Annotated in this window: 75 protein-coding genes and 2 pseudogenes; 40 read left to right on the top strand and 37 right to left on the bottom strand. The window is 46.3% G+C overall.

All coding sequences use genetic code 11. From position 1 onward, the window contains the following. Positions 1 to 129: 129 nt before the first annotated feature. Positions 130 to 501, bottom strand: coding sequence for a DUF4278 domain-containing protein (locus tag QUB12_RS08640; protein WP_333142063.1), 372 nt, complete (start codon positions 499 to 501; stop codon positions 130 to 132). Positions 502 to 744: 243 nt separating this feature from the next. Next, a complete protein-coding gene (locus QUB12_RS08635; protein WP_333142062.1) occupies positions 745 to 1089 on the bottom strand; it encodes a BON domain-containing protein in 345 nt (114 codons plus the stop codon). Positions 1090 to 1274: 185 nt separating this feature from the next. On the opposite strand from QUB12_RS08635, the gene QUB12_RS08630 reads away from it, so the two are divergent. Continuing rightward, positions 1275 to 1463: a hypothetical protein gene (locus QUB12_RS08630; RefSeq protein WP_333306383.1), complete on the top strand. Its 189-nt coding sequence runs from the start codon at positions 1275 to 1277 to the stop codon at positions 1461 to 1463. Positions 1464 to 1639: 176 nt separating this feature from the next. On the opposite strand, the gene QUB12_RS08625 is transcribed toward QUB12_RS08630, so the two are convergent. The 6 genes from QUB12_RS08625 to lpxC all read right to left on the bottom strand — a co-directional run bounded on the left by QUB12_RS08625 (position 1640) and on the right by lpxC (position 7164). Continuing rightward, positions 1640 to 2920, bottom strand: a complete 1281-nt coding sequence (locus QUB12_RS08625; protein WP_333306381.1) for a DNA cytosine methyltransferase — start codon at positions 2918 to 2920, stop codon at positions 1640 to 1642. Between the two features lie 23 nt (positions 2921 to 2943). Next, positions 2944 to 4116, bottom strand: a complete 1173-nt coding sequence (lpxB, locus tag QUB12_RS08620) for a lipid-A-disaccharide synthase (RefSeq protein ID WP_333142060.1) — start codon at positions 4114 to 4116, stop codon at positions 2944 to 2946. Between the two features lie 9 nt (positions 4117 to 4125). Then, the gene (locus tag QUB12_RS08615; RefSeq protein WP_333142059.1) at positions 4126 to 4728 is read right to left on the bottom strand and encodes a Uma2 family endonuclease; all 603 of its coding nucleotides are present in this window, start codon (positions 4726 to 4728) and stop codon (positions 4126 to 4128) included. A gap of 41 nt (positions 4729 to 4769) precedes the next feature. Continuing rightward, the gene (gene lpxA, locus QUB12_RS08610) at positions 4770 to 5564 is read right to left on the bottom strand and encodes an acyl-ACP--UDP-N-acetylglucosamine O-acyltransferase (protein ID WP_333142058.1); all 795 of its coding nucleotides are present in this window, start codon (positions 5562 to 5564) and stop codon (positions 4770 to 4772) included. Between the two features lie 141 nt (positions 5565 to 5705). Beyond that, positions 5706 to 6227: a 3-hydroxyacyl-ACP dehydratase FabZ gene (fabZ, locus tag QUB12_RS08605; protein WP_333142057.1), complete on the bottom strand. Its 522-nt coding sequence runs from the start codon at positions 6225 to 6227 to the stop codon at positions 5706 to 5708. An 82-nt stretch (positions 6228 to 6309) separates the two neighbouring features. Next, a complete protein-coding gene (lpxC, locus tag QUB12_RS08600) occupies positions 6310 to 7164 on the bottom strand; it encodes a UDP-3-O-acyl-N-acetylglucosamine deacetylase (RefSeq protein WP_333142056.1) in 855 nt (284 codons plus the stop codon). A 71-nt stretch (positions 7165 to 7235) separates the two neighbouring features. On the opposite strand from lpxC, the gene QUB12_RS08595 reads away from it, so the two are divergent. Next, positions 7236 to 7412 carry a hypothetical protein gene (locus tag QUB12_RS08595; protein WP_333142055.1) on the top strand — a complete coding sequence of 59 codons (177 nt, stop codon included), beginning with the start codon at positions 7236 to 7238 and terminating at the stop codon, positions 7410 to 7412. A 322-nt stretch (positions 7413 to 7734) separates the two neighbouring features. Here QUB12_RS08595 and QUB12_RS08590 read toward each other — a convergent pair whose 3' ends face one another. Together QUB12_RS08590 and purC are read right to left on the bottom strand one after the other, a co-directional pair. Next, positions 7735 to 10128, bottom strand: a complete 2394-nt coding sequence (locus tag QUB12_RS08590; protein ID WP_333142054.1) for a BamA/TamA family outer membrane protein — start codon at positions 10126 to 10128, stop codon at positions 7735 to 7737. A 183-nt stretch (positions 10129 to 10311) separates the two neighbouring features. After that, on the bottom strand, positions 10312 to 11040 hold the full coding sequence (gene purC, locus QUB12_RS08585; protein WP_333142053.1) for a phosphoribosylaminoimidazolesuccinocarboxamide synthase: 729 nt from the start codon (positions 11038 to 11040) through the stop codon (positions 10312 to 10314). 276 nt (positions 11041 to 11316) lie between these two features. On the opposite strand from purC, the gene QUB12_RS08580 reads away from it, so the two are divergent. The 11 genes from QUB12_RS08580 to QUB12_RS08530 all read left to right on the top strand — a co-directional run bounded on the left by QUB12_RS08580 (position 11317) and on the right by QUB12_RS08530 (position 22392). Continuing rightward, a complete protein-coding gene (locus QUB12_RS08580) occupies positions 11317 to 12504 on the top strand; it encodes a transposase (RefSeq protein ID WP_333142052.1) in 1188 nt (395 codons plus the stop codon). Positions 12505 to 12657: 153 nt separating this feature from the next. After that, the gene (locus QUB12_RS08575; RefSeq protein WP_333076249.1) at positions 12658 to 13089 is read left to right on the top strand and encodes a response regulator; all 432 of its coding nucleotides are present in this window, start codon (positions 12658 to 12660) and stop codon (positions 13087 to 13089) included. A 121-nt stretch (positions 13090 to 13210) separates the two neighbouring features. Then, positions 13211 to 16627: a response regulator gene (locus QUB12_RS08570; protein ID WP_333306378.1), complete on the top strand. Its 3417-nt coding sequence runs from the start codon at positions 13211 to 13213 to the stop codon at positions 16625 to 16627. 213 nt (positions 16628 to 16840) lie between these two features. Next, entirely contained in the window at positions 16841 to 19144 is a 2304-nt protein-coding gene (locus QUB12_RS08565; protein WP_333306376.1) for a DNA phosphorothioation-associated putative methyltransferase, read from the top strand. A gap of 161 nt (positions 19145 to 19305) precedes the next feature. Beyond that, positions 19306 to 19533, top strand: coding sequence for a hypothetical protein (locus QUB12_RS08560; protein WP_333142049.1), 228 nt, complete (start codon positions 19306 to 19308; stop codon positions 19531 to 19533). Between the two features lie 115 nt (positions 19534 to 19648). Further along, positions 19649 to 19930, top strand: a complete 282-nt coding sequence (locus QUB12_RS08555; RefSeq protein ID WP_333142095.1) for a type II toxin-antitoxin system VapC family toxin — start codon at positions 19649 to 19651, stop codon at positions 19928 to 19930. A 136-nt stretch (positions 19931 to 20066) separates the two neighbouring features. Beyond that, positions 20067 to 20294: a hypothetical protein gene (locus QUB12_RS08550; RefSeq protein ID WP_333053175.1), complete on the top strand. Its 228-nt coding sequence runs from the start codon at positions 20067 to 20069 to the stop codon at positions 20292 to 20294. Positions 20295 to 20464: 170 nt separating this feature from the next. Continuing rightward, positions 20465 to 20830: a DUF433 domain-containing protein gene (locus QUB12_RS08545; protein WP_333053176.1), complete on the top strand. Its 366-nt coding sequence runs from the start codon at positions 20465 to 20467 to the stop codon at positions 20828 to 20830. Between the two features lie 34 nt (positions 20831 to 20864). Continuing rightward, on the top strand, positions 20865 to 21095 hold the full coding sequence (locus QUB12_RS08540; RefSeq protein WP_333300413.1) for a DUF5615 family PIN-like protein: 231 nt from the start codon (positions 20865 to 20867) through the stop codon (positions 21093 to 21095). Between the two features lie 137 nt (positions 21096 to 21232). Next, positions 21233 to 22006: a DUF2314 domain-containing protein gene (locus QUB12_RS08535; RefSeq protein ID WP_190741039.1), complete on the top strand. Its 774-nt coding sequence runs from the start codon at positions 21233 to 21235 to the stop codon at positions 22004 to 22006. A gap of 92 nt (positions 22007 to 22098) precedes the next feature. Next, positions 22099 to 22392 (top strand): hypothetical protein, encoded by a 294-nt coding sequence (locus QUB12_RS08530; protein ID WP_333142046.1) that lies wholly within the window; start codon positions 22099 to 22101, stop codon positions 22390 to 22392. A gap of 339 nt (positions 22393 to 22731) precedes the next feature. On the opposite strand, the gene QUB12_RS08525 is transcribed toward QUB12_RS08530, so the two are convergent. Together QUB12_RS08525 and QUB12_RS08520 are read right to left on the bottom strand one after the other, a co-directional pair. Next, positions 22732 to 23904 carry a TRC40/GET3/ArsA family transport-energizing ATPase gene (locus QUB12_RS08525; protein ID WP_333053180.1) on the bottom strand — a complete coding sequence of 391 codons (1173 nt, stop codon included), beginning with the start codon at positions 23902 to 23904 and terminating at the stop codon, positions 22732 to 22734. Between the two features lie 300 nt (positions 23905 to 24204). Continuing rightward, positions 24205 to 24597 carry a DUF2358 domain-containing protein gene (locus tag QUB12_RS08520; RefSeq protein WP_333306373.1) on the bottom strand — a complete coding sequence of 131 codons (393 nt, stop codon included), beginning with the start codon at positions 24595 to 24597 and terminating at the stop codon, positions 24205 to 24207. A 137-nt stretch (positions 24598 to 24734) separates the two neighbouring features. Here QUB12_RS08520 and QUB12_RS08515 point away from each other — a divergent pair, with 137 nt between their 5' ends. Continuing rightward, positions 24735 to 25349 carry a glutathione S-transferase N-terminal domain-containing protein gene (locus tag QUB12_RS08515; RefSeq protein ID WP_333142036.1) on the top strand — a complete coding sequence of 205 codons (615 nt, stop codon included), beginning with the start codon at positions 24735 to 24737 and terminating at the stop codon, positions 25347 to 25349. A gap of 20 nt (positions 25350 to 25369) precedes the next feature. On the opposite strand, the gene QUB12_RS08510 is transcribed toward QUB12_RS08515, so the two are convergent. The 8 genes from QUB12_RS08510 to QUB12_RS08475 form a co-directional block, all read right to left on the bottom strand. Continuing rightward, a complete protein-coding gene (locus QUB12_RS08510; RefSeq protein ID WP_333142035.1) occupies positions 25370 to 26707 on the bottom strand; it encodes a glycosyltransferase family 4 protein in 1338 nt (445 codons plus the stop codon). A gap of 253 nt (positions 26708 to 26960) precedes the next feature. Continuing rightward, positions 26961 to 28385 carry an NADP-dependent isocitrate dehydrogenase gene (locus QUB12_RS08505; RefSeq protein ID WP_333142034.1) on the bottom strand — a complete coding sequence of 475 codons (1425 nt, stop codon included), beginning with the start codon at positions 28383 to 28385 and terminating at the stop codon, positions 26961 to 26963. A 50-nt stretch (positions 28386 to 28435) separates the two neighbouring features. Next, positions 28436 to 28579, bottom strand: a complete 144-nt coding sequence (locus QUB12_RS08500) for a hypothetical protein (protein ID WP_333306371.1) — start codon at positions 28577 to 28579, stop codon at positions 28436 to 28438. A 250-nt stretch (positions 28580 to 28829) separates the two neighbouring features. Beyond that, positions 28830 to 29447 carry a DedA family protein gene (locus QUB12_RS08495; RefSeq protein WP_333156580.1) on the bottom strand — a complete coding sequence of 206 codons (618 nt, stop codon included), beginning with the start codon at positions 29445 to 29447 and terminating at the stop codon, positions 28830 to 28832. 168 nt (positions 29448 to 29615) lie between these two features. Beyond that, positions 29616 to 30893, bottom strand: coding sequence for an adenosylhomocysteinase (ahcY, locus tag QUB12_RS08490; RefSeq protein WP_333142032.1), 1278 nt, complete (start codon positions 30891 to 30893; stop codon positions 29616 to 29618). Between the two features lie 133 nt (positions 30894 to 31026). Then, complete coding sequence (locus QUB12_RS08485) at positions 31027 to 31410, bottom strand: hypothetical protein (RefSeq protein WP_333306369.1); 384 nt, start codon at positions 31408 to 31410, stop codon at positions 31027 to 31029. After that, positions 31403 to 33223 carry a group II intron reverse transcriptase/maturase gene (gene ltrA, locus QUB12_RS08480; protein ID WP_333301303.1) on the bottom strand — a complete coding sequence of 607 codons (1821 nt, stop codon included), beginning with the start codon at positions 33221 to 33223 and terminating at the stop codon, positions 31403 to 31405. The genes QUB12_RS08485 and ltrA overlap by 8 nt, the downstream gene beginning before the upstream one ends. Before the next feature lie 476 nt (positions 33224 to 33699). After that, positions 33700 to 34932, bottom strand: coding sequence for a transposase (locus tag QUB12_RS08475; protein WP_333306367.1), 1233 nt, complete (start codon positions 34930 to 34932; stop codon positions 33700 to 33702). Positions 34933 to 35011: 79 nt separating this feature from the next. On the opposite strand from QUB12_RS08475, the gene tnpA reads away from it, so the two are divergent. The 3 genes from tnpA to QUB12_RS08460 all read left to right on the top strand — a co-directional run bounded on the left by tnpA (position 35012) and on the right by QUB12_RS08460 (position 36296). Continuing rightward, positions 35012 to 35419 (top strand): IS200/IS605 family transposase, encoded by a 408-nt coding sequence (tnpA, locus tag QUB12_RS08470; protein WP_333148224.1) that lies wholly within the window; start codon positions 35012 to 35014, stop codon positions 35417 to 35419. Positions 35420 to 35657: 238 nt separating this feature from the next. Further along, positions 35658 to 35942: a mechanosensitive ion channel domain-containing protein gene (locus QUB12_RS08465; RefSeq protein ID WP_333300625.1), complete on the top strand. Its 285-nt coding sequence runs from the start codon at positions 35658 to 35660 to the stop codon at positions 35940 to 35942. A gap of 90 nt (positions 35943 to 36032) precedes the next feature. Next, positions 36033 to 36296, top strand: coding sequence for a hypothetical protein (locus QUB12_RS08460; RefSeq protein WP_333148220.1), 264 nt, complete (start codon positions 36033 to 36035; stop codon positions 36294 to 36296). Between the two features lie 417 nt (positions 36297 to 36713). Here QUB12_RS08460 and QUB12_RS08455 read toward each other — a convergent pair whose 3' ends face one another. Both QUB12_RS08455 and QUB12_RS08450 read right to left on the bottom strand, forming a co-directional pair. Next, a complete protein-coding gene (locus QUB12_RS08455) occupies positions 36714 to 37430 on the bottom strand; it encodes a PEP-CTERM sorting domain-containing protein (protein WP_333148218.1) in 717 nt (238 codons plus the stop codon). Positions 37431 to 38057: 627 nt separating this feature from the next. Continuing rightward, positions 38058 to 38657, bottom strand: a complete 600-nt coding sequence (locus QUB12_RS08450; protein WP_333148216.1) for a sulfite oxidase-like oxidoreductase — start codon at positions 38655 to 38657, stop codon at positions 38058 to 38060. 545 nt (positions 38658 to 39202) lie between these two features. Between QUB12_RS08450 and QUB12_RS08445 the strand changes: the two genes are divergently transcribed. Then, entirely contained in the window at positions 39203 to 39436 is a 234-nt protein-coding gene (locus tag QUB12_RS08445) for a hypothetical protein (RefSeq protein ID WP_333143395.1), read from the top strand. A 337-nt stretch (positions 39437 to 39773) separates the two neighbouring features. Here QUB12_RS08445 and QUB12_RS08440 read toward each other — a convergent pair whose 3' ends face one another. Next, the gene (locus QUB12_RS08440) at positions 39774 to 40469 is read right to left on the bottom strand and encodes a TrkA family potassium uptake protein (protein WP_333143396.1); all 696 of its coding nucleotides are present in this window, start codon (positions 40467 to 40469) and stop codon (positions 39774 to 39776) included. 140 nt (positions 40470 to 40609) lie between these two features. Further along, entirely contained in the window at positions 40610 to 41944 is a 1335-nt protein-coding gene (locus tag QUB12_RS08435) for a TrkH family potassium uptake protein (RefSeq protein WP_333143397.1), read from the bottom strand. A 336-nt stretch (positions 41945 to 42280) separates the two neighbouring features. Between QUB12_RS08435 and QUB12_RS08430 the strand changes: the two genes are divergently transcribed. The 3 genes from QUB12_RS08430 (at position 42281) to QUB12_RS08420 (ending at position 54492) form a co-directional block, all read left to right on the top strand. Further along, a complete protein-coding gene (locus tag QUB12_RS08430) occupies positions 42281 to 43237 on the top strand; it encodes a methyltransferase domain-containing protein (RefSeq protein ID WP_333306365.1) in 957 nt (318 codons plus the stop codon). A gap of 36 nt (positions 43238 to 43273) precedes the next feature. Continuing rightward, the gene (locus tag QUB12_RS08425; RefSeq protein WP_333306363.1) at positions 43274 to 44332 is read left to right on the top strand and encodes a homogentisate phytyltransferase; all 1059 of its coding nucleotides are present in this window, start codon (positions 43274 to 43276) and stop codon (positions 44330 to 44332) included. A 110-nt stretch (positions 44333 to 44442) separates the two neighbouring features. Beyond that, the gene (locus QUB12_RS08420) at positions 44443 to 54492 is read left to right on the top strand and encodes a tetratricopeptide repeat protein (RefSeq protein ID WP_333306361.1); all 10050 of its coding nucleotides are present in this window, start codon (positions 44443 to 44445) and stop codon (positions 54490 to 54492) included. Positions 54493 to 54565: 73 nt separating this feature from the next. On the opposite strand, the gene QUB12_RS08415 is transcribed toward QUB12_RS08420, so the two are convergent. Beyond that, positions 54566 to 57784, bottom strand: a complete 3219-nt coding sequence (locus tag QUB12_RS08415) for a glycosyltransferase (RefSeq protein ID WP_333306359.1) — start codon at positions 57782 to 57784, stop codon at positions 54566 to 54568. Between the two features lie 190 nt (positions 57785 to 57974). On the opposite strand from QUB12_RS08415, the gene cobA reads away from it, so the two are divergent. The 6 genes from cobA to QUB12_RS08385 all read left to right on the top strand — a co-directional run bounded on the left by cobA (position 57975) and on the right by QUB12_RS08385 (position 63514). Next, entirely contained in the window at positions 57975 to 59561 is a 1587-nt protein-coding gene (gene cobA, locus QUB12_RS08410; protein ID WP_333306356.1) for a uroporphyrinogen-III C-methyltransferase, read from the top strand. Positions 59562 to 59593: 32 nt separating this feature from the next. After that, positions 59594 to 59785, top strand: coding sequence for a DUF2281 domain-containing protein (locus QUB12_RS08405; RefSeq protein ID WP_333306354.1), 192 nt, complete (start codon positions 59594 to 59596; stop codon positions 59783 to 59785). A gap of 16 nt (positions 59786 to 59801) precedes the next feature. Then, on the top strand, positions 59802 to 60158 hold the full coding sequence (locus QUB12_RS08400; RefSeq protein ID WP_333306352.1) for a type II toxin-antitoxin system death-on-curing family toxin: 357 nt from the start codon (positions 59802 to 59804) through the stop codon (positions 60156 to 60158). Between the two features lie 233 nt (positions 60159 to 60391). Next, positions 60392 to 61582 carry a tetratricopeptide repeat-containing serine protease family protein gene (locus QUB12_RS08395; RefSeq protein ID WP_333306350.1) on the top strand — a complete coding sequence of 397 codons (1191 nt, stop codon included), beginning with the start codon at positions 60392 to 60394 and terminating at the stop codon, positions 61580 to 61582. Positions 61583 to 61675: 93 nt separating this feature from the next. Further along, a complete protein-coding gene (locus QUB12_RS08390; RefSeq protein WP_333306348.1) occupies positions 61676 to 62848 on the top strand; it encodes a tetratricopeptide repeat-containing serine protease family protein in 1173 nt (390 codons plus the stop codon). An 87-nt stretch (positions 62849 to 62935) separates the two neighbouring features. Next, the gene (locus QUB12_RS08385) at positions 62936 to 63514 is read left to right on the top strand and encodes a Uma2 family endonuclease (protein WP_333106196.1); all 579 of its coding nucleotides are present in this window, start codon (positions 62936 to 62938) and stop codon (positions 63512 to 63514) included. Positions 63515 to 63887: 373 nt separating this feature from the next. Here the strand turns inward: QUB12_RS08385 and QUB12_RS08380 are convergent, their stop codons facing one another. Then, positions 63888 to 66914: a PAS domain S-box protein gene (locus tag QUB12_RS08380; protein ID WP_333306346.1), complete on the bottom strand. Its 3027-nt coding sequence runs from the start codon at positions 66912 to 66914 to the stop codon at positions 63888 to 63890. Between the two features lie 34 nt (positions 66915 to 66948). Next, on the bottom strand, positions 66949 to 67104 hold the full coding sequence (locus tag QUB12_RS08375) for a hypothetical protein (protein WP_333306344.1): 156 nt from the start codon (positions 67102 to 67104) through the stop codon (positions 66949 to 66951). A gap of 228 nt (positions 67105 to 67332) precedes the next feature. Between QUB12_RS08375 and QUB12_RS08370 the strand changes: the two genes are divergently transcribed. Then, positions 67333 to 68757: a diguanylate cyclase domain-containing protein gene (locus QUB12_RS08370; protein WP_333306342.1), complete on the top strand. Its 1425-nt coding sequence runs from the start codon at positions 67333 to 67335 to the stop codon at positions 68755 to 68757. Between the two features lie 604 nt (positions 68758 to 69361). On the opposite strand, the gene QUB12_RS08365 is transcribed toward QUB12_RS08370, so the two are convergent. Further along, a complete protein-coding gene (locus QUB12_RS08365; RefSeq protein WP_333306340.1) occupies positions 69362 to 74509 on the bottom strand; it encodes a CHAT domain-containing protein in 5148 nt (1715 codons plus the stop codon). Between the two features lie 205 nt (positions 74510 to 74714). On the opposite strand from QUB12_RS08365, the gene coaE reads away from it, so the two are divergent. From coaE to patX, 3 genes are all read left to right on the top strand, one after another. Then, the gene (gene coaE, locus QUB12_RS08360; protein ID WP_333143412.1) at positions 74715 to 75446 is read left to right on the top strand and encodes a dephospho-CoA kinase; all 732 of its coding nucleotides are present in this window, start codon (positions 74715 to 74717) and stop codon (positions 75444 to 75446) included. Positions 75447 to 75964: 518 nt separating this feature from the next. Next, positions 75965 to 77239, top strand: coding sequence for an RNA-guided endonuclease IscB (iscB, locus tag QUB12_RS08355; protein ID WP_333306338.1), 1275 nt, complete (start codon positions 75965 to 75967; stop codon positions 77237 to 77239). A 619-nt stretch (positions 77240 to 77858) separates the two neighbouring features. Further along, the gene (gene patX, locus QUB12_RS08350) at positions 77859 to 78071 is read left to right on the top strand and encodes a heterocyst-inhibiting protein PatX (RefSeq protein WP_333306336.1); all 213 of its coding nucleotides are present in this window, start codon (positions 77859 to 77861) and stop codon (positions 78069 to 78071) included. A gap of 301 nt (positions 78072 to 78372) precedes the next feature. On the opposite strand, the gene QUB12_RS08345 is transcribed toward patX, so the two are convergent. Next, entirely contained in the window at positions 78373 to 79779 is a 1407-nt protein-coding gene (locus QUB12_RS08345; RefSeq protein ID WP_333143414.1) for a TldD/PmbA family protein, read from the bottom strand. A gap of 402 nt (positions 79780 to 80181) precedes the next feature. Here QUB12_RS08345 and QUB12_RS08340 point away from each other — a divergent pair, with 402 nt between their 5' ends. After that, positions 80182 to 81798, top strand: a complete 1617-nt coding sequence (locus QUB12_RS08340) for a HAMP domain-containing sensor histidine kinase (protein WP_333306334.1) — start codon at positions 80182 to 80184, stop codon at positions 81796 to 81798. A gap of 279 nt (positions 81799 to 82077) precedes the next feature. Here the strand turns inward: QUB12_RS08340 and QUB12_RS08335 are convergent, their stop codons facing one another. The 3 genes from QUB12_RS08335 to QUB12_RS08325 all read right to left on the bottom strand — a co-directional run bounded on the left by QUB12_RS08335 (position 82078) and on the right by QUB12_RS08325 (position 89966). Continuing rightward, entirely contained in the window at positions 82078 to 87642 is a 5565-nt protein-coding gene (locus QUB12_RS08335; RefSeq protein ID WP_333306333.1) for an AAA family ATPase, read from the bottom strand. Positions 87643 to 87809: 167 nt separating this feature from the next. After that, positions 87810 to 89336 (bottom strand): UDP-N-acetylmuramoyl-L-alanyl-D-glutamate--2,6-diaminopimelate ligase, encoded by a 1527-nt coding sequence (locus tag QUB12_RS08330; RefSeq protein ID WP_333306331.1) that lies wholly within the window; start codon positions 89334 to 89336, stop codon positions 87810 to 87812. A 324-nt stretch (positions 89337 to 89660) separates the two neighbouring features. After that, a complete protein-coding gene (locus QUB12_RS08325) occupies positions 89661 to 89966 on the bottom strand; it encodes a glutaredoxin family protein (RefSeq protein WP_333143428.1) in 306 nt (101 codons plus the stop codon). 350 nt (positions 89967 to 90316) lie between these two features. Between QUB12_RS08325 and QUB12_RS08320 the strand changes: the two genes are divergently transcribed. Further along, on the top strand, positions 90317 to 91591 hold the full coding sequence (locus QUB12_RS08320; protein ID WP_333143418.1) for an ATP-dependent DNA ligase: 1275 nt from the start codon (positions 90317 to 90319) through the stop codon (positions 91589 to 91591). 89 nt (positions 91592 to 91680) lie between these two features. Next, complete coding sequence (locus tag QUB12_RS08315) at positions 91681 to 92256, top strand: Uma2 family endonuclease (protein WP_333143419.1); 576 nt, start codon at positions 91681 to 91683, stop codon at positions 92254 to 92256. A gap of 208 nt (positions 92257 to 92464) precedes the next feature. Here the strand turns inward: QUB12_RS08315 and QUB12_RS08310 are convergent, their stop codons facing one another. Next, the gene (locus QUB12_RS08310; RefSeq protein ID WP_333143420.1) at positions 92465 to 94375 is read right to left on the bottom strand and encodes an ABC transporter ATP-binding protein; all 1911 of its coding nucleotides are present in this window, start codon (positions 94373 to 94375) and stop codon (positions 92465 to 92467) included. A 713-nt stretch (positions 94376 to 95088) separates the two neighbouring features. On the opposite strand from QUB12_RS08310, the gene QUB12_RS08305 reads away from it, so the two are divergent. Beyond that, complete coding sequence (locus QUB12_RS08305) at positions 95089 to 95262, top strand: hypothetical protein (protein ID WP_333105884.1); 174 nt, start codon at positions 95089 to 95091, stop codon at positions 95260 to 95262. Here QUB12_RS08305 and QUB12_RS08300 read toward each other — a convergent pair. After that, positions 95245 to 95517, bottom strand: a pseudogene (locus QUB12_RS08300) (zinc ribbon domain-containing protein); the annotation flags it as partial. The gene QUB12_RS08305 and the pseudogene QUB12_RS08300 sit on opposite strands and share 18 nt — an antisense overlap. Positions 95518 to 95525: 8 nt before the next feature. On the opposite strand from QUB12_RS08300, the gene sbcD reads away from it, so the two are divergent. Next, positions 95526 to 96767, top strand: coding sequence for an exonuclease subunit SbcD (sbcD, locus tag QUB12_RS08295; RefSeq protein WP_333143421.1), 1242 nt, complete (start codon positions 95526 to 95528; stop codon positions 96765 to 96767). Between the two features lie 83 nt (positions 96768 to 96850). Here sbcD and fmt read toward each other — a convergent pair whose 3' ends face one another. Together fmt and QUB12_RS08285 are read right to left on the bottom strand one after the other, a co-directional pair. Continuing rightward, a complete protein-coding gene (gene fmt / locus QUB12_RS08290) occupies positions 96851 to 97849 on the bottom strand; it encodes a methionyl-tRNA formyltransferase (RefSeq protein WP_333143422.1) in 999 nt (332 codons plus the stop codon). A 45-nt stretch (positions 97850 to 97894) separates the two neighbouring features. Then, complete coding sequence (locus QUB12_RS08285) at positions 97895 to 98476, bottom strand: Uma2 family endonuclease (RefSeq protein ID WP_333143423.1); 582 nt, start codon at positions 98474 to 98476, stop codon at positions 97895 to 97897. Positions 98477 to 98527: 51 nt separating this feature from the next. Here QUB12_RS08285 and QUB12_RS08280 point away from each other — a divergent pair, with 51 nt between their 5' ends. From QUB12_RS08280 to QUB12_RS08265, 4 genes are all read left to right on the top strand, one after another. Beyond that, on the top strand, positions 98528 to 98782 hold the full coding sequence (locus QUB12_RS08280; RefSeq protein WP_333143424.1) for a hypothetical protein: 255 nt from the start codon (positions 98528 to 98530) through the stop codon (positions 98780 to 98782). A gap of 232 nt (positions 98783 to 99014) precedes the next feature. Then, the gene (locus QUB12_RS08275; RefSeq protein ID WP_333143425.1) at positions 99015 to 99575 is read left to right on the top strand and encodes a hypothetical protein; all 561 of its coding nucleotides are present in this window, start codon (positions 99015 to 99017) and stop codon (positions 99573 to 99575) included. A 19-nt stretch (positions 99576 to 99594) separates the two neighbouring features. Further along, positions 99595 to 101259, top strand: coding sequence for an ABC transporter substrate-binding protein (locus tag QUB12_RS08270; protein WP_333143426.1), 1665 nt, complete (start codon positions 99595 to 99597; stop codon positions 101257 to 101259). A 572-nt stretch (positions 101260 to 101831) separates the two neighbouring features. After that, on the top strand, positions 101832 to 104345 hold the full coding sequence (locus tag QUB12_RS08265; protein ID WP_333143427.1) for an MASE1 domain-containing protein: 2514 nt from the start codon (positions 101832 to 101834) through the stop codon (positions 104343 to 104345). Between the two features lie 434 nt (positions 104346 to 104779). Here the strand turns inward: QUB12_RS08265 and QUB12_RS08260 are convergent. Further along, positions 104780 to 105943, bottom strand: a pseudogene (locus tag QUB12_RS08260) (RNA-guided endonuclease InsQ/TnpB family protein); the annotation flags it as partial.

Below are 105943 nucleotides of genomic sequence, written 5' to 3'. Positions count from 1 at the left end.
ACGAATATTTGCCCAAATGGAATTATCGAGCCGTACCCCAACCTGAGTAATTCATTAAGTTATTTATTTTTCATTCCTTAACTCGATTTCCCCCTCTTGACAAACGCTTTGTTTTCTGAAGCTTTTTCTCTAACACACCATGTGTCTCGACTCAATTTCTAGCAAGCGCAGCAGTGTTTCATCGCCCTTGGCTTTGGCTGCTTCCTTTCTACGATCGAGAATATTGCAAAGATTCGCCCGGTGCACTTGCGCCACTTCCATAACTGTTGGGTAAGATTTAACCGCCCCTGGGGCGTTAGCTGCTGCGACATTCCCATCGCCAGCTTGAGCATCTCGCTTTTTGGTATAGTGTGGGCCGCCGTATTTTTTGGGGTTGGGAATGTGTCTCGGATACCGATAGTTCCAGTTTTGCCCCCGGTATTTGCCCGCGACTTCGCCTTCGACCATATCAACTGTCGGAATGTCGTACTCGTAGTTTGAACCGCGATAAGTGAGTTTCATATTTTTTGATCCTTATATTTATGGAGATAAAAAGGGCAGTCAGGTCAGGGTTGGTTTTCTTGGCTAAAACTTTTTTAGTTTCTGTATTCAATTATACGGTTTTTTGAGATGAATCGGTTGTGTTTACAAAAATTAATATTTGGAGGGGGGAGACGGCAAGAAAAAACCCGCCGCAGCGGGTTTAATCGAGTTTTTGACTAATTCGAGCAGCACCCGGAGCGAAACTGCTTCGCTTGGGCAGAACTAGCCAACTGTCACCTGATCGGTTTGCACGCCTGCGGCACCTTCTTCAGCAGAGGCGATCGCCACCAACTTGTCGAGAATTTCCTGACTGGGAACTTGACCTTTGAGAACAACCGTGCCACTGAGCTGAGCCACATAAACAGTCTCGATATCAGCAACTTCTGGATCGCTGTCAAAAGCTAAAGCCACCCGCTTCGCCAGGCCGCTTTCGTCAAAATTTCCGTCTGGGCCGACTTTAGCAGGAGCGATGGATTGCGCTTGTGCTGCTTGCTGTACTACTTGTGCCATCGGTTCAGCCTGGGGTGCAGGCTTTTCGAGTCCGAACAGTCTTTTAAACCAACCCATAGTATTTGAGTCTCCTGAAAATACACTTTTTCCAAGATAGCTCTAGAATTCCAAAAGACTCGTAATTGTTGCAAAACTCAGCGAAATTTATCAAAATGTTTTCCGGTAGACTTTCACAATCTCAAATCTCCCATGATATGCAGATGTTGATTTTGCTATTTTATGTATAGGACGATCGCTACGCCTTGGATTGCATACCAGTAGTCGAAATAGTTCCCACTTTTACCTTGAACAAACTGCACAGCGCGCCGGAATACATTCCCGGTTTGTTTAACTACCCAGGACATCTTGTGCTGGTCATCGAAGTGCGATCGCTGATACAGGGGACGCTAAACCCGCGCTTAATTGGGGGTAGCCCTGCATATACGCTGTAAATCTAATTCTTAACTTTTTATCTCATTTCTGGTTACACTCATACATGATGTTGACGGTTGACAGTGAACAGTCAACAGTGAACAGTCAACAGTGAACAGTCAACAGTGAACAGTGAACAGTCAACAGTCAACAGTCAACAGTCAACAGTCAACAGTCAACAGTGAACTCGAATTTACTATTCCGATGCTAACGGATTTGATATTAGATAATATTGTTCTGCTTCCGACCAATTCAGTTTAAGCAACGAATCATCTCCCCAGGTTAGTTTGAGACTCGGCTTAATTGCTTCCACGCCCAAAGCGCTAATAATCTGTGCTGCTACAGCTTTCGCCAATAGTGGGGGTACAGAATTTCCGACTTGGCGAAAACCGTGCCATTTTGTGACGTGAAATCTAAACCAGTCAGGATAGGAATGCAGTCGCGCAGCTTCTCTGACTGTAATGCACCGAGGGGCGATCGGGTGAATCGGCCTCGGCGAAGTATAAGCCCCCCTAGCCCTGTCGGTTCCCGCCCTGAGAGTGTTGCAAACTCCGTCAGGGTGAAGCTTGTAAAAACGGCTGATCGGCTCTTTTTCCCCGTGTTTTGCCGCATGAAACCTGTCCATACATTCCTGAGAATGTTTAGTTCGCAAACTACAAGAGAGGATTTGTCGATCGTACTCGCGATCGTAGGAATAATCATCATCCAAACCATCAATTCCGCGCATTATACTCGCATAAGTGCTGCACTTTCCGTACTCCGCTATCACCCAATCTCGGTGCAGCAACTCGCTGTACTTTTCCACATCCGGCAAATCTCCAATCGCATCCCAAACTGTCGGGACAGCAGGTAAATTAACTTTTTTATAGCGTTTAGGAATTTTAATTTTGGGCAATATAGTAGTTTGGTGAGGGTATTTGGGTAGCTCATAACCTTCTTTGCACCCAATCAAAAACAATCGTTTGCGAGCTTGCGGCACTCCATAGTGAACAGCGTTGAGAACTTGATAATTTTCTTCTACTTTATAGCCACGTTTCAGAAAAGAGCTAATTAAAACATTCAGGAGTTCTTTGTGTTCTCCTGATGCAATTCCCGGCACATTTTCCATTACAAAAAACTTGGGTTTTAGCTCCAAAACTAAGCGCTGAAAGTGAAAAATTAGAGAATTTCGCGGGTCGTCCACATCGCGCTTGCCCATCATGGAGAATCCTTGACAGGGCGAACCGCTGATTACTACGTCTATTTCGCGCCGCCCGATCGCCGATTTTTTCCTAATTTCTGATCCCGTAAGCTGTGTGACATCTTTGCACAGAATAGAACACAGCGGGAAATTAAACTCGTGTGTGGCGCAGTGAATAGGGTCAATTTCGACTGATGCAAGTACATCAAAACCTGCTTGTTCAAAGCCCAGGGTCATGCCGCCCGCGCCTGCAAATAAATCAACAGCGATCGGTCGCTTTTTCCGATTGCTTGGCATAACATTTCAATAACAAAGTTGCTTTAATTTGCTGTATTTAATTTAACATTTTTCATTATTTCCGCAGCGGCCCGATCGCACACACCCACATCTCCGAGACTTTCGCGCATTTCCCGATAACCTGCCAAAGTTTGCTGGCGTCGATCGGCATTTTGCAGCAATTCCAGTGCGTGATTCACTATATTTTCCGCAGTCGCCTCGTCTTGCAGCAACTCCGGGACGATCGGCTTCATTTGCACCAAATTGGGCGGAGACATAAAAGGAATCGAAAATTTCAGCACGTGGCGAGCAATAACCGCCGTAATCGGACTGACGCGGTAGGCAACAACTTGCGGAACGTCGAGCAAAGCTAGCTCCAGATTAACAGTACCAGATTTAGCGATCGCCAGATCGGCAGCAGCCAAGATTTCCAGAGTTTGATTTTCTAACAAAGTAGCCCGCAAACCGTAATTCTCGATCGCCTGTTCAATTTTGCTGCGAAAAGCTTTGTTAGCCAGCGGAATCCAAAAATGAACTTCCGGCAATTTAGCTTGAATAATTTGAGCTGCCTCAAATATAACCGGCATCAGGTACTTGAGTTCTTGGTGTCTGGAAGCGGGAATTAGGGCGATCGACACCTGTTCCGGCCCAATTCCCAAAGTTTTGCGGGCAACTTCCCGGCTGGGCGCAGATTGCATTCTATCCACCAAAGGATGACCAACCCAACTCACTTCGGCTCCTTTTTTTTGATAATAACAAGCTTCTTCGGGGAAAATTGCCAAAAGTTGGTCGCAAATATTGACAATCAGCTCAGTATTGCGAGGAGAAATCGACCAAACCCATTCTTGAGGTGCGATGTACCAAACCACCGGCAAATCAGGCAAATAGCGGCGGATGTAGCTGCCAATACCGAGATTTGGAGTCAAATAATCAATCAATACAACAGCATCGGGGCGAAAGTTTTTGAGATATTGTTTAGCTTTTTGCTGAACTTTAATCGTGGGCCAAATATACGGCACGGATTCTATAAGGCCCATAGAACCAATGCCCACAGTATCGCCTAAAATAGTAGCACCCGCTTCCGCCATACGAGGGCCACCCAATGCGGTTATTTCTAGATCAAAACCAGCCGCGACAGCGTGACGTTTTAAGGCTGCAACTAACAAAGCTCCTTGCAAATCGCCCGAAACCTCACCAGTGCTGATAAAAATTTTCATATTCTGACTTTATACAGGTGAGATGTTGGCTAATAACTCGGTAACAGCATCATATTGATCGGGCATATTAGCACAGCGTAGCAGTAATTCTAAGTCTAGATCGGGAAGGAATGTACTCCTGGCAATCTGCTCATAATTTTCACCTGTTAAGTAATAGAGAGATAACTGACTATTTTCCCAAAACCAGACTTCCCGAACGCCCAATCTTTTGTAGAGTTCTAGAGTATTTATCCCGCCACTGGTAATTACCACTTCAATAGCAATATCTGGGACTATTTTTTGGGTTCCTATATCATAGGAATCATCCGGCTCTTTTCTACCGCCTAATTCTCTGTTACCTAGAGTCGGGCCGCCCTTGCCGTAAAATCGAATCCCGTTTGCTCTCATATATGCCTCTAGGAGCATACAGAGAGTTTTCTTGATTATTTCGTGTTCGGGCGAGACAGTCATAATTTGCAGTATTTTATCGAGATAGAAAAATTTCACACCTCTGACATCTTTAAAAGCTGCTTCTATCGCTTCAAATTGCTCCCAACTAACATCTGAGAACCTGATGCAGCCATCTTGTTCTGTTTCAGGGGATGTAGATTTGACTGAAGTATATACATTCATAGGGCAACAGTCGCTTAGTTCATAGGTTTATTCTACCTCATTCACTTTTTGCCAGGAATCAAACCGCGCCGCCCTTTGGTTATAGACTGCTGCACAAATCTCCGCAGGTGCTGCAAGTGGGCGTTTTCTGGCAACAAATCCAACTGTTCCAAAGCTTGATTGAGAGTGTAGCCAGAATGATATAGAATACGAAAAGTTTTCTTCAAAACTAGCAAATCTTCTGCAGTAAAACCAGCGCGATCGAGGCCTATTTTGTTGATGGCTCGCACTCTCGAAGGATTCCCCTCGACTAGCATATAAGGAGGTACGTCTCGATCGATCCTGCTCAAGCCGCCCACCATAGACAAGCGGCCGATGTGGACAAACTGGTGAACGCCCAAAACACCGCTCAATCGGGCTTGAGACTCGATTTTAACGTGTCCGGCTAAGGCTACAGCATTGGCGATAATTACTCGATCGGCGATCGCGCAATTGTGTCCCACATGAACATAAGCCATCAATAGATTATGATTGCCAATAGTCGTGCTTTCCCCGGCTCCAGTAGCGCGGTTGATTGTCACATATTCCCGAATTTGATTGCTGTCGCCAATTTTCACCCTAGTCGGAGAACCCTCGTATTTCAAATCTTGAGGTTCCAAACCTATCGCCGCACCGGGGAAAATTTGATTGCGAGCACCTATTTCTGTTAGCCCGTCGATAATTGCATGGGCGCCAATCTTAGTCTCCGGCCCGATTTTCACTCTTTCCCCAATTACAGCATAAGCTCCCACTTCTACAGTCGGGTGAAGTTCAGCACCGGGATGAATCACAGCAGTTGGGTGAATCAAAGTAAGCATTTTTCAGTTGTCAGTTGTCAGTTGGCTGTTGTCTGTTGTCTGTTGTCTGTTAGCTGTTGTCTGTGATTAGCTACTGATTAGTCCTTACCAATGCTTTTCGGCCCTGAGCAGGGCATCGGCCTGCGCTGGCCAATGCTCAATTTAATCTACCATCGAAAACGTCAATTCTCCTTCACAAACTTTTTGTCCGTCTACTTCAGCCAGAGCCTGCATTTTTGCGAAGCGACGGCGTTTTACCCACAGCAATTCTACAGTCATCAGCAACTGATCGCCCGGTACAACCTGACGACGGAACTTGACTTCATCAATTCCGGTAAACATCCACAATCCTTGCTTGATGTCTGGCAACTGAGCCAGAACAATACCGCCAACTTGAGCCATAGCTTCGACAATTAATACTCCAGGCATAATTGGTCGTCCGGGAAAATGCCCTTGAAAATGCGGTTCGTTGAAAGTCACATTTTTAATTCCTACAGCCTTCTCGGACGGCACGTAATCAACAATCTTGTCAACCAGTGCAAAAGGATAGCGATGAGGCAATAATTTATGAATTTCTTCGAGAGTAAAAGTAGATTTAACCGCTGGAGAATCATCACCGTTCTCGGTGGGAAGGGATTCAGAATTAGCAGTATTGAGGGTGTTAACTTCAGTCAGCGTAGACATTACTTGAAGACTTTTGAGTGTGGTATTGCAGAAGGCAGAAGGAAGAATAAAGATGCAATCTTAACAGATCACCTGTTTTTTCCTAACTTTTATCTAGGGTAGCTAGAGCTTCCGATTTCAGGGCTTGGGCGAGTTGGACGTGCAGGTTGTGACTGGCTTTGTAAGCCAAGTAGTGAGCTTTTGGCCAAGTTCCTAGCAGACTGAGGTCGCCTACTAAGTCTAAGATTTTATGGCGCACCGGTTCGTTGACAAATCTCAAGGGCGGGTTGAGCCAGCCGGATCGATCGCAAACTAGGGCGTTCTCTAGGGTACCACCTTTGATCAAACCTGCTTGTCGCAATTGGTCAACTTGGCGAGCAAGTCCAAAAGTGCGGGCTGGGGCGATCGCCGTCGCAAAACTTTCTGCCTCTGGCGACCAACTGTACCATTGATTGCCGATCGCCTGTTCCTCAAAATCAATTCCGTAACTAAATCGAGTTTCGGCTGAGGGTAAAGCCGCTGCAAAAGCATCCCCGTGGCGCACCCAAATTGGCTGTTCTAGGACGAAGGAGGAAGTGGGGGCTTGCTTCGATTCTTGAGGAACTAAGCCGGTATGGGCGATCGCCTCTACCCAAACCAGAGCCGAACCGTCCAGCAGCGGCACTTCCGGCCCCTCAACCTCTATTCGAGCATTATCCGCTCCCATCCCCGCCAAAGCCGCTAATAGATGCTCTACAGTGCGAATTTGAGCATCGATACCTGCCAGTTCCGTTGAAAGTGCAGTCTGACAAACCGCCTCAATTTTTGCAGGAATTATCGGAGTACCAGGCAAGTCAACTCTGACAAAATAGCGGCCTTTCCCAACCTCCGCAGGCAAAACTCGGACGCGAGTTTGTTCGCCGCTGTGCAAACCGATTCCCGACAGTTCAAATTCAGATTTTAGGGTGTGAATAGTCATTTGGAATAAGGAAAAAGGAAGAAGGAAGTTAACCGTAGTTAACTCCTTAACCACATCCTAAGATGTGCTTAATGCCCTCGACTACAGCCACCACCGCTGCGATATCTAAAATTGCCTGGAAGGGCAATATTATCGACTCGAAGCTAGCTCCAATTGCAAGACCTGCTAGAACCTTTGCTGCTACGATTGAAATAGCTGGCAAGTTAGCTGTAGCAGCAAAGGCTAAAAGTCCCCCATTAGAGCAATAATTGCGATTAACTCCGGCTGTCCGACAGTACGACAAGAGCTAGTTTCTGCTATTTGAGTAAATTGCAATAACAGCATCGGAAAAAATGGAGTCATATTGGGCTGGTGGTAAGGTTCTCTACGATTGTAACAGCCGCAACAGCGTCACAGTAGTTAACCCGTAGGGTGCGCCGGGCCGCGCACCTTAGATATGATTCGTAGGGTGGACCCAGACGCAGCTTAGCAATTACCAATTAGCAATTACCAATTAGCAATTACCCATTAGTAATTACCTCTTACTCCTAACTAATGACTAATGACTGCTGACTAATGACTCTTCGTTAATTAGAATCGCTCACCAATCCCAAAGTGAATTTGATTGTCGCCAGTGTCGTTGATACCGTAATCGATCCGGATCGGCCCTAAAGGAGATTGAACCCGCACGCCGAACCCGTAACCGTAACCGCTACCGGGCTTTTCGCGGATACCGGCCGGGTCCCCCGGGACATCTTTGCCCGTGCCCAAGTCAGTGCCAGCATCCAAGAATAGTGCTCCGCCGATAAACGAAATAATCGGGAAACGGTACTCAACGCTGGCTTCTAGGAAGCTGCGCCCGGCTCCCATGTCGCCTTCGTCGTATCCGCGCACCGAGTTGGCGCCGCCCAAGGCAAAGGCTTCGTATGGAGGCAAATCTCCGAATACGGTGCCGCCCCTAAAACTGAATGCCAGGGTTTGAGGGCCGGCGGTAAAGTTAGTGTACTTGACTGGTAGGTACAAGCTGTAGCTGGCCCGCAGGCGGTTTAAGAGGATGCTGCCGGAACCTACAGGAATCGATTGTTCCATCCCAAATCTGAGCAGGGAACCGCTAGTGGGGCGGAGGGGGTCGTTGCGCCGATCGCGCACTGCACCTGCTTGGAATGTTGTCAAGTCGTCTGAGCCAGAATTGCTAAAACTCAACTGGTTGCCGAGTTCGTCCTCGGATTCGCGCCTGCCTTTGCGATCGGTAATTGAGACTCGCTGGTACTGCAAGCCGACTGAAGCAGTCCACTCCGAATCGGCAAAAGGATTGGCCGACAGGGGACGGGTGAAATTGATGCCGGCCCCGGTGCGATTGATGCGGGGTCGATCCTCGTTGGGCAATCTGACTTCCCGTTCGCCGCCGTCAAAAATCACGCTGATCGATCGTCTTCTAAACGCATTAATCGTATAAGAAGTCCGGTAAGGATCGCCCGCAATCCAGGGATCTGTAAAACTCAGGTCAAACAGATTTTGGCGTTCCCCGATTTGCACCTCAGCGCCCAACTTTTGGTTCCTACCTCTGAAGTTTTGCTGCTGGTAACTCACCGTACCGAACAAACCCGTCGCGGAACTCAAACCCGCACCCGCGGCTAGAGAACCGGTATTTTTCTCAATGACGTTGACAATTACCCTTGCCTTGCGGGGGTCAGTCGTTCCCGGTTCCAAGGCAAGTCGCACGTCTTCAAAAATTCCCAAACCAAACACCCGTCTCAAATCCCTTTCCGCCTTGGTGCGGTTAAAGATGTCTCCGGGCTTGAGTTCTACTTCGCGGGTGATGACAAACTGACGGGTGTTGCCTCCGATCGGCTGACCCGTGGCATCTGTTGCCTCTCCCTCCTTGTTCAGGAAGCGGACATCAACGGATTCGATCTGGCCTTCTGCCACTACCAGGGTGACAGTGCCGTCGTCTGCTACTTGCGGGGCATCAGTGATTTGCCCCAAAACATAGCCGTTCTCTTGATACCACGCATTAATTTTTTTCACTCCCTCTTCAAAGCGGCGGAGGTTGAGAATTTTGCCGTATTGATCGCGGAAGCTTTCGTCAATTACGCTTTGGGGCAGCACTTGCTGACCGGTGATTGTCACTCCCCGCAATACCGGATTTGGCTGCACAATAAAAGTCACCCGGACGCCCAACGGGGTGTCTTCCGGTACTGCCCGCACGTTTCTAAAAAAGCCCGTGGCAAAAATGGCGTTGATGTCTTGTTGCAGTTGGCTGCGGTTGGTCGTGCGTCCCGGTTGGGTGCTGATGACTCGGTAAATTTCGCTTTCCAGGTCTTCCGTCGCCCCGGTGACTGTAACTTCTGCAACTAGCACTTGCGGTTCTGCCGCCCCAGCGGGTGCGGGCGTTTGTCTGGGCTGCGGTGCTGGGCCAGGGGGCAATGGGGGAACGGTGTCGGTGGGCGGTCTGGTCGGGGCCGGTCTGGTCGGGGCCGGTCTGGGGGTAACTTGGGCGTTTTGAGCGATCGCCCCTGATTCCTCTGGTTTCCCTAGCTCTGCTGCGATCCAGGCGGGCGTTACAGCCGCTTCCTTGGGGGGGAGCGGGGTGCCGAGTTGCGCGTCTGGCAGGGCGTTTTGGCTGCTAGAGGCGGGGGAGGGGTTGGATGCTAGCTGGGGTTGGAGTTGAAGGAGCGGAGGTGAAACCGGGGAGGGCGGGTCTGTGACTAGGTTTGGGGGCTCCTCGCCTTGTCCTCTGTCAGGGGCCGTAGCTATTGTTAGGGCTTCCCCTTTGCCGGTTTTAGCGGCTTTGCGGTTTTGAGGAGGGTTTTGGGTTAATTCTGGAATGGGGCGATCGGGTAATTCGATCGACGGGGCGGGCCGGGCGGCAGCCAAAGCTTCCTCTGCAGATTCAGAGTAGGATGTTTGGCCGTTTGCAGAATTTGATAACCCGAATGTTGCTGAGGCAGTAAAAACTGCCACCAATACAGCAGATAAACGCATTTTTGTTCACTTTTTTGGGCAATTCACACACCACATTAGTCATTATTCATTAGTCATTAGTCATTAGTTATATAAGTCGGTGGAATTTCGCGCTGACCGCTAATTGATGACTGTTGACCGCTGAGCTGACATCAAAGGCACAAGGGTGACAAACTGTGCAATTGTAGCGCATTGTTAAAGCCTCTAGACTTTCTGAGCTAGAACCCGTTGGAGAACTTGCTGGTAAGCGGTTTCCACCGATCCCAAGTCCCGGCGGAATCGGTCTTTGTCCATAACACGGGCGTCGGGGTCGGTTTCTGCGTTGTCCCAGAGGCGGCAGGTGTCGGGACTGATTTCGTCGGCGAGGAGCAGATTTTGATGTTGGTCGATACCGAATTCTAGTTTGAAGTCTACTAGGGTGATGCCGCACTCGGTGAAAAATTCTTTGAGTATTTCGTTAATTTCGCGGGCGGCTATTTCTAGTTGGTCTACTTGTTCGGGGGTGGCTAGCTGCATTAACTGGAGCCGGTCGCGGGTCAGCAGCGGGTCTCCCAAATCGTCGTTTTTGTAATAAAACTCCACCAGCGGGGGATTGACTATTGTGCCGAGGGCGAGCCCGGTCTGCTTGCAAAGACTGCCGGCGGCAATGTTTCTGACTACGACTTCCAATGGCAAGATTTGGACGCGACAGACTCGCATTTGGTTGGGGGCCGGCGTGTCGATGAAGTGGGTGGGAATGCCTTTGGCTTCTAGCATCCGAAACAGGTGGGCGGATACGGCGCAGTTGATTTCGCCTTTGCCGACGATGCTGCCCCGTTTCTGGGCGTTAAAGGCTGTGGCGTCGTCTTTGAAGTGGGTCAGCAAAATTTCGCTGTCTTCGGTGGAGTAGAGGATTTTGGCTTTGCCTTCGTAGAGTTTGCGATCGGCTGACATGGCGATTAATAATAAGGTAGATGAGTTTTAGATTTTACCGTAGCTCGATCGGGCGTTATTGGCGAGTTTTTGGATCTCGGCTGCGCCCCTGAGAGCATGAGGGGCGAGTACACCTGCCGGTAGATACCGTCATCGGCCCCGGAATAAATGATTCTTGACCAAAAAAATGGGATACAAGCCTCCCCCTTCTAGGGGGACTTTCGGCTCGGAATCTCTCAGCGAGGTTTTTGCATTAAACAGCACTGCATTTATTCAGGTCGGCTCTACAATGGCTGTATGTTAAATCTAACCTACGAGTACAAGCTCATTCCTACCGATACGCAACGCCAGACTTTCGACCAGTGGCTCAATATTTGCCGCAAGGTCTACAACTTTGCATTGCGAGAACGAAAAGATTGGGTTAATTCTCGTAAGTGTGATATCAACTCGTGCAGCATGAAGCAGGAATACATGATCCCTGCTGATGCACCGCGTCCAACCTTTGCGGGCCAATGCAAATCATTAGCCCAAGCAAAGAAGTTAATTCCTGAGTTGAAATTGCCTCACACCCATGTCTTGCAGCAGGCGTTGCGCCAACTAGAAGCAGCGTTTGTGGCAATGTGGGAACGAGGACACGGTTTTCCTAGATTCAAAAAGCGGATGCGCTCCGTAGTGTTCCCTCAATTGAATCTAGAATCCGTTAAACAGTTTGATGGTGCCGATTGGGTCAACCTACCCAAGATTGGGTTAGTTAAAATGCACCTGGATCGTCCAATCCCTCAAGGGTTTGAGGTTAAGCAAATTCGCGTTGTTAAGAGGGCTTCTGGCTCCTCGGCCATGCTCAGTTTGCAATGTGATATCAAAGTACCTCAAGCCTCACCTTCAGGACATGGATTAGGGATTGATTTAGGGTTAAAACATTTTTTGGCAACTTCTGATGGTGAATTGATTGATAGACCTAGATTCTTTGTGGATGGACAACGCAAGCTGAAATTGCTGCAACGTCAACAATCGCGCAAGAAAAAAGGCTCTAGAAAGTTTCGTCAAATTCATCACCAAATAGCGAAGCACCACGAATACATCTCGAACAGTCGCTCATACTTTCATTTCAAGACTGCACATCATTTATGCAACGCAGCCCAAACAGTATTTGCTGAGGATTTGAACCTCAAAGCAATGTCAGCCGGAATGTGTGCCAAGCACACGCTTGATGCAGGGTTTGGTCAGTTCTTGAATATCTTGAGCCATGTTTGCTTTAAGCGAGGTGCGTACTTCGCGTCTGTAAACCCGAACGGAACAAGTCAAACTTGTCCAAGATGTCAAACCCATACAGGCAAAAAAGAACTATCCGAACGGGTACATAAATGTCAAACCTGTGGCTATGAAACGAATCGAGATGTTGCAGCCGCGCAAGTGGTGTTGCAGCGTGGATATACAGCGGTTGGGCAAAACGAGCGTGAATTTTGGGGAGGGGAAGCTACATGAGTAGTCCCAATGAACCAAGAATCCTCGTGCCTTCAGGCCGAGGAGTTGTCAAAAAGGACAATAGAGATTAAACCTGCTGGGTTCGCGATCCGTGCTGGCTAAACCTCCCCAAGGAGACTGGCGCTTAAAAAACATCTATAAAATGGCTGATTTATGCAAGACAAAAAAATTCATATTCTCTTGGTAGAAGATGATGAGGTTGATGTGATGAACGTCCGGCGAGCTTTCAAAAAAAATAACATCGTCAACCCCCTCTACATTGCTGCCAATGGATTAGAAGCTCTAGCTATATTACGTGGAGAAGGAAAAATAGACCCTCCAATGCCTCAAGCGCGCCGATTGATTTTGCTGGACTTGAATATGCCCAGAATGAGCGGGATCGAGTTTTTGCAAGAATTGCGACTGGATGAATGTTTGAGGTCGATTCCGGTAATCGTCCTCACAACTTCTAATGAAGATAGAGATAAAGTAAAAGCTTATAATTTGAATGTAGCGGGCTATATTCTTAAACCTGTCACTTTTTCTAACTTCGTGGAAGTTATGGCTACCCTCAACAGATACTGGATGCTGAGCGAAATTCCCTAAATAAGAGAAAATTTAACAGGAAAAGTTTCAAGGTGGCTTTGGTGATTTTTCAGTGGTGCATTTATTTTAATTACTTTTTGTAGGCTGCAGCTTTTTCGGAGTAATCCACAATTCGGTTGTTATGGACAAAATTCTCACAATTCTGATAGTTGATGACGATGCAGTCGATCGAATGGCGATCAAACGATCGCTCAAGTCCGCTGGTGTTTCGGCAGAAGTTACTGAAGCAGAAGACTGCGCGGATGCCCTGGCCCAACTCTCGGTCAGCAAAAATTCTACTCAGGCTACCGCCAAACTCTCCAAACCAAATAAATCTCAACCTTTAAGCGAGGTTGAGGAGACAGAAAAGGGGGTGCTATTAAATCAAATATTTGAGTGCAAATTTGACTGCGTATTGCTGGACTACGGATTGCCCGACGGAGACGGGCTGAGTTTGGTAAAAAATCTACGAGAAGCGGGGCTGAAAGTTCCCTTAATTGTGCTCACAGGTCAAGGCGACGAACAAATTGCTGTGGAATTGATGAAGGCTGGAGCTTCTGATTATATTGCTAAAAATAAGCTTTCTCCCGATAGTTTGTCTCGCAGTTTGTACAATGCCATTCGCGTTTACCGCGCCGAATCAAAGGCGTTTGATGCCAGTCAAAAACTTAAGGAAAGTGAGGAACGGTACAGGTTAGTTTTAGAGGGAGTGAACGACGGAATTTGGGATTGGGATTTAAGTAAAAATGAGGTTTATTGGAACGATCGCCTTTTGGAAATTATCGGTTTGTCGCGAAAGCAATTTGGCAGGACTATGGAAGCTCTATACAACCGCCTGCACCCCGATGACAAGGAGGGAATCGTCGCCGCGATCGCCGCTCACTTGGAACAAGAAATAGACTATAATGTAGAATTCCGGCTGCTACACTCGAACGGTGTTTACCGCTACTGCACTTCTCAGGGAAAAGCTCAGCGGAATTCCCAAGGAAAACCGCTGCGGATGGCCGGCATGATTAGCGACATTACCCAGCGCAAACAGGCGGAAGATGCTCTGGAAAGGGAACGGCTGCAACTGAGACAAATTATTAATTGCGTGCCTGTAGCAATGGCGATGTTCGATACACAAATGCGCTATATGGCTAATTCTAAAAAATGGATTAGTCAATTTGATTTGGAGTTGCCGTCCCTGAATAATCTCAGCCATTACGAATTGTTTCCAGATACCCCCAATCGCTGGAAAGTAATGTATCAAGAAGTGCTCAAAGGCAAGGTAGTTTCTGTGAGCGAAGATGCCTGGGAACGAGCCGACGGATCTGTTCTGTACCTGCGGTGGGCTGCTCACCCTTGGTACGATCCAGACGAGAAAGTCGGGGGAATTGTGATGGTTGCCGACAAGATTAATGAGTTGGTGGAAGCGCGGGAAACTGCCTTAGAAGCGAGCCGGGTGAAGTCGCAATTCTTGGCGAACATGAGTCACGAAATTCGCACTCCGATGAATGGGGTTTTGGCAATGGCTCAATTGCTGCTGCGCGCTCCTCTGGAACAGAAACAGCGAGACTGTGCTCACACGATTTACCGCAGTGCTGAACATTTGCTGACTGTTATTAATGATATCCTCGATTTCTCTAAGATTGAAGCTGGAGAAATGCGGCTGGAAAAGTCTAATTTTGATTTGGATAGTTGCGTTGAGTCGGTGATAGAAATTATAGCGCATTTGGCAGAAGAAAAAGGTATTGAATTGAATATTTTAGTAGACAGCTCAGTGCCGAGAAAGTTGGTGGGCGACTCGGGCAGATTGAAGCAAGTTTTGCTGAATTTGACGGGTAATGCCATAAAATTTACCGATCGCGGTCAAGTTCTAGTTCACGTAACTGTGAAACAGGGCAACCGACAGGCAGACGGTAGACAAGAAGCAAGATTGCTATTTTCCGTGCGGGATACTGGCATTGGAATTTCGGCAGAAGGGCAAACAAAACTGTTCCAATCTTTTTCTCAGGTAGACGATTCTCCTACTAGGCCTTACGGCGGAACGGGTTTGGGTTTGGCGATTTGTAAGCAGTTAGTGGAGATGATGGGAGGCGATATTGGAGTTCGCAGTTTGCTAGGCAGCGGTGCTACTTTTTGGTTTACTGTACCTTTGGAAAAACAGTTGCCAGTTGAGCCTCATGATCCCGAACTTGCGGGCAAGAAGCTGTTAGTAGTATCGGAAAGCGCTTTGAGGAGGGCAGCGGTGCGATCGCTCGCTCAAAGTTGGGGTGCCCGCTGCGATGAGGCAGAAACTGCTACTGAGGCTTTGACTTGGTTGAACAAGGCCCAGGGCGCGATTTCTCAGAATTCGGGGGAGAGGGAAAAAAGCTGGGATTTGGTGCTTGTGGACTTGCAAATGCCTGAGTTGGATGCGGAGGAATTTGCTAGGAAAGTGCGATCGACCTCGACAGTTGGCTCGTTAATCGCCATGACTGCTTTGCGAGAACAGCCGAAGGCTGAATCGCTTTGCAGTCATGGTTTTAACGGATATTTGATCGAGCCGGTGCGGCCAAGCCGCCTGCTTGAGGCAATGCTTGCGTCGGTGAAGGGAACGGGAGAGTTTGGGAGGCTGGAGGCTGCTAATACTTGCAAATTGCCAGCAGTTAATTCTCAATATGTTACTCCCAATTCGCTGTCATCGCTGAGAATTTTGGTGGCGGAAGACCACCCGATCAATCAACAAGTTCTTGTCGAACAGTTGGCCGTTTTAGGCTATCAGGCTGACTGCGTGGTCAACGGTCAAGAAGCGCTGGATTTACTGGCTAAAAAAAGCTATGATTTAGTGCTGATGGACTGTCAAATGCCGGTACTTGACGGTTACAAAGCGACGCAAAAGTTGAGGGAAATCGAAGGAAGCGATCGGCATACTTTTGTGATGGCTTTAACTGCTCATGCTATGCCGGGGGAACGAGAAAAGTGTCTGGCGGCGGGGATGGACGATTATCTCAGCAAACCTGTAGATTTAGATGCTTTGGCGGCGGCTCTGAAAAAGTATGAAGCCCTAAATGTTCAGGGTGAAAATAAGTATGGAGTTAAAAGTATTAATTCGGAAAATAAATCTCAATTAGCAACAAATTATACAGAAGTTGTGGAAAAAGCGCAGGTTGTGGCTCTGCCGACACCAAGGGCGATCGCACTTCAAACTTGGGAACATAGAGACTACGACGGACTGTTCGACAAGAGCAGATTGGAGCAACTCGGACGAGTTAATATTAAATTACCAGAGCGACTTTTGCAAGCTTTTGTGGCAGACGCCCAAGCTGATATGGCTGCGGCCAAACTAGCTCTAGAAGCTAAAGATTGGCAAGCTGTGGAATATCAAGCCCACCGTCTCAAAGGAACTTCTGCTAATGTGGGAGTTGCCCTGATGTCGGATTTGGCCGCACAATTGGAGCATCAAGCGCGAGGCTTTCAATCTGAACCACCAGAGAGGGAATTGTTAAATATTGAGAGGGTTGAGAACATATTAGTGAGTTTGTCCAGTCATTTAGCCCGGGTTCAAGAATTTGTGGAAACTCGAATGTTCGGTTAATATCTTACTCGCTCAGAGTCGATATTAGTCGGCGATTAAAATCGCCATTACCAAAACGAAGTCCCTCTCTAAGAGACTAAGAAATAAAGCGATACGGTACGGAGGGTGCATCCTACATATAAAAATTATAATAGGGAAATTTAGTTGGTTTCTTTCTTCACTCCGTGTCCTCTGCGTTCTCTGCGGTTAATTTAAAAAATAATTAAGTTAGCTATGAATTACGATCCCAGTACAAACACTATTTTAGATAGCGATTCATTAGAAAATGATGAAAAACTGCTAACGCCTTTGATGACATTTGCTAGAGAAATTTTATTGTATGAAAACGAGGCTATTGCTGAGCAAAATTCTGTAAATGCTGTGCCGTACCTACCCGACGAAAGCAATAATTTTTGTGTTGAGAATTTGGTGGCAAAAGTCGCTCGGTGCTGTCGGGAAAGCAAGGTGGGGAAAAAATTACCTACGGCTTTTTACGTCCACGTTTCGGCTTTGCAAGCACTCAACCCAGTCATCGGAATCTACGAAAATTGTGCCAGACGCACTCTCGAAAATATTGATGAAGCAAATTTAGTTAAATTTTCACTCCATCAACCTAAAATATCTTATCTTTTTTACCCTGATTTCGATACAGATGCTCATCCTGCTTTGCAAACCAGCATCCAAATTAATCTAGCAACAGGGGAAGTTAAATATTTCGATTACAGCAACAGCGAAAATCCTCCAGTTTTGCACCGTAAGGAAACTTTTGTAGCTGCGGATTATCCCAATTACGAAAAGTTTGCTCGACTCACTCGCTGCGAGGAAAAGTGGGGGCTGCTTGACAATACTAGCGTTATCGGCACTCGCGAGGGTTGGCTCAAATATTTGGGATATTGCGGTGTAGAAATCCAAGATCATACTGTTGTCGAGCGTTTGAAACAGGAGAATAGTGAGCTATCAATTCCTAAGATCGAGCGACACAAAGCTGCAATGGTACGCAATTCGCTTTCTAAACCTCTGCGTCTGGTTTTAGAAGCTGATTTAGCGAGGGACGGGGCGACTTTTTTTGATTACGGTTGCGGTTTCGGCGGGGATGTTAAATATATTGCACAAGAGGGTTATGCTATTTCTGGTTGGGACCCATACTATCAGCCGGATACTCCGCGAATTTGTGCTGATATTGTGAATATTGGTTATGTGATTAATGTGATTGAATCTTTGGCGGAACGGCGAGAAGCTTTGCTGAATGCTTGGGAATTAACTAAGAATTTATTAGTTGTAGCGGCTCAAGTTTTGATTGACGATCGCCAACAAGGTCAAATTGCTTACGGGGATGGGGTGATTACTTCTCGGAATACTTTTCAGAAGTATTACGAACAAGAAGAGTTGAAGGTTTATATTGATCAAGTTTTGAGTGTTGATGCGATTCCTGTGGCTTTGGGGATTTATTTTGTGTTTCGGGATGCGGCGGAGGGTGAAAGTTTTCGTGCTTCTCGGTTTCGATCGCACTTATCGACTCCCAGAGTGCGATCGAAAGTTAAGCGGTTTGAGGATTATGCGGAAATGTTGGCTCCTTTGATGGCTTTTGTGAGCGATCGGGGCCGCCTTCCTGTTAAAGGCGAACTAGCGGAAGAATCGGCGATTAAGGAGGAATTTCACAGTTTTAATCGCGCTTGGAGGGTGATTTTGCAAGCAACGGATGCGGATGATTGGGAGAAAATCGCCGACAAGCGCCGCCAAGATTTGCTGGTGTATCTGGCTCTGAACGGTTTGGGCGATAGACCTTCAATGCGCCGACTCCCGGCTCAAATCCGCAACGACATCAAAGGTTTGTTTGACAATTATCAAAAAGCTTGCACTTTGGCAGATTTAATGCTATATAGTCTGAGCAAACCTGATATTGTTGCGGATTGCTGCGAAGATAGTGCGATCGGCTACAAACAGCATGGTTCCCTTTCTGTTCACGTCTCTGCATTAGAAGAACTAGATCCTTTGCTCAGGCTCTACGAAGGCTGCGCCAACCGCACAATTGGCAGACTTGACGGCGCGACAATTATCAAATTTTACGCTCGCAGACCTCAGATTTCCTATCTATTTTATCCCGATTTTGACACTAACCCGCATCCAGCCCTTCACACTTCTATGCACATAGATTTGCGCGACCTTTCTGTGAGCTATCAAGACTATTCTGATGTGTACAATCCGCCAATTTTAGTGAGAAAAGAAGCTTTTGTTACTGAGAGTTATCCCCATTATGACAAGTTTGCGAAACTCACCCGCCAAGAAGAAAAGTTAGGTATTCTCGATCGTGGCGTAGTTAAGAAACATCGGGAATGGATGAAGTGTTTGGAGGAAAATTGCGTTAAAATTAAGGATCATAAGTTGTTTTGGCGATCGAATGCTGACCCAGAAAAATTGAAAATGCTGCAAAAAGCTGCCTCGGAACGTCAGGCGCGAAAGATTGAGGTTAATGCAGGAAAGAGTGAAGGAACCACAGAGGGCACAGAGAGCACAGAGGAAGGGAAAGAAGAGGAATAGTCATGGAAACAGAGAAAGTTTCTGCCTAACTACCCAAAGTTGGGATTTTAGACATAAAATTTCTGCTTTTGACCCCATGACGGGAAGGGAGTAGTTCCCAAAATCTCAAAATATTGATAGACTTAATCAAAGATATCTTGTTCTGTTTAAAAGGTAGAGCCATGACAAATCAAGAGTTTTTAGGTGAATTTTTATCTCTGCCGGCTGAAGCACAGAGTCAAGTGGTAAGTTTGATCGCCTTTTTAAAACAAAAGTACATATATGATGAACCTGTCTCTTCGTCAGTAAATGTTGATTTAATGAACGATCCATTTATTGGAATGTGGCGAGATCGTCAAGACTTAGGTAGCACTACCTGGGTACGTAATCTCCGAGAAAACGAGTGGTAAAAAGCACATGGCTAGTTCAACTATCATAGATACCGACATAATCATCGATGTTGGTCGTGGTATTCCTGATGCAGTTAATTGTTTGCAAGGACTAAAATAAAGTTCTCGATTACCAATTAGCATAATCACACAAATGGAGCTAATTGTTGGTTGCGCTAACAAGGTAGAGTTACAGACTCTAGAAAAATTTATCCAGCAGTTTGACGTGATTAGAATTGACCAGTCTATCTCAGATAAGGCGGTTGACTTGTTACGGTTGTATCGGCTAAGTCACGGCTTACTAATTGCCGATGGCTTGATCGCAGCTACAGCAATAGTATGGGAGTACCCTTTCATCACTAAGAACCAACGAGATTATCGATTCATTCAAAACTTAAATTTATTGCCATATCCGTAGCAATCAGAAAGCCTAACAATGCGTTGGAGTCGAGTATCGGTATTGGTTTACTTGATGGACGAATTGTAGTTGTTGTCTACACGGAGCTTGATGAGGAAACAGTTCGTATTATCTCCAGGGCGAAAGTCACTGTCTTATGAACGCAGACGCTATGAACAATACCTCACAAACCGACTGGGCGAGAATCGACGCAATGAGCAATGAAGATATCGATACTTCCGATAGTCCACCACTATCGGAGGAGTTCTTTACTAGAGCGCAATTACGAATGCCTCAGTCGGCTATTACTATGCAAGTTCAAGTCGATCCTGAAACATTTGCTTGGTTTCAGGCACAAGGAGAAACTGCCAGCAAATGTCTGTAGCACTTAGGATTTATGCAGATGCACACAAAACCTATCCTGCATTCGTAGCAAAGCCAGCATAGCGACAGCTATAATTATGGTTGGGTTTCATTACCTTCCGACAAAGAATTAGGCTTCTTGCTACAATGTTTTGATACAGTTCAAGTCAGGTAGAATATGTCCCTAATGTAATGAGCGCCCCAGCAAAATTCCAAGCAACCTCTCCTCCTTTCCGTTGGGATGAAGCGGGAGGTATCCGTATAGGTTCGAGTCGAGTCACCCTAGATAGCATACTTGCTTCATACCACAATGGCTCCACTCCCGAAGAAATCGCTATTCAGTATTCAGTTGTTCGCTTAGAAGACATATACAGTACCATTGCTTACTATCTAAACCATCGTCAGGAAATTGACAGTTATTTGGAACAGCGCAGCCAACAATCTCAGCAACTGAGACAAGAACTTTCTCGACAACACAACTTAGTTGATCTGAGACAACGTTTGCTTACTCGTTATCAGTCAAAAGGGGAGTCGATACCAAGTGCGCCTTCTAACTGATGAAAATTTTAATGGAGCCATATTGCGTGGGCTGGTGAGACGTTTGCCTGAATTAGATATTGTTCGTGTCCAAGATGTAGGGCTGATTCACACTGACGATCCAGATATTTTAGAATGGGCGGCTAATGAAGGACGCATCTTACTTACCCCTGATGTGGCCACTATTACGATGTATGCCTACGAGCAGTCAATCAAGGACTACCTATGCTGGGAGTTATTGAGGTTATTGCAACAGCACCCATTGGTAAGATCATTGATGATTTAGAACTATTTATTTGTTGGAGTCAGCCTGATGAATATGAAGGTCGAATTCTTTTCATCCCTTTCCCTTGATATACTTAACCTGCTTATGATGTATATTAATATTAGAAGTACCTCTAACAATCAACTGCGGAGTGGTAAATGAGTCAAAATATTTATCGATTTCAGGGTGATGACCCGGATATAAATCTTGCTAGCAAGAAGGCACGCGAATCATTTAAATATTTTTGGCGTGAGTTGTCATGGGAAAGGCGGCGGATAATTCCTGGGCTGGATATAAGTGCAGTAAAACTTGGATTTCCGACGGGAAAGGTGACGGATTCTGCACCATCAGTTGAACATATGTGGGTGGAGAATGTTAATTTTGATGGTCTGAAAGTTAGTGGAGATTTATTAAACGATCCGAGATGGATAGATGGAATTGGATCGGGCGACCAGATTGTGATGGGCTTCAACGATATCAATGATTGGATATATTCTATTGATGGGATGGTTTATGGTGCATATACTGTTAATGCAATACGGCTTACAATGAATAGCGATCGAAGGCGTGTGCATGATGATGCTTGGGGTTTGGAATTCGGCGATCCGAGAGAAATCCGAATTGTTCCCGATAGCTATTTAAATCAAGAATCAAGAAATAAGGATGAATATGAAATCGGCGAGCATCCAATGAGTGAGAATATGGCTGCAAAAATTGATTCTGCATTAAGTGAAAATCCTACCATTGTAAATCAAATTGATGAAAATGGCTGGACTATGCTGCAATGTGAGGCATTGGCTGGCAACTTAACTCCTGTTAAATTATTATTAAAGTATGGCGCTGATAAAATGATTAAGAATCCTGATGGGTTGACGGCGATTGACTTGGCGGAAGTGATGAAATGGAATAAAATTACTGATTTTCTAAGATAATCGGTGGGGCTTATAATAGGGAATTGTTTACCGGGTACAAGAGCCGCAACTTATTTCAGCACGTAAAGCAACTCGTCAGGAGAGGGCAGAGTATGAAGGTTGAAGCATTAAAGCAGCGATTAAACCGCAACCGTCCAATGACTAGCGTGACGATTCGTATGCCCGAAGATGTTGTGGAAGATTTAAAAAAAGTTGCACCATTGTTGGGTTTTTCGGGTTATCAGCCATTAATTCGTGCTTATATCGGTCAAGGTTTGCGCGTTGATTTAGAACGATTTGAGAGCGAGACAGTAACAGCCTTAGTAGCAAGTTTGAAGCGTCGAGGTGTCAGCGATGCAGTGATTGATGAGGCATTAAAGGAAGTCGTTCGTGCTGAGTCCTGTTAATTGTGTCTAGCCAGCAGCATCTCATATCCAACCCGTTGACATCGGAATTATTCATCTCTCTCTTCTGCAGACTCTGCGCCCTCTGCGCCCTCTGCGGTTAAATCATTCCCATACAATCGGAATTGATACCATTACAAAAGTCACTGTCTCATAAACGCAGACGCAACCATCCTACTTTTGACAAAGCAGTTCGCCTCGGACAAGAATGGCGTAAGTCTGCTGAATAGCTCAATACCTGCACGCGAGCCAAAAACCCGGTTTCTGCGTGAATATCTCAAGGGATTATCCACGATTTTTCCTAGAAACCGGGTTTTTTAGGTTGATAGTGCGTAAGTCCTGTTAAGCAAACTTAATCTTCAAATAATCATCCTCCATCTTCGCCCCCGAAGGTTGCAGTGCCGCTAAAGCTTGCGGCAACACCAAATTACGGCGGTGATTCCCAATCCGAACATTCAACTCATCTCCCGTTTTGGTCAACTGGATCTGATCCTTAGCAATTCCGGGCAAATACAGTTCAAGACTATATTGATTGTTTTCCTGCACGATCTTAATCGTATTTTCTTTGTAATAAACTTGACTTGGATCTTCGTCTTTGTAAAGCGTTTCTTTCAACCGTTCCAAAGCTGGCAAACCGCACATTTCTTCGGAATAAAGTGGCACCTCCTTAACTGGCAGCGGCATGAAATCTGAGTGAATTTCCTGACGGTACTGTTCCTGGCTTTCTTTCCACCGTTTAAAAAATGGGTCAGTTACTTCTGCGGGAATAATCCGGTTAGCTACTACTAAATCTGTGGCTACATTGTACAAACTCAAATAGGCATGAGCCCGCAGAGACTCTTTAATTACCATTTTTTCTGGATTGGTAACTAACCTTACCGAAGTCACAGTATTGTCAGTTAAAACCTTTTCCAAAGCTTCGATTTGCTCGTAAAATTCGTAAGGTGCATCCATCACCTCTTTGTCTGGTAAAGAAAAACCCGCAATTGGTCTAAAAATAGGTTCAACTAAAGGTCTAAGGGCAGCAGATATACCTTGCAGCGGCTTGTAAAATTTTCTCATGTACCAGCCACCAACTTCCGGCAAACTTAGCAGTCTTAATGCTGTGCCAGTCGGAGCAGAATCGATAATTAAAACATCAAATTCGCCTTCGTCGTAATGCCGCTTCATTCGCACTAAACCGAAGATTTCATCCATTCCTGGCAAGATGGCTAATTCTTCAGCTTGCACCCCTTCGAGCCCCTGCGCTCGCAACACTTGAGTAATGTAGCGCTTAACTGCTCCCCAATTGCCTTCTAATTCCCTGAGAGCGTCTAATTCTGCTCCCCACAAATTCGGTTTCACCAGCCGTGAATCGTGTCCGAGTTCCATGTCAAAGCTGTCGGCTAAGGAGTGAGCGGGATCTGTACTCAGCACTAGGGTTTTGTATCCCAATTCGGCACAGCGCAGCCCTGTCGCAGCGGCTACGGAGGTTTTGCCGACGCCGCCTTTTCCAGTCATTAATATTAAGCGCATTGATTGTTTAGCTCGCCTGAAAGTAGTTTACTCCTATATTGTAACGTTATGTAAAGAAAATTAATTTTGTGGGGAAATTAATTTGGGCGACAAGCAGCCGCCGGACACAGCACATTTTCGCTAACTCACGAAATTGCTGCCATGTCAAGATAAGTTAAAATTACTTATCTCAGCTATCAATTGCAACAAATAAAAATCCATCAGCGTTCATCTGCGTTTATCTGCTAACATCTGCAGTTAAAAAGGGCATCTCGCTCTGGAAACACTATTTTTTATTGCTAAAAAACCTAATAAAAATTCTCAAACATTAGTTTTCACAGGAAATACAAGCTGTTTGAGCACATCCAACCGCGAACAGTCCCAATAATCGATGTGAGAAACAATTAAACCGTCGCTGTTGACTTTCAGTTCGCTCCTACCGGCGATCGCCATTTTCGGTTTCCAAGGTAGCGGTGCGATCCAGCTCAGAGTCCAGCGAGTGTCTATAGTATCTCCCGACTGCGAAATCTCGTGCAAATCGAGATTTATATCCTGAAAAAAAGTCCCCATAAACCCGATCATTTTGCGGTAGCGATCGACTCCTGTAAATCGATTCACCGGATCTTCAAAATAAACATCTTTTGCATAGATGCTGTAAGTCTGATTATCGGGAAATCTTTGATAATCGTCTTTGAGAATTTCAAGAATGTCCATTTCGAGCGATCGTTATTCTTCTATTATTAGAATATAATTTTAACACAATAGATCAAAAATCCGCAATTCACGTCCAAATTGTGATAGTATATTAGGTTATTTCCTGCCTTGCCAACTTTCAACTTAACATCACAACTATGATTGACCTCTACACTTTTACTACCCCCAACGGTCGCAAAGTCTCGATCATGCTCGAAGAAATAGGTTTACCCTACAACGTGCACGTCATCGACATCACAAAAAACGACCAATTTAGCCCAGAATTCATCGCCATCAACCCCAACAGCAAAATTCCGGCGATAGTCGATCGAGATAACGCCATCACCGTCTTCGAGTCCGGCGCTATTCTGATCTATCTTGCCGAAAAAAGCGGCAGATTTCTGCCCACAGACAAACAAAAATACTTTCAAGTTATGGAATGGCTGATGTTTCAAATGGCCAGCGTCGGCCCGATGTTTGGTCAGCTAAACCACTTCAAACGCTTTGCACCCGAACAAATTCCCTATGCGATTGGGCGCTACGAAAAAGAAACCTTGCGCCTCTACGGAGTATTAGACACTCAACTAGCAAAATATGAATACATTTGCGGCGACTATTCTATTGCCGACATTGCTACCTATCCCTGGGTTGCTATTTACGAATTTCAAGGATTAACCCTCGACAACCACCCGCACCTCAAACGTTGGGTAGAAACCTTGCAGAAGCGTCCCGCCGTTGAGCGCGGAATGGCAGTTGGCGTAAGTCCTAACTGAGAATTAAACTTGATGAGCGGTCACAAGCTATTTGACTGTAGCTCAAAATCCGGTTTGACACTGCCATGACTTGCTAACCATTGATAAACTTGCAGCATCTGCTGAGCTTTAACATCCCAGGAATAGTGATTCATGGCGTAATTGTGGGCTGCAATGCCCATGCGTGCAACACGAGGGCGATCGGCGACAAGCTGTTCGAGTTCTGCGGTAAAATTTTTTACCAGTGTGTCAAAATTACTTATAGGAACTTTAATCCCCCGATCGGGCTCTACCAGCGCACCGGGTCCGCCGTAGTCAACTACAACACAAGCCATACCGCAGGCCATTGCCTCAACCACAACGCCAGCCCCCAGTTCGCGAATCGAGGGAAAAGCAAAAATCTCAGCTTGGCGCATCAATTCTCCCACTTCAGGTTGGGTTTTTTGACCTAAAAGTTTAACGCAGTTGCCTAAATTGTGTTCTGCGATTAATTGTTCTAGTCTAGGACGTTCGGGTCCGTCGCCAACAATCGCTAATTTATGCTGCTGCAAAATCGAACTGTTAGCGAAAGCGCGAATGACAACTTCTGGCAATTTATAGGGAACTAGCCTGCCGGCAAACAGTACCGTCACTTGTTCGCTGCTAGAGCGTTGGGGCAGCTTAAACAATTCGGGATCGATGCCAACTTCGGCATAATTAATTGTCTTCGCTCTCGCTGAGGCTGGCAAATCTACGATCGTGTGATCGAATGCCGCCAGAATTCCTGCTGAACGTTCATAAGTAGAGCGGTAAAAAGGCATTAACCTGTAAGCATTTCGCACATAGCTCAACCACTCACGTTCCCGCTTCAACTCTGTTGTGAAAGCTTTCGGCCAAGGCAGCCCGCCGTTGAGAGGCCCAAGCAAAAAAGGAATAGGACTCCAAGCTGCCATAGGACTTGGCTGCGTGGGCGACATCGGGGTAATCCGGTGAACGACATCGAAATGCCCGCTTTGCAACTCTTGCTTGTAGCGCTGCCATACTTCCCACTCAAAGGCGAGATAGCTGAAATAACCTAGCGCTGTCCTAATAGTCCAGGATTTTTCTGAGCCACCGGTTAGTAAATTAGCTAGATTTTGAATGGGAACCGCAACATTTTCTGTATCTAGATAAACGACTTTAGCCTTACCCATCCCGACTTTATCGATATTGGGTTTATTCCGAATTTGAGTAACAACCGTAGCCTCAACATAATGGCTTATTGCACGCGCAAATTTATATCCAACCACCGGTAAAGAAGGCCACTCAGGATTGCAAACATCCGCCAGAATCAAAACCCGCATCGTATCAGTTTGCTCTTTGTTTTTCATAAAAACTCCAGTATCTGTACAATTTGTCATAATAATTATTCGCGAGATTGGTTTAGGAGAACTTCCCTGCGCTTGCCCCCTTGCTTGCCTACCCTAACTAATTATTCGCTCATGAGTGAGAATTGCTCTGGGACTCAAGAACTTTATAACACCGCTATCCCTATCTTGGCAAGTGTACCAATACATAGAAGATCGCGGTGTTGTTTTAAAGATACTGGTGATTCAGGATTGGAATGATTCTCTGACCTGCTTCCAGCACTCAATTGTTGGCGCACCGAGGAACTCAATCGGCGAAATGCTTAATAATCGCCTCAGCAAACTCCGAACACTTCAACTCAGGCACCGGCGGCTCCATCAACCTCGCCAAATCATAAGTAACTTCACCGTTAGAAATTGCCGCTCCCAAACCCTTCTTAATCAAGTCTGCTGCTTCCTGCCATCCCATGTATTCTAACATCATCACCCCGGACAAAATCAGGGAACCGGGATTGACTTTATCCAAACCAGCGTGTTTCGGTGCAGTGCCGTGAGTCGCCTCAAAAACTGCACATTCATCACCAATATTCGCACCGGGGCCCATGCCCAATCCACCGACAATAGCGGCGGCCGCATCGGACAAATAATCCCCATTCAGATTCATGGTAGCCAAAATCGAATACTCGGCCGGTCGGGTTTGAATTTGTTGGAAAATACTGTCAGCAATTCGGTCGTTGACCATGATTTTTTCTTTCCACTGGCCGCTGCCGTGACTGTCCCAAATTGCAAACAGAACGTCGGCTACTTCTTGACGAATTTTGGCTTGTTTTTCTGGGGTCAAAGCATCGTATCCTGGGTCTATTTGGCGAGCATTATCTTCTAAGCTAATGTCGGGATTTTTTTCTTTGTTGCCCAGAATCCAAGACTCTCTTTCCGTTACGCACTGTTCGCGAAATTCGGTGGTTGCTAATTCATAACCCCAATCTCGGAAAGCTCCTTCGGTATATTTCATGATGTTGCCTTTGTGCACCAAAGTCACTTGCTGCTTATCTTTCGGCAACCGTAAAGCGTGGGTAATGGCCCGCCGTACTAAACGCTGAGAACCTGTTTTGCTAATGGGTTTAATTCCGATGCCAGAATCGAGGCGAATTTGTTTTTTGCCATGTTCGGGTGTTGCGGGAATTAACTCATTATTGAGATATTCAATCAATTTCTTGCCGATTTCGCTGCCTTTGGCCCATTCAATTCCGAGGTAAATATCTTCTGTATTTTCCCGGTAAATAATTACATCTAGGAGTTCAGGGGTTTTGTGTAGCGATGGTGTTCCAGCATAATATTTGCAGGGCCGCACGCAGGCGTAAAGGTCAAAGATTTGCCGCAAAGCTACGTTTAGCGATCGAATGCCGCCCCCGATTGGGGTTGTCAGTGGCCCTTTGATGGCGACTCCGTATTCTTTGATGGCGTCTAAGGAATCCTGGGGCAGATATTGGTAAGTACCGTAGACATCGCAGGCTTCGTCGCCTACATAGATTTTAAACCAGTTGATTTTTCGATCGCCACCGTAAGCCTTTTCTACCGCAGCATCCATGACTTTCTGGGATGCAGGCCACAAGTCAACGCCCGTACCGTCGCCGCGAATGAAGGGAATAATTGGGTCATGGGGGACGATCGGCGAACCATCTTTGAAAGTAATTTTAGAACCAGTTGTCGGGGCTACAATCTTTTCGTACATATCTTAACAGCGCGGATAGGAATGTTCCCTATTTTGCCACGATTATCTGCCTAAACCTCCACCAATCCTAAATATTTGTATAAATTTAAGTGGGATTTTTGGGCGATCGGCTGCCCGTCACTGTGACTTTTGGGCGATCGCCAATTTAAACCTCTATTTAAAAAAGTAGCAAAGATAGCAGAAGTTTCTATCAAATCTCCCTCTCTATCTTTCAGCGCTACGGTTGAGAAGATGCTGGAAACAAGTCAGTGGATTTTAGATTTTAGATTTTAGATTTTAGATTTACTCCCCAGATGAATCTGGGAGGTTGAACCTTAGTCTAAAATTTTGAACGCCTCGCGACTTTTGTCGGAAAGTTGTATGCGTTTTTGGGTGGGGTCAAAATGGTGATTGTAGCCGCCGATGAACGCAAATAAACGCAGATTATTTTCACAACTTTTGCCTTTATTTGCGATATTTTTCCTTCTGCATATTCTTTTTGACAACCCACAAAATACACCAAATGACAATAATCACCACAACTATTTTGGAAACCGGGCCCAGATATTCCTCTACAAGTGTATAATTTTCCCCTAGTTTATATCCGGCAAAAGTCAGGAAACTTACCCATAAAAGAGTGCCTCCTGTTGAGTATAGTAAAAAAGGAATTAAAGGCATATTATTGATGCCAGCGGGCAGGGAAATCAGGGTGCGAACTCCTGGTACGAGGCGACACAAAAACACGGCTTTGTTGCCGTGTCTGTTAAACCATCTATTTGCTTTGTCAATATCGGCGCCCGATACTGTGATCCACTTGCCGTATTTGTCGGCTAAATTCCTCAAGCGTTCTTCGCTCAATAATTTACCCGCATAGTACCAGGGAAACGCCCCCAGAATTGTACCGATTACTCCTGCTGCGATCGCCGGCGCTAACTGCATATCATCACCCTTTGATGCCGTGAATCCTGCCAGTGGCATAATCAATTCTGAGGGGATGGGGGGGAAAAGATTTTCTAAAAACATCAACAGGCCAATTCCGAGATAGCCCATCGACTGCATTGTGTTAGTGATCCATTCAACCATTTTGATTTAAATATTGGTAATAGGTACTTTGTATTTTGCTCGTTTTTGATTGTTCCCAGGCACAGCCGGGGAACGCATATAAGCGAGGCTCTGCCTCAACTCCCCATGAGGGAGGCAGAGCCTCCTTGTATTCATTCCCCGGCACAGCGTGGGAACGATAAACGATGATTAAGTGCCCGAAGTCCAAGAGTTTGTGTACTCAATTTGTTCGGCAGTCAAGGTATCAATGTGAATACCCATTGCTTCCAATTTGAGACGGGCAATTTCTTTGTCAACTTCTACGGGTATTGAGTGAATACCCGGCTCTAGTTTGCCTTTGTTCGTAACTAGATATTCGCAGGCTAAAGCTTGGTTAGCAAAGCTCATATCCATCACGGCGCTGGGGTGTCCTTCGGCTGCTGCCAAGTTGATCAAACGGCCTTCGCCCAACACAATAATCGATTTGCCATTATTGAGGTGATATTCTTGAGTGAAAGACCGGACTGTTTTCACATCGGTGCTTTTTGCGCCGAGGGATTTGAGGTCAATTTCAATGTCGAAGTGACCGGAATTGCAAACAATTGCGCCGTCTTTCATTGTGTCGAAATGTTCGGCACGAATGACGTGTTTGTTGCCGGTAACGGTAATGAATATATCTCCGACTGTTGCTGCTTCGTCCATCGGCATGACGCGGAAACCGTCCATCACTGCTTCGATCGCCCGAATCGGATCGATTTCGGTGACAATTACGTTAGCACCCATGCCGCGGGCGCGCAGTGCCGTGCCTTTGCCGCACCAACCGTAACCTGCAACCACAATATTTTTACCGGCTAACAAAATATTGGTAGCGCGGATGATGCCGTCTAGGGTAGATTGACCGGTACCGTAGCGGTTGTCAAAGAAGTGCTTGGTGTCGGCGTCGTTGACGTTCATTGCGGGGAAAGTCAGCACGCCGTCTTTCAACATGGCCCGCAGGCGCACGATGCCTGTGGTAGTTTCTTCGGTAGTTCCGATTAAGTCGGCAATTTGGTTCGGGCGGTGCTGGATTAGTGCCGCTACCACGTCGCTGCCGTCGTCGATGATAATATTGGGGCGGTGGTCTAGGGCTGTGTAGACGTGACGTTCGTAGGTAGCCGCGTCTTCTCCTTTGAGGGCGAAGACGGAAATGCCGTAGTCTTCAACTAAGCAAGCCGCTACGTCATCTTGAGTGCTCAAGGGGTTGCTGGCGATCAGTACGGCGTCGCCACCGCCGAGTTTGATGGCGATTGCCAAATGAGCGGTTTCTGTGGTTACGTGGCAGCAAGCAGCCAAGCGAATGCCAGCAAAAGGCTTTTCTTTAGCGAAGCGTTCTTGAATTTGCCGCAAAACGGGCATTTCCCGGCCGGCCCACTCGATGCGTTGCTTTCCCAAGGGGGCGAGGGACAAGTCTTTGACTTCGTGTTTAATCTTGACGGATGTAGCAACCATGTATGTTATTTCTCAGAAATCATCAAACTTTGTTAGTTTTAGCAGATTAAGTCATCGGCGGGCAAGTGCTGTGATTTTACTCGATCGGGGTCGGCGAGGCTAATCTTAAATTTTGATTGTGTTTTATTGACACTCAAGCGGGCTGAAGCCGCTGAGATTCTGCGGACAGAGCAGCTTTAGGTAACACCCAAAGTTTTACTCTCGCTACGGTGGTCAAACACCGTCTACACAGTCGGTCAAGTTTTACACCTAACTTACTGGCTACTTTTCTTAGAATGTTGGCAGCCCCATTTATATCTGCATTGATTACAGTTCCATCAGCAGAGCGATACAAACCACGTTTAATTCGTTTTCCCGATGCTTTCCACCCAGGCAGTTTTTCGCCGTATCTGGGTAGGGAGTCTCCATCAAGAAAATTAAAGTCGGCGACACTCTCACGAGCGCCGCCGCTCTCCAAAACCGTGCGTGAAAATTTCTCTTCACACGGCTCCTCAATGACTCGGTGATTGTCACTCATACCGCGTTACCAACATATCCTCTTTCCAGAACCATTCTGTATGTGAGGGTGGCTTAGGTTTAGCACTTTTACAGCTAGATTTTGTACCCAGACTGCCATCTGTTGCAGTCTTTATATCGTGGCAATGTCTGTGAAGTAAATCCCAGTTTTCATAAGAATCCTTTCCACCTTTCGATTTAGGAATTCTGTGGTCAACTTCCATGACATCTTCGTCTCGAAAATGTAATCCGCAGTGAGAACATTTACCCTTTTGAATCTTAAGAAGTGTTGCCACTCTTTTGGGACTTTCAGGGTGTTTTCCCATTCTTGTACTCCAATACACTAAGTTTCCGTCGTATGGTGACGATTCGCCTTTAACTTTGGCATGGTCTATGATTTTTATTTGACCATGTTTGCGTAACCGGAGAGGGTTAGTCCCTTCTTCCCTGGTTGCGAATACCCAGTGATCATTGCCTATGGTTTGCCAGTATTTATTTGACACCCATGTTTTCGATTTTTTCGGATGGCGATGATTTGCCCAAGCTCTGAGTTTTTGATACACCAGGGAGTCTAATTTATAGAAGACTTTGCTACTTGGAACTGTTCGGTAATAGTTAGCCCACCCTATAATTAGAGAATTCAACCTCTTAATTAAATCTGATTGAGATTTGGCTGTGTGGATGTCTATTACTCTTGCGATTTCTTTGAGGTGTATTTTGACTTTTTCCGGGCTTGGGGTGATGATTGTACTGAAACCCAGTAGTTCACCTTGGGGATTTTTCCCGCTAGTGTATTTGCCAGATGGATATTGCCTGACTTTAAACCCCAGGAAATCGAATCCTGGAGGCTGTCCATCGTGGCTGCTCATTGTGTGAGATATCCTTGTTTTACTGGATTTTAGCTCCAAACCCATGCCTTTTAACCATTCAGAGATTATCTCTTTACACTTTTGAACAACGGTTAAATCTTCGTGGAGAATTACGAAGTCATCGGCGTATCTTATTAAGGATATGCTTTTACATTTCTGTTGCCAGCTTATTTGTCCTTTTCCTGTTGACTTTTTGATGTCCAAGGTTTTGGCAAATTCCTTAATTCGATGTTCCATCCCGTGGAGGGCTATATTAGCCAGTAGTGGAGAAATGACTCCACCCTGTGGTGTTCCCTCAAGTGTTGGAAACAACTGCTGTCCGTCCATCACCCCCGCTCGGAGCCATGCCCTGATTTGGCGGCGTAAAAGCGGGAATGTATTTAATTTTTTAAGCAGTGCTTCATGGTCGATTTTGTCGAAGCATTTGGCGATGTCGGCATCTAGCACATATTTTTGCTTATACCTAATCGCATTAAATATTGCCCCGATAGCATCTTGGCACGAGCGTCCAGGTCTGAACCCATATTGGTTCGGTTCAAATTGCGCTTCCCATTCTGGTTCTAGTGCCAGTTTAACAAGCGCCTGCAATGCCCGGTCTTTCATTGTCGGGATTCCTAAAGGTCGCTTCTCTTCTGTACCGGGCTTGGGAATCCATACTCGCCTGGTTGGGCTGACCTTTGAACTCAGGTTTATATTACTTATTAGGTCAAGACGTTGTTTTGGGGTTAGTGATTTGACACCATCCACACCTGCCGTCTTTTTTCCTTTGTTATCCTGAGTAACCCTACGAACCGCTAAGCATTTTGCAGCCCAGGACTTCATCAGCAACTTTTGGAGTCTGCGAAGTGCCTTAATATCACCACGATTGGCGGCTTGATAGATTCTTTTCTGCAACTTGAACACAACTCTTTCCAGCTTTCGCCAGGGAGTCTTGTTCCATTCATACATCGGTTTTACCGTGCTCATGACTTTTACATTGCTACTGGAGGTTCTATCTTCCGAGACACCGTGGGTCTGTCTGCATATCTCCCTCGTTACAAGGGAGCTTTCGCTTTTGACCCAATCTCTCCTTGCCGTTGCATCCGGTTAGCACCTACTCTGAAATTCGACTTTTCAGAGAGCAAACGGTAGGTTATTTCGTTCCTGTTCGTCTTTGTTTAGAGTTTTTAGGGTGGTACTTTCCACCGGGTTTATTACAGAGTGCTTAGTTGGTCAAGCGAGTAATTGCCAACCCTGTGGTAAATTGAAGGTGAAATCCCTTTATTACCAATCCTTGCCCTTTTGGGACTCCCAGCGTATCAACCTGTTTCGCTGGTTGTCTATCACGATGGTTCGGATGTACCTTTGCTTTCGCTACCCATAAACTCCTGCTTTGCAGGATTCTAGAATAGGTTTTCCAGTTACCGCTTTTTCACCCCGCTTTACGGATTGATGGCTAGTCGCTACCGTAGGGGTGATGCTTTCACCGCAGCACCAGCGGGATGGGACTTGAACAGTGTTCTCACCCACAAGACGAACAAGTTGTCATCTAACAAGGGATTAAAGTGCGAACTCAATCCATATTGGATTACCTTGCTAGAGCCTGAATTCCCCCCATTTCTGGGTTTCTTCAGAACGAAACGCACACTACTTTTAGACGTATACGCTTCTTCTGTTTCAGTAAACTTAATGCCGTGTAAATTGCACAATTGGCTTAGTCGGTCTTTCAGCTTTCCTAACGGCATCTGAACAAATTTTTGATTGTTCAGCTTACCCATATCGGCATTAGACTTAAAACCTTGGTTCCATCCAATTACTAAATTGCCGATACCGTGTTTCAAGCAATGTTCAACAATTAACTTCGCAGCCTTATTAATGCCATCGCGCATCTGGTGATTGCGCTTGCGGGTTACACGGTCTAGCCAGTTATCCCAGTAACCCGTGGGCTTTCCTTCCTTTCTAGTTGCTACTTTTTTGTTCCAAAGCTGATTCATCGCTTTCATAACGCGAGCATCAATTAAAAAGGAATTTCCCAGCGTGTCCACGCAAGCCGCTAAGTTGTCAGCAGTTCCCAAGTCGATTGATAGCGCTTGGCTATAATCTAAAGCGTGCTGCTGACATTCTACTTCGTAAGACAACTCCAAATAGAAAGCGCCATTCTTCGGGAGAATCGTAAACTCTTTAACCTTTGAGCAGTCAACATTTGACGGCCTGGGCAAAAATACTTCAGAAATCCCAAACCAGCGCCGTACTGTTAAACCCAGAGAAAATCTCAACTGGTCGCCGACAAGCACTGGCTTTAATCCACCAGAATTCGGGTAGGCAACTTTAAACAATTTAGAACCTGTTAAATAGCTCGGAGGCTTGGGTCTAAAATGTAGTTGACCCTTGTTATACAAAGCTTTTAGCTCTTTGAAACTTTTGAACGCTTCTGTTGCCGACATTAAAGTTTGCTGCATGGGTGTCGAAGGTAACGACTTAGCAACCATCGACTTTGCAATTGACGGTTCAAAAGATAAATCAAACTTCCCCGTCAGCAACCTTCCAGTCTTAAAAAATGTCTGGCGAGCAAAATAAACAGCACTATTGTACAGCTTACCAGATTGCCGACAAAGGTAATTTAGCACTGCCTCAACTTCTTTGGTGGGAGACAGCAATACTTGCTGTACTCCCATTGTTTTCTTAGGCTTAGCCACCTCTTTTTCCTGCAAATTAGTTGATTTATTCAGTTTAGGTGGATATAGTGGACAAGTCAAGCTATAACAACAAAACTTTATGTTGCCTCTCCCGGAGTACAAAACCCACAACCACGTCAAGTTCTTACTTAATTACCACTTTGTCTTCATACCCAAGCGTCGCAAGAAAGTTTTAGTTGGAGATATAGCAACTAGGCTGCGAGAGCTGTTTTTAGCACTCTCGACTGAGAAAGGTTGGGATATTCTAGCTTTAGAAGTGGCACCAGATCATGTACATTTATTCGTTGCAGTCAATCCGATGGATACTCCTGCGCTAGTCGTTAAGGCATTCAAAGGACGTTCTAGCCATCATTTAAGGGCTGAGTTTCCACAACTAAAAAAGCTGCCGTCCTTATGGACGAGCAGCTATTTTGTTAGCACCGCAGGTAATATTAGTAGTGAAGTTGTGAAAAAATACATAGAAGATCCGCACCATTCGGCTAATTAAGAAAGGAAGAACACGGGGACTGAAGTCCCCCGTGTCGCTTCCCTCTCAGGGCTAAAGCCGCGCTCGTTTCCCGCATCCCGTAAAAATTTTTATGATTAGCGAGCTAGTCGATGGAGTCACCTGCACAGTGAGAGTCAAACATTCCTGTCCGGCGATCGATCTCAATCTTTTGTGTTAGCGTGGCATTCTTTAATTATTTGACACTCTCACTTGGGCTGCTGGCAGTTTGAGCGCCTGCGTGGCGTTCCCAGCTTGGCAGCCTGCAGATATCATCAGTTGGTTAGGACTTGGTTCAGTAGGGATTAGTTTCCCGTTCCAAGACATCTTCAAATACTTTTTAGCGGAAATATTTTTGCTGTTGCACGAACCGTTTCAATGGGGCGATCGGATAATAATTGTAGAAGGCTTTGAAGGTACTGTTGAAAAGATTTTGCTGCGTTCAACTCAAATTATTAGCGATCGGGGAGAGAGAGTTATCATGCCGAAGGCGATCGTATTTGCCAATTCAGTGCGGGTAAGCTAATCCGCATTTAAATTGCATAGTCAAATAAATCTTTACTGGTGTGGGGAGTAGGGGTTGGGCAGGTGATCACGCCCTCAATATACAATTTAAATGCACAACAGCTTACTAATAGGCCTGCCCCGCAGGCGAACTAACTTGCCTTTAAATTTAGCCTATGATGTTGATACTTCAGGCTTTAACGATGGTTCTTTGCATCTTATTGTCCGCTATTGGACGCTGCGCGAACAAGCACATGTGCGACGGACAAACACCAGGGCTGTGGTGGCGATTAAAGTAGCGTGCATCCGGGCCGACATTAAAATTCCTCAATCGGTACTGGTGACTTTGTACGATCGAACAATTTACCGTGACTGAGTTTTGAATTTTGAGTGGAGAGAGGGAGAGAGTGGGAGAGTTGGAGAGTTGGAAAAATCCTCTTGCTTCACGCTTGACTTCTTCCCTCAACACCCATCCGTTAACTCCGTTAAATCCCGTACACTGGGCGTGGCCGAACTTTCCTCTGATATCAAATCCGCGCTGCGAAAGTCGGGCGTAAAATCGAGTCAACATCCAACACCCAACCATCATTCAGTTTGGCGACCCCTCCTTCTACAGTCAACAGTCAACAGTCAACAGTCAATAATTCCGGAGGAGTGCCACCAGAATTGATATGACTTCTCCCTTCTGACTTTTCAAATTAAGCAAAAGGCGAGCCGATTTCTCATTAGCGCGCCTCCTAATTGAATTTTATTTTGTCAAGCGTCATTGAGGAGATTGTTCCGGTTGAAAAAATCATGAAGTCGTCTTGCTAGCGCGGCGACGGCGGGCTGCAACCAAGCCACCCAAACCGAGAGCCAAACCAGTCATTGTCATCGGTTCGGGAACTGCTTCTGCGCTGACTGTGAAGTCTTGGAAGTCTGCGTCGTTTCCGCCACCACGATCGTCGAAGGAGATCACCGTGCCGCCGCTAAACAGAGAACCTACTCCGCTTGTGAATTTTCCGGCATCTCCGAAGCTGTTGGTTGCTGCTGTGTTGAGTGCGCTCCACAGCGGCGCGGCGCCAAACACGGCTTGCTGGCTGCCGGTAGAGGCGACGTTCAGGTTCAGCCCTGATGTCGAGTAGACCATGCCCTTCGACGCCTCCCCGAAAGTGCTGGAGAGTCCCAAAGTGTAAACTTGATTTGCCAAGAATCTGAATACTACCTCGCCAGAACCCGTGACGGTATTGCCCAAAGTTCCTTTCCATTCGTTAGCGCTGCCGTCGTCTGAGGATTTAGTTTCCGAAAATAACTTGGCAACGTTAGCGAGTGTGAAGCCGTTCACCTGGTAGATTCCCAAAGAGGAAGTATACCCACCGTGAGACTCTTTGAATTTAAACTTGACATCTTGATCTTGACTGAATGTGATGCCGTTGGTACCAAAGGAGAAGGCCTGAGCGGGAGATCCGGCGCCAAACAGAGCTGTGGCGGCGGCGGTAGCTGCTAGGGCGGATAAGAGTTTGGTATTCATAAACCTGTTCCTTTTGTGCGATGGTCTTAATATTTTCATTATGCGATACTTTGTTTGCAGTTGGGGTACTTTAGGTAAAGTTTGACCAATTCTTTATCAAGCCTTTACATAACCTTCATAAATGCTGTCGATCACATCTGCAGACGGGCGATCGCTCCCTAATAATACCCACTAAATAATTATAAATATTGTGGATTGAAACCTTGCAGTCGCGGGCATGGGAGGGCGGGTGAGCAAAACTGATTTGGATCGGGCTTATGCTAATTTTTTATTATATTGTCAAGTCTCCATCCTCAACCGCCGATACTTAAGTATAAATACGGTAATATTTGTGTACACTGACAGTTAAAGGAGTTTGATATTAACCCGAAACTGGGAATATTTGTTTTTTGGGACTTGTGTAGGGGAGTTAAAGTAGTTTATCTATCGGGTAAATTACGTACAAAATGCGATCGTTGCGTTTACGTATTTTGGTTGAATTAGATAGAGCCCGTCGCGTCAGATATCCCAAAGATGCGATCGACCCGATGCAATTTCTGCAGATTGAAGCGGTAAAAGAGCGGATTGCCTCTCAACAAAGATTGTATAGAGAAGCTCTGGCCCCGTCCTTGCTCCCGATCGCCCGCATCAAAACAGACCGCTATAGCGTTCCTCTGCCCACGGTTCGCCCCGCCGATGGTAGCCGTTGCGTTCCCAAAAACCGAGTTCTTCGGTTTCTGTAAACTCCAGGCCGTTAATCCATTTAGCGCTTTTCCAAGCGTACAAGTGGGGAACTACGAGCCGCATTGGGCCGCCGTGGTCTGCGGATAGAGGTTCGCCGAAGACGGTGTGGGCGAAAAAGTTTTCTTCTCGGAGGAAGTCGGCGATCGCAATGTTAGTCGTGTAGCCGCCGTAGCAGTGTTCCAAGACGTGCATAGCTTTCGGATCGACTTCTATGTAGTTCATAAAATCTGTGACTTTGACTCCCGTCCACTGCACGTCGAGTTTTGACCACCGGGTGACGCAGTGAAAATCCGCAGTAAAGTTACTTTGGGGCATGGCCTGGAAGTCCGACCAAGTGAAGGTTTTTGGTTTTGCCAATCCCCAGACTTTAAATTCCCAACTTTCAATGCTGACAGAGGGTGTATCGCCGTAGGTCAGCACAGGAAAGCCGTTGGCGAGGTATTGACCCGGCGGGACGCGATCGATGTTTTCTGATTCTGGCTTGCGAAAAAATTTGCCCAGCATTGATTCACGCTCTACAGTAACTGACTGCAATCCTCACTATAACTTGCAGAGATGGCCGCATTGCAATTCATCTCAAGGTAGAAAGCTTTCAGCACTTCTTTAGAAAAAAAAATCCCTCAATTCTACCTGATGCCAACCTATAGCCTTTCGAGCTCTCATATGAGGTACTCATGGGCATAGGGCATAGGGCATAGGGCATAGGGCATAGGGCATAGGGCATACCTCACCACGCTTGAGAACCGCTATAATTCTGCCTTCGGAGATAGCCGAAGCTAAAAATTACCAACTATTATGATCCCAGCGTCAGTAGGTAGGCGCTGTCAAACGCAAGTATGTCAATGATTGTAAAGTATCCCAATTCCCTAATGGTGGCTACGTCAAGCCTGTTTACATACTGTTACATAGATCAGTTTAATTCCGCCTACCTATTTATTAAGTATGTAATCTTAAATTTTATCGCAATTCATGGTGCATTTCCCAATTTTTGATGTATTGTTACAATATGTTCAGATGCCATATGTAAAAAAATTGATGGGGTAAAAATCATGATCACAAGTTGCTTGATTCCGTTGACGGTCTGCTTGATTGCTGGGTGGGTGACTGCCGGGACTGACAATAGAACGCTAGACGGAATTCCGGCTCCGATAGCTGCAATTATTGGAGTTTGTTCGTTAATTTGGTTTGTGGCGGCGTGTCCTTGGCCTGTTGAACTCGCTCTAGTCTTGGCGGTGGTGGTTTTTGGCAAAGCTTATTTGCAAAAAATATTGAAAGTCGGCTGAATTTTCAGGGCTAGCGCTCCTATGATTTGCGGGAGCGCGATCGAGTGCTGCTACTTTGTTAAAATTTTTCGCGATTTGTCTGGCTAGGTTCTCCGAGGGGGTCGCAAAGACGGAACCAACCCCAGAACTGGTGAAATTCAATTTAGATATTTCAGTTAAAAATTAGAACATCAAGATTGACAGAGAAACCCGGTTTATCTAAGATAAACCGGGTTTGTAAGAGTCTGAAATTTTCACACATCCCGCAAGAATTGCTGAGGACTTAGACACTCGGAACTCCAGAAACCGGGTTTCTGAGTCCAAGACTGTTGCTATATGTGCATAAAATGCCGCTCTGTTAAATTGGCAAGCGATTGATATCTTTATTAGAACCAATTACTACCATCGCGTCGCCCTTTCTCAAGCGTTCGCTTGGCTCCGGATTAATCTCGAACTTGTCGGCGCGCCCGACTGCTAGCAAGTTCAAACCATACTTGCGCCGGAGCTCCAATTCGGAGATGGTTTTACCGTCAAACTTTTCAGGAACGAGCAACTCAACGATGCTGTGATCTGGGTCCAGGTCAAAGCGTTCTAAAATGCTGGGTTTTGTAAGAAGGCGGGCCAAAGAGCAGCCCATTTCTCGTTCTGGAAAAACTACATGATCTGCGCCGACTTTTTTCAACAGTTTTAAGTGAGTTTCCGAAGAAGCTTTGGCTATTACGTGACGTACCCCCCCTTCCTTAAGATTAAGGGTGGTGGTAATGCTTTCTGCTAGGTAATTGCCGATCGCAACAATCACTGTTTCAAATTCAAATATGCCGGCTTCAGCAAGAGCGCTAGGCTCAGTAGAATCTAACTGCACAACGTGAGCAGCAATACGATCGGTCAAAGCTTGAGTTACTTTTTTTTCATCGGTGTCAACTCCCAAGACTTCGTAACCCAAGCCGTGCAGAGTCGAACACACAGCTTTGCCGAAGCGTCCCAAACCAATAACGGCAAACTGCTTGTTGTCGGCGCGCAAAGTGCGAAAAAAATTCAAAGATGACAGGTTCACTAAATTTCCAGCGCTGAGCGTCTTGCTGTTTAAATTTGAACAGAGACAGCGCCGCCTCCTTTTGATTTTTGGGTAAGTAGTAAAAGTTGATTTGGGTTGTCACCCATTGTTTAGATTATCAGCAACGAGACAGGATTTTTTTATCCCACTAACAAACTTTCCTCAGCATACTTAAAAGACCTGGGTTTTGGGTCGCCGAAGGCAGCACTCACCAGCAGCAGTATCCCAACGCGACCTATGTACATTGTAGCAATCAAAATCAACTTACCGATCGCTGAAAGCGTGGGTGTAATCCCAGTGGAAAGACCGACCGTGCCAAAAGCTGAAACTGCTTCATACAGCGCTGCGATAAATTCTACTTGGGGATTGGTCAGCTCGATTAAAATTGCAGAGGTGAACGCGACCAACAGGGAACCGAAGACTACGCTAATGGTTTTCAGAATCATTGGTGGCGGGATCTGACGCTGATAGCACTCCACATCTTCCTGGCCTTCGACAACTGCTGTGGTACAGCAAAACAATATCCTAAAAGTTGTGGTTTTGATTCCGCCGCCGGTGCTGCCAGGACTGGCGCCGATAAACATCAGCGCGATGGTCAGAAATAGCGAGGCTTCGGTCATTTGGCCAATGCTAATTGTATTGAACCCGGCCGTGCGGGGAGTAACAGATTGAAACCAAGCTGCCATCAGCTTTTGAGGAAAATTTAGAGCGCCGAAAGTGTCTGGGTTGTCGTATTCCAGCACCAAAAAGGCTAGCGTTCCTAAAATTAAAAGGACAGCCGTTGTAGTGGTAACAACTTTGAAGTTCAGGGAAAAAACTGTGCAGATAGGGCTTTTGTTGAAGCGATCGCGCAGCCACAGGTACATTTCCATAATTACTTGATAGCCGATTCCCCCAAAGATGATTAAACCAGTGACGGTGAAGTTAACCATAGGCGAACTGATGTAGCCGATCAAATTATCTGAATAGATGCTAAAACCAGCGTTGTTAAAGGAATTAACGCTGTGAAATATAGCAGACCACACACCCTGTTTAAATCCGTATTGGGGGACGAAAACCGTCATCAGCAAAAACACTCCTGTTAATTCAAACAAAAGCGTTGTTGCTAGAATTGACTGCACGAGTTGTACGACGCCGGCTAGCCCGGATTTGTCGAGAGATTGTTGCAGGGCAACTTTGTCTTTCAAGCCAAAGCGGCGGCCCAATAACAGCAGCAAGAAAGTCGTGGCTGTCATGTAGCCCAACCCTCCTATTTGCACCAGTAAAACTAGGCACAGTTGCCCCCAAAAAGAGTAATATTTTCCGACATCTACAACCGACAAGCCCGTGACGCAGACAGAGGAAGTAGAGGTAAACAGTGCTGTTATTGGATCGCTCCAAGTTCCATCAATTGTGGAAAAGGGCATCATCAGTAATAGAGCACCTATGAGGATGACAGCGAGAAAGCCCAAAGCAATGGTTCGCGAGACAGTCATTCGATTTTAGATTTTAGATTTTAGATTTTAGATTTGAGACGCAACCCACAAATCAATGTGAAATTTTAGATTTGAGACGCAACCCACAAATCAATGTGAAATTTTAGATTTGAGAGGGAACCCACAAATCGATTTGAGATTTGAGGTTTGAGAGGGAAGCCACAAATGGATTTGAGATTTGAGGTTTGAGAGGGAACCCACAAATAGAGCGTCGGGCTGGAAATCAGGACATCTCTATCTGGCGAATGCCGGAGACCGATCGAACTCAATCGCCAAATTCTATGACAACATCGGGAAAATAACGGTAGAATTCCTTTAATAACTTGCGATCCGGCGATGACATCAACACTTTACCAGCAAATTCAGCAACTTTACGACGCTTCTAGCGGTTTGTGGGAGCAGGTGTGGGGCGAACATATGCACCACGGTTACTACGGCCCGGATGGCAATTTGAAAAAAGAGCGCCGACAGGCTCAGATAGATTTGATAGAAGAACTGCTGGGCTGGGCTGGAGTACCGTCAGAGAAGGCACTCTGTGAATCTTACCGCATTCTCGATGTCGGTTGCGGCATCGGCGGCAGCACACTGTATTTGACTCAAAAGTTTAGTTCGATCGCGGAAAATAATTTAAAGTTGGATGGCAGGAGCGATCGTGATTTTAGCATATCTGCCGAACCAAATAAAACGGGCGCTAGCGTCGTTACAGCTACCGGGATAACTCTGAGTCCGGTACAGGCAAACAGAGCGACTGAACGCGCTAAAATTGCTGGGTTAGAAAGCAATGTGAATTTTTTGGTGTCCGATGCTTTGAATATGCCTTTTCCTGATGAGTCCTTCGACTTGGTTTGGGCGCTCGAAAGTGGCGAACATATGCCCGACAAAATTAAGTTTTTGCAGGAATGCTGCCGCGTACTCAAGCCGGGAGGAACTTTGATTTTGGCTACTTGGTGTCACCGCCCGGTGGGAGAAACGGCGGGTGAATTAACTGATGAAGAGAGAAAGGAATTGGCAGAAATTTACCGGGTTTATGCTTTGCCTTATGTGATTTCTTTGCCGGAATATGAGGAAATTGTCCGCAGTTTGCCTTTGACAAGTATTCGCAGCGCTGATTGGTCAAAAGCTGTTGCTCCTTTTTGGGATGTGGTGATCGATTCTGCTTTGACTCCGAGCGCGATTTGGGGTTTGCTAACGAGCGGTTGGACGACTATTCAAGCTGCACTTGCTCTCGGATTGATGAGCCGTGGATATCAGAGCGGGTTGATTCGTTTTGGGCTGATTTGTGCTGTAAAATAACAGGCATATATCAGAGAAGTTTTGAGTCTTGAGTTGATGAGTAAGGTGTGCATTGCACACCCTACAGAATATTATTTGTTTGGTGCGGGTGTGAGATTTATGGGCAATGATTCGATGGGCAAGTCTTGGATTGATAAAAATAGCTCGGCTCCGCAAAGCTGGGCGAGGGCATTTTGGGAATTTTCTCGGCCGCACACAATTGTGGGTACTAGCTTGAGTGTATTGGCTTTGTACGCGATCGCCCAAAGCGCGAGGCTGTTTGTGAATCCTGTATTTGGAACCCTAGCTTGTGCCTGGTTGGCTTGCATTTGCGGCAATATTTATATTGTGGGATTGAACCAGTTAGAAGATGTTGAAATTGATAAAATTAATAAGCCGTATTTGCCGATCGCATCGGGAGTGTTTTCTCGGAAAACCGGGGAATTAATTGTAATTGCCACGGGAATTATAGCAATTTTGACGGCAGTTTTGCAAGGCCCGTTTTTGCTGGCTACCGTTGGCGTTAGTTTGGCGATTGGGACTGCTTATTCTCTGCCGCCAATTCGGCTGAAACGCTTTCCTTTGTGGGCGGCGCTGTGCATTTTTACTGTGCGGGGCGCGATCGTAAATTTAGGGTTATTTTTGCACTTTAATTGGGTGTTGGCTTTGGGAATGGCGAAAAGCGCTTTTTCGGGCTGGAGTTTGAAGAGTATGTCTTTTGAGATTCCTGCGGAAGTTTGGGTGCTGACGGTTTTTGTTGTGGTGTTTACGTTTGCGATCGCCATTTTTAAAGATATCCCCGACATGGAAGGGGACAAGCAATATAATATTACTACGTTTACGATTGAGCTGGGCAAGCCGGCCGTCTTTAATTTATCTCGCTGGGTGTTGACGGTTTGTTATTTGGGCGCGACTTTGGCGGGAGCGATCGTATTGTCTAATGTTAATTTAGTGTTTCTGGCAGTTTCTCATTTGGCGGCTTTGGGTTTGATGTGGTTTTGGAGCGCGAAAGTTGATTTGGACGATAAAAGAGAAATTGCTGCATTTTATCAGTTTATCTGGAAGTTGTTTTTCTTAGAATATCTGATTTTTCCCGCAGCTTGTTTGTTGGGGTAGAAGTTCGGCAACGGATTGTGTAACGGATGTAACGGATGTAACGGATGTCAGGTAGAAGGAAGAAGGAAGTTCGGCAACGGATTCTGTAACGGATGTAACGGATGTAACGGATGTCAGTCCGATGGAAGTCGGAAGAAGGAAGAAGGAATGGGGAAGGGGGAAGAAGGAAGAAGGAAGGGGGAAGGAAAAAGGAAGGAAGAGTTAACAAATTAGAAGAAGTTGGCAATTACAAGTTAGCGAACTCCCAAACAACCAAGACAACTATGGCTTCTCAAAAAAAATCTCTAAAATCTGCTGGCAAATTGGGTGCAGAAGACTGTTTGAAAATAGCTTGGGAACATCACCAAGCGGGACGTTTGTTAGAAGCTGAGAATTTGTACCGGCAAATCATAGAAGTACAGCCGGAATCAGCAAACGTGCTGTGTTTGTTGGGAATAGCGGCGAGACAGCAGGGAAAAATTGCAGAGGCGATCGACTTTTACGAAAAGGCGATCGCCCAAAACCCCAATTTTGTAGAAGCACATTTAAATAAAGCTAATCTTTTACTGGATGTAGGCGAGTATCAAAGGGCGATCGCCAGTTACGAACAAGTCATCAAAATCCAGCCCAATTCCGCACTCGCTTACAATAATTTGGGCTGGGCAAAACAGCAATTATGCGAAATAGACTCGGCAATTTTATATTACCAAACCGCGCTGCAACTCGACCCCAACCTGCCGGAAACAGCCCACAATTTAGGACATTTATATAAACAAAAAAATCAATTAAACGAGGCAATCGCCTGTTATCGGCACGCTTTAAAAATTAATCCAAATTTGACATATTCCCTGATGGGCTTGGGAACAGTTTTGCAGCAGCAAAGTAAATTAGACGAAGCTTTCAACTGCTACCAGCAAGCTGTAAAACTAGAACCAAACAATCCCGAAGCTCACAACAATGTAGGAGCATTTTACCACGAACAAGGTAATGTAAAAGCCGCCATATTCTACTACAGACAAGCATTAAACTTAAAGCCAGACTTCGTGGAGGCTATTAACAATCTAGGACACGCTTTGGTCGATTTAGGAGAATTTCAAGAAGCTTTTTCTTGTCACAGTCGAGCCTTGGAATTGCAGCCAGACAACGCCACCGCCCACCTGGAATTCGCCTTAACTTTGCTATTGTTCGGAGACTTTCAGCGCGGTTTTGCTGAATACGAGTGGCGGTGGCGCACTCCGCAACTACAACCGAGGCAATTTAAACAGCCGGTTTGGGATGGTTCGGATTTGCAGGGAAAAACTATTTTACTGCACGTCGAGCAAGGCTTCGGCGATTCTATTCAGTTTATTCGCTACGCGCCGATTCTTCGGAGCCGAGGCGCTAAAGTTATGGTGGCTTGCTATCCAGAACTGATGCGGTTGTTTGCGACAGTTGCTGGTATTGAATATTTATCAGTTAGTCTGGAGGGTTTGCCAGAATTTGACGTTCACGCACCTCTGATGAGTTTGCCGCGAATTGTGGGGACAACTCTGGAAACAATACCAGCAAATGTTCCTTATTTAGCTCCGCCTGCTGAGTGCAAGTTTGCGCTTTCTTCTGATGCAAAATTGAAGGTAGGGATTGTTTGGGCGGGGAGTCCGCAGCGCCGGAAAGACAATCAGCGTTCTTGCAGCTTGAGCGATTTTATTCGATTTTTGGATGTTCCGGGAATTGCTTTTTATAGTTTACAAAAAAACTTGTCCGAGAGCGATCGCACTTTGTTGCATCAACACTTAGTGCCGGATTTAACTCCGCATTTGAACGACTTTGCTGATACCGCTTCGGCTATATCTCAACTGGATTTAGTCATTACTGTCGATACGGCTGTGGCGCACTTAGCCGGTGCTTTAGGAAAACCGGTTTGGGTGCTGCTTTCTTTTGCTCCTGACTGGCGTTGGCTGCTGGATCGTGAAGACAATCCTTGGTATCCAACTGCGAGGCTTTTCCGTCAAAGTCAGCCGGAAAGTTGGCAAGAATTGTTTGAGGAAGTGCAGGTGGCTTTAAGTTCTTTTGCGATTGCCAATACTGCTAGTTATTCCGAGGATTCTGCCCACGATCAGCTTGACTTAGTTTCACTCGGAATGACTGCTAATCCTACGCCGGATCTCGATTATGTAGCTCTCAAAATGACAGGTGCAAGCGTAGTTCAAGAGAGTAAACAAACATTTGTGATTGCGAGCGAAGGGTTAGCGGAACGCTCCACAGTTAATCAATCGCAGGGGATTGAGACATCGATTGCGATCGAAAACGGCGGGGAGAATTTGGTTGTTTTAGAGGATTTATTGCGGCAAGCAGAGCATTTGATGGAAACAGGAGATCGGGAAGAGGCGATCGCCATTTACGAACAGATTATATCTCTTGACCCAAGTTGCGTCCAAGCGCGGATTAATTTTGGTTTTCTCAAGCAAGAAAAGGGCGAATTGGACGCAGCTATGTCGCATTACCGAGAAGCTTTAGCGCTTAATCCCAATATTCCTCAAACATCTTACAACTTGGCAAAGATTTTTGAGGAACAAGGTAAAGCGGAAGAGGCGATCGCACATTACGAACAAGCTCTTGTCGCTGAACCGAATTTCGTACCCGCACTGATTAATTTAGCGGTGGCGCTGCAAGAAAAAGGCGAACTTTTCAGGGCGATCGAGCTGTACCGGCGAGCGCTGGAAATTAATCCGCATAGCTGGGAAGCTTACAACAATCTGGCAACTGTTTTGCAAGAACAGGGCAATTTAGAAGATGCGTTGGAGTATTATCACAAAGCTCTAGAATTGCTGCCGGATTTTGTGGAAGCTATCAACAATTTAGGCAGGACGTTTCTGGAAAAAGGCGCGGTAGAAAATGCCATATCCTGCTACAGACGAGCGATTCATTTAAGTCCGAATCATGCTAGCGCTCACCTGAATTTATCCTTGGCTTTGCTGTTGGTGGGAGATTTGGAAAATGGTCTCGCTGAATACGAGTGGCGCTGGCAAATTAAAGAATTTCACACTGGTCATTCCTGTTTTTTGACGGGGCCGGATAATACTGTTTCGGCGAGAGAATACCGGCCGCTATGGGACGGTTCTGATTTGGTGGGAAAGACTATTTTGCTGCACGCCGAACAAGGTTTAGGCGATTCGCTTCAGTTTATTCGCTACGCTGCGATCGTCAAAAATAAAGGCGGTAGGGTCATTGTGGGCTGTTACCCGCAATTGCACCGTTTATTTGCAACGGTTGACGGCATTGATTTGCTAATAGTTAAAGGGGAGCAACTGCCGGAATTTGACGTGCAAGCGCCGATGTTGAGTTTGCCCTATATTATCGGTACAAAGCTGGAAACAATACCAGCAAATACTGCTTATTTATCTCCGCCTGCGGGTGCTGAATTTACGCTTGGGCCCGATCGCACTTTGAAAGTTGGCATTGTCTGGGCGGGAAATCCAAAACACCGCAAAAACAAGCAGCGTTCTTGCAGTTTAAGTCAGTTTCTGCCGCTTTTGGACGTTTCGGGGGTAAGTTTTTACAGCTTGCAGAAAGAGGTTTCCGAGGCCGATCGCGCGCTGTTGAATCAAACGTCGATCGTAGATTTGAGCCCGCATTTTGGCGATTTTGCCGATACTGCTGCTGCGATCGCCAAACTGGATTTAGTCATTAGTGTCGATACCGCTGTCGCCCATTTGGCGGGCGCTTTGGGCAAACCAGTGTGGATTTTGCTGGCGTTTTCGCCGGATTGGCGGTGGCTGTTGGAGCGCGAAGATAGTCCTTGGTATCCAAGCGCAAGGCTGTTTCGCCAGCATCAGCGGGGCGACTGGGAGGACGTTTTTGATCGGGTGGCGGAAGCTCTAGGCGCGGTTGCTGCAGCATTTGTGCCGTCGGATTCAGCGGATGCAGAGTTTCGGTTGGGCGTGGATTTGCAGCAGCAAGCCGATTTTGGCGGTGCCATCAAATGTTATGAGCGAGCGATCGCGATCGATCCTAATTACGCAGCCGCGCACAGCAATTTAGGCGTTGTCAAACAGCAAAGCGGCCGGCTAACAGAGGCGATCGCGCACTACCGACAAGCCCTAGCAATCGACGGGAATTTGGCGGAAACTGCAAGCAATTTGGGCAGCGCGCTCGCGGAAGCAGGGGAGACTGCAGAGGCGATCGCAGAATATGAGCGGGCGCTGTCTTTGAACCCGAATTGCGCGGAAGCGCTGATTAATTTGGGCCTGTTGCGGGAAGAGCAAGGGGATGTGGCGGAGGCTATAAGCTGCTATGAGCAAGCGATTCAAGTCAATCCTAATTGCGCGGTGGCTTATTTGAATTTGGGAATTGCTTTGGAGGAGCAAGGGGAGGAAGCGGAAGCGGGCGCAAATTACGAACGGGCGATCGCGAATTACGAACGGGCGATCGCGATCGCTCCCAATGATGTGGAGGCTTTGCAGCATTTAGCATACGCCTCGATCCGACAGGGCAAAATTTCAGATGCGATCGCATACTACGATCGAGCTCTGGCGCTGCAACCGCATTTGGCAGAAATCGATCTCGCTTTGGGGAGTTGGCTGTCTAACCAAGATAAGTTAGATGAGGCTCTAGCTTTTTGCCAGCAAGCGATTCAGAAATTGCCAGCCAGTGCACAGGCTCGCTGCAATCTGGGAATTGTCCTGCAGAAACAGGGCAAAATTGAAGATGCGATCGCCTGCTATCAGCAAGCTTTGAGCCTGAAACCCGACTTTCCAGAAGCTTTGAACAATCTGGGCAAAGCTTTTGAGGAAGCGGGAAACATGGCAGAGGCGATCGATTTTTACCGTCGGGCGATCGAACTCAAACCCGGTTATATCAATCCCCTCTACAGTTTGGCAAGTGCTTTGCACAATCGCGGACAATTTGCGGATGCTGTCACCTACTACAGCCAAGCAGTTAAATTCAATGTCGCTAGCCCCGAATCTCACCTAAATTTAGGTTTAGCTTTGCTGCTGGCGGGAGATTTTCAGCGCGGTTTTTCCGAGTACGAATGGCGACTGCTGGTTCCACAAAAAGAGTACCCGGACTACAGTTTTCAACAGCCGGTTTGGGACGGCAAAGATTTGCAAGGAAAAACTATTTTGCTTTGCCCGGAACAGGGTTTAGGCGATGCAATTCAGTTTATCCGCTACGCAGATTTAGTTAAACAAAAAGGCGGTAGGGTAATTGTTTGGTGTTTGCCGCAGTTGCACCGCTTGTTTGCACAAGTTGCGGGAATCGATGAGTTAATAGTTAATCCAGAGGATGCGCGAAATTTTCAAGTTCGCGCGCATCTAATGAGTTTGCCGCACCTTCTGGGAACAACTTTAGAAAGTATACCCGCCAAAGTTCCTTATTTAGCTCCGCCGCCCGGTTTGGAATGTACTATTCGCCAAACTGCTAATTTGAAAATAGGGATTGTGTGGTCGGGAAATGCTCAACATTCCCAAAATAAAGTGCGATCGTTACCGCTAAATTTGTTGTCCCAACTGTTAGATATTCCGGGAGCAGAATTTTACAGCTTGCAAAAGGAAATGACAGCAGACGATCGCGCTTTGTTAGAGCAAATGCCCGTAACAGATTTAAGCTCTAATTTGCAAGATATGGCCTATACTGCGGCTGTAATATCGGCTCTGGATTTAGTGATTTCTGTAGATACTTCTGTGGCGCACTTGGCTGGTGCTTTGGGCAAACCCGTGTGGATTTTGCTGTGTTTTGTGCCGGATTGGCGGTGGATGTTGCAACGCGAAGATAGTCCTTGGTATCCGACGGCGCGGCTGTTTCGCCAGTCTACTGCGGGGGATTGGGAAGGAGTTTTAGAGCGGGCTGCTTTGGCGCTGAGAGAAATAATTTCTCAGCATCAGGAAGCTCAACCACGAATAGAAGCTCAGTCCAATGTTGACTTAGCTCAAGAACAGTTCAATTGCGGAAATGTTCTGAAAGCGCAAGGTAGATTCTCCGAGGCGATCGCTTGTTTTAAAAATGCTTTAGTTTGGCAGCCGAATTCGATCGAAGCCGCCACGAATTTGGCAGTGACGCTGCACCAAACAGGCGATTTAGCCGAAGCTGCCGCCTATTATCAGCGCGCGATCGCAATCGATCCGAACTGCGCTCAAGCGCACAATAACTTGGGTATTTTGCTGCAAGATCGAGGCAATATACCCGATGCTGTATCTTGTTTTCAAAAGGCGATCGCCCTGAATCCCATTTACGTCAAAGCTCTCAACAATCTCGGCGCGACACTCCAGCAGCAGGGCGAGTTGCCGACGGCGATCGCCTGTTTTCATCAAGCACTTTCTGTCAATTCCAATTATGCGCCAGCGCTGGTAAATTTGGGTGCGGCGATGCAAACACAATCTCAGCTAGCCGAGGCTGAACGCCTTTACGAGCGTGCAATTGAAGCAGAACCGCACAATCCTAAAGGACACTATCACCTGGGAACGTTATGCTTGGCTGCGGGAAAAATAGAACAGGCAATTTCTAGCTTGGAACGAGCCATATCTTTGAATCCTAATTATATAGAAGCTTTTACTAATTTAGGCAGTGCTGTTGAACAATTAGGAGACGTGAATCGAGCAATTTTTTGTTACACTAAAGCTCTTGAAATTGATGCAAATTGTGTTAAGGCTCACTTCAATTTAAGCTTAGTCTTGCTGTTGACTGGGGATTTGCCGCGCGGTTTAGCAGAATACGAGTGGCGCTGGCAAACAGAACAGGCAAAAAAATTACCACGGTTGAATTTTGACCAACCAGTTTGGGACGGTTCAGATTTGAACGGCCAAACTATTTTGCTCCGATCCGAACAAGGTTTGGGCGATGCCATTCAATTTGTGCGATACGCGGCAATTGTGCAGCAAAAAGGCGGCAAAGTAATCCTTTCTTGCTATCAAGAAGTGAAGCGTTTATTTAAGCAGATTCCTGGGATTGAACAAGTGGTGATTCGGATGGATGAATTGCCGGATTTCCAACTGCAAGCACCGCTGATGAGTTTGCCGTATATTCTCGGAACAAATTTAGAAAATATACCGGCAAATGTTCCTTATTTAGCTGCGCCACCGAATTGGCAATTTTCTCTAAATTCCGATGGCAAGTTTAAAGTTGGGATTGCGTGGGCGGGAAGTGCGGAACATTTGAAGGATTTTCAGCGATCGAGCGATTTAAGCTATTTCCTGCAATTCTTAGATGTTCCCGGTGTAAGTTTTTACAGTCTTCAGAAAGAAATGTCGGCTGGCGATCGTACTTTGTTAACTCAAATTCCCGTGATAGATCTGAGCGACAATTTGAACGATTTTGCCGATACTGCGGCGGTGATATCGCAGCTAGATTTAGTAATTTGCGTGGATACTGCTATCGCGCACTTAGCTGGTGCTTTGGATAAACCGGTATGGATTTTGCTGTGTTTTATGCCGGATTGGCGGTGGATGTTGGAACGCGAGGATAGCCCTTGGTATCCGACAGCGCGGCTGTTTCGGCAGCAAACACCGGGCGATTGGGTGGGAGTTTGCGATCGCATAAAAATAGCCTTGCTAGAGAGGGCGGGCACGGGGGCACCGCCCCTACAATCTACTCGTTTCCAAGCTGTGCCTGGTAACGGAGATACCGAAGCTTCGCCTCGATTTTCTTTATCGCCCGCACAGGTACAATTTCACATAGCAAATGCTTTACAAAAACAAGGTAAAAAAGCCGAAGCAGCCGATCGCTACGAACAAGTAATTGCTGCCTCACCCAGCCACGCAGAAGCCCACAGTTGTTTAGGTGATATCAAACAGGAAAACGGGCAAATAGCCGAGGCTATTGCTCATTACCAAAAATCGCTAAGAATCAATCCCAACCAGGCTGAAACTAACTTATACTTGGGTGCCGCCCTCGAAGAACAGGGACAAGTCGCAGAGGCGATCGACTTCTACAATAAAGCAATTCAACTACGTCCCAACTCGCCAAATTGGCGCTTGAGACTAGCCTTCGCTTTGCTCTTAACTGGAAATTTTGAGCGTGGTTTTGCGGAGTACGAATCGCGCTGGCAAACTGAAGAATTGGATCGGCGCTCTTTTGAGCAACCGCTTTGGGACGGCTCTGATTTGCAGGGAAAAACAATTTTATTGCACCCTGAGCAGGGTTTTGGCGATACGATACAGTTTATCCGCTACGCGCCTTTAGTTAAGCAAAAAGGCGGCCAAGTTATTGTTGCTTGTCATGTCTTGCTGAAGCGTTTATTTGAAGGAATTGCAGGAGTCGATCGAGTAGGAGTCAAGCCGAGCGATTTGATAGATTTTCAAGTGCAAGCCCCCCTGCTAAGTTTGCCCAGAATTCTGGGAACGACTTTGGAAAATATACCGGCAAATATTCCTTATTTAGCCCCGCCACAGGATTTTAAATTTTTCCTAGAGCCGAACAATAAACTAAAAGTAGGTCTTGTGTGGGCGGGCGGCCCGCTGCACCGCAACAATCATCAGCGATCGTGTAAATTGAGCGATTTTGTGAAATTTGTAGATGTTCCGGGAGTGAGTTTTTACAGTCTTCAGAAAGATTTGTCAGCGGGCGATTCCCTACAGGATAGCTGCGCTTCACGCACTTTATTAAAGCAACACCAAATTGAAGATTTGAGCGAACATTGCGTCGATTTTGCCGACACAGCAGCAATTATTTCGCAACTCGATTTAGTAATTTGCGTAGATACTTCTGTCGGGCACTTGGCCGGTGCTTTGGGCAAACCCGTCTGGATTTTGCTGTCTTTTGTTCCCGATTGGCGCTGGATGCTGGAACGCGAAGATAGCCCTTGGTATCCCACTGTGCGTCTGTTTCGCCAGCAAAAAGCGGGTGATTGGGATGGAGTTTGCGATCGTATAAAAGCAGCCTTGCTAGAGAGGGCGGGCACGGGGGCACCGCCCCTACAATCTACTCGTTACCAGGCTCTGCCTGGTAACGCATATTCAGAGGCTCCGCCTCGGCTTCAACCCCCAGAAACTCCGCCTCAAATTCAACCCCCAGAAACTCCCCCACAAATTACCGGAATCGGCATTAGTTGGCCCCTCAGCATCACCAGCGGCTGGGGAATTTACGCCATGAATTTAACACTACAACTGCGGCAAAATCCTGCCTGGGAAGTTGCACTTTTAGCACCGCCCTCAATCACCTCAGAATCGATGAATCCGCTGCATAAATCGCTGTTGTTACCTGTAATTGAAAAGCACAAAAGTTTTCAGGAATTAGTAGCAGCAAATTCCGACAAACAAATCAGTTGTAATTTTCCCGTACTTTACGCTTTGGGGAATAATTTAGCATCCTCTGGAGTTGACAATCAAATTACCAGCGCTAGTCAAATAGGAGTCATATTTTTTGAAGACACACGAATCACAGCAGAAGCACTAGAAACAGCCAAAAAATATAGCGCGATTGTCGCAGGTTCCAACTGGAATGCCGATGTTTTGAGAAGCCGCGGCTTGACTAATGTGGCGATGGTACATCAAGGAATTGACCCAACAATTTTCCATCCTGCACCCAAATCTAATCTATTTGGCGATCGCTTCGTTATCTTCTCCGGCGGCAAATTGGAATATCGCAAAGGTCAAGATATTGTAATTGCCGCTTTCAAACGATTTCGCGCCAAACATCCAGAGGCTTTGTTACTAACAACATGGCACAACTTCTGGCCTCAGTATATGTTAGGAATCGAACAAACCGGAAACGTTGCGGGACTTCCCAATATCAACCGCGACGGAAGTTTAGAAATTTCCCAATGGTTAGTGGCTAACGGTTTGCCGGTGGACTCTTTTATCGATATCGGCTTAATTCCAAATCACCTCACCGGACAAATTTTGCGAGAAGCCGACTGTGCTGTTTTCACTAACCGCTGTGAAGGCGGCACTAATTTAGTCGCAATGGAAAGTATGGCCTGCGGAATTCCGACTATTTTATCAGCAAATACTGGTCATTTAGACTTGATTTACAGCCACATTTGCTATCCTTTATGGAGTCAAGGACGAGTTAAACCGACTGCTCCTTTTTCCGGTGTAGAAGGTTGGGGAGAGTCTGAGGTTGCAGAAGTTGTCGAGGCTTTGGAACAAGTTTATACTAATCGGGAACAAGCTAAAAGTCGCGGTTTAGCTGCGGCGAATTTCATGCTGGATTGGACTTGGGAAAAACAGGTTAAGCGTTTTTTGGATGTGATTGCCGATATGTAGATAACACTAAAGTCCTGACTACAAACTTTCGGAAAATTGTTCGTACTAAAGAATTTAATCCTTATTAAAAAGATTAAGTGGCGATTGATTCCAATAGTTTTTTAGCACTGTTTACACTTTCAATATCGTATAGTTCGGGATTGTAAGAAACAATTTGTGCTACCAATTTATGATGGTAACTTTGAGCTTTTTCATTCCTAGAACCATGAACCTGACGATAATTAAGAACTATTTCTCTCGTTCCCAAAAAAGGAATGCTATGTTTGTGACAATTAACCCAAAATTCCCAATCCTCATAACCTTCTTTCATCTCTGCTTTGTAACCTTTGACCAAATTCCAAACTGATTTGTGATACAATGAAGATGTGCAAATCATATTAGATTGTTTTATCTTTTTTGGTGAATATAAATCATAACTGGGTATTGCGTGATTTTCATTGCCGCCAAAAAGTTGATAAGAACCAAATGCTATGCAAGGTTCTTTGGATTTTAGACATATTTCTAAAAGACAAATCAAGGCATTTGGAGCTAAAATATCATCGGCATCTAAGGGTATTATGTATTCGCCGTTTGCTGCCGCTATGCCAGTATTTCTAGCCATTGATATCCCTTGATTAGCTTGTTCTATTAGCCTAATTTGATATTGGGGATTTGCTACTATTAAATTTTTGGCAACTGTGCTGGTAGTATCTAAGCTGCCGTCGTTGACAATGATAATTTCCCAATTTTTGTATGTTTGGTTAATCACGCTAGTTACTGCTTGCAGCAAAAAATGAGATTGATTGTAGCAGGGAATAATCACAGATACCAAAGGTCGATATGCCAATTGTGGCGATGCTGAAACTTGTTTGACACTTTCTGATTGTAAATTCTCTGCCGATTTTCTAGCAGTTTGCAAGCTGTAAAAATAAATTTTGGGATGAACAATCGCTAATTGATTCAGATCGGTATTTTGATATTCATTTACTAACCTCGGATATCCCGGCAAGTATTCTTGTTTAACAAAAATCAAGATATTCTGAGCGTACCACGGCTCTACTTTGTCATTGTTCCATATTTTTTTTCTCAAGCAGTCAATAACTGCATAGCCGTTTTTCTGAAAGTAATAAACCCAATATTCGGGCCACTGTTCGTTAACGTGTTCGACACCGCCTTGAAATGGTATCGCAGCCGAAAACAGAATCACCGGCGCTAGTTGAGTAAGAGAATTAACAAAGTTTTCGGCACAGGTAGCCGGCAAATGTTCGGCAACTTCCAGAGAAATTGCTAAGTCAAACTTTCTGTTTATTTGCAGCGGTTGCTTTAAATCGGCGGATTGGAACTGATTTAAAGGAATTTGTAAAATAGTGCGATCGACATAATCGCCATCTATTCCCAAACAATCAGCAATTCCCAACTTGTGAAACGCAGCTAACCAACTTCCAGTACCGCAGCCCACATCCACTACACTTTTAGGTAAAATCGGTTGCAGCAAGTCTAACAGCAGGGGAATAATTTCTCTAGCAGAACTGCGAGTTCCTTCTCCGATTAATTGGTAAAAATCTCTTGTATAAGATGACTGTTGGTTTTGATGGGTTTGGCTGCCTGTTTGATAATTAATTGCCTCTAAACTGCTAATATTGTAACCGTGCAAATGTGCTGGCAACTGCCAGGAAATATTGGGGTCGGGTTGATGTTTTACTGGCTCGACATTGCCGCGCCAAGCAGCCCCCATAATTTGCATTGTTTGATATACTACTGTTTGCCATCCCCTTTGCTTCAAGTAATCTAAACCTTTAGCAACATCGGGAGCGGTTAAATCGTGAAATAAAATTATTGCATCTTCCTCGGCCAATTTTTCACACGCAATGGCATCATTTAACGGCCCATCACCTCCGTGTTCTCCGTCAATAAAAATTAACGACCATTTGCGGTTAAATTGAGCGGAAAATTCTTCTACTCTTTGGGGGCTGTAGCCCGGTATTAGCTCGACTGATGTTTGAACTCGCGACGCATTTATAGCACCTTGAATTGAGTCTATTACGCTTTGTCTAATGTCCTCTCTTTCTAATAGCGGATCGACGACATCTAACTCAACTCCTGCCAGGGCTAAGTGACAAGCAGACCAACCCAGCCAGCAGCCGATTTCTAAGGCTTTTTTACCTTTGAATTGCAGGGCTGTATTGTAAAGGATGTGGGCTTCGTCGCGATTCAAAAACCCGATGAATGGATAGCGCTTGTCTGCATACCAATTATGCGGAACTTCCCGGCGCAAATAAGGCCAGTTACTCGCATTTGGATCGGCAATAATCATATTGGGGAAATAGGAGTCAGGTATAATTATTTGGAACCCGGACGAGACATAATCCCCTGGATGTAATAAATTATTTTTGCTAAGTTCAGGTTGTTGGTAAGTCATTTTGGGTTCTTGAAATATTTGTACTGCTTCCTGTTGTTTAGGTTGATAACGGACACTCATTTCCAGTATGTCGCCGTCAGTTGCCATCAATTGTACTCTGTCAAACTGCTGGCGGCCAGCTAAATGCAAAATACCGATCGCCTCCTGCGGCAAGTAAGGCTCCACAAAACAGCCTCGCTGCTTGTCCCAAACCGGAAAACCGTTGAATATCCAATTGCACCAAGCTGGGAGCATTTCAGTCAGATTGAACAATTCGCCACTGTAAACAGCGAGGTTGAGGGCAAATTGATCTGTCATGACACAGCCGGATTTGTGCAATCCTTGATTGAGTTTATCAGCCCATATTTCCCAGTGCAAAGCGTCTTTGCGTAGGGCGAAAACTCCGGCATTTAGTATCGGATAACTGTAAAATTGATTAGCGATTTTTCCACCAAAGTTAGCTTCGTATTGTTGATAAACCCACTGCCAAAACTGAGGCAGTTGCCCGTACTGCTGCAAGCTTGCCCTGTGAACTTCGGGAACAATTGCCAGTCCCCGGCGCGATGCTCCTTCAACCAACAAATTAATTGCTCTCCAGTCTTGAACCCAAGCATCCGCATCAATCCAAATGTATATATCAAAATTGGGAAAGTATTTTCGCAAACAAGGTCTAACTAATAGTCCTTTTAAATGTTCGGGAGCTTCATTTCTGCCAGGAAAGTCAAAGTCCCAATCGGGCTTTTGAATGATATTAACTTGTGTTTCCAGCCACTGCAACTGTTCGGGAGTGCAGCCGAGATCGAAAAAGCCGATCGCCACATTTTCACCCTCTGGTTTTTCCCGCACCGATAAAATAGTACCTTGCACCAATTCAAAGTAATTTGCATCGGCGGCCGTGATGATGATAATCTGCATAAATAGTAACGGGTGCATCTCGTTGGGTGGGGGCGGGTTTATTTAACCTGTTTGCACCGTTGAGGGGAAGGGGTGAACCTCCCCCTACAGGCTGCTTGAAAAGTCTGATTAAATTATAGGGTAGGGTAGGGTGCGCCGAAGCACCGCAATATTCATAAAACTATACTATCGAGACGATCGAGGAGGAATTGTGAAAAACCACAAAGGGAAAGTTTATCTAGTCGGTGCGGGGCCCGGAGATTGTAACTTGATGACAGTGCGATCGCACAAACTGCTATCCCAAGCCGAAGTCTTAATCTACGATGCTCTCATCGACATCCCGCAACTCGAATTAATCCCAGCAACTTGTCGAAAAATCGAAGTCGGGAAACGCGGCGGCAAACCTTCCACCCAGCAGCAAGAAATTAACCGCTTGCTGGTAGAACATTGCCAACTAGGAAAACAAGTCGTGCGACTAAAAAGCGGAGATCCGTTTATTTTTGGTCGTTCCAGTTCCGAAATTCAAGCATTAATCACAGCGGGCTGCGAGTTTGAAGTAATACCCGGAATATCCTCCGCATTAGCCGCACCTTTACTAGCAGGAATTCCCCTCACCGATCCGGTGATGAGCCGCTGTTTTGCAGTGATGAGCGCCCATGAACCGGATGCTTTGGAATGGGAAGCATTAGTGCAGATAGAAACTTTGGTAATATTGATGGGAGGGCGCAATTTAAGCGAGATAATTTGGCAATTGCAAAAGCACGGACGATCGCCCGAAACTCCGATCGCCATTATCCGAGATTGCGGCCGCCCCGAACAGCAAATTTGGCTCGGCACTCTCTCCAACATTGTACAGCAAACAGCCGGTCAATCTCTATCGCCTTGCGTGACCGTAATTGGGGAAGTAGTCAGATTGCGCGAATATTTAATCCAGCCAGAAAGCACAAATATGATCGATACACCAGTCACCATTAATAACAGCAAATTGCCACTAGCAGGAAAAACCATTTTAGTGACGCGCTCGGTTTCTCAGTCTGCTGAATTTAGCGATCGACTCCAGCAACAAGGAGCCCGCGTTATCGAAATGCCCGCCTTAGTAATTGGGCCGCCGTCCACTTGGGAACCATTAGACAGTGCGATCGCACAATTGTCAACCTTTCACTGGTTAATTCTCACTTCCCACAACGCTGTAGACTGCTTTTTTCAACGATTACAAGCAAAAGGCAAAGACGCCCGCAGCTTGTTTGGTATTAAAATCGCAGTTGTCGGTAAAAAAACAGCAGAAAGTTTGCGATCGCACTCTCTACAACCAGACTTTATTCCCCCCAACTTTGTCGCCGATTCCCTCGTCGAGAACTTCCCCTGGCAGGGCGGGCACGGGGGCACCGCCCCTACAAACTGCAAAATCCTATTTCCCAGAGTAGAAAGCGGCGGCAGAGAAGTTTTAGTTAAAGAATTCACCGCCAAAGGAGCGCAAGTAATAGAAGTGCCAGCTTACCAATCTTGCTGTCCAGAAACAATCGATCCGATCGCCCTATCCGCACTCCAAAATCAAGCCGTAAATATCATAACATTTGCCAGTTCCAAAACTGTGCATAACTTTTGTCACCTCCTAGAAAAAAGCCCAGGATTGTCCCTGTCTAACGATTGGTTAGAAAGCGTTTGTATCGCATCCATCGGGCCGGAAACTTCCAAAAGCTGCCAAAATTTATTGGGTAAGTTAGACGTTGAAGCCAAAGAATATACCTTAGACGGATTGACTGAGGCGATCGTTGAATGGACACAAGCGAGGTTGTAAAATAGTTTTAAAATAACTAGGAGGAAAGAAACATGACCGCAAAAGACCAACTTCTTCAAGAACTCGACCAAGTATCAGAACCATTGCTGCTAAAAGTGCTTGAATTTGTCCGTTCCTTAAAGACTGAAGAAGAACAACAAAAACTCGAAGCCAAAGCATGGCAGGCATATCTAGATTCAGAACGCGAAAGAAAGGAGGTTTACCGTCGCCTTGCCAACTCCTAATTTTGTCAGCAAAAGTATGGTTTTAAGTATCCACGCCAGACAGATAGAGAGATTTGGCGGCACTCCCGGCGTCAGAGACGAAGGCTTGTTAGAGTCGGCTTTGGCTCAGCCACAAGCCACTTTTGGCGGGTTTTTTTTGCATCCAACGATTAGCGAACAAGCTGCCGCCTATCTCTATCACATAGCGATGAATCATCCCTTTATTGACGGCAATAAACGAACGGCTTTTGCAGTGATGGATACCTTTTTGCGTTTGAATGGTTGCGCTCTGAATTTGACGGACGATGGAGTATATGATTTAGTCATGCGAGTCACGCGGGGAACGATGACTAAGGAAGAATTAAGCACCGAGTTTGAGTCATGTATTGTTTAGTTTTAATAAGTAAGTTGGGCAGCCTTCATCGAGATTAAGTAAGGTGCGCCCATAAGCACCCTAGAGTGAAAAAGGGAATCGAGGAACAAAAAAGCGAGTAAAATTATCACTAAAGAACAAAGCCGAGATCCTTTGCGTCAAGCCAGTAATAAAACTACACAGAAAAAAGCACAAACCGCCGATCGCCCTTCCTCCACCAAATCCCGCTACCCAGCTACTAATTAGCAATAGCCATGAATATAAATTTTTCTCGTTACGACACCTTAACCACCCTGCTAGCAGGAACTACCGCAGCCTTAACCATAGTCATCAGCCAACCCGCGATCGCCAAAACCCCCCAAGAAGTCGCCAGCATTGCCGGGCCGCTGACAGTACAAATTAATAGTTCCCTCGGAGACGGTTCTGGCGTAATTATTGCCAAAAACGGCAAAACTTACACAGTTTTAACAGTCAACCACGTCGTAGAAAAAGAAGACGTGAAATACACCGTTCGCACGTCTCAAGGCAAAAACTATCAAGCAACCTCCGTCACCCGTTTGCAAACCGCCGAAACTGACCCGGATTTAGCCGTAGTCAAATTTGAAAGCCCCGAAGAATATCCAGTCGCGACGATCGCAGATTCCGATCAAGCCGTCATCGGCACTCAAATCTTCGTTTACGGCTACCCCGCTACGGGCGGACTTTTTGGCGCTGAACGAGAACCAGAACTCTCTCCCGGACTCGTTACCAGCCGCCCCGGCAACCGCCCGGAAGGTTACACTTTGCGGTATCAGGCCGTAACTTGGAGCGGCATGAGTGGCGGCCCAGTTTTTGACTCCGAAGGCCGAGTCATCGGTTTACACGGACAAGGCGAATTCGGTTTCGCCCAAACGAGTTCCGGCGAAGTCGCCCCGATTAAAACCGGATTTAATGCAGCAGTTCCCATCAATACATTTATCGCCAAGCTAGTGGCGGCGGGAATAAACAAATCCGAGTTGAAAGTAGACAATACTCCCGCAACGATCGGCCCCGTATCCACCGCCAATCCCCAAGACGCCCAAGCCTATTATTTTCGAGGACTTTCGCTGTTAGATCAAGGAGAGCCTTGGGAGGCGATCGCCGATTTCAACAGAGCACTCGCTTTCAAGCCCAAATATACCCCTGAATTGTATTTTAATATCGGTAATGCCCGCACTTTCATGACCGCCAGCGTGCCCCAACTCGGTCCCACACGCGGTTCCACTGCTATTCAAGCATACACGCGGGCGATCGAAGCCAATCCCGGTTTTGCCGACGCTTACTACAACCGAGCTTTAGCTTACCTGGACAACCAAGACCAACCGGAAGCAATTGCCGACTTTCAAAAAGCAGCAGAACTTTACAAGCAAGGCGGAAGAACCAGCGCCTATCAAGACGCAATTAACAGAATCAAACAGTTGCAATAAACTTAGCCTTTAAGAGTTCAAACATCAAAATGAAGCTATTCATTTTGATGTTTGAATTTCCAACTAGGCTAATTAATATAATCAGCAACTACCATGAACGTAAATTTTTCCCGTTTCGACACCTTAACCACCTTGCTAGCAGGAACTACGGCTGCCCTAACCATAATCATCAGCCAAAGTGCGATCGCCAAAACTCCCCAACAAGTCGCCAACATTGCCGGGCCGCTGACAGTACAAATTAACAGTTCCCTAGGAGACGGTTCTGGCGTAATTATTGCCAAAAACGGCAAAACTTACACAGTTTTAACAGTTAACCACGTAGTCGAAAAACCCGATCTCAAATACACAGTTCGCACCTCCACAGGCAAAAACTATCAAGCAACCTCTGTCACCGGGCTGCAAACAGCCGAAACAGAGGCGGATTTAGCCGTAGTCAAATTTGAAAGCCCCGAAGAATATCCAGTCGCGACGATCGCAGATTCCGATCAAGCCGTCATCGGCACTCAAATCTTCGTTTACGGCTACCCCGCTACGGGCGGACTTTTTGGCGCTGAACGAGAACCAGAACTCTCTCCCGGACTCGTTACCAGCCGCCCCGGCAACCGCCCGGAAGGTTACACTTTGCGGTATCAGGCCGTAACCTGGAGTGGCATGAGTGGCGGCCCAGTTTTTGACTCCGAAGGCCGAGTCATCGGTTTACACGGACAAGGGGAATTTGGTTTCGCGCAAACGAGCTCCGGCGAAGTCGCCCCGATTAAAACGGGATTTAATGCAGCAGTTCCCATCAATACTTTTATGGCGAAACTGGCGGCGGCGGGAATGAACAAATCCGATTTGAAAGTAGACAATTCTCCCCCCACCGCAGTTCCCCTATCCACCCTCAACCCAAAAGACGCTGAGGCCTTTTATTTTCGAGGACTGGTGTACTTAGATGAGGGATCTACTTTCGAGGCGATCGAGGCTTTCAACAAAGCACTCTCTTTCAAACCTAACAACACACCGGAATTGCATTTCAATATTGGTAATGCCATCACCATCGCCAGCACTCCCGATACACGCACTAACCCGATTCCAGCATACACGCGGGCGATCGAAGCCAATCCCGGCTTTGCTGACGCCTACTACAACAGGGCTCTAGCCTACCTAGATCAAAAAAACCAACCGAAGGCAATTGCCGACTTTCAAAAAGCAGCAGAACTTTACAAACAAGGCGGCAGAACCAGCGCCTATCAAGACGCGCTCAACAGAATCAAGCAATTGCAGTAAAATTAGAAGTTAAGAATTAAGAATTAAAAATGACTAATCCCATTTTTAATTCTTAATCAAGTTCATAAAAACAGCAGGTAAATAACAATGACTGCTATCACCTTAAACCTCAACTCCCTGATTAAACTAACTTCAGAACAGTTTTATCAACTGTGCGAAGAAAACCCAGACTTGAAACTCGAACGCAACGCCAACGGAGAATTAATTGTCATGCCGCCAACCGGAGGAGAAACGGGAAGAAGCAACTCAAAATTCAACTTACAGATTGGACTTTGGAACGAACAAACCCAACTCGGTGAAGCCTTTGATTCCTCAACAGGATTTACTCTGCCCAATAAAGCCGATCGCTCTCCCGATGCGTCTTGGGTAGAGAAATCTCGCTGGGAAGCTTTGACACCTCAACAAAGAGAAAAATTTATCCCGCTTTGTCCCGATTTTGCTGTGGAAATTCTCTCCCCAACGGACAGCTTAAAAAAGACTCAGGAAAAAATGCAAGAGTATATGGAAAATGGCTGCCGTTTGGGTTGGCTGATTAACCGCAAAAAACGCGAAGTTGAAATTTATCGCCCCGGTCAAGATGTGGAAGTTTTACAATCTCCTCTCACCCTTTCTGGGGAAAATGTTTTACCGGGATTTGTTCTCAATTTGCAAAAAATTTGGAATTAGCAGAATTCAATTTTGACTTATTATATCATCTTCAATAAATAAAATAACCGTTACCATTTCTTCGTGAGGAATGCAAGTCAGAGCGACTTGGATCGGGAGGGGAGCATCTCATATCTGTAAAAACACTTCTTCTGGCTCCTTCCTTCTGACTCTTTCCTCGCAGCAATAGAGCCTCAAAAATCCAATTTCTAGCTTGGCTGCTTTCATTGAGATACTCCCTAGCCAGTTCTTAGATCGCTATACAACAGTTCTCAATAAAGTGAGATATGCCCAATGCCCAATGCCCAATGCCCAATGCCCAATGCCCGCTTATCAAGCGTACACCTCATGTTACTGAGAAAGGCTATAGCTTCTTTGTCCTTAAACTATATCGCTAAACTGGATTCGGGAGCAGAGGTCGAATTAACTCCACAATTTGGTCATAGTTAAAGTTATTGACAGAATCAATTAGCGAACTGGAAAGGGTTGATTTAGATGCGGGAATTTGTTGGATTAGCTCGTTCATGGCTTCAGGATCAACATAGTAGGCAGCTTGATACATTTCTTCTAACCACTGAGAGGACATCACGGCTAGATCTTCTGGAGATAAAGAATCAACAGATAGTTTTTGGGGATCTTTTCCTACAACTGTGTAGATGTACTCTACTCCCAAGTATTGAGCGAGTTTGTCAAAGACGAGGCATTCCTGAAATGGCTTGCTCATAAAGTCGTCACAACCAGCCATAAGAGCTTTCTCTCGATCTTCTTCAAAAGCACTGGCAGTTAAAGCAATAATGACAGTCTCTTGTCCCTGAGAGTGTTCTCTAATGCGTTTGGTAGCTGTGTAGCCATCCATGATCGGCATTCGTAGATCCATCCAAATCAGGTGTGGGGACCAACTTTCCCACAGGAATAGTGCTTCAACTCCCTGTGTTGCTTCGCGCACCTCAAAACCGACTGAGGTAAGAAGTTTGACCAATAAGCGGCGATTTTCGTCTATATCTTCAACCACAAGGATGCGGTAAGTTGGTTGTCCTGGAACTATACCAATTACTCTTTGTTTAAGCAATTCTGAGGCAAGGCAGACTGCTTGAGGTAACTTTACCCCAAGTTCAAAGTAAAAAATGCTGCCCTGATTCAATGTGCTTTGAACCCGAATCTGACTACCCATGAGTTGGACAAATCTTTGGCTGATAGCTAAACCTAGACCAGTACCTTGATTCAATTTATTCCCCGCTTCAGCTTGCACGAACGCCTTAAATAAACTCTCAATTTCTGTTGGAGCAATTCCCACTCCAGTATCCTCAATTTCAAAATATAGGTGACAGGACGTTTGGTCGCTCTGTTCCGATCTTACTCGTAATGTGACGCTTCCTTTATTAGTAAACTTAATCCCATTACCGAGCAGATTGACTAAGACTTGATACAGTTTGTGCTCATCGGTATGCACAAATTGGGGAAGATTGGGGTCGATATCGAAAATTAGTTTCAATCCTTTCGATTTGGCTTTAATTTGCAACATTTCTTCAATAGAAATCAGCAAAGATTTTAGGTCAAAGTCAGAAAGAGAGAGTGTCATCTTTCCGGTCTCTATTTTAGATAAATCTAAAATGTCGTTAATCAATGCCAATAAATGTGTGCCGCTACGATTGACGATCGCCAGATATTCTTGGAGTTCGGGAGTCAGAACAGGATCGTAACTCATCAATTGCGTAAATCCCAAAATAGCATTGAGAGGAGTACGGAGTTCGTGGCTCATATTGGACAGGAACATACTTTTGGCTCGGTTTGCTGTTTCTGCTCCTTCCTTAGCTTGCTGAAGTTCCAACTCGGCTTGTTTGCGATCGTTAATGTCAATTAAATATCCCAACATTTCCACTGGTCTACCTGCAGGATCTCGAATTAGTCTGAGTTGACAGAGTATCCAGCGATAAACCCCATCTGAGCGACGAAGACGGTATTCATGGAAATAAAAATCATTGACGAATAGATTGTCTAAGCCATTAACCACTCGTTCTAAATCATCTGGGTGTAAGTTATGCACCCAAAAGTCAGAATCTTCTAAAAAATCAATCCTTTCATAGCCCAATACATCTTTGATATTTTCGCTCATGAACGTTGCTGCATAATTGCCATAAGGTTGACAGCCAAAAATAACGACGGGGCTGTAGTTCAGGAGAAAGTTGAGGCGATTTGTGGTAGATTGCAAGGCTTGCTCAGCTTGTTTTAGCTCTGTCACATCCTCCTGAACGGCAACATATACAGTTCCATATTCAGGATGCTCAAACCTAGACGTATGAACCCTGCACCAAAAGAGAGTTCCATCTTTTTTCTTATTGTGGACTTCATATTGTGCTTCTCCGTCCCGAGCGAGTTTAACAACAACATCTTCAACGGTTTCGTCGGGTGTAACCTCTGTATCGACGTAATTTATTACACCAACGGGTTGACCGGCGAGTTCACCCTCTGCATAGCCAAACATAGCGTCAAATTTAGGATTGGTGTAGACGATCGTGAGGTCTGAGGCTTTAACTAAACACACTCCACCTGCCATGTTATGGATAATAAGACTCTGAAGCTCTAGCGCCTTTTGAGCTTCTTTTCGAGCGGTAATGTCTTGGATTTGAGAAATAAAATGCAGTGGATTTCCCTGTTCATCTTGTACTAGCGAGGCATTAAGAACAATCCAAATTATATGTCCTTGTTTATGGAAATACCGTTTTTCCATTTGGTAAGTTGAAATTGTTCCTGCTAATAGCAGATGTACATAACTAAGATCCAGGTCTAAATCGTCAGGATGCGTAATGTCTTGGAAAGTTAACGCTAACAACTCTTCTGAGGAGTAGCCAAGAATCTGACATAAGGCAGGATTGACTTTAACCCAGTGCCCATCAAGTGCAACGATCGCCTTTCCAATGGACGCATTTTCAAAGGCATTGCGAAACTGATCTTCACTCTTTCGTAAAGCCACCTCAATTTGTTTGCGTTCGTTTTCAGCCCACTTGCGCTCATCGATCTCCTTCTCTAAGGCTTGAATCGCCACAATAAGTTGAGCTGGACTAGGTAAAGCTAAGGCTGATGGAATTAAAAATACTAGCTCAGATGCAGTATATACAGAAATCAGAGCAGTAATAGCTTTAAGTCCTCCATAAACCCAATAAGTAGGAAACCAAAGCGTCCAAATTTCCATGATATGAGTTGTACCACAGGCAATTATGAAGGCGCTAAACAGAAATAATACTTTCGGAAAAGGAGTATCTGGGCGCTGTCGCACAAAGTAGATTAGCATGATTGGGATGGAGTAGTAAGCTAAAGCAATTAAACCATCGGATAAAATATGTAATCCTACTAAATTTGTTTGCCAGAGATAGCAGTGACCATGAGGAATGAATCCTCCACTTTCAAAAAATTGTGTAATCATACCTAACCTGAATTATTCATGAGTGCTGAAGTGCTTAGCGATTGAGTTCTGCCATTGCCCGCTTCATCATCGAAGTCTTACCGGGAAAACCGCTTTTGAGTAGGGAGATGTCAAATTGCCAATCTAGCAGCACGAGACATCCGATCGCAATGACGAGTAGACTTGCCCTTTCAGAAATGTGCTTGTTCATACAGCAGATTGCGTTAAAAAAATGTCCTTTTAATGTTAGCCAAAACAAAGAAGGGCAACCACGGGGGATTCTCCCTACCTCCACAAGTCAGATTTTGTATGGGCTGTGCCAGCGTGCCACTCCTCGAACTGTGCGATCGCAGGACTTCTGGCTGCGTAAAGTGAGTTTATAACCTAATAATTCAACTATACTCTTATTCATAGGCTTATAGTCCTCTGGCAACAAACTATGGAAAGGAGTAGGATTCTCGATAGAACTAGCGATAGAGTTAGCGAGCCACATACCAACTACCGCGGCAATATTTTAATTGTTGACGATCTGCCTGATAACTTGCGTCTTCTGAGCCGTACTTTGATCGCACAGGGTTATAAAGTTCGCTGTGCCACAACAGGCGCAATGGCGATCCGAGCCGCCCAATCGCCAGGGACGGAACTAATTTTACTCGACATTAAATTGCCCGATTTTGATGGCTATGAAGTTTGTAAACAATTAAAATCTGACGAGCAAACCGCAGGCATTCCGATAATTTTTTTGAGTGTTCTCAATGAAACTTTCAATAAGGTTCAGGGGCTTGCTGTTGGTGCCGTAGATTATATTGCTAAGCCGTTTCAAGTCGAAGAAGTATTAGCTCGTGTCGAAACTCACCTAACCATTCGACGGTTGCAACAAAGCCTCCAAGAGCAGAATTTACGTCTCTTGAGAGAAATGGAAGAACGCCAACGTCTCGAAGCATCCCTCTTTGCCGAAAAAGAACTCGCTCAAGTGACTCTCCAATCGATTGGTGATGCAGTTATTACTACCAATGCTCAAGGTAATGTGCGATTTTTCAATCCTATCGCTGAGCAACTGACAGGCTGGAAGGCTCATGAGGCTAAGGGACTCCCCCTGTCTACAGTCTTTGAAATTGTCAATGAAGTAACGCGAAAGCCATTAGAGAATCCGATCGACAAGGCTCTATTGGAGAAGCGAATTGTGGGGTTAGCTAACCATACTATACTCATTGCGCGCGATGGGACTGAGTATGCCATTGAACACTCAGCAGCACCCATTCGAGACTGCCAAGGTCAAATTATCGGGGCAGTCATCGTCTTTCATGATGTTACCGAATCGCGCAATATTGCTCGTCAACTCTCTTGGGAAGCCAATCACGATGCTCTGACGGGTTTAATCAACCGTCGAGGATTTGAGCAGCGACTAATTGAGGCGATCGCCTCTGTTCAAGATAGCAATCAGCAGCACGTTCTCTGTTATTTAGATTTAGATAAGTTCAAAGTCGTTAACGATACCGCAGGTCATATTGCTGGCGATGAGCTACTGCGCCAAATCACTAGACTTTTACAAAAGGGAGTCCGCGCTAATGACACACTGGCTCGCTTGGGAGGTGATGAATTTGGTCTTTTGCTTACTAAATGTCCCCTCTCTAAAGCAACTCAGATTGCGGAAAAGCTCAAAGACATAGTGCATCAGTTTCGGTTTATTTGGGATAGCAAAACCTTTATCATCGGGGTCAGTATTGGAGTTGTTGCCATTAACCAAGACAGCCCTGATTTGATGGAGGTTATGGGGGCGGCTGATGCAGCTTGTTATGCTGCCAAAGGCAAAGGTCGCAACTGTGTTCATGTTTATCGTCTAGATGATGGCGAACTAATATAATTAGACAACGTGGTGAGACGCACTTGATTTCCAAAATCAGCCGTGCGTTAGAAACCAATCGTTTTTGTCTCTACTCCCAAAAGATTGGCTTTATTATCTCTAACCCATCATTAGATCATTAGGAAATTTTGTTAAGAATGGTAGAGAAAAACGGAGAAAGCGTGGCTCCCAATGAGTTTATTCTCACCGCCGAGCGTTATGGCTTGATAACCAAGAGCGATTGTTGTTGGGTAATCGAAACTTTTTGATTGAATTATCATAATTTATCGGGGCTAAAAGTTTTTAGTAAAGACTTGTATAGCCTTTCGAGCTCTCATATGAGGTACTCATGGGCATAGGGCATAGGGCATAGGGCATAGGGCATAGGGCATAGGCCTCCGTGGGCATACCTCACTTTTTTGAGAACCGCTATAGACGCTCAATATTTCTGGCGCTAGCAGTCGAGTTTTTTTTAAAATTTTATTGTTCCATTTTATCCCGTTTTGGATGTTGAGGTCGCGGTCTCTAGTGTGAGTGACCGCACTTTTTTAGGTATTCCCACCCTCCGAGTTTTGCGACTTGTTCTCTCCCGGTTTTTTGGGCATCGCACCCTCTTCCTTCAGAATTACCAAGGCGAACCGATCATGGTAAAAGCAGCCCAATAATAAGGATGCGAGAAATTTCGATCACCCCTGGTGGCCAACTCCGACGGCAAAGGCAGAGCTTGATTGTTGCCCGATCGTACCAAATAACCATCTTGCAACCGCACTTCTCCCCGCAACATCGCCAACTGCGCTTGCCGCAAAGCCTCAGCCTTAATCGGCGCTGTACGCAACTCCTGGTAAAACTCAGTCATCAGCCCCAAAGTAGCAACATCGCTGACATACCACAAACTCGCCAAAGCTGATTTTACCCCCGCGTGCACCGCCAACCCTGCAAACCCCAACTCAGCTTGTTCGTCCCCCACCGCCGTAGTACACGCACTCAAAACCAACAACTCCACCTGCGGGTTAGATAACTTCAACTGATCCAACTGATCCAACCGCAACTTAGTATCCCAAAACTGAATGTAAGAATTTTGGGCTCCCCCAGGCTGAAAATCGCCGTGAGTAGCTAAATGAATAATTTTGTATTGCGGTTGATTGCGCTTCTGCTTCAAATTTGCCAAAGTAAAAGCTTCATTGAGAAAAGACGAACCCGGCCAAATCTTGCCCACAATTGTCGATATTTCCAGTGGCACCGCAGGCAAAGGATTTTGATCGTATTTGGCAGGAAAATTCGACGCACCCATCGCTAACACTTCAGAACCCTTAACATCGGCATAGCGAGTATCAGTTAAACTCAAACTCGGAATCAAGCCCAAACTGTACTTTTCTACCAAAAACTGCTTGCCGTCGTAAAGAGCAGCCAAAGGCAAAGTTCGCAAACCGACATCCATCGAAAACACCAAGGTGTCAATCTTGTTAGCCTCCAATTCCGGTTGCAGCGGTGCAATTAACCACTGGTAAAGTTCCTCGGCAGGTTGCTTGTAGTCAGCAGTATTCAATCTCCTGGGACTTCTGATAGCATTAGTGAATTTTTTAGCAACTTGCAAGACTGTCTCGCGGCTTGCAGGCACGCTTTTAAAAACATTTTTGCCGTCTGGCAATAACAACACAAGTTCTAAATGTTTTTCTTTCGCCCACACGTAAAGGATGGCCGGTTTAACCCCAGTCAACTGATTGACGCTGCTGAGAGTATCTCGAATACTTTGCTGCGTGACTGACTTTTCAGTGACAGTGCCCCCAAAGTAACGTTCAAATTCCCGGCCCTGAGTTCTATCCCTTTGCTGCACTGCGTCGATCGGATTTATTTGCGCGATCGAGTTCGATCGAGAAATCTCAGGAACCCTCACATTCCCGATACTTTCTGCTGTTACCGCACTCGCCGACTTCTGTGAAGTTGCCTGCAAGGTGCCGTTTTCTGTCGTCGCAGGCGCGCCTAAATTGTCTTGTAACACCGACGGCGACAGCAGTACCGAGCCGGCAGCATTCTCGTTCGACTGATCCTCAAAAGAGACAGCAGCAGCTTCTGGCGAGACATTTGCGTTAGTGCTCTTGGGCACCTGCGCTGCGGGGCCGAGACTCACCTGAGTCACAATTTGTTGAGAATTGGCTGTAGTTTTCAGTTCCACGGTGGTAGTTGGTGCCGGACTCGGCACGATCGCCAGCGGCCCGATCGCAGTTGAGGAAGTCGCAGTGTTCGACTTCAAGTTTCCCGTCCCAACAGTCGCCGCCGTGCAGGTTCCCGACGAGCAAGTGCTTTGCAGCAGCGTCTGTGAACCCGATCGAGCCAGCCCGTCTGTAGAAATGCTGACCTGGGCGCGCTCAGCAGCCGTTCCTGTTCCCGCAGCCAGAAACGCTCCCCCCGCTTCGATTGCCACATCGCCGCCCGTATTGCCGCGAGCTTTGATCGAAACAACTTCAACATTTTTCTGGCCGGTAATTTGGCTCGAACCCGCACTTCCCGACTGCGAACTCGAATTGATCACCCCTGTAACGATCCGGCCCGGCGCCGCAATCGAAATATCTCCGCCGCTTCTGGCACCAAAAGCATCGATGTTGCCGGTTTCTACCGCACCGGCGCTGCGAATATTGATAGGGCCCGCCACCCCGGAAGTTGAGCGAGATGAAACCGTACCAGCAGTCAACTTGCCTTGACTGCTAGTGATGTTAATCCCCGCAGTCGAGGTAACATCTCCGACGGCTACAGTACCGCCCATCAGAGAGATCGTAGCGTTATCAGTGCCGACGATCGCACCCGTTCCCACGATCGCCCCCGTGCCCGACGGCGATTGAATCGTCGTCGGATCTTGAAATGTCACCGCTACTGGCGTTGAATTCGGCGTTGAATTTGGCGCTGGAGAACCAATCGAGATCGCACCGCTACCGTCAGAACGTCCGATCGCGATCGAAGCAAACCCATTCCGAAAAGTGTTCAATTCAGCAGCAGTCAAGTTCAGAGCTTCTGTATCGCCAGAACCTTGAATTATAATATTTTGACTGGGATCGGCCGGTTGCAGCACCAGATTGCCCTTGCTGGCGATCGAATTTTTGTCACCCGTCAAGTCAATCTCGCTGCCGGTTAAAGTAATATTTCCCGGTCTTTTCGAGCCGCCAGCTTCGATCGCGCCCGCAGTGACTCCATTAGGTCCCGTCAGCGTCACATTCCCCGCGCGATCGCCCCTCGTGTCGATCGCCCCGGCCGTCACCGTGCCCTGTGCGGTAACACTAACATCTCCCGCCGAATTGCGTATATCTTGGGAAGAATTGACAGAAGTGTTGATAGTGCGCGCAGTTCCAGTAACTAGCTGACCGGTTGTGACATTGCCTGCGGTGCTGACGATGCGAATTTCCTGATTGTTGGTAGTGATATTTCCGGTACGGATATTGCCGTCAGCTTTGAGAGTAATTGAGGCATTGTCGGCCCCTGTCAGGGAACTTGTGGTAGTGATTGTTCCCAAACCCGCTGGCGATTGAATAATTAGCGGATCGTAAAATGTGAAATCGTTGGCCATCAGAATTGAACCGATACCGTTGCTGCGGCCGATCGTAATTCCAGCAAATCCATTTTGCAAACTTCCGAGGTCGTTTGCCGTCAGATTCAAATAAATATTAGTGCCGACATCTCCAGAACCGCCGATCGCAATATTTTGACCGGGGTTCCAAGGTTGCAGTACCAAAAAGCCAGTGCCGCTGACTGAATTTTTGTCGCCTTTGAAATTAATTTCATTACCAGTCAAAGTAATGTTTCCAGCACCCGCTGCGATCGAGCTAACCCCCAGAACATTCCGAGCCGTCACAGTTACATTTCCCGCCGCTTCCGGGCCGCTGGCATCAAGTTTTTGGGCCGTTACGTTCAGGCCTTCGATCGCAATATTCCCGCTGCTGCCGGTGCTGGGATTGGATGAAGAAATATTGTTTGCAACAGTCGAACCCGGACTAATCAAACTAATATTTCCGCCGTTACTTGACAAATTGCCCGCAGTAATTTGACTTCCCTCCAGGGCGATCGCACCGCCACCGGTGCTAATTGTATCGGCCGCATTCATAGAAAAAGCACCCGCACCATTGCGATCGGCATCTGCTCTAAATGTTACCGAACCAGTAGTTGCTTGAAAGCTCAACTGATTGTCCGCCAAATCAGCAATTGTAATATCATTGAGGGCTTCGAGAACCACATTTGACGTAGCCGACATACTTTCCAAAGCTGTAGCCGAAATTGTCAGCGAAGGCTCAGAATTGTTTTCCTGTCCTGGTAGCGTTCCTGTTGCCAAAATATTATTGTTGGCAATTATTTCCGCATCGCCCGCAGCTTCTGGGGAATCTGTAATGAAAATATTGTCTGGATCTAACAGCAAAGTCCCCAAACCGTTTGTCCCAGAGGTATCAACATTACCGTTAAAAATCAATCTTTGCTTGCCCGAAACTTCCACAAACCCCCCAACACCTGCGGTTCCCGTTGCAGAAACGCCCTTTGCGCTGATGCTGCCCAAAAATGCTGTTGTGTTGTCAGCCCAGACCAAAACTCGGCCGCCGTTGCCTGATTCAGTTGCGTTGGCTGCGATCGAACTTTTGCCATCCACGTAAGTCATCCTGGCATTCGGCACAGTTCCCTCGCCTCGGTAATCTCCCCCGATCCGCACCGTTCCGCCACCGTCCGGCCCCGAAGCCTCAATCTTCGCTCCAAACAGCCCTACCTTGTCGCCCAACACGTTGACGCTGCCTCCGACGCCCCCCCTGGCAGACACGTCCGCAGAACCCGCTACCAGCGCAGTTCCAGCACCTGCAGGCACTGTTTGGCCGCCTGTGAGCACGACTTCACCTTGAGCGTTCGTAGTTATACCCGTAGCGTTAGCCACGCCAGGGCCCGAAAGCAGTCCAGGTAAACTCAGCGGAGAGAAGGGAACACCTTCGGAACCCGACACTCCGGCTGCTGGAGAAACTTCTAAACTCAGCAAAAGTCCGTTTTGACTAAACCGCACCAGATTTTTGTCTCCAACCGCCACCACAGTAATTTGACCGCCTGGGGCTGAAAGTGGGCCCGTACTGATCACCGTACCGCCGAGCAAAGTCAAATTTTGCCCGGTTCCGACAGCCAAGTTACCGGCATTGACAATACTCGCGGGCTGTGGGCCAAAAACAAAAGCATTCGGCGTTCCGACGAGGGCCGCGAAGTCGTTCGCCCCAGTACCGTTGAACCAGCCGTTGTCAAAACCGATACCGCTAGCGGTGGTAGCAAAAAAAGACCCGGACACATCGAGTCGGGCATTTGCTCCGAAGATAATGCCTGCGGGATTCATCAGCAACAAATTAGAATTGCCGCCGCTAACTTGAATTAGGCCGTTAATTAAGGAAGCGTCGCCCCCGACAACGCGGCCGAGGATATTTTTAACGCTTGGGTTGGAGATGAAATTGGCAGTTTCGCCAGCATTCAGACCAAACCGAGTAAAACTGTGGAACAAATTTGCTCCGTCTCTGGAGGTAGTGCCACCTTTAATGTCGTAGCGAGGAGGCGACCCTGTACCTGGCGCGGTGACAGTGGTTCCGGTGCCGTCTGGGGCTGGAGTAATGGATTGTGCTGCAGCAATTTGAGATTGGGGATAAATTGCCACCAGTACCCATCCCCTGCTGTTTTCTTTGAGGAAAACCAGGTTGGGGAAAAAATCTAATATCAAAAATCCAGCAAAGGGAATTGCTGCCAGAATCGACCGCACAGCACGTTGAGCATTCATAAGTTTGCCTCGGTCTAGACCTTAATTCGAGTTGAAAATTGAGATTTTAGGTAAAAAAGAGTCGATCGCACCCCTATGCTGACACTTCTTAACGCGAACTCTCGATCGCAAATCTTAAAATTTAAGTCTAAATTTGATTGTGTCACCAACATAGCAAAGACTGGCAGTAAGTGTCGAAACACAGGAAGTTTAAACAGAGAAAATTATGAGCGATCTAATTGTCCGTCGGATCGGTTTAACTGGGGGCATCGCCACGGGTAAAACCGCTATATCTAATTATCTGGCAGATGCCTGTGGATTTCCGATTTTAGATGGCGATATTTACGCCCGCGAAGCTGTGAACCCCGGTTCGCCAATACTTGACTCTATTGTAAAACGATACGGCGCGGGTATTTTGCTCCCGGACGGCAATTTAAATCGGCCAGAGTTGGGAAGTATTATTTTTTGTAACGCAGACGAGCGGCAGTGGTTGGAACAACAGATTCACCCTTACGTGCGCCGCCGATTAGTTGAGGAAACTCAAAGCTGCATTGCTGCATCGAGTTTGGTATCCCAAGGGACACAGGATTTAAGTACAAAGACTCAAGAAACCGACTTGTTTGACCACAAGCTAGAACCGAGTATTGTTGAAAAAAAACCCGGTTTCTGTGCCAAGGCTGACACGTTGACTTTGGTTTTGGTAGTGCCGCTGCTGTTTGAAGCTAACATGACTGACTTGTGTACCGAAATTTGGGTAGTGTACTGTTCACCCGAAGTGCAGTTAGAACGACTAATGCAGCGAGACGGCTTAAGTTACGATCGAGCTAATGCCCGTATTAACGCCCAGTTGCCACTAGCTCAAAAGTGTCAACAAGCTGACGTTATTTTGGACAACTCGTCAACCCTCGACTCGCTATTCCTGCAGGTAGATGTGCAAGTCAGTCGCTGTGAGATTTGATACTTGAGATTGACTCGGCGATATCAGTTTTAAAACCTGGTTTTTTTAATTCCTGCGCGGCAGTTCGATTTGAGAGTTGAGATTTGAGATTGACTCCACGATTTTGTGAACGGGCTTTTTTTCCCCAACCGCTTTCGACTCCTCTTTCGGAGTGGCGCGTCAGCGCTCTTGTCACAAAGCCAGATCAGAAAAGATCAGAAAAAATAAAAGGTTCACAATTTATTTAAAAATACAATAGCAACCATTTATGAAGTTAATGTAAGGAACCCCACGCTTAAAAGCGGGGGCTTTTAGGAAGTCCGGCTCGATCGCCAGCGGTGAAAGAAGAAAGCCCGAACCTTACCAGAGACAGGATTAGACCTACGTTTTTAGAGTCATGATACCGAAGAATGCGACGCTAGTTTTTCGCTCTATCGCCAAAAGTTAAACAGGATTAGCAGGGGTTAACCCAGTGCTTTTGGCATAACAAGCTCTTAAAACATTCTCGAAGCGAACTTTACCCAGCAATGGAGGACTTTGTGTCTAATTTCGTTTTCGTCATTGACAGTCAGAAACGCCCACTAAATCCAATCCGCCCAGGATTGGCTCGCAAATTACTAACCACGGGCAAAGCTGCCGTTTTCAAAAAATATCCATTCACAATAATTCTGAAAATAGAGGTAACAGCACCTCAAAAACCAATCACTCTTAAATTAGACCCGGGTTCTAGAACTACTGGAATCGCATTGCTACAAGGGGAGCAGGTAATCTTTGGCGCAGAACTAACACACCGAGGACAAGCTATTAAAGCCTGTCTGGAATCTCGCCGTTCACTGCGTAGAGGCAGGAGAAACCGCCATACCCGCTATCGTCCAGCTAGATTCTTGAACAGAACTCGTCCTAAAGGGTGGTTAGCTCCAAGCTTGCAGCATCGTGTCGAAACAACCTTGACTTGGGTAAATAGATTGATGAAACTTGCTCCCATTGCATCTATTTTTCAAGAACTTGTGCGATTTGACTTACAGCAAATAGAAAACCCAGAGATTAGTGGATTGGAATACCAGCAAGGAGTTCTATACGGTTACGAAATCCGCGAATACCTACTAAACAAATGGGACAGAAAGTGTACGTATTGCGGAAGTACTGATATACCGCTACAAGTCGAACACATCCATCCCAAAGCTAAAGGCGGATCTAATCGCATTTCTAATCTTTGCCTTGCTTGCGATGCTTGCAACAAAAAGAAGGGTACTCAAGATGTTGAGCAATTCCTATCTAAAAAGCCAGAGATTTTAAAGCGGGTTTTATCCCAAGCAAAGCGACCTTTGAAAGACGCAACAGCAGTTAATTCAACTCGCTGGGCATTATTTAATCGACTCCGCATGACTGGCTTACCCGTTTCTACTGGTAGTGGCGGTTTAACAAAGTTCAATCGTACTCGATTGAATCTGCCTAAATTCCACTGGTTAGATGCTGCTTGCGTAGGTCAAGTGGAAAATTTGAAGGTACTGACTTCTCGACCGCTGTTAATTAAAGCAGCAGGACATGGTGCTCGGCAAATGTGTGGCACAAATCGATTTGGCTTCCCAATTCGGCATAGATCGAGAAAGCAAATACATTTTGGGTTTCAAACTGGTGATATCATTGGCGCTACCGTCACCGCAGGCAAGAAAGTTGGTTCCTACGTGGGACGAGTTCTTTGTCGTGCATCCGGTTCGTTCGACATTGCCACAATCCAGGGAAGGGTGGCAGGAATTAGCCATAAATATTGCAGACCTATTCACAAAAAAGATGGCTATTCCTATGGATTTTGATTCAAGGCGACTGAAGTCGCAGCCGCTTTCCTCCCCATGTCTAAAGCCAGGGGCTTCTCGCTCGTTTTCTGGTGAAAAATTAGGCATTGCCCCCTTTAAGGAATCTCATTCACCAAGATATTTATATGTAACGTGCTGATGGCGCGCCTGGGTACTCTCCTGTTGTGTCTTTAATCCCCGGGTTGCCGCTTCACCTCAATAAATTATCGAGTTAATCATAAAAGTAGTAAAACTTTACAATTGGCGGTTTTTGTTTCTTTCTTGGAAGACTGTTTCAAAAGGATTCCAGGGGCGATACCATTTTAGATTTTAGATTTTAGATTTTAGATTTGGGAATGATTTATAACTACCAGGGTTGGGAATACGGGCATAGAAGAGTAGCATTATTTTTTTGAACATGGTCTTGAGTTCTGCTGGTGGCCCGCCAGTAGCAGATAACTAGAAATTACCAGCGAACAAGCGAGCTAGATGATGGATTTCACCCGCTTTTAACCAAAAATCAAAAAAATTGCAGGTGCAGTCACTTACTAATTGATGACTTCGCCACAATTATTTTTTTATCCTGATAGCAGAGTACAGACTGCGTATCAAGAAGGGGAAAATACAAACACCAAAATTTATGATGCGCGTTTACTCTTCCATCCTGATGTCAAGCCTGTTACTGAGTGCTGGCGCAGTTAATGCTCAAAGCTTAGAAACTCGATCGACCTTTTTTGCTCAAGACAACTCTGCTCCAGAAATTTTAACCACTCGAGCTGAGACTCAAAGCTTGTACGATAACGGCCAAGATACGCCGCCACAACCAGGGGATGGGAGGAAAGATAAAGCCTAAAAAGCGATAATTGCGGGGAATTAGAGGGAGAATGGGAGAATATAAAATTGGGATAAGAAGAGAAAAATTGAATATTTCGAGCCATTAATTGCGGACTTACGTACTGCGTAGCAAAAAACCGATTTTTCAGCGGTATTTGACGAGTCAAGGCATAATTGTTCGCTATTCCGGTTTTTTGGCCAAGCGTCCTCAAGATATCAGACAACACCAACGGGCGGGAAATGTTGCACTCAAAAAATAAAGAAAGGTAAAGCGCGAGTAGGAATCTTACGCTTTACCTTTTTTTTCAACTTTTGCAGCCTTAATCTTCTTCTGCAGCTTCGCCACCAACAACGACATCGCGAATCCGCAAACTCGGGCCGCCACAGCCGACGGGCAAACCGCTTTGCCCTGCCTTGCCGCAGCCGCCGGATTCATCCCAGTAGAAATCGTCGCCGATCGCCTCAATATCAGCTAAAGTGCTGAAAACATTACCCGAAAGAGTAACATCCCGCACCGGATTGTCTAGTTTTCCGTCGCGGATCATCCAAGCTTCGCCGGCACTGAAAGTAAACATTTCGCAGTTAGTCGTGCCGCCTTGCCAATTGCGCGCATAAACCCCTTCTTTGATTCCAGAAAATAAGTCTGCAACTGGCGTGTCACCTCGTTCGATCCAAGTATTCGTCATGCGGACGATCGGCGGATAATGATAATTCAAACAGCGAGCATTACCAGTAGGCGTTTCTCCCAATTTACCCGCCGTTTCCCGCGAGTGCAGTCGCCCGACTAAAGCGCCGTCTTTAATTAACTGAGTAGTAGTCGCCGGAGTGCCTTCGTCGTCGTAGAAATAGCTGCCCCGGTGTCCCTCTGGCGCTGCACCGTCGAAAATTTGCAAGTTTTTGGGGCCGAACTGGCGACCGAGGGTCATAATTTCCAAAATGTCGGGATTTTCGTAGGCCATGTCGGCTTCGGAAAGGTGTCCGAAGGCTTCGTGGACGAATAATCCGGTCAAAATCGGGTCGATGACGACGGTGTAGGTGTTGCCTTGGACGGGGGGTAAGGCTAGGGAATCTACGGCTCTCTGGGCGGCGCTGCGAACTTGAACATCAAGATCGGTTAAATCTTCGTAAGCTTTGCGGGAACCAGTAGTTTCGCGGCCGGTTTGTACGGTTTCCCCGCTGCGGGCTGTGGCGGCAAAGCGCATTTCCATGTCTGCCCAACCTTGTTCTAGCATGGTGCCTTCGGAGGTGGCGAGGATGATGCGCTGGGTGCTGTCGCCGTAGCGCACGGAGATTGTGGCGATGCGGGGGTCAATGCTGCGGAGGATGGCCGCGTAGCGATCGCACAATTGCTTTTTGTCAATTAGGGGAACCAGACGGGGGTCTGTTCCTGTCAGCGGCAGCAAGCAAATGTCTTGTACTGGCGTAACTGGCGCCAGGATCGTTTCTTCTTCGCCGATCAGTTTTGCCGCGGCGATGGCTTCTTCGATTCTTTCGGCGAGGGTGGAAAGTCGGTTAAAACTGGCAAAGCCCCAGCCGCCTTTGTGACAAGCCCTGACTTGGCCGCCAATTGAGACTCCTTCGCTGAGGGTTTCAATTTTTTCGCCCCGCAGCAGGATGTCGGTGCCTTCGGCTTCTTCCAGTCGAATTGCCAGATAATCGACTTGGTGGCGGTAGCGTGCCATTAAGTCTGACAGCAGATTTTTCGAGTCGGCGATCGAGGTGGGCATAAGGAAAGCACGGTGTTTAACTTACTTCATTTTGCACTTTTGTCAGGGCGATCGTCCAAAATATCGCCCCAAGCGCGGAGATTGCGACTTATTGGTACGGTTCTGCCAATATCGTTAGTTGACAAATGTGGATATCCTGTGAGTTAGGAGGAAGGTGCAAGAAATTATGCGGGATTTTTCGATCGTGCTGGTGCTTGACCCAGCCCAAAAACGGATACCGTGCCACGTACTTAAGTCGTGGAAAGATAAAAATTTTAGACCAAAGTTCAATCTCCCAGATTTATCTGTGGGGTAAATCTAAAATCTAAAATCTAAAATCTAAAATCGACTGACTCCTAACTCCTGAACTTTCCTATACATAAATACTTCACCCTTCATGCCTCCGAAGGTGGGTTTATAACTGTGAATACTTACTTTTTACCGACAATAAGCGAAATTTTAGCCTCCGAAGGCCAAGAAAATGACCTCCGTCTCTTTGATGCTAAGTTGGCGGGAGAAAACAACCGCCATCGGTGTCCTGCAAGCCGTGGGGCTTCTCGGCTGAAAGCTGAACAGGAATGGTACGGGGCGATCGCAGCTTTGAATCAAATGCTCGATCGGCAAAAAGCAGGACAAAAAACAGATGCCGATCGAGCAAATGGTCGATCGACAATCTCCAATTCCTGTCAGGGATTGGTGTTGTCGGGCCCATCTTCGGTTTTGACTCACCCCGCTTTGGCCAACGGCTTTGCCAATTGGATTTTTACCAGTATTCCCGACAACGATGCAGCTTTGTGGTCTTTTCGGGCCAGACAAACTTTAGCTTTAATGCCGGCGGCTGATGTGCAAATATCAGTGCCTGCGGCGGCCCCGGCTTTGGCTTTGGCAAGTGGCGATCCCTTAGCCAACGAGCAGTTTTGTTTGGTTTTAACTGCTAGTTTTAGCTTGGTGATGGTTTTGGGTGAAAATTCTGCCGGAATTCCGGCTTTTCTATTTTCTTTCGATCCGCAAGTAGTGGCGAAAGCTTGGGAGGTTTTGCGGCGCAGGGTGACTGAAAGCGAATGTTTGCTTGCTAATTCTGACGGTAGCTTCAATTTACCGGTTAGCAAATTAACTAATAATTCTACTAAATTAGACGGGCTGTTCCAGCAGTTTTTGCCTGTGGAACCCCATTATCAAACAGTGATGCAGTTCAGCCGCTTGCTGTTACATAATTTGCCGATTGGGAAAGATGAAGCAGGCAGGATAAAAGATGAAAGAAGTGATGATGGTTTGAACCATAGACATCACAAGTTATCGGCTACAGATATCAACTGCAAATCTCCAATGCCTCTGGCTACTAAAGAGGTGGAATTGCTACAGGCGATCGCCCACGAAGTCCGCACTCCTTTGGCCACTATCCGCACGCTGACTCGGCTGCTGCTGAAACGTCCCAAACTCGATCCGGTGGTGGTCAAGCGTTTGGAAATGATTGATGCTGAGTGTACCGCTCAGATCGATCGCTTCGGTTTAATTTTCCGCGCCGTGGAATTGGAAATGTCGCAAGCTAAAAATTCTGGCGTGCAGCTAACGGCAATGTCCCTCGGTGAAGTGCTACAAAATAGTATTCCCCGCTGGCAAAAACAGGCGAGTGTGCGAAACCACACTTTGGAAGTTATTGTGCCGAAAAAGTTGCCTGCGGTAGTCAGCGATCCGACGATGCTGGATCAGGTTTTAACTAATTTGATTGAGAATTTTACTCGAACTTTGCCTTCGGGGAGTCGCATTCAGGTAGAGGTGACATTGGCGGGCGATCAGTTAAAGTTGCAGTTGGAATCGGAACACTTACCTGAAGGTAATGTCGCATCGACTTTTGCAGAAGCGGCGAATGCTCCTTTGCGATCGATCGGGCCTTTGTTGATGGTGCAGCCGGAGACGGGAAGTTTGAGTTTAAATTTGAGCGTGACTAAGAATTTATTTCGGGCTGCTGGCGGGAAGTTGGTAATTCGCCAGCGGCCCCAAAAGGGTGAGGTGATGACGGTATTTTTGCCGCTGCAATAGTCAGTTGTCATATCATTTCCGGTTACACCGGAATGATGTTGACGGTTGACGGTTGACAGTTAACAGTCAACAGTGAACAGTGAAGGGGAATTTACTATTCCGATGCTAACGGATTTGATATCAGTTGTTGGTTGTCAGTTGTCGGTTGTCCTATCAATTCCGGTTTCATCGGAATGATTTAACCGCAGAGGACGCAGAGAACGCAGAGTCAGAGAAGAGAGAGATTAATAATATCGATCAACAACGGACAACGGACAACGGACAACGGACAACTAACCTTCAATCAATTAAAATCTCAATGACAAACTCGGTTCCTTCTCCCGGTGTTGAAAAACAACTCAGTTTGCCGCCGTGTTTTTCTTCTACAATTTGACGCGCGATCGCCAGTCCTAACCCAGTTCCTTTGCCCACGTCTTTAGTGGTAAATAGATGGTCGAAGATATGATTTTTCACCTCTTCTGACATTCCTTTTCCGTTATCGGCGATGGAAATTTTTACCTTTTCACTTTCTACTTTTGTCTGAATAGTGATGTGATTGGGATGGGCTTGAATTTCGGCAAAAGTCCGTCCTTGATTCGATTCTTCTAAGGCATCGATCGCATTTGCTAACAAATTCATAAATACCTGGTTTAATTGTCCCAAATAACATTTTACTTTGGGAATATTGCCGTACTCTTTAATGATTTCAATTTCTGGATGCTTGTCGTTCGCTTTCAGGCGATGGCGTAAAATCATCAAAGTGCTGTTGAGGCCTTCGTGGATATTGGCCTCAACTTTATGTGCCGTATCCGCGCGAGAGAAAGTGCGGAGGGAGGTGCTGATGTTTTTGATGCGCTCGCACCCTATTTTCATGGAACTCAACATTTTGGGTAAATCTTCTACTAGATAATCTAAATCTATTTCCTCTGCTTTCTCAATCAATTCTGCTTCGGATGGAGGAAACTTTTCTTGATAGAGGCGCAAATAATCAATTAAGTCTTGAACTCCAGCATGAGCTTCATTAATGTTCCCGGCAATGAAACCAACGGGGTTGTTGATTTCATGGGCAACCCCTGCCACTAGATTACCTAATGCTGACATCTTTTCACTTTGGATCATTTGCATCTGAGCTTGCTGAAGTTCATTCAAAGTCTGCTGCACTTGGTGATAGAGGCGGGCATTCTCCAGAGCGATCGCCGCTTGACTAGAGAGAAAATTCAGCACTAGGAGGCGATCGCGACTAAACACCCCACTTGTGATCCGATTTTCTAGATACAAAATGCCGACCAAGTTCCCCTGATTTAGAATTGGTAAACCCAGCAAACTCTCTGGTTGGTGGTGCTCTAAATAATCGTCAATCACAGGCAGATCAGTTTTGAGGTGATCGATGGCAACTGCTGCTAGGGTGTTTTTGACATACTGGATTAATTTAACGGGAACGGTGGGATTGTTCTCTAGGGGTTCCCTTTGCAGGCTAATGTTTTCCCAGGTAGCTATCGCCCGCACTTGCCATTGTTGATCTTGGCACAGCATCAGTACACAGCGATCGGCTCCAGAGTTTTGTAGCATGGTTTGGGTCACAATTTGCAGCAACTCATCCAGGTCGATCGTGCTGGAAATCATTTGGGAGATTTGCAGCAGAGTCGAAAAATCTAGAGCCTGGTTAATGGAGGTGCTTGAGGTAGTGTGATGGGTGATCGAAGGAATTGAGTAGGTGGGATTGGTGAGGGTGGATAGGGTTTCTAAAATAGTGAAGGGTTGGACGCACTGTTGTAAGATGGGACGCAGCAGATCGGGATAACGTTTTTCTAGGTCATCGGTTTTGGCTTTTGCTCCCCAGCGGGCGTAACAATAGTAGGCTTCCTGCATATAGCCTGCGGCAACTTTTTCTTTGCCCCAATTGAGGTATAATTTAGCTGCGAGTTCGTTTGCTAAGGCTTCTTCGTTGAGGAATTCGTTTTCTTTAGCGAGTTGAATGGCGCGATCGTACAACTCAGCAGCCGGCCATTTTTCTTCAGCAACACGAGCCATCTCCGCCTCTAAAAGCAGAAATTTGGACAGACAGTTTTCAGGACAGTTGTGTGCCAAAATTTGAAGTTGTTGCCGATTATTCTGAAGAATTTCTTGATAATCTTTTGGTTGTTTTTCCGGTGCTTCCCCATAAAGTTGCAATACAGTCAAAGACTGATAAAAACAATGCAGAACCGGTTGAAATTGTCCATAGAGTGCATTAGAAAAGTCGGCCGCCGCTACTAACATTTCATAAGCTTTAGCATACTCACCATAGGTAAAAAACAAAAATGCTTTAGCGAAATAGTAAGTGCTACTGCCATAGCCATAGCCAATTTCATTGAATGTTGCTAGCGCCGACTCTTCATCAAATGTTTCAGAGCTAAGGCTATACTTCCCTATCGTTAGCCCTTGCAAGTTCTCTAGGAGCTTGCACTGAAGAATTAGGGCAAAGGCTGTCGTAATCTCAGTCCGTTCCGCAAAGCTGATGTACTTTTCATGTCGAGCCAGCAAACTGTGAATATCGCTTGAGACGATCGCCTGCTGCCAGAAACTGAACAGAGCACTGTGATGACACCAAGAAAAATCCCCTACCTCCATTGCCCCCTGATAAGCAGCTTGTTGCAGAACAAGATTAGAACTGACGTGCTTGCGCCAATGGTTGATAAAGTTGCCGAAGGACATATAAATTTTGCCATTCAGGGTGGTGTTATTAAATTTTTCATTCACCTTCAACCCTAAAAGTCCAAACTCATAGCCCAATTCATAGTCTTGAAAGCGTTGGCAGAGAATTGTGCCATACCAAACATAAACAAAACCCGCCACATTTGTATTCCCGTATTGCAAACAGAGATTGGTCATGTGTAAAACAACCAACACTAACAACTCCTGATTAGTTAGGTAAGTGGGCGGTACCATGTTCATTAGCAGTTTGATCTGCATCTGGCGTTCTTCATCGACAATGAGTGGTGCGTCGATTAGTCCTGCAACTTGGCGCTGATTTAAGGTTTTTTTAACTTCCAGAGCCATCTCTTCTAACTCTGCTTCGTTTGGCATAATCGCCAGTTCTAAGCCTAACAGTGTCAGCCCTTCAATTCCTACCTGAATCGCCTTTTGATACAGGGCATTATTTTGATAATGAGTTAGCTGAATCGCAATAATTTTGGCTCGCTCAAGACTTGAGCTGGCATAACTAAATGCGATTCGTATCAAGTTTTCAGCTTCCTCAAAATGACCTGCTAAAAATTCAGCCTCAAGGCTTTCTAAATACATCGTAAATGTTAATTTATAAGCCGACTCCCATTTATTAGCTGGTAGAAAAGTTAAACCGAAAGCGAGATATTTAGTCGCCGATTCATAAGCAGTTGAGAGTTTAGCTCTCTGCCCTGCAAAGAGGCTAATCTTAGCAAGCTTGGTTCGTTCTTCTTGCTGCGTTATTAGCTCCGAGCCAATGATAAAGTGATTAATAATATCGAACACCTCTTCTCCTCTTTCAACCTCGGAGAAATTCGGAAGAAGTAACTGTCCAATTTTGAGATGGGTTGCTTGCTTTTGGTGAGCGGGAATTAATGAATAAGCAGCTTGCTGAACCCGATCGTGGAGAAATTTGTAGTGAGGTAATTGAGCGGCGGTATTTGGCACGTTGGGGGTGCTTTTCCCCTCTTCTTTCCCTATATAAAACTTGTAAATTTCACTGGTTGGTAAGATGAATCCTTCTTGCAAGGATTTCCATAAATCGGCAGCAGTTTCTTCCGGCGACTTCTCGCTGACTACCGCCAATGTATTCAAATCAAACTGCGCTCCAATGCACGCAGCCAACTTCAGCACATCCTGAGTTTTTGGCGGCAATTTCTGCAATTGCACCGCCATAAACTCCACTACATCATCGGTGATAGTTAGGGCTTTGACTTTGGCGATATCGCACTGCCACCCCCCTGTTACCCCCCTGTGTCCTCCCCTGATAACGGGGGATGTTACCCCCCTCTCTCCCCCCTCCGTAAGGGGGCATGAAAGGGGGGTGGGATCAAACGCAATCAGCCCATCTTCCTGTAGCGCCCTGAGAAATTGCGTGGCAAAAAATGGATTGCCTTTGGTTTTTTGATAAACTAACTCGGTTAATGGCTGAGCAAGAGGGATCTCGCACGAGAGCGTATCTGCTATCAAATCGTTAATATCCGTTTGACTCAGAGGTTCCAAGGTAATAGTATTTACCGTTACTTGGGATTTTTCCATCTCTGCTACTGCCAACATAAATGGATGAGCCGGAGATACTTCGTTATCTCGATATGCCCCAATTACCAGCAAATTCTGACTATCTTTTTCACTCATCAACACTTGCAAAAGCTTCAGAGATGCTGAATCTGACCATTGCAAATCATCCAAAAAAATCACTAAGGGATGTTCTTTTGTAGCAAAAACCGAGATAAATTTTTGAAATAGTAAATTGAAACGGTTTTCGGCGGCACTTCCCGAAAGTTCCGAGACAGGCTGTTGTTTGCCAATAATTCGCTCCAATTCAGGAATTACTTCTACAATAACTTGACCGTTTTCGCCAATAGCCTTGATAATTTTCCTTTGCCATCGTTCTAGCTGAGCGTCGCTTTCTGAGAGTAATTGATCCATTAAATCTCGGAAGGCTTGCACAAAAGCACTAAATGGAATGTTGCGTTGAAATTGGTCGTATTTGCCTTTGATAAAATAACCGCGTTGTCGAACTATGGGTTTGTGAATTTCATTGACTACAGCGGTTTTCCCAATGCCGGAAAATCCGGCAACTAGCATCATTTCGCTGCGGGATAAGTTCGAGTCCGCCCAGCCGCCCTTAGTAAGGCGTGAGTCTTCTTTTCCCTGGTTTCTCTCGTTCCCAGGCTCTTGTGGGGAACGAGATTTAGAGGGGTTTGCTACTCGAGCGAATGCTGCTAATAATGCAGCGACTTCGGTTGCTCTGCCGTAGAGTTTTTCGGGTATGATAAAGCGATCGCAAAAATCTCGTCGCCCAATCGCAAAACTCTCAATTTTACCTGTATCATTGAGTTGTTGCAAACAATTTTTTAAATCTGCTTTCAGCCCTAATGCACTCTGATAGCGACATTCGGCATTCTTGGCAATCAATTTGCTGACAATTTCCGAGAGGACAATGGGTATTTCGGGATTAATTTCACGTACAGATGGTGGGTGCTGGGCAATATGGCAGTGGATCAATTCCATCGGATCGCTGGATTGAAATGGCAATTTTCCTGTCAGCAATTCGTAAAAAGTTATACCTAATGAATAAAAATCTGTGCGGTAGTCAAGGCCGCGATTCATTCTTCCTGTTTGTTCGGGAGATAAGTAGCTGAGTGTTCCTTCGATCACGTTGGGACTCATCAGCATTTGAGTTTCTCGCGGCAGCAAAGATGCAATACTAAAGTCAATGAGTTTGACTTGTTTAGTCTCAGGATTAATCAGAATGTTGGCTGGTTTAATGTCTTTGTGAATGATGCGGTGGCGGTAAAGTATATCTAATGTATTGCTTAGGTCGATCGCAATTTGGAAAAAATCAACAAGAGATGGCACGGCTTTTCCTTTCCCCGTCCATTCCTTCAGAGAAATTCCCCCGAAGTCTTCCACAATCAGCGCATAGCCGTTCCGGTAGGGTTCCAAGCTGTAGGTTTGGATGATTCCGGGCAAATTTAGGTTTTTGGCGATCGTGTATTGATTGCGAAAATGCAAGAGTTCGCTGAAGCTGGGATACTCGTTCCGCAAGACTTTGATGGCGACCGGTTTTTGGTCCGAGAGGCGAATTCCGCGATAAACTAGGGTGCGAGTGCCTGAGTAAATTCGAGCGAGAATTTGATAGCCAGTTAATTCTATCATAGCAATAATTATTTTTTAGATAAATATTTGATTTACTCTTACAATCTAGTGCAAATCAGATTCTTCCTTGGTATTAATACTTAAAAATATAACAAATTTCGCAGCGCGCGAACAGCTAACCGTTAACGGTTAACCGGATTCGGTTAACCGTTAACAGTTAACCGAAGTCAGTTAACCGAATTCATTCTGGCTTTCAAGGCATCTCGCGCTTGTTCTCGATCGTCAAAATGGACTTTTTCGGTGCCCAAAATTTGATAATCTTCGTGTCCCTTTCCTGCAATCAGCACGCCATCTCCGGGTTTAGCGTCCATAATAGCAGTGCGAATTGCAGCGGCGCGATCGCACAAAACGATCGGCTTTACTGCGGCGGGAATTCCTGCTAAAACATCCTCCAAAATGCGATCGGGATTTTCAGTGCGCGGATTGTCGGAAGTAACAACAGTTAAATCGGCTAATTCTGCCACAATTTTACCCATGATCGGCCGCTTAGTGCGATCGCGATCGCCACCGCAGCCAAACACGCAAATCATCTGACCGGGAATAAACGGCCGCGACGCCTTCAACAAGTTCTCCAAACTGTCTGGAGTGTGCGCGTAATCCACAATAACGCTAATATCTTGGTCGGGACTAATTTGCACCCGTTCCATCCGTCCCGGAACTCCCGAAAACTGAGATAATTTCTCCACAATTGCGGACAAATCTAAACCCAATTCTAAAGCAGCACCAACAGCAGCCAACATATTTGATAAATTGAACTGACCGACTAAAGGCAAAACAAAAGCCGTTTCGCCCTTCGGAGTGTGCAGCATTCCCTTAACTCCATTGGGCTGATACTCCAAATCAAAAGCATACAAATCTGCCGTTTTCAGAACAGTGCTATAACTCCAAAGTCGATCGGACTTTAAACTTTCAACTATCCGCTGTCCGTAGGGATCGTCAATATTAATGATAGCGCGATTTTTGAGGTAATCGGAACCAAATAAAAGCGATTTAGCCTCAAAATAATCCTCCATATCGCGGTGATAATCGAGATGGTCTTGAGTCAAATTTGTAAAGACAGCAACTTCAAAATTACACCCTAAAACTCGCTGCTGTGCTAAAGCGTGGGAACTGACTTCCATCACCCCGTGTTTGCATCCGGCTGCTACAGCTTCTGCTAATTGCTTTTGCAGGTCAACCGCAAAAGGTGTGGTGTAAAGTGCAGTTTGTTGAAAGCCCGGCCAGCGAGTGTAAAGCGTGCCGAAAATCGCCGTCGGCAACTGCATTTCATTAAGCAAAAATTCGATTAAATGAGTTGTTGTAGTTTTGCCGTTAGTCCCGGTAACGCCGACAAGTTTTAATTTGCTAGCTGGATTGCCGTAAAAAGCAGTTGCTATTTGACCGCAAACTTGGGCCATATCGGCTGCTGCGATGACGCAGGGAACCTCTTCTAGCCCCCCCTTAGCAAGGGGGGGTTGGGGGGGTGTCTTCTCGGCTGCTTGGGTGGAAATTATGGCGGCAAGTGCACCAGATTCGATCGCACTTTGCCAAAAATCTCCCCCATCAACCCGAGTTCCCGGCATTCCCAAAAACAAATCGCCCGCCTGACAAGCGTGGGAATTAGTGGATAAACCCTTGACTTCGGCATCGAGGGCGGGATGTTTGGCATCAAAGGAAATGCTGGGAACTGCTGCTAATAATTCTCTCAATTTCATCTGAAAAACTCCTCACTTGGATGTCTTGAATATGACTGGCGGAACCGATTTTTGAGCCACTCTCTACAGGTTTTTGCTGTGGGCGGTGCAAAGCCTAATTTTTTTTGGTGCGCGATGTAAAATCTATCTGCCTAGAGTAAGCTGCACACCGAGTACCCCGATGTCAGGATTAAAACCTGAGTTTTTGGGTAAATCTCACATTTTGCACCATTCAATTACTTGTTTAGGAACAGGCAAGATGCCTGTTCCACAAGAAAACTCATTGTTTGTGGAACGGGCATCTTGCCCGTTCTTGACAAGGGTGCAACATCTGAGTAAATCGTATTATTGTGACGGATCGATTTGCAAATATTTCTGTAACATTTGCTCCAATTGGGCGACACTACAGCGGGGAGAAGGACGGGGTAACAGTTCTTCAGGGGAGAATCCAGCCTCGCTAGCAGAATTTGTTGGCTGGGGCTGCACTTTAAACAAAACAGGAACTTCGTACTGATAAGCTTGAAACCAGTCATCGCGTTCGGTAATATCTCTGACTTCGAGTTGAAAGTTCAGGCTTTCAATCTGTTCCAGTTTTTCTTGCAACCCTTCGCACAAGTGGCATCCGGGTTTGGTGTACAAAATCAATCGCATCATAACAGTAAGATTAAACTCGATCTTAAATTCTGAAATGTCCGATCGGCAGTTGGCGAACTCAACGCGAGTAAGACACAACTCAGGGCTTTATTGGTCGCAATGCGCGATCGAAGTTATCTTAGCATTGGCAGCGAACAGATTACCGCGTTTGACAATCAAAACACTACACCCCATCCCTCTCTTTCTTCTCTTCCTCTGTGCCCTCTGCGCCTCTGCGGTTAAAAAATAAATCTAGTTCACAAATGAAAGAGTTAAATTTATTCACACCACCTAATTGTCAAATTATACTTGACTAATAAATCAATCTTTAGTATAGTATATAAATAGCCCTACATAAAGGAGGCAGTATGGACTGCACCGAATACGCAGAAGCCAAGCGAAAAGCAGCTAAAAAAATTAGCGCCGACATTCGAGAACGCTGGAACAATCGCATCGTCACGCGAGGATTGCACTTGATGGGAGAAGCGGGGGCCGTGCAGTATTTGGCTGATTACGGGCGCGGCATCGGTACGGCAAAAGTTATTGGTTTTGCACTGTGCGCGGAGTCGGAAGGATACCCGGAAATGGCGATCGGCTTTTGGAAAAGAGCGTTTGAATTGGAAACCGGAGAAAAGCCGATCGCCCTGAATCCTCCAAACAAATCTAGCACCAATCTTGCTGCTGCCAAATCAGCTACCGCTGCCAACATAGAGACTGTTAATAACCCCGTAGTTCCCGAATTGCCGCCGCATTTGCAGCCGGGAAGGATTGTGACAATGCAGCCGGTTGACGCGCCGAGTGAGCGTTCTTATTACATCGAAAATCCCGATTATTGGGGACAGCCCAAGCGCGACGGCAATCGAGTAGTGGTCATTGCCACGCCAGATAAAGTATACTACCAATCGCGATCGACTAACCTGCGGCAACAGGCATCGATTGAGATCGATCGCACATTAATCGACACAGCGGCTAAAATTGGCACCTTTGTTTTAGACGGCGAACTGTATTACAAAAGCTGTACCGGCAGCGAACACCGCACCGGGGCGCAAGCTGCTACAGTTAATATTGAAAGCGGTTTTCCGACTACTCAGCCCAACACAATTTATGCTATTTTTAAAAGTTTGTTTTTCAAAGGCAATGATTTAACTACCGTGGCAGAATCCGAACGGATTGCAGCGGGTGTTGAAGTTGGCGAAATGCTGGCGAATTTATCCCCAGCCTTTGAAGTTGTACCGACATTTCGCACCACCCCCGAAAAACTCGTCCTGGCAAATCAGCAGGAATCTGAAAATAAAGAAGGCGAAGTTTGGGTGTTGCACAACTGTCACTATGTCGGCGGAAAAGATGTGAAAAAATATCCGATGGTGAGAACTAAATACTGTCAAGAACACGATTTGTTTATTGTGGGTTTGACGGCGACAAAAGTAGCGGGGAGGCCGTTTAGCGCCGTCAAAGTAGCGCAAGAAATTGATGGCAAATTAGTGCCAGTAGGAACAGTGGGAACCGGGTTTAGCGGGGAGGAAATGCAGGAAATTGCCCGACTCTACGAGGCTAACCCCAAAAATGTCAAAATTAAAGTGCGATCGCAGGGTTTGACGGAAAGTGGCAAATTATGGCACGCACGATTTCTGGAGTTTTGTTAAATTTGTAGGGAAACGGCACTGCCGTTTCCTTCCCAAAATATGTGAGTTCCAACACATAGGATCAGATAAAATCAGCGGAGTAAAAATCAATGGTTATCAGCAAAAATAATTTCTACATCTCCCCAGAAGATTACCTAGAAGGCGAGCGAGTAAGCCCGATCAAACACGAATACAGACGCGGACAGGTTTATGCAATGACAGGGGCAAAAAAACCTCATATTGTTATTTCAGTAAATTTAGCAAGTTTGCTTAACAATCATCTCCGCGAGAGTTCCTGCTTAGTTCTTTCATCAGATATAAAAGTCCGACTGGAAGAGGCAAATTGCTATTACTATCCTGATGTAGCGGTGACTTGCGACGAAAGGGATACCTCAACTACGGAAGATTTCATTTTATATCCATCTTTAGTAGTTGAGGTATTGTCGCCCTCAACAGCAGCTTTCGACAGAGGCGATAAATTTGCCGATTACCAAACTTCTCCGAGTTTGCAAGAATACGTACTCATCACTCAATCTGAGATTAAAATTGAGTGTTTTCGGCTTAATGCTGAGGGAAATTGGGTTTCTCAGATTTACCGACAAGGAGATGAGTTAGAGTTAATGAGTATAGATTTTCGCTGCCAGATCGCACAAGTTTATCAAAAAGTACCCGGCATGGTATTGTGATGTATGAAACAATATTTTTAGTAGTAATCTCCTCTCGTCTGTACTTGGACAAAAACCTTAAACCTAGTTCTTAGTAAAGACTTTAGTTTTTCTGCCGAAGCTAAAGGAGGGCTGAAGTCATCACTACTAACCCAAAAGATAATTTACTAGGCAGACAGGCAACCAATTGAAGCAAAAGGATAAGAAATAAGTTCGCCATGTCGTACTCCTACTCGATGCAGGGTTTATCAGTAAGCCCTATTGACCTGACTGGGTTGTAGCCCAACATTCGGTAATAGAACCCCTGCTGGGTAAGGAGTTCGCCGTGGGTGCCAGACTCCTTAATCTCGCCCTCCTGCATCACAAAAATCCGATCGCAGTCTACGGCAGTTTCGAGTCGGTGCGTGACCAAGATGATGGTTCTGTTGCGACGTAGACGTTGCAAAGTCTCTAATACCCACTGCTCGTGCTTCAAGTCCAGCGCATTCGTGGGTTCGTCGAGGATGAGTATGGGAGCCTTAGTGACGAGTGCCCGCGCGATAGCTAGGCGCTGTCGCTGTCCCCCCGATAGGTTTTGACCGCCCTCAGCGATCGAGGTATCATACTGATCCGGCAAGGTTTCGATGAACTCGGCTGCCCCAGATTCAACCGCCGCCTCTCGAATATCCGAGAGCAGAGCATCCGGGCGACCGTAAGCAATATTTTCTGCGATCGTTCCGGGAAAGAGTGGGCTGCCTTGCGAGACGAGCGCCATGTGTTTGCGGACATCGGTAAGTTTAAGGGTGCGGAGGTCAAAGCCGTCGAGAAGGACGCTGCCCGATGTCGGGTCATAGAAGCGAGGCAAAAGATTGAGCAGCGTACTCTTTCCCGTCCCGCTAGCGCCCAAAAACGCCACCATCTGACCGGGCTCGATACTAGCGCTGATATTCCGTAAAACGGGTTGCCCAGCGTTGTACTCAAAGCTCACGTCGGCAAATGCTAGTGTGCGGGGATAGACGGTAAGCGATCGCGCCTCAGGCGCGTCTTGTATGGCGGGAGGCTCGTCAAGAACCGTAAAGACGCGATCGCATGAAGCTACAAACGTCTGGATCTTGGTCGTGAACCCCAACACCCAACCTATCGGGTCCCAGAACTGCCCCAGGTACGCCATGAATACGAGCAGATCGCCAATGGTCACGCCGCCCTGTACCGGACGCAAGAACTGGTCGCGATAAACTAGGTATCCGCCGTAGCCTAAGATTACCCCGCTTCCCAGGGCGAAGACTACCTGAACCGCTAGCGGATAGAGATTTTCTTGCCAATTGAGCCGCATGGAGGCCTTGACGCTGCGTTCGACCGCCTGCCCGAAGCGTCGCGACTCCGTTGCTTCTCGACCGAATGACTGGATTAGCCCGATCAATTCTATAGCTTGCTGCATGGTTGAGGTCATCACCGCATCGGTCTGCTTCGACTCCAGGGCTCGACTCCTAATCCTTCCCTCGAAGTACCAATTCGCCAGTATTAGAAGCGGAGTGAACGAAAGCGCAAACACGGTGAGAAGGACGTGGCGCGACAACATGATCCAGATCATCGCCGTCAGCGTCACCGATGCGGCCGTGGAGCCGATGAGCGTATCGATTACCCCCCAGGGGCCGAGACTGTCGTAGCTCAACCGATAGATTGCGTCACCCTGCGATCGCTCGCCGTGCCAACCGAGACTGTGCGCCTGCATTTTGTCGTAGAGTTCGGTACGAACGCGCAAGGTTCCGTTGTACTGGATGCGGTAGTTCAACATCCTACGGAGCATGAAGACGGTATCGCTCAGGATTCTAATAATCATCGCGACGAACGCCATTCCGAAAATTCGGTTCAGCGTCCTTTCACCGAACGGGGCAAGAAACAGTGTATGAATCCAGTTGGATTTCGGAGTTGGTGACAAAACCGTATCGACTAGAATCGCGATCGGCCAGGCGTTGAGAAGGTTGAAAAGCACCGATGCCCCGATTAAAAGCAAGAGTGTGACTATCAGCCATAAATCTTGGCGGAAGTAGAAAATAGAGCGCAGGACGATCCGCACCAACCAATGTTGGTTAATTAACGGCAGCACCATTTTTGGTGAATTCTTCTGGCTCTTCAAACGTGCTTTGAATGGAAAAATCATGGCTGTGCTGGATGCCTCTAAGTAAGACAATGCACCAATTAGGAAGTTTCACCTCAGTCAGAGAAGCCAGAAATTAACTTTGGGTTTTCACCCCTGTTGTCAAGCAGGGCAGATGGAATGTGAGATTATTCGACTGGTGCAAGATGTAAGGTAGAGTTTCGTTGTTTAAGGGTAGCTAAATAGAAAGCGAGCTCGCGTATGCTTCCTGGTGTGATGCGTAAGCGTTGCTTTCCCGAAAGCAGTCACCAAGTTGAAATAGTCTCAACTTTTAGTGCGGAACTTTCCTCAATTGGTCGATCGCATCCAAGCAAAAACCCCATCAGTCGGGCAATAGGGCTAACGCCCTCGCCCAATAGATAACTACAATATTAGGGAAACCTTCAGTAAATCCAAAGCTCTCTGCGTTGCAAAGGAGCCGGCATCGTCAGTTGGTCGAAACTAACTGAAACCAGACGCAATTTAGGCTAGACTCGATTTTTAGCGATTGTCGATAAATTTGTTATTAACGCCCCAAAACTTGGAACTGGAAAACCCTCAAAAGTAAATTTTGTTGAAGCTTTCCGTTTTGCTGGAGTGGATGGCTTAACCAGAACAACCATCGGCCCCGAATCAGAAGCATTCAACTGCTCCTCATTCTCGAACAACGACCACGGACGGTAATCGTTGACACATATTCCCTTCTAAGTAATAAGCTAACACAGATAAAAACAGGTGTGCAAGCACCACCATTCGTTGTATCGCTCGCAACAACACCCACAGCATCACTAATAGGGGAAACACCACCCACACAACCAACACAGGAAACTGCATTGCCAACTGCAACGCCACCTGGGCCGGAAGCATTAGCACCAGAACCAGTTTCCATTCAACTAGACAGATACATTTAACCCGGTAAATCCCGGACGCTCGCCAGGAATAACCGTGTATGGCAAGATAGAGAAAGCAGCAAGCTCTCCTATCAAGGAGGTATCTCTCAAAGCTTTCAACAAAATATTGAAAGCACCGTTTTTGTCTCTGTCCAGAGTGTGTCCGCACTCTGGACATTTAAAGACTTTAGACCCGCCTAATTTAGTATGGACCTGTCCACACTTTGAGCAGGTTTTTGATGTGTACTCTTCTGTTACGTCTACTACAACACCACCGTGCTTAAATGATTAAAATCTTACACCTTTCAGACATTCACATGGGCAGCGGCTTTTCCCACGGCCGGATTAATCCCGAAACAGGTTTAAATACGCGGCTGGAAGACTTCGCGGCGACGCTGAGTAAATGTATGGATAGAGCAATTTCTGAACCCGTAGATTTAGTCATATTCGGCGGCGATGCTTTCCCGGATTCGACGCCTCCACCGTTTGTTAAAGAGGCTTTTGCTCGCCAATTCAGCCGCTTGGTTGACGCGCAAATTCCGACAGTTTTGCTAGTAGGAAATCACGACCAACATTCTCAGGGACAAGGCGGCGCGAGTTTGGGAATTTATCGGACTTTGGGAATACCTAAGTTTATTGTAGGCGATCGCCTGGACACTCACCTCATTCAAACCCGCAGCGGGCCCGTACAGGTGGTAACATTGCCTTGGTTGACTCGATCGACCTTAATGACACGTTCCGAGACTGAAAGCCTGTCTATGGGCGATGTTAACCAATTATTAACCGAAAAACTGACGATCGCAATGGAAGGCGAAATTCGCCGCCTCAACCCCGACATACCAACCGTACTTTTAGCGCACTTAATGGCAGATAAAGCCAGTCTGGGCGCCGAACGTTTTTTAGCAGTTGGCAAAGGTTTTAACATACCCGTTTCCATGCTAACTCGCCCTTGTTTTGATTACGTTGCTCTCGGCCACGTTCACAAACACCAAAATCTCAATGCTTCCAACAATCCGCCCGTAATTTACCCCGGAAGTATCGAACGAGTTGATTTTAGCGAAGAGAAAGAAGATAAAGGTTTTGTGTTAGTTAATTTGGAACGGGGGAAAGCAGAGTGGGAATTTTGCACTTTGCCAGTGCGGGTGTTTCAGACTATTAAAGTGAATGTGGCAGAATCGGAAAACCCGCAAGCCGAGTTAGTTAAAGCTATTGGCAAGAAGGAAATCCAAGATGCGGTTGTGAGATTAATTTACCAATTGCGATCGGAACAATTAGATTTAATCGACAACGGAGAATTGCACGCACTTCTGGGCGAAGCGCATAGCTACACAATTCAACCGGAATTAGTCAGTCAGTTAGCGAGACCCCGGTTGCCAGAATTGAATGCTAATAATAGTATAGAACCCTTAGAAGCTTTGAAAACTTATCTGGCAAGTCGCGAAGATTTGAAAGATGTTGCGGAGAGTATGTTGGAAGCGGCGCAGGGTTTGTTGGGCGGTGCGGAGGAAGTTTTGGTTGAATTTTAGTCAAGAATCGCGCATCTAATTACAAAATGATTTGGCTGTCAAATATTGTAGTGGGGGCATCTTGCCCGCCCTAAATATACTATTTAACTCCCAAAAATCTCACCCACCGCCAACCGAGTTCCATTGGCAAAATCCGCCCCAGACTGCACCTTTTTCCCCGCCAACTGCACCTCCCGCAACAATAACAAACCATCAGCGGTTTGGACGATCGCCCCCAACCCCTTCACAACCTTGACAACTTCCCCATTTGCGCCCGACAACTGGGCTAAAACAGGCCATTCGCGTTCCAAAACTCTCAAATCCGCTGGCATTTGCAGCCAATATTCCGGCCCGACGGGTACAGTAGCTATCACCTTCAGAGAATTGCCGCGAAAAGTCGTCGTGCAATCCGGGAAAAAGCCCCTAACTTGATTGTGAAGGGCGATCGCACTTTTCGACCAATTCAGGACATAATCCGCACTCTTAATCATCGGCGCATAAGTCGCCTCAGCATCATCTTGAACAACAGCTTTAACCTTATCGTCTCTCAATTTTACCAAAGTTTCCACCAACAAATCCGCCCCAACTTCCGCCAACCTATCCGCCAAAGAATCAGCATTATCCAACAGCGAAATACCAGCAAAAGCCTTCAACAGCATCGCCCCAGTATCCATCCCCGCATCCATCAGCATAGTAGTAATTCCTGTTGTCTTTTCCCCGTCAAAAAGACAGCGCTGAATCGGCGCGGCACCGCGATACTTCGGCAAAATTGAACCGTGAACGTTAACGCAAGCCAAACTAGGAATATCCAGAATTTCTTGAGACAGAATTTGGCCGTAAGCCACCACCACAAACACATCCGCCTCCGCTTCCTGCAACTTAGCAAGCGTTTCCGCATCCTTCTTAATTCGGCGCGGCTGCCAAACCGGGAGACTGTGATTTAAAGCCACATCTTTTACAGGTGAAGGCATCAATTGATTCCCTCTTCCCCGACGTTTGTCCGGCTGAGTCACCACACCCACAACCTCAAATTCTGGGTGACTCAGCAAACTGGATAAAGTAGGAACAGCAAAATCGGGAGTGCCAAAAAATACAATTTTCATAAATTTTTACTTATTTCGTACAGTACAATAATAATAACAACAAAACTACGCCATTAATTCATCCACCGCCACCCTAAATCCTGCCAAAACAACCTGAGTTGTCGCCACCTCACCCGGCTTGAACAAAACCACCTGACTTTGAGTAATTACTAACACCCAACTACTCTTAGGAAACAGCAGCCAAACTTCCAAACATCCCGATTCTAAATACTCCTGTGCCTTATTAGCAAAAACATCATCAGCAAAATCGCTAGGCGAAACAATCTCAGCTAGCAGCGGAAAACTCTGGGGCAAAACAGAAAACTCCCCAACTTGCGCCAACAGTTCAGGAGTAATATAAGATACATCGGGTATCCGCCCTTTTTTCATAGTTTGACAAGTAACTTCCACATAAACCTCGCCCCCTTGGCCGCTTGAGATCATGTAACTTCTCCAGTAATAATCTAGCTTTGATTGAATGCGGCGAGTTTTTGCAGTCATTCCTGGTTTCCCCACTACTTCTCCATTTACAAATTCTACAGGATGTTTGACTATAACTTTACCGTCCGCCCACTCCGTCCCGTCAGGAGGATTTTGCATCCATTCTTCCAAAGTTAAATCTAACTGTTCTACACTAGGAATTATCATGGGATTTACAGTTTTTAGTGTTCATCTCAATCTTATCATATCTGTCAGAGCATGGAAAGCCCGTCGAATCTCCTGCTGAAACTCAGCCGCAGCTTATTTGCCGACACCGCCGAACAAGAAAAGTTTATTCATGCCGTCACCAATCCCCACACTTTTAATCCTGCTATCTTGTGGCTGCAACCAAAACCAACAGGAAACCCATTTAATCTCGAAATTCCCGTTTCTTGGCAGCCGGAATTTGTAGCTAGACTAGCCTTAGAATCCCAACCGGGAAAACATTCCTTACATCAAGCCGGACATTACTAAGCTGTCACGCATTTAAATTGCATATTCAGGGCTGGCTCTTAGGCCCACCCCACAAGAATTAGATTGTTTTTTGACATTCTATTTAAATGCACAACAGCTTACTGTCTCGACTTTTCCTCAATCTTCGCCTCCTCCACATTGTTAACAATACCGCAGCCAATCAAACTAATCTTAGATATGTGCGCCGCCCGGACGCAAAAGTGTCTTTGCCTGGAAAACATTAAAGCCAGAATTGCTCTTGTGCAACGAAGTCATAGGCAAACGCATGGGAATGCTGATATCTAATTTAAGACGCTGCCAAATTCAACCATCCGCCGCCGCCAACGCCGATTCAAAAATACTTGCCGAAAAGATGCCACAAACGGCTAATTTAGTAATAGTGGATGCTCCTTGTACTGGTCAATCACTCTTAGCAAAAGGAGACAAAGCACCAGGCTGCTTTCATCATGTCACCATCAACAGCAATGCCAACCGCCAAAAAAGAATTTTAGCCAATTCTGCTAAAATTGTAGCGCCCCAAGGTTATCTTGCATACATGACCTGCACTTATTCCACGGCAGAAAATGAACAAGTCAGCGAATGGCTGTTAAGCAAATTCCCCGAATTTGGGCCAGTCATTGTTCCTCATTTAGAAAAATATCGATCGCACGTGACAGAAATTCCTTGCGATCGGATGTGGCCGCAAGATAGACTAGGAGCAGGAGCTTTCACCGTTTTGTTTCACAACACCTCGGATGGAGAGAGAAATCAGCTACCAGCAGATTTTCGAGATTTAGCTCGTTTTACTCTGTAATTATCCACTTTTATTGAAAATGATTTTATCTCAATTCGCCACAGCAATTTACCGACAGCTACACAATGCGACCGCAGCATTTTTAAATTCTCTGAAATACAGTAGGAACAAGGCACTGCCAAAAGGTGACAAATTAACGTTAAACCGACCGTATCTATTGTTTGTATCGAAGTCTAGATCCCCCCTGACCAAGGGCGGGCACGGGGGCACCGCCCCTACTAAGGGAGGGACAAGAAATATTCTCAAAGTCCCCATTTTCAAGGGGGATTTAGGGGGATATATACTCGACGACAAGCGAGATTTATTATGGGTTTGGGTCTTAATTGGTCACGCATTGGGACTGCCGTGTACCTACTCACTTGAAAACCGCTATCGACTGCAAACCAAACGTGCAGCCTGCATTTTCCTAGCTTTAAGTTTGCTAATATTAAGCGGCTGTCAAAACAGCACAACCCCAGCCTCAAAAAGCGGCGAACCCATCGAACTCACACTGTGGCACGGCATCAATCCTCCGCCAAATCGCGACGTATTTCAAACCCTCACAGACCAATTCAACAAAACGCATCCCAACATCCAGATCAAACCAGTTTACATCGGTCAGCCCGACCAACAACTACCAAAAATACTCACAGCAATAGTTGGAAATGCACCGCCGGATGTGCTGTGGAATGGCCCCTCAATTGCAGGAAAACTAGCAGAACTCGACGCAATTGAACCCTTAGAAAACTGGCTCGACAAATCGCCCCGGAAAGCCGAAATCGACCCGGCCCTCTTCGAGTCAATGGAACTTGGCGGACACACTTGGTCAGTTCCCCTAGGCACAAATAACGTCGCCATATTTTACCGTCCCAGCTTATTTGCAGCAGCAGGAATCAAAGAAGTGCCGCACAATTGGGCCCAATTAAAGCAAGTAGCCCGATCGCTCACGCGAGATACCAACGGAGACGGCCGCACAGACCAACACGGCATAGTGCTCCCCCTAGGCAAAGGAGAATGGACAGTATTTACCTGGCTGCCATTCATGTTCAGCGCAGGCGGCGAACTCAAAGGCGAAATACCTCAAAGTCCTGTACCCCAAATAGATAATCCCGGTTCTCACGCCGCCTTAGAATTGTGGAGCGACTTGTTAAAAGAAGGTTCAGCAATATTGTCAGCACCCGAACGCGGTTACGAACTCGACAATTTCATCGCCGGGAAAGTCGCTATGCAAATCACCGGGCCGTGGACGCTAGCACAGTTGCAGCAAAGTGCGATCGACTACGCAGCAATGCCTTTACCCATCCTCAAACGCCCCGCAGCCGTCGTAGGGGGTGAAAACCTATTTTTAATGAAAACCTCGCCAGAACGAGAGCGAGCAGCCCTAGTATTCTTAGAATACGTTATAGGTGAAGAATTCCAAACAGCATGGGCATTGGGAACAGGTTACTTGCCCATTAACTTAAAATCGAGACAGAGCCAAGCTTATCAAAGCTTTGTGGAAAAAAACCCTATTTTGCGAGTATTTTTAGAACAAATGAACTCAGCCAGAGCGCGACCCATTATATCAGGTTACTCCCGCCTGTCAGAAAACCTCGGTCGCGCCATAGAGGCAACCCTTCTGGGCCGCAACCCCCAAGACGCCCTTAAAGAATCTCAAGAGCGTTTGACACTAACCTTAGATATTGCAACAGCCAAAAAGAAATAGACAATAAAAAATATTTTTTATTGCTGTAAATTATCCGCTTTCACTGTATTCGAGCGAAAGACTTGAAGCCTCGATTAATGGGTTAAAAATCTAGTGAAAATCACTACCACCTGCACTTCTAATCAGAAACCGTGTTTCTTGCCCCAGACTTACCTAAAAGCAGAGATTTTACGTCGCTGTTATTGGTATTTTAGGTATTTTAGGTATTTTAGGTATTATTGAGTACAGTGCAAAATGTTAGGGTGAATTGAGTTACGATCGCCCGACACAAAAAGACAGCCGCTGTCGCTCGGTAATAAATTTTTAACAAAAACCAAAAATTTACAAACCAATTGCTTAGCCATTAGAGATATATTTACAAAAAAGCGATACTCCCGAAATTCATGGGCAGATTTGATCGAACAAAAAAACCGATCCCTCAACGGCACCACAAAAATTTAGCTCACAAGCTTCTCCCAGTACCTACCACTCATGACCTACCATCACCTAATAGAAACATTTTCTCTACCCTGTGCCTGTCCCGTGCCACATCCTGAGACCCCAACCACCGTCCACCTTTTCCCCAAACGACAATGCAGACAAAGTTCCTTAACGCAATCAAAGGACATCCCTGGCGGTACTTCCTCGCAGTAGGCGCGATCGCCCTGGTCTACTATTGGGCGTCGGAATTCGCCATTTCCACCCTCACCCTCAGTTCAGAAATTTACCCGATGTGGCCAGCAGCAGGAATTGCCCAAGTCGCCCTGCTGCTGTTTGGGCGGCAACTGTGGCCGGGAATCGCGATCGGAGGCTTCCTGTTCAGCATGAGCGTACCGTCGGCCAACATCGGCACGGCATTGATCTCGGCAGGCGCCAGAACCCTGCAAGCGTGGACGGGAACTTATCTACTCCAGGGCATTAACTTTAGCGCTAGGCTCGATCGGCTCAAAGACGTTTTAGGAATAGTCGGACTAGCAGCCTTGAGCTCTACCCTAATCAACTCCACCATCGGCAGCATCGTCGTCTGCCTGACCGGTTTATCTAGCTGGAGCGATTTTGGCACGATTTGGGGGACTTGGTGGGTGGGAGACGCTATGGGAATTTTGCTCGTCGCCCCGCTACTACTGACGTGGCAACAATTGCCCAAAGTCCCCACCCATCGCCAACAGATAGCTGAACGAGCGATTTGGCTGCTGCTGCTACTAGCAGTCGGCTGGCTCGTCTTTTGCTCCCGCACCCGCGCCGCCTACGCCCGCTATCCCCTCGAATACTTACCATTTCCCCTAGTAGTTTGGGCTGCCTTTCGATTCGGTCAGCGCTACACCGCCCTCTCCAACTTCATCCTCTGTGGCTTCGCCATCTGGGGTATAGCCCGAGGCAGCGGCCCCTTCCTGAAACACGCCAGCAGTATCCCGCAAGCGCTGTTATCCCTGCAAGCCTTCATCGCCGTCATCGCCGTCACCGGCTTAGTCTTAGCTGCCACCGTCGCCGAACGCCACCAAGCAGAAGCCTCCCTGCGCGCCAGCGAAGCCAGCCTCGCTAACGCCCAACGCATCGCCCAGCTAGGCAACTGGGACTTAGACCGCAACGCCCAGCAATTGCGGTGGTCAGAGGAAATTTACCGCATCCTGGGACAGCAACCAGGAACTTTTGAACCCAGCCTGGAAGCCTTCTTGGAATACGTGCACCCTGAAGACAGAGAATTAGTCAAAACCTCGATCGAAGCCGCTTTATTTCAGCAACAGCCTTACAGCATCGACTACAGGCTCATACTCCCCGACGGTAGCAACCGCACAGTCTACGAACAAGCCGCCGTCACCTCCCTCTACATCACCAGCACCGTCCAAGACATCACAGACAGAAAGCAAGCCGAAGCCGCCCTGCGTTCTTCAGAAGAAAGATTTTCCAAGGCCTTTCACGCCTCCCCAGTCGGGATCAGCATCTGCACCCTCACAGATGGATGCTTCCTCGATGCCAACGAAAGCTTTTTGCGCTCATTAGGTTGGCTGCGGCACGAATTTCTCGGCCGCACTCCCAGCGACTTAGGAATGTTTGTCAATTCAGAAGACGGGGGGCGACTCGCCCAGATTTTGCAATCACAAAATTCGATCAGCAACCAAGAAATCAAAATTCGCACCAAAGCCGGCGAAGTGCGCGACTGGCTGCTGTCAGTGGAACTCATCCACCTCGGCAGCACTCAGTGCGTTTTAATCATGACTACCGACATCACCGAACGCTTGCGTTCCGAAGAATTCCGCCGGGCCGCATTAGCCGCCGAAGCTGCAAATAGATCCAAAAGCATTTTTCTCGCCAACATGAGTCACGAACTCAGAACCCCCCTCAACGCCATCATCGGCTACAGCGAGATCCTGCAAGAAGACGCCCGAGACCTTGGTGCCGAAGAGTTCATAGACGACCTCCAGAGAATTAACACGGCCGGCAAGCACCTACTAGACCTGATTAAAGATATTCTCGACTTGACCAAAATTGAAGCAGGCCGCATAGACTTCCACCTCGAAACCTTCACCATTTCAACTCTGGTTGAGGAAGTAGTTGCCACGATCGCGCCGATGGCAGACAAAAATAGCAATATTGTAGAAATACAATGCCCCGATGATATTGGATCGATGCAGACCGACTTGACTAAACTCCGGCAGTCTCTGCTCAACATCCTCAGCAATGCCGCGAAATTTACTTGCTCCGGCGCGATTACCTTCGCCGTTACCCGATCCGTCGAAACCCCCGCCGACTCTGCAAAGAAAGGCAAAAAACTTGGAGCGTATAGAGGAGGTGGCAAAGCTGAAAATAGCTTGTCTCTCTTATCTTCCGCTCAAGATTGGATCATTTTTACGGTCAAAGATACCGGCATTGGCATGAGTCCCGAACAGTTAGCCAAAATCTTTGAGCCTTTCACCCAAGCCGATTCCTCAACTACTAAGAAGTACGGCGGCACTGGTTTGGGGCTGACGATTACTAAGAAATTCTGCGAAATGATGGGCGGAGACATTACCGCATTCAGCGAGGTGGACAAAGGTTCTACCTTTACCATTCGGCTGCCAGCTATTTTCACCGACCTTTCGATCTCAACCGAAAAGTCTGACCAATAATATTTTTTTACAGTTATTTTCTATGCCTGTAAATTTTATTGGCCTCCGCACTTGGCTGATTATTTCGCTAACAGATAGGGAGATTTTCCCCAGAATTTATCACATTATAAAGTAAGTTTTTTACGAGGTTTTTCTAATATAGAGTAATCTTAAATGAGTCGTATTTTTTTTACCCCACCCCAACCCTCCCCGAACCCGCTCGATCGGGAGTAATAAATTCACAAATGATGTAGGATTGCTATAGAGGTAGAAGATTAGGGCGGGTTAGATAACCCTAATTAATTTATGAGTAAATACGAAAAGTCCTGAAATCGTTTCGGCTGGCATGGGAATAATAATTTTTCCTGTCCAGTACCCGCGTCCGCGATCGTTTTTTGGGTCCCACCTAGTTTTTGAGGGTAAGTTCACTTGATTAATAGGTGGTAAAAGTATAGTCATTTATAGGCATGGGAGGCTTCAAGTCCCTCCCCCTTCACTTTTACTTTGAGCGGATTGACCCGCATTGGCCCAACTACGCAGCTCCCTATCAAGAAAGCTGAAGGCATTTGGGATTGCTTTTCTGAGGATGTTGTACGAAGCGTTGATATCAGAATTAATTAACTGACCAGTCGATGTTTTGTACAAACCTCGCTTGATCCGCTTACCAGTAAACATCGGCTCTTTTTCTGTTTTCCCGTAGACAGGGATTGGGTCTAGACCCACGAAGTTGGCCCGCGATGTGTAGGATTCTTCCTGCACAATTACTTTAATTCCCACCAAGCGAGCTTTGTATTCTAACATCTCAATTAATCGAGAGTGAGGAATACTGACAAAATTTTGGTTGGTTTGTTTACCTAGATTGATATCGGTTTTCCACTGTGCATTTTTGCCGATTACCAGCGTTCCAATTTGGTTCACTACCAAATGGTCAACAATCACGCGACTAGCATGATGCAAGTAATTATCAACTTTTTGATGGCGACAACGAGTTAAGCGCGCTCATCCGGGGTGACGTTTTGCGATTCCCTTTTAACTGGGATTGTAATCGGGATTTGCGTTTGTTGTAGAACTGGTTAATCGATTTTAATGGTCGCCCGTTAATCAACAAAGGGATAAATCCCGGCTGATTTGAAGTTAACGCCACTAAATTATCCAGTCCTAAATCAATACTAGCTACAGAGTTGGCATTGCCAAGGGTAGACTCCGCTTCATCATAAATCACCTCAATTACATAGGAATCACATTTCGGAACCAGTCTAACTTGACAAATCTGGTTGGGATTGAGTTTGGTTTTGATTAAAAGTTCAGTACCCGAAAGTTTAATAATTCCTTTCTTCAACTGTTTACTACTAATCGCTTGAATCGTGTAGACGAGAAGGTTTCGCTCTTTGGTTTTGTCTTTGTACTTTGGCAATTTTGGGCGACCCGTGAATTTTGAAGAATCAGCCTTGTAAGCTTTAACTGCTTTAAAAAACGATTTCCAATTCTTGTCTAACACCATCAAGATTTGCTGACTAACTTTTGCAGGCAAAGCCTTGTAGGCTTCATGAGACTTCATCAATCGGTTCATTTCGTTATAACTGACATAACCCCATCCATAAATAAAGCTCTGACGAATG

Origin of the sequence: Microcoleus sp. B7-D4 (assembly GCF_036705125.1) — a bacterium.
Lineage (GTDB): Bacteria > Cyanobacteriota > Cyanobacteriia > Cyanobacteriales > Microcoleaceae > Microcoleus.
The sequence above is the reverse complement of the archived record's forward strand: the minus strand, read 5'-3'. Positions and strand labels throughout refer to the sequence as shown.

Excerpts from the sequence above, each read along its gene's own strand:
- QUB12_RS08395 (WP_333306350.1), top strand. The coding sequence starts at position 60,392 with ATGAATATAAATTTTTCTCGTTACGACACCTTAACCACCCTGCTAGCA.
- QUB12_RS08325 (WP_333143428.1), bottom strand. The coding sequence starts at position 89,966 with ATGCGATTGATTTTGTACACCAAACCCGGATGCCACTTGTGCGAAGGG.
- QUB12_RS08375 (WP_333306344.1), bottom strand. The coding sequence starts at position 67,104 with ATGAACAAGCACATTTCTGAAAGGGCAAGTCTACTCGTCATTGCGATC.
- QUB12_RS08390 (WP_333306348.1), top strand. The coding sequence starts at position 61,676 with ATGAACGTAAATTTTTCCCGTTTCGACACCTTAACCACCTTGCTAGCA.
- ltrA (WP_333301303.1), bottom strand. The coding sequence starts at position 33,223 with ATGAGCACGGTAAAACCGATGTATGAATGGAACAAGACTCCCTGGCGA.
- QUB12_RS08320 (WP_333143418.1), top strand. The coding sequence starts at position 90,317 with ATGGACTGCACCGAATACGCAGAAGCCAAGCGAAAAGCAGCTAAAAAA.
- QUB12_RS08445 (WP_333143395.1), top strand. The coding sequence starts at position 39,203 with ATGATCACAAGTTGCTTGATTCCGTTGACGGTCTGCTTGATTGCTGGG.
- QUB12_RS08510 (WP_333142035.1), bottom strand. The coding sequence starts at position 26,707 with ATGACAAATTGTACAGATACTGGAGTTTTTATGAAAAACAAAGAGCAA.
- fmt (WP_333143422.1), bottom strand. The coding sequence starts at position 97,849 with ATGAAAATTGTATTTTTTGGCACTCCCGATTTTGCTGTTCCTACTTTA.
- QUB12_RS08385 (WP_333106196.1), top strand. The coding sequence starts at position 62,936 with ATGACTGCTATCACCTTAAACCTCAACTCCCTGATTAAACTAACTTCA.
- lpxB (WP_333142060.1), bottom strand. The coding sequence starts at position 4,116 with ATGAAAATTTTTATCAGCACTGGTGAGGTTTCGGGCGATTTGCAAGGA.
- QUB12_RS08495 (WP_333156580.1), bottom strand. The coding sequence starts at position 29,447 with ATGGTTGAATGGATCACTAACACAATGCAGTCGATGGGCTATCTCGGA.
- QUB12_RS08335 (WP_333306333.1), bottom strand. The coding sequence starts at position 87,642 with ATGATAGAATTAACTGGCTATCAAATTCTCGCTCGAATTTACTCAGGC.
- QUB12_RS08570 (WP_333306378.1), top strand. The coding sequence starts at position 13,211 with ATGGACAAAATTCTCACAATTCTGATAGTTGATGACGATGCAGTCGAT.
- QUB12_RS08635 (WP_333142062.1), bottom strand. The coding sequence starts at position 1,089 with ATGGGTTGGTTTAAAAGACTGTTCGGACTCGAAAAGCCTGCACCCCAG.
- QUB12_RS08580 (WP_333142052.1), top strand. The coding sequence starts at position 11,317 with ATGTTAAATCTAACCTACGAGTACAAGCTCATTCCTACCGATACGCAA.
- QUB12_RS08285 (WP_333143423.1), bottom strand. The coding sequence starts at position 98,476 with ATGATAATTCCTAGTGTAGAACAGTTAGATTTAACTTTGGAAGAATGG.
- ahcY (WP_333142032.1), bottom strand. The coding sequence starts at position 30,893 with ATGGTTGCTACATCCGTCAAGATTAAACACGAAGTCAAAGACTTGTCC.
- QUB12_RS08565 (WP_333306376.1), top strand. The coding sequence starts at position 16,841 with ATGAATTACGATCCCAGTACAAACACTATTTTAGATAGCGATTCATTA.
- QUB12_RS08420 (WP_333306361.1), top strand. The coding sequence starts at position 44,443 with ATGTCAGTCCGATGGAAGTCGGAAGAAGGAAGAAGGAATGGGGAAGGG.
- coaE (WP_333143412.1), top strand. The coding sequence starts at position 74,715 with ATGAGCGATCTAATTGTCCGTCGGATCGGTTTAACTGGGGGCATCGCC.
- QUB12_RS08270 (WP_333143426.1), top strand. The coding sequence starts at position 99,595 with ATGATTTTATCTCAATTCGCCACAGCAATTTACCGACAGCTACACAAT.
- QUB12_RS08435 (WP_333143397.1), bottom strand. The coding sequence starts at position 41,944 with ATGACTGTCTCGCGAACCATTGCTTTGGGCTTTCTCGCTGTCATCCTC.
- QUB12_RS08595 (WP_333142055.1), top strand. The coding sequence starts at position 7,236 with ATGCCCTCGACTACAGCCACCACCGCTGCGATATCTAAAATTGCCTGG.
- lpxA (WP_333142058.1), bottom strand. The coding sequence starts at position 5,564 with ATGCTTACTTTGATTCACCCAACTGCTGTGATTCATCCCGGTGCTGAA.
- QUB12_RS08415 (WP_333306359.1), bottom strand. The coding sequence starts at position 57,784 with ATGCAGATTATCATCATCACGGCCGCCGATGCAAATTACTTTGAATTG.
- patX (WP_333306336.1), top strand. The coding sequence starts at position 77,859 with ATGATGCGCGTTTACTCTTCCATCCTGATGTCAAGCCTGTTACTGAGT.
- QUB12_RS08310 (WP_333143420.1), bottom strand. The coding sequence starts at position 94,375 with ATGATTTTTCCATTCAAAGCACGTTTGAAGAGCCAGAAGAATTCACCA.
- QUB12_RS08640 (WP_333142063.1), bottom strand. The coding sequence starts at position 501 with ATGAAACTCACTTATCGCGGTTCAAACTACGAGTACGACATTCCGACA.
- QUB12_RS08530 (WP_333142046.1), top strand. The coding sequence starts at position 22,099 with ATGAAGGTTGAAGCATTAAAGCAGCGATTAAACCGCAACCGTCCAATG.
- QUB12_RS08430 (WP_333306365.1), top strand. The coding sequence starts at position 42,281 with ATGACATCAACACTTTACCAGCAAATTCAGCAACTTTACGACGCTTCT.
- QUB12_RS08485 (WP_333306369.1), bottom strand. The coding sequence starts at position 31,410 with ATGAGTGACAATCACCGAGTCATTGAGGAGCCGTGTGAAGAGAAATTT.
- QUB12_RS08330 (WP_333306331.1), bottom strand. The coding sequence starts at position 89,336 with ATGAAATTGAGAGAATTATTAGCAGCAGTTCCCAGCATTTCCTTTGAT.
- QUB12_RS08345 (WP_333143414.1), bottom strand. The coding sequence starts at position 79,779 with ATGCCCACCTCGATCGCCGACTCGAAAAATCTGCTGTCAGACTTAATG.
- QUB12_RS08280 (WP_333143424.1), top strand. The coding sequence starts at position 98,528 with ATGGAAAGCCCGTCGAATCTCCTGCTGAAACTCAGCCGCAGCTTATTT.
- QUB12_RS08265 (WP_333143427.1), top strand. The coding sequence starts at position 101,832 with ATGCAGACAAAGTTCCTTAACGCAATCAAAGGACATCCCTGGCGGTAC.
- QUB12_RS08515 (WP_333142036.1), top strand. The coding sequence starts at position 24,735 with ATGATTGACCTCTACACTTTTACTACCCCCAACGGTCGCAAAGTCTCG.
- lpxC (WP_333142056.1), bottom strand. The coding sequence starts at position 7,164 with ATGACTATTCACACCCTAAAATCTGAATTTGAACTGTCGGGAATCGGT.
- QUB12_RS08450 (WP_333148216.1), bottom strand. The coding sequence starts at position 38,657 with ATGCTGGGCAAATTTTTTCGCAAGCCAGAATCAGAAAACATCGATCGC.
- QUB12_RS08365 (WP_333306340.1), bottom strand. The coding sequence starts at position 74,509 with ATGAATGCTCAACGTGCTGTGCGGTCGATTCTGGCAGCAATTCCCTTT.
- QUB12_RS08525 (WP_333053180.1), bottom strand. The coding sequence starts at position 23,904 with ATGCGCTTAATATTAATGACTGGAAAAGGCGGCGTCGGCAAAACCTCC.
- sbcD (WP_333143421.1), top strand. The coding sequence starts at position 95,526 with ATGATTAAAATCTTACACCTTTCAGACATTCACATGGGCAGCGGCTTT.
- QUB12_RS08575 (WP_333076249.1), top strand. The coding sequence starts at position 12,658 with ATGCAAGACAAAAAAATTCATATTCTCTTGGTAGAAGATGATGAGGTT.
- purC (WP_333142053.1), bottom strand. The coding sequence starts at position 11,040 with ATGTCAGCCGATCGCAAACTCTACGAAGGCAAAGCCAAAATCCTCTAC.
- QUB12_RS08545 (WP_333053176.1), top strand. The coding sequence starts at position 20,465 with ATGAGCGCCCCAGCAAAATTCCAAGCAACCTCTCCTCCTTTCCGTTGG.
- QUB12_RS08380 (WP_333306346.1), bottom strand. The coding sequence starts at position 66,914 with ATGATTACACAATTTTTTGAAAGTGGAGGATTCATTCCTCATGGTCAC.
- tnpA (WP_333148224.1), top strand. The coding sequence starts at position 35,012 with ATGTTGCCTCTCCCGGAGTACAAAACCCACAACCACGTCAAGTTCTTA.
- QUB12_RS08455 (WP_333148218.1), bottom strand. The coding sequence starts at position 37,430 with ATGAATACCAAACTCTTATCCGCCCTAGCAGCTACCGCCGCCGCCACA.
- QUB12_RS08425 (WP_333306363.1), top strand. The coding sequence starts at position 43,274 with ATGAGTAAGGTGTGCATTGCACACCCTACAGAATATTATTTGTTTGGT.
- QUB12_RS08590 (WP_333142054.1), bottom strand. The coding sequence starts at position 10,128 with ATGCGTTTATCTGCTGTATTGGTGGCAGTTTTTACTGCCTCAGCAACA.
- fabZ (WP_333142057.1), bottom strand. The coding sequence starts at position 6,227 with ATGTCTACGCTGACTGAAGTTAACACCCTCAATACTGCTAATTCTGAA.
- QUB12_RS08400 (WP_333306352.1), top strand. The coding sequence starts at position 59,802 with ATGGTTTTAAGTATCCACGCCAGACAGATAGAGAGATTTGGCGGCACT.
- QUB12_RS08560 (WP_333142049.1), top strand. The coding sequence starts at position 19,306 with ATGACAAATCAAGAGTTTTTAGGTGAATTTTTATCTCTGCCGGCTGAA.
- QUB12_RS08315 (WP_333143419.1), top strand. The coding sequence starts at position 91,681 with ATGGTTATCAGCAAAAATAATTTCTACATCTCCCCAGAAGATTACCTA.
- QUB12_RS08625 (WP_333306381.1), bottom strand. The coding sequence starts at position 2,920 with ATGCCAAGCAATCGGAAAAAGCGACCGATCGCTGTTGATTTATTTGCA.
- QUB12_RS08460 (WP_333148220.1), top strand. The coding sequence starts at position 36,033 with ATGCACAACAGCTTACTAATAGGCCTGCCCCGCAGGCGAACTAACTTG.
- QUB12_RS08615 (WP_333142059.1), bottom strand. The coding sequence starts at position 4,728 with ATGAATGTATATACTTCAGTCAAATCTACATCCCCTGAAACAGAACAA.
- QUB12_RS08550 (WP_333053175.1), top strand. The coding sequence starts at position 20,067 with ATGAACGCAGACGCTATGAACAATACCTCACAAACCGACTGGGCGAGA.
- QUB12_RS08370 (WP_333306342.1), top strand. The coding sequence starts at position 67,333 with ATGGAAAGGAGTAGGATTCTCGATAGAACTAGCGATAGAGTTAGCGAG.
- QUB12_RS08405 (WP_333306354.1), top strand. The coding sequence starts at position 59,594 with ATGACCGCAAAAGACCAACTTCTTCAAGAACTCGACCAAGTATCAGAA.
- QUB12_RS08520 (WP_333306373.1), bottom strand. The coding sequence starts at position 24,597 with ATGGACATTCTTGAAATTCTCAAAGACGATTATCAAAGATTTCCCGAT.
- QUB12_RS08505 (WP_333142034.1), bottom strand. The coding sequence starts at position 28,385 with ATGTACGAAAAGATTGTAGCCCCGACAACTGGTTCTAAAATTACTTTC.
- QUB12_RS08535 (WP_190741039.1), top strand. The coding sequence starts at position 21,233 with ATGAGTCAAAATATTTATCGATTTCAGGGTGATGACCCGGATATAAAT.